This window comes from Rhizobium sp. 'Codium 1' (assembly GCF_020889605.1).
GTDB lineage: Bacteria > Pseudomonadota > Alphaproteobacteria > Rhizobiales > Rhizobiaceae > Allorhizobium > Allorhizobium algae.
Genome location: NZ_JAJGPW010000006.1, coordinates 112508 through 227850, shown reverse-complemented (window position 1 = coordinate 227850; position 115343 = coordinate 112508). Strand labels below are relative to the sequence as shown.

General features: G+C 61.1%; 88 protein-coding genes and 1 riboswitch (1 of these 89 cut by a window edge). Of the genes, 57 read left to right on the top strand and 31 right to left on the bottom strand.

Annotation, left to right across the window (positions count from 1 at the left end; translation table 11 throughout):
- The 4 genes from LJE98_RS15905 to ribB all read left to right on the top strand — a co-directional run.
- On the top strand, window positions 1-855 hold the 3' portion of the coding sequence (locus LJE98_RS15905) for an HlyD family efflux transporter periplasmic adaptor subunit (RefSeq protein ID WP_229576200.1). 360 nt of this gene lie to the left of the window's left edge; the window shows 855 of its 1215 coding nt (coding positions 361-1215); its start codon lies off the left edge, out of view; it ends in the stop codon at window positions 853-855.
- Complete coding sequence (locus LJE98_RS15900) at window positions 852-2024, top strand: FtsX-like permease family protein (protein WP_229576199.1); 1173 nt, start codon at window positions 852-854, stop codon at window positions 2022-2024. Before LJE98_RS15905 ends, LJE98_RS15900 begins: the two co-directional genes overlap by 4 nt.
- A 9-nt stretch (window positions 2025-2033) precedes the next feature.
- Entirely contained in the window at window positions 2034-2735 is a 702-nt protein-coding gene (locus LJE98_RS15895) for an ATP-binding cassette domain-containing protein (protein WP_229576198.1), read from the top strand.
- Window positions 2736-3015: 280 nt separating this feature from the next.
- Window positions 3016-3159: riboswitch (FMN riboswitch) on the top strand.
- A gap of 112 nt (window positions 3160-3271) precedes the next feature.
- On the top strand, window positions 3272-3904 hold the full coding sequence (gene ribB, locus LJE98_RS15890) for a 3,4-dihydroxy-2-butanone-4-phosphate synthase (RefSeq protein WP_229576197.1): 633 nt from the start codon (window positions 3272-3274) through the stop codon (window positions 3902-3904).
- Window positions 3905-3944: 40 nt separating this feature from the next.
- On the opposite strand, the gene LJE98_RS15885 is transcribed toward ribB, so the two are convergent.
- From LJE98_RS15885 to LJE98_RS15870, 4 genes are read right to left on the bottom strand one after another with little or no spacing between them, the layout of a single operon-like run.
- Window positions 3945-5429 carry an FGGY family carbohydrate kinase gene (locus tag LJE98_RS15885; RefSeq protein ID WP_229576196.1) on the bottom strand — a complete coding sequence of 495 codons (1485 nt, stop codon included), beginning with the start codon at window positions 5427-5429 and terminating at the stop codon, window positions 3945-3947.
- 5 nt (window positions 5430-5434) lie between these two features.
- Entirely contained in the window at window positions 5435-6394 is a 960-nt protein-coding gene (locus tag LJE98_RS15880; protein WP_229576195.1) for a transketolase family protein, read from the bottom strand.
- Entirely contained in the window at window positions 6394-7215 is an 822-nt protein-coding gene (locus LJE98_RS15875) for a transketolase (RefSeq protein ID WP_229576194.1), read from the bottom strand. Before LJE98_RS15875 ends, LJE98_RS15880 begins: the two co-directional genes overlap by 1 nt.
- 44 nt (window positions 7216-7259) lie before the next feature.
- Window positions 7260-8240 carry a sugar phosphate isomerase/epimerase family protein gene (locus tag LJE98_RS15870; protein WP_229576193.1) on the bottom strand — a complete coding sequence of 327 codons (981 nt, stop codon included), beginning with the start codon at window positions 8238-8240 and terminating at the stop codon, window positions 7260-7262.
- A 349-nt stretch (window positions 8241-8589) separates the two neighbouring features.
- Between LJE98_RS15870 and LJE98_RS15865 the strand changes: the two genes are divergently transcribed.
- From LJE98_RS15865 to LJE98_RS15845, 5 genes are all read left to right on the top strand, one after another.
- Window positions 8590-9531 carry a D-ribose ABC transporter substrate-binding protein gene (locus LJE98_RS15865; protein WP_229576192.1) on the top strand — a complete coding sequence of 314 codons (942 nt, stop codon included), beginning with the start codon at window positions 8590-8592 and terminating at the stop codon, window positions 9529-9531.
- Window positions 9532-9602: 71 nt separating this feature from the next.
- Window positions 9603-10220: a DUF2291 family protein gene (locus LJE98_RS15860; protein ID WP_229576191.1), complete on the top strand. Its 618-nt coding sequence runs from the start codon at window positions 9603-9605 to the stop codon at window positions 10218-10220.
- Window positions 10217-11746 carry a sugar ABC transporter ATP-binding protein gene (locus LJE98_RS15855; protein WP_229576190.1) on the top strand — a complete coding sequence of 510 codons (1530 nt, stop codon included), beginning with the start codon at window positions 10217-10219 and terminating at the stop codon, window positions 11744-11746. Before LJE98_RS15860 ends, LJE98_RS15855 begins: the two co-directional genes overlap by 4 nt.
- Window positions 11743-12807, top strand: coding sequence for an ABC transporter permease (locus LJE98_RS15850; RefSeq protein ID WP_229576189.1), 1065 nt, complete (start codon window positions 11743-11745; stop codon window positions 12805-12807). Before LJE98_RS15855 ends, LJE98_RS15850 begins: the two co-directional genes overlap by 4 nt.
- Window positions 12808-12902: 95 nt before the next feature.
- On the top strand, window positions 12903-13712 hold the full coding sequence (locus LJE98_RS15845) for a DeoR/GlpR family DNA-binding transcription regulator (protein ID WP_229576188.1): 810 nt from the start codon (window positions 12903-12905) through the stop codon (window positions 13710-13712).
- Between the two features lie 274 nt (window positions 13713-13986).
- On the opposite strand, the gene LJE98_RS15840 is transcribed toward LJE98_RS15845, so the two are convergent.
- Window positions 13987-15015, bottom strand: a complete 1029-nt coding sequence (locus tag LJE98_RS15840) for a LysR family transcriptional regulator (RefSeq protein ID WP_229576259.1) — start codon at window positions 15013-15015, stop codon at window positions 13987-13989.
- Here LJE98_RS15840 and LJE98_RS15835 point away from each other — a divergent pair.
- The 3 genes from LJE98_RS15835 (at window position 15002) to LJE98_RS15825 (ending at window position 17584) form a co-directional block, all read left to right on the top strand.
- Entirely contained in the window at window positions 15002-15709 is a 708-nt protein-coding gene (locus tag LJE98_RS15835; protein WP_229576187.1) for an NAD(P)H-dependent oxidoreductase, read from the top strand. The two genes, LJE98_RS15840 and LJE98_RS15835, sit on opposite strands and share 14 nt — an antisense overlap.
- A gap of 106 nt (window positions 15710-15815) precedes the next feature.
- The gene (locus tag LJE98_RS15830) at window positions 15816-16799 is read left to right on the top strand and encodes an LLM class oxidoreductase (RefSeq protein ID WP_229576186.1); all 984 of its coding nucleotides are present in this window, start codon (window positions 15816-15818) and stop codon (window positions 16797-16799) included.
- Window positions 16796-17584, top strand: a complete 789-nt coding sequence (locus tag LJE98_RS15825; RefSeq protein ID WP_229576185.1) for an SDR family NAD(P)-dependent oxidoreductase — start codon at window positions 16796-16798, stop codon at window positions 17582-17584. The genes LJE98_RS15830 and LJE98_RS15825 overlap by 4 nt, the downstream gene beginning before the upstream one ends.
- A gap of 74 nt (window positions 17585-17658) precedes the next feature.
- Here LJE98_RS15825 and LJE98_RS15820 read toward each other — a convergent pair whose 3' ends face one another.
- Complete coding sequence (locus LJE98_RS15820) at window positions 17659-19281, bottom strand: GMC family oxidoreductase (protein ID WP_229576184.1); 1623 nt, start codon at window positions 19279-19281, stop codon at window positions 17659-17661.
- Window positions 19281-20006 (bottom strand): FCD domain-containing protein, encoded by a 726-nt coding sequence (locus LJE98_RS15815; RefSeq protein WP_229576183.1) that lies wholly within the window; start codon window positions 20004-20006, stop codon window positions 19281-19283. Before LJE98_RS15815 ends, LJE98_RS15820 begins: the two co-directional genes overlap by 1 nt.
- Window positions 20007-20193: 187 nt before the next feature.
- Between LJE98_RS15815 and LJE98_RS15810 the strand changes: the two genes are divergently transcribed.
- The 10 genes from LJE98_RS15810 to LJE98_RS15765 all read left to right on the top strand — a co-directional run bounded on the left by LJE98_RS15810 (window position 20194) and on the right by LJE98_RS15765 (window position 31511).
- The gene (locus LJE98_RS15810) at window positions 20194-21660 is read left to right on the top strand and encodes an aldehyde dehydrogenase family protein (RefSeq protein ID WP_229576182.1); all 1467 of its coding nucleotides are present in this window, start codon (window positions 20194-20196) and stop codon (window positions 21658-21660) included.
- 77 nt (window positions 21661-21737) lie between these two features.
- Entirely contained in the window at window positions 21738-22712 is a 975-nt protein-coding gene (locus tag LJE98_RS15805) for an ABC transporter substrate-binding protein (RefSeq protein ID WP_229576181.1), read from the top strand.
- Between the two features lie 73 nt (window positions 22713-22785).
- Window positions 22786-24309 carry a sugar ABC transporter ATP-binding protein gene (locus tag LJE98_RS15800; RefSeq protein ID WP_229576180.1) on the top strand — a complete coding sequence of 508 codons (1524 nt, stop codon included), beginning with the start codon at window positions 22786-22788 and terminating at the stop codon, window positions 24307-24309.
- Entirely contained in the window at window positions 24306-25301 is a 996-nt protein-coding gene (locus tag LJE98_RS15795) for an ABC transporter permease (RefSeq protein WP_229576179.1), read from the top strand. Before LJE98_RS15800 ends, LJE98_RS15795 begins: the two co-directional genes overlap by 4 nt.
- Window positions 25302-25304: 3 nt before the next feature.
- Window positions 25305-26306: an ABC transporter permease gene (locus tag LJE98_RS15790; protein ID WP_229576178.1), complete on the top strand. Its 1002-nt coding sequence runs from the start codon at window positions 25305-25307 to the stop codon at window positions 26304-26306.
- Window positions 26303-27400, top strand: coding sequence for a mandelate racemase/muconate lactonizing enzyme family protein (locus LJE98_RS15785; protein ID WP_229576177.1), 1098 nt, complete (start codon window positions 26303-26305; stop codon window positions 27398-27400). The genes LJE98_RS15790 and LJE98_RS15785 overlap by 4 nt, the downstream gene beginning before the upstream one ends.
- 7 nt (window positions 27401-27407) lie before the next feature.
- Window positions 27408-28442: a zinc-dependent alcohol dehydrogenase gene (locus LJE98_RS15780; RefSeq protein WP_229576176.1), complete on the top strand. Its 1035-nt coding sequence runs from the start codon at window positions 27408-27410 to the stop codon at window positions 28440-28442.
- A complete protein-coding gene (locus LJE98_RS15775) occupies window positions 28439-29209 on the top strand; it encodes an SDR family oxidoreductase (protein WP_229576175.1) in 771 nt (256 codons plus the stop codon). The genes LJE98_RS15780 and LJE98_RS15775 overlap by 4 nt, the downstream gene beginning before the upstream one ends.
- Before the next feature lie 545 nt (window positions 29210-29754).
- Window positions 29755-30783 carry a four-carbon acid sugar kinase family protein gene (locus tag LJE98_RS15770; protein ID WP_229576174.1) on the top strand — a complete coding sequence of 343 codons (1029 nt, stop codon included), beginning with the start codon at window positions 29755-29757 and terminating at the stop codon, window positions 30781-30783.
- A gap of 2 nt (window positions 30784-30785) precedes the next feature.
- On the top strand, window positions 30786-31511 hold the full coding sequence (locus LJE98_RS15765; protein WP_229576173.1) for a FadR/GntR family transcriptional regulator: 726 nt from the start codon (window positions 30786-30788) through the stop codon (window positions 31509-31511).
- Between the two features lie 81 nt (window positions 31512-31592).
- Here the strand turns inward: LJE98_RS15765 and LJE98_RS15760 are convergent, their stop codons facing one another.
- Genes LJE98_RS15760 through LJE98_RS15750 form a run of 3 tightly spaced genes read right to left on the bottom strand, consistent with a single transcriptional unit; the run spans window position 31593 to window position 34859 of the window.
- Window positions 31593-32705, bottom strand: coding sequence for an iron-containing alcohol dehydrogenase (locus tag LJE98_RS15760; protein ID WP_229576172.1), 1113 nt, complete (start codon window positions 32703-32705; stop codon window positions 31593-31595).
- 5 nt (window positions 32706-32710) lie between these two features.
- Complete coding sequence (pdxA, locus tag LJE98_RS15755) at window positions 32711-33667, bottom strand: 4-hydroxythreonine-4-phosphate dehydrogenase PdxA (RefSeq protein ID WP_229576171.1); 957 nt, start codon at window positions 33665-33667, stop codon at window positions 32711-32713.
- Window position 33668: 1 nt separating this feature from the next.
- Window positions 33669-34859 carry a sialidase family protein gene (locus LJE98_RS15750; RefSeq protein ID WP_229576170.1) on the bottom strand — a complete coding sequence of 397 codons (1191 nt, stop codon included), beginning with the start codon at window positions 34857-34859 and terminating at the stop codon, window positions 33669-33671.
- A gap of 232 nt (window positions 34860-35091) precedes the next feature.
- Here LJE98_RS15750 and LJE98_RS15745 point away from each other — a divergent pair, with 232 nt between their 5' ends.
- The 6 genes from LJE98_RS15745 to LJE98_RS15720 all read left to right on the top strand — a co-directional run bounded on the left by LJE98_RS15745 (window position 35092) and on the right by LJE98_RS15720 (window position 41676).
- Window positions 35092-35700 carry a DMT family transporter gene (locus LJE98_RS15745; protein ID WP_229576169.1) on the top strand — a complete coding sequence of 203 codons (609 nt, stop codon included), beginning with the start codon at window positions 35092-35094 and terminating at the stop codon, window positions 35698-35700.
- Window positions 35701-35723: 23 nt separating this feature from the next.
- Entirely contained in the window at window positions 35724-37223 is a 1500-nt protein-coding gene (locus tag LJE98_RS15740) for an ABC transporter substrate-binding protein (RefSeq protein WP_229576168.1), read from the top strand.
- An 82-nt stretch (window positions 37224-37305) separates the two neighbouring features.
- Window positions 37306-38220 carry an ABC transporter permease gene (locus LJE98_RS15735; RefSeq protein ID WP_229576167.1) on the top strand — a complete coding sequence of 305 codons (915 nt, stop codon included), beginning with the start codon at window positions 37306-37308 and terminating at the stop codon, window positions 38218-38220.
- A 10-nt stretch (window positions 38221-38230) separates the two neighbouring features.
- Entirely contained in the window at window positions 38231-39148 is a 918-nt protein-coding gene (locus LJE98_RS15730; RefSeq protein WP_229576166.1) for an ABC transporter permease, read from the top strand.
- Entirely contained in the window at window positions 39141-40760 is a 1620-nt protein-coding gene (locus LJE98_RS15725; RefSeq protein WP_229576165.1) for an ABC transporter ATP-binding protein, read from the top strand. The genes LJE98_RS15730 and LJE98_RS15725 overlap by 8 nt, the downstream gene beginning before the upstream one ends.
- 25 nt (window positions 40761-40785) lie before the next feature.
- The gene (locus tag LJE98_RS15720) at window positions 40786-41676 is read left to right on the top strand and encodes a dihydrodipicolinate synthase family protein (protein ID WP_229576164.1); all 891 of its coding nucleotides are present in this window, start codon (window positions 40786-40788) and stop codon (window positions 41674-41676) included.
- A 298-nt stretch (window positions 41677-41974) separates the two neighbouring features.
- Here the strand turns inward: LJE98_RS15720 and LJE98_RS15715 are convergent, their stop codons facing one another.
- From LJE98_RS15715 to iolD, 4 genes are read right to left on the bottom strand one after another with little or no spacing between them, the layout of a single operon-like run.
- Entirely contained in the window at window positions 41975-42826 is an 852-nt protein-coding gene (locus tag LJE98_RS15715; RefSeq protein ID WP_229576163.1) for a class II fructose-bisphosphate aldolase, read from the bottom strand.
- A complete protein-coding gene (locus LJE98_RS15710; RefSeq protein ID WP_229576162.1) occupies window positions 42823-43665 on the bottom strand; it encodes a 5-deoxy-glucuronate isomerase in 843 nt (280 codons plus the stop codon). The genes LJE98_RS15715 and LJE98_RS15710 overlap by 4 nt, the downstream gene beginning before the upstream one ends.
- A gap of 16 nt (window positions 43666-43681) precedes the next feature.
- Window positions 43682-44683, bottom strand: a complete 1002-nt coding sequence (locus tag LJE98_RS15705; protein WP_229576161.1) for a PfkB family carbohydrate kinase — start codon at window positions 44681-44683, stop codon at window positions 43682-43684.
- On the bottom strand, window positions 44680-46551 hold the full coding sequence (gene iolD, locus LJE98_RS15700) for a 3D-(3,5/4)-trihydroxycyclohexane-1,2-dione acylhydrolase (decyclizing) (protein ID WP_229576160.1): 1872 nt from the start codon (window positions 46549-46551) through the stop codon (window positions 44680-44682). Before iolD ends, LJE98_RS15705 begins: the two co-directional genes overlap by 4 nt.
- Window positions 46552-46679: 128 nt before the next feature.
- Between iolD and LJE98_RS15695 the strand changes: the two genes are divergently transcribed.
- Genes LJE98_RS15695 through LJE98_RS15685 form a run of 3 tightly spaced genes read left to right on the top strand, consistent with a single transcriptional unit; the run spans window position 46680 to window position 49850 of the window.
- Window positions 46680-47795 carry a Gfo/Idh/MocA family protein gene (locus LJE98_RS15695; RefSeq protein WP_229576159.1) on the top strand — a complete coding sequence of 372 codons (1116 nt, stop codon included), beginning with the start codon at window positions 46680-46682 and terminating at the stop codon, window positions 47793-47795.
- 16 nt (window positions 47796-47811) lie between these two features.
- On the top strand, window positions 47812-48705 hold the full coding sequence (locus LJE98_RS15690; RefSeq protein WP_229576158.1) for a TIM barrel protein: 894 nt from the start codon (window positions 47812-47814) through the stop codon (window positions 48703-48705).
- A gap of 11 nt (window positions 48706-48716) precedes the next feature.
- A complete protein-coding gene (locus LJE98_RS15685) occupies window positions 48717-49850 on the top strand; it encodes a Gfo/Idh/MocA family protein (RefSeq protein ID WP_229576157.1) in 1134 nt (377 codons plus the stop codon).
- A gap of 7 nt (window positions 49851-49857) precedes the next feature.
- On the opposite strand, the gene LJE98_RS15680 is transcribed toward LJE98_RS15685, so the two are convergent.
- Window positions 49858-50853: a LacI family DNA-binding transcriptional regulator gene (locus LJE98_RS15680; protein WP_229576156.1), complete on the bottom strand. Its 996-nt coding sequence runs from the start codon at window positions 50851-50853 to the stop codon at window positions 49858-49860.
- 187 nt (window positions 50854-51040) lie between these two features.
- Here LJE98_RS15680 and LJE98_RS15675 point away from each other — a divergent pair, with 187 nt between their 5' ends.
- From LJE98_RS15675 to LJE98_RS15665, 3 genes are all read left to right on the top strand, one after another.
- A complete protein-coding gene (locus tag LJE98_RS15675; RefSeq protein WP_229576155.1) occupies window positions 51041-51991 on the top strand; it encodes a sugar ABC transporter substrate-binding protein in 951 nt (316 codons plus the stop codon).
- 127 nt (window positions 51992-52118) lie between these two features.
- Window positions 52119-53243 (top strand): ABC transporter permease, encoded by a 1125-nt coding sequence (locus LJE98_RS15670; RefSeq protein ID WP_229576154.1) that lies wholly within the window; start codon window positions 52119-52121, stop codon window positions 53241-53243.
- Window positions 53243-54022 (top strand): ATP-binding cassette domain-containing protein, encoded by a 780-nt coding sequence (locus tag LJE98_RS15665; protein ID WP_229576153.1) that lies wholly within the window; start codon window positions 53243-53245, stop codon window positions 54020-54022. The genes LJE98_RS15670 and LJE98_RS15665 overlap by 1 nt, the downstream gene beginning before the upstream one ends.
- Before the next feature lie 358 nt (window positions 54023-54380).
- Here LJE98_RS15665 and LJE98_RS15660 read toward each other — a convergent pair whose 3' ends face one another.
- From LJE98_RS15660 to LJE98_RS15645, 4 genes are all read right to left on the bottom strand, one after another.
- The gene (locus tag LJE98_RS15660; protein ID WP_229576152.1) at window positions 54381-55724 is read right to left on the bottom strand and encodes an HlyD family type I secretion periplasmic adaptor subunit; all 1344 of its coding nucleotides are present in this window, start codon (window positions 55722-55724) and stop codon (window positions 54381-54383) included.
- Window positions 55725-55736: 12 nt separating this feature from the next.
- Entirely contained in the window at window positions 55737-57926 is a 2190-nt protein-coding gene (locus LJE98_RS15655) for a type I secretion system permease/ATPase (RefSeq protein WP_229576151.1), read from the bottom strand.
- Window positions 57927-57937: 11 nt separating this feature from the next.
- Complete coding sequence (locus LJE98_RS15650) at window positions 57938-59938, bottom strand: hypothetical protein (RefSeq protein ID WP_229576258.1); 2001 nt, start codon at window positions 59936-59938, stop codon at window positions 57938-57940.
- A 129-nt stretch (window positions 59939-60067) separates the two neighbouring features.
- Window positions 60068-61765 (bottom strand): hypothetical protein, encoded by a 1698-nt coding sequence (locus tag LJE98_RS15645; protein WP_229576150.1) that lies wholly within the window; start codon window positions 61763-61765, stop codon window positions 60068-60070.
- 808 nt (window positions 61766-62573) lie between these two features.
- Between LJE98_RS15645 and LJE98_RS15640 the strand changes: the two genes are divergently transcribed.
- Both LJE98_RS15640 and LJE98_RS15635 read left to right on the top strand, forming a co-directional pair.
- Window positions 62574-63395, top strand: a complete 822-nt coding sequence (locus LJE98_RS15640) for a helix-turn-helix transcriptional regulator (protein WP_229576149.1) — start codon at window positions 62574-62576, stop codon at window positions 63393-63395.
- Window positions 63388-63870 carry a hypothetical protein gene (locus tag LJE98_RS15635; RefSeq protein WP_229576148.1) on the top strand — a complete coding sequence of 161 codons (483 nt, stop codon included), beginning with the start codon at window positions 63388-63390 and terminating at the stop codon, window positions 63868-63870. Before LJE98_RS15640 ends, LJE98_RS15635 begins: the two co-directional genes overlap by 8 nt.
- 644 nt (window positions 63871-64514) lie before the next feature.
- Here the strand turns inward: LJE98_RS15635 and LJE98_RS15630 are convergent.
- Window positions 64515-64718 (bottom strand): cold-shock protein, encoded by a 204-nt coding sequence (locus tag LJE98_RS15630; protein WP_136560531.1) that lies wholly within the window; start codon window positions 64716-64718, stop codon window positions 64515-64517.
- Window positions 64719-65142: 424 nt separating this feature from the next.
- Here LJE98_RS15630 and LJE98_RS15625 point away from each other — a divergent pair, with 424 nt between their 5' ends.
- The 7 genes from LJE98_RS15625 to LJE98_RS15595 all read left to right on the top strand — a co-directional run bounded on the left by LJE98_RS15625 (window position 65143) and on the right by LJE98_RS15595 (window position 73419).
- Complete coding sequence (locus LJE98_RS15625) at window positions 65143-66300, top strand: osmoprotectant NAGGN system M42 family peptidase (protein WP_229576147.1); 1158 nt, start codon at window positions 65143-65145, stop codon at window positions 66298-66300.
- A gap of 181 nt (window positions 66301-66481) precedes the next feature.
- Window positions 66482-68047, top strand: coding sequence for an ABC transporter substrate-binding protein (locus LJE98_RS15620; RefSeq protein ID WP_229576146.1), 1566 nt, complete (start codon window positions 66482-66484; stop codon window positions 68045-68047).
- Between the two features lie 70 nt (window positions 68048-68117).
- Window positions 68118-69065 (top strand): ABC transporter permease, encoded by a 948-nt coding sequence (locus tag LJE98_RS15615; RefSeq protein WP_229576145.1) that lies wholly within the window; start codon window positions 68118-68120, stop codon window positions 69063-69065.
- Complete coding sequence (locus tag LJE98_RS15610; RefSeq protein WP_229576144.1) at window positions 69062-70855, top strand: dipeptide/oligopeptide/nickel ABC transporter permease/ATP-binding protein; 1794 nt, start codon at window positions 69062-69064, stop codon at window positions 70853-70855. The genes LJE98_RS15615 and LJE98_RS15610 overlap by 4 nt, the downstream gene beginning before the upstream one ends.
- A complete protein-coding gene (locus LJE98_RS15605) occupies window positions 70852-71649 on the top strand; it encodes an ATP-binding cassette domain-containing protein (protein ID WP_229576143.1) in 798 nt (265 codons plus the stop codon). The genes LJE98_RS15610 and LJE98_RS15605 overlap by 4 nt, the downstream gene beginning before the upstream one ends.
- 15 nt (window positions 71650-71664) lie before the next feature.
- The gene (locus LJE98_RS15600; protein WP_420710162.1) at window positions 71665-72441 is read left to right on the top strand and encodes a FadR/GntR family transcriptional regulator; all 777 of its coding nucleotides are present in this window, start codon (window positions 71665-71667) and stop codon (window positions 72439-72441) included.
- A gap of 228 nt (window positions 72442-72669) precedes the next feature.
- A complete protein-coding gene (locus LJE98_RS15595; RefSeq protein WP_229576141.1) occupies window positions 72670-73419 on the top strand; it encodes a 4'-phosphopantetheinyl transferase family protein in 750 nt (249 codons plus the stop codon).
- Here LJE98_RS15595 and LJE98_RS15590 read toward each other — a convergent pair.
- From LJE98_RS15590 to LJE98_RS15575, 4 genes are read right to left on the bottom strand one after another with little or no spacing between them, the layout of a single operon-like run.
- A complete protein-coding gene (locus tag LJE98_RS15590; RefSeq protein ID WP_229576140.1) occupies window positions 73371-74990 on the bottom strand; it encodes a hypothetical protein in 1620 nt (539 codons plus the stop codon). The genes LJE98_RS15595 and LJE98_RS15590 overlap by 49 nt on opposite strands.
- A 1-nt stretch (window position 74991) precedes the next feature.
- Window positions 74992-77541: a condensation domain-containing protein gene (locus LJE98_RS15585; RefSeq protein WP_229576139.1), complete on the bottom strand. Its 2550-nt coding sequence runs from the start codon at window positions 77539-77541 to the stop codon at window positions 74992-74994.
- The gene (locus tag LJE98_RS15580; protein WP_229576138.1) at window positions 77538-85712 is read right to left on the bottom strand and encodes a non-ribosomal peptide synthetase/type I polyketide synthase; all 8175 of its coding nucleotides are present in this window, start codon (window positions 85710-85712) and stop codon (window positions 77538-77540) included. Before LJE98_RS15580 ends, LJE98_RS15585 begins: the two co-directional genes overlap by 4 nt.
- A complete protein-coding gene (locus LJE98_RS15575; RefSeq protein WP_229576137.1) occupies window positions 85709-87580 on the bottom strand; it encodes a non-ribosomal peptide synthetase in 1872 nt (623 codons plus the stop codon). Before LJE98_RS15575 ends, LJE98_RS15580 begins: the two co-directional genes overlap by 4 nt.
- A gap of 726 nt (window positions 87581-88306) precedes the next feature.
- Between LJE98_RS15575 and LJE98_RS15570 the strand changes: the two genes are divergently transcribed.
- Together LJE98_RS15570 and LJE98_RS15565 are read left to right on the top strand one after the other, a co-directional pair.
- Window positions 88307-89053, top strand: coding sequence for a Crp/Fnr family transcriptional regulator (locus tag LJE98_RS15570; protein WP_229576136.1), 747 nt, complete (start codon window positions 88307-88309; stop codon window positions 89051-89053).
- A gap of 272 nt (window positions 89054-89325) precedes the next feature.
- Window positions 89326-90060, top strand: a complete 735-nt coding sequence (locus tag LJE98_RS15565; RefSeq protein ID WP_229576135.1) for a response regulator transcription factor — start codon at window positions 89326-89328, stop codon at window positions 90058-90060.
- Between the two features lie 140 nt (window positions 90061-90200).
- Here LJE98_RS15565 and LJE98_RS15560 read toward each other — a convergent pair whose 3' ends face one another.
- Together LJE98_RS15560 and LJE98_RS15555 are read right to left on the bottom strand one after the other, a co-directional pair.
- Complete coding sequence (locus tag LJE98_RS15560; RefSeq protein WP_229576134.1) at window positions 90201-91577, bottom strand: glycosyl hydrolase; 1377 nt, start codon at window positions 91575-91577, stop codon at window positions 90201-90203.
- 71 nt (window positions 91578-91648) lie between these two features.
- Complete coding sequence (locus LJE98_RS15555) at window positions 91649-92599, bottom strand: glycosyltransferase family 8 protein (protein ID WP_229576133.1); 951 nt, start codon at window positions 92597-92599, stop codon at window positions 91649-91651.
- 220 nt (window positions 92600-92819) lie between these two features.
- Here LJE98_RS15555 and LJE98_RS15550 point away from each other — a divergent pair, with 220 nt between their 5' ends.
- The 5 genes from LJE98_RS15550 to LJE98_RS15530 all read left to right on the top strand — a co-directional run bounded on the left by LJE98_RS15550 (window position 92820) and on the right by LJE98_RS15530 (window position 99058).
- The gene (locus tag LJE98_RS15550; RefSeq protein WP_229576132.1) at window positions 92820-93992 is read left to right on the top strand and encodes a glycosyltransferase; all 1173 of its coding nucleotides are present in this window, start codon (window positions 92820-92822) and stop codon (window positions 93990-93992) included.
- A 57-nt stretch (window positions 93993-94049) separates the two neighbouring features.
- Window positions 94050-95432: a hypothetical protein gene (locus LJE98_RS15545; protein ID WP_229576131.1), complete on the top strand. Its 1383-nt coding sequence runs from the start codon at window positions 94050-94052 to the stop codon at window positions 95430-95432.
- Window positions 95433-95655: 223 nt separating this feature from the next.
- Complete coding sequence (locus LJE98_RS15540) at window positions 95656-96330, top strand: sugar transferase (RefSeq protein ID WP_229576130.1); 675 nt, start codon at window positions 95656-95658, stop codon at window positions 96328-96330.
- A gap of 393 nt (window positions 96331-96723) precedes the next feature.
- A complete protein-coding gene (locus tag LJE98_RS15535) occupies window positions 96724-98208 on the top strand; it encodes an oligosaccharide flippase family protein (RefSeq protein WP_229576129.1) in 1485 nt (494 codons plus the stop codon).
- Between the two features lie 16 nt (window positions 98209-98224).
- Entirely contained in the window at window positions 98225-99058 is an 834-nt protein-coding gene (locus LJE98_RS15530; protein WP_229576128.1) for a methyltransferase, TIGR04325 family, read from the top strand.
- Window positions 99059-99153: 95 nt separating this feature from the next.
- Here LJE98_RS15530 and LJE98_RS15525 read toward each other — a convergent pair whose 3' ends face one another.
- Genes LJE98_RS15525 through LJE98_RS15515 form a run of 3 tightly spaced genes read right to left on the bottom strand, consistent with a single transcriptional unit; the run spans window position 99154 to window position 103717 of the window.
- Window positions 99154-100086, bottom strand: a complete 933-nt coding sequence (locus LJE98_RS15525) for a glycosyltransferase family 2 protein (RefSeq protein WP_229576127.1) — start codon at window positions 100084-100086, stop codon at window positions 99154-99156.
- 11 nt (window positions 100087-100097) lie between these two features.
- On the bottom strand, window positions 100098-102413 hold the full coding sequence (locus LJE98_RS15520; RefSeq protein WP_229576126.1) for an exopolysaccharide transport family protein: 2316 nt from the start codon (window positions 102411-102413) through the stop codon (window positions 100098-100100).
- 35 nt (window positions 102414-102448) lie between these two features.
- A complete protein-coding gene (locus LJE98_RS15515) occupies window positions 102449-103717 on the bottom strand; it encodes a polysaccharide biosynthesis/export family protein (RefSeq protein WP_229576125.1) in 1269 nt (422 codons plus the stop codon).
- Window positions 103718-104093: 376 nt separating this feature from the next.
- On the opposite strand from LJE98_RS15515, the gene LJE98_RS15510 reads away from it, so the two are divergent.
- The 3 genes from LJE98_RS15510 (at window position 104094) to LJE98_RS15500 (ending at window position 109043) form a co-directional block, all read left to right on the top strand.
- Window positions 104094-105269: a glycosyltransferase gene (locus LJE98_RS15510; RefSeq protein ID WP_229576124.1), complete on the top strand. Its 1176-nt coding sequence runs from the start codon at window positions 104094-104096 to the stop codon at window positions 105267-105269.
- Between the two features lie 319 nt (window positions 105270-105588).
- Window positions 105589-107622 carry a glycosyltransferase gene (locus tag LJE98_RS15505; RefSeq protein WP_229576123.1) on the top strand — a complete coding sequence of 678 codons (2034 nt, stop codon included), beginning with the start codon at window positions 105589-105591 and terminating at the stop codon, window positions 107620-107622.
- 95 nt (window positions 107623-107717) lie between these two features.
- Entirely contained in the window at window positions 107718-109043 is a 1326-nt protein-coding gene (locus LJE98_RS15500) for a glycosyltransferase family 4 protein (RefSeq protein ID WP_229576122.1), read from the top strand.
- A 92-nt stretch (window positions 109044-109135) separates the two neighbouring features.
- On the opposite strand, the gene LJE98_RS15495 is transcribed toward LJE98_RS15500, so the two are convergent.
- Entirely contained in the window at window positions 109136-110662 is a 1527-nt protein-coding gene (locus tag LJE98_RS15495) for an oligosaccharide flippase family protein (protein WP_229576121.1), read from the bottom strand.
- A 590-nt stretch (window positions 110663-111252) separates the two neighbouring features.
- On the opposite strand from LJE98_RS15495, the gene LJE98_RS15490 reads away from it, so the two are divergent.
- Entirely contained in the window at window positions 111253-112764 is a 1512-nt protein-coding gene (locus tag LJE98_RS15490; RefSeq protein ID WP_229576120.1) for a dihydrolipoyl dehydrogenase family protein, read from the top strand.
- Entirely contained in the window at window positions 112761-113378 is a 618-nt protein-coding gene (locus tag LJE98_RS15485; RefSeq protein ID WP_229576119.1) for a CDP-alcohol phosphatidyltransferase family protein, read from the top strand. The genes LJE98_RS15490 and LJE98_RS15485 overlap by 4 nt, the downstream gene beginning before the upstream one ends.
- 17 nt (window positions 113379-113395) lie before the next feature.
- Here LJE98_RS15485 and LJE98_RS15480 read toward each other — a convergent pair whose 3' ends face one another.
- A complete protein-coding gene (locus LJE98_RS15480) occupies window positions 113396-114004 on the bottom strand; it encodes an RNA polymerase sigma factor (RefSeq protein WP_229576118.1) in 609 nt (202 codons plus the stop codon).
- A gap of 166 nt (window positions 114005-114170) precedes the next feature.
- Between LJE98_RS15480 and LJE98_RS15475 the strand changes: the two genes are divergently transcribed.
- Together LJE98_RS15475 and LJE98_RS15470 are read left to right on the top strand one after the other, a co-directional pair.
- Window positions 114171-114962, top strand: a complete 792-nt coding sequence (locus tag LJE98_RS15475; RefSeq protein ID WP_229576117.1) for a TVP38/TMEM64 family protein — start codon at window positions 114171-114173, stop codon at window positions 114960-114962.
- Window positions 114963-115027: 65 nt separating this feature from the next.
- Window positions 115028-115288 (top strand): zf-HC2 domain-containing protein, encoded by a 261-nt coding sequence (locus LJE98_RS15470; RefSeq protein ID WP_229576116.1) that lies wholly within the window; start codon window positions 115028-115030, stop codon window positions 115286-115288.
- The last annotated feature ends 55 nt before the right edge of the window (window positions 115289-115343 follow it).

Genomic DNA, 115343 nt, shown 5'->3' with positions numbered 1-115343 from the left:
CGCATTGCGGAGATTCTCGTTTCCGTGGGCGACCGGGCGGAGAAAGGCGCCTTGCTGGCGAGGCTCGACAATCACACGGCGCTTGCCGGTGCCGTGCTCACCGCAGAGGCAAACCTCGCCGTGCGCGAAGCAAACCTCATCCAGACGCGGGCGGCGGTCGAGGCAAGCCGCAACGAAGCACAAACCGCACTCGATCAAGCCGTATCTACGGCGGCAGAAGCTGCATCGGCCCTGGCACGAACGGAGGCGCTTGCTTCGAACGCCGTCAGCACACAGGCGGCCCTCGATGCGGCCCGGGCTGCGGCGGAAGACGCGAGACTTTCCGTTGTCCGCGCAGAGGCAACGCTGACGCGCTATGCTTCAGTCACGCTGGACGAACAGCCCGATGTGATCGTCGCGCGACGCAATGTCGATGCAGCCCAATCTGAATTGGCCCGTGCTCGTCTCGATCTTGCACGCGCCGAGGTGGTGGCGCCCATCACCGGAACGATCCTCGACATTCATGTTACGCCCGGACAGCGACCTCCCACCGACGGAATCATGGATATGGGAGATACGGATCAGATGATGGCCGAGGTCGAGGTCTGGCAGGATCGCATCAGTGCCGTCATGGTTGGCCAGCCGGTGGAACTGGTAACCCCGGCCTTTGGCGCCACGCTGCAAGGCCGGGTGGACCGGATCGGGCTGACGGTGGGGCGGCAGGGCCTGATTTCAGACGATGCGGCGGAAAACAAGGACGCGCGCGTCATCCAGGTCCTGGTGGTGCTGGACAAAGCCTCCTCGGATGTTGCTGCACGCTTCACCAATCTCGAGGTCATCGCCCGCATTGACACCACGGTACGGGCCGTTCCATGAGCTACCTGCTGCAACGCCTGTTCGGGCGGCTGCCCATCGGCTGGTTGCAACTGACCCACAGCCGCACTCGCTTCGCCGCGGCACTCGCCGGGGTGGCCTTTGCCAATGTTCTGGTCTTCGTCCAGCTTGGGATCATGAATTCGATGGGGGCCGCAACATTGCGACCCTATGACTTCTTCCAGGCGGATATCATGATCTCGGCCAGCGATGCGAGCACCTTGACCGACGGGGGCAATGTGGCTCGGCAGTGGTTGCTGCAGGCGATGGGGGATCCGGATGTATCCGATGGCATGGGTCTGTTCATCGCCAATGTTCCCTGGGATCGCGGCGAGAAGGATATCAGTCTGACGACCTTCGGTGTGGATCCGGTCAAGACCGGGTTTCTGTCCAGGGATATAGCCGGCGATCTCAATCTCCTGCGGGTGCAAAACGCGGCATTGCTCGATCGGCTCGCCCGTGGTCTGGCCAAGGAGGAAGCTGCTTCAATCCGTCCACAAACGCCGCTCTCCTTTGAGACGCAAGGCCGCACAGTCACCGCCTATGCCACATTCGCCGGCGGAGGCGGTTTCGGTGGTGATGGCTATATGCTGGTTTCGGATCAGACATTCCTGTCGCTATTCCCGACGCGCAGTTCCTCCGCACCCGACCATGTTCTTTTGCGCCTGCGCCCCGGCGCTGAGACAGAGACCGTGATCGCGCGCCTGAAAACACTGATTTCCGACCCGTCCCTTCGCATCCGCAGCTATCAAGAGGCAGCGCAGGAGGATCTGCGCTATCAGCAGACAAAACGGCCCACGGGTATCATCTTCGGGTTCGGCGTGTTGATCGGCGTTCTCGTTGGCATCGTTATCGTCTATCAGGTGCTGTCCACCGATGTGGCCGACCACCTGCGCGAATACGCAACCTTCAAGGCCATGGGCTACGGCCCCCGCTTCTTCCTCGGTATCGTCTTCGAAGAAGCGCTGGTGCTCGGGATCATGGGTTTCATTCCAGGACTTGTTGTCGGGACGACCATCCTGACGTTCATGGGGAAGATCACGACCCTGCCCTTGGGAATGACACCTTCGATGGCAGTGACCGTTTTTCTCGGCACCATCATCTTTTCCGCCCTGTCCGGCGCCATTGCGACCCGTCGGCTTGGCGCCGCCGACCCTGCCGATCTCTTCTAGGAGGCTGCAATGGACAGCGAGACAATTGTCGATGTGCGCGGATTGAATCATTGGTTTGGCAGTGGCGACGTCCGCAAACAGGCGCTGTTTGACGTGAACCTGATGCTGAAACGCGGCAGCTTCACCGTGCTGATGGGGCCTTCCGGGTCTGGCAAGACGACTGTCCTCACGCTTGTCGGCTGTCTTCGAGCCGTACAGGATGGATCTGTACGGCTTCTGGGAAGCGAGTTGAACGGCGCATCGCAGGCGCAGCTTGTCAGTCTGCGCCGCCGCCTAGGCTTCATATTCCAGGCCCATAATCTGCATGAAAGCCTGACTGCGGTGCAGAACGTCATGATGGGGGTGCAGGTGCATGGTCAAGTGGCCGATCGGGTGGCGCAGAGCGCGGCTGAGCATGCGCTTGGGCTGGTCGGCTTGACCGACCGTACCACCTATCTGCCCGCGAACCTGTCAGGCGGCCAGAAGCAGCGCGTCGCCGTTGCCCGCGCCCTTGTCTCCAGCCCGGCGCTGGTGCTGGCAGACGAGCCCACTGCCGCGCTGGACAAAGACAGTGCGGCAGAGGTCGTCGATCTTCTCAAACGCATGGGTAAGGCCCGGGGTACGACAACATTGCTGGTTACCCACGACAATCGCATCCTCGATCGCGCTGACCGCATCCTCACGCTGGAGGACGGTCGTATCGTGAAGACAGAGGATCGAGCACAAGATTAGGACTCCGACACTCAGGCAACCCGCAACCAATGAACCTTGCAGCCCGGGCCATGAAGCTTCCTCGTCCGCGAGGACAGGCTGGAACCGGATCGGTTACCCCAGCTTCTCAACCTTGTCCTTGAACTCACGGGCCCAGAGCCTGCGGGCGAACTCGTTCTGACCTTCAAGAAGAGCGGGTCATGCGTTCGTGTCGGGTCAACTGCAGGAATCGGTTCATGCCGTCATGCCAGCCATGTTGAAAACTGGGCTTGAAATGGACGCAACTGAGGTTGTAGGGTTTCGCTGTTCTCAGGGCGGGGTGCAATTCCCCACCGGCGGTATCCGGCTTGGCCGGGAGCCCGCGAGCGCTTCTGCCTCGGCAGAAGGCAGCAGATCCGGTGCGATGCCGGAGCCGACGGTATAGTCCGGATGGAAGAGGACAAGGTGTGTTGACCCGTCTGCAAGGCCGGGTGCATGCGTTTGTTCGCCCAAGGGAAAATTGCGACCGCAGGGTCGTGTTTTGCCGCGAAAGCGGGATACCCTTGAAAGGCATGGAAATGACAGTCTCGAAAATTGAAGATGCAATCGCGGCGCTCGCTGAGGGCGGCATGATCGTCGTTGTGGACGACGAGGATCGCGAGAACGAAGGCGATATCATCATCGCTTCGGAAAAGATTACGCCGGAAGCCGTTGCCTTCATGATGAAGCATGCCCGCGGTCTGATCTGCATTGCGATGGAGGGTGAACGGCTCGATGCGCTGGACATTCCGCTGATGGTGCCGCGCAACACGGAATATCTAAAGACCGCCTTCACGGTGTCCGTCGACTTTATCCATGGCACGACGACCGGGATTTCGGCGGCGGACCGGGCCGCGACCGTTCGCGCGCTGCTGGACGAGACTTCGAAGGCCGAGGATTTCGCCCGTCCTGGTCACATCTTTCCGCTTCGCGCGCATCCTGACGGCGTGCTCGGTCGCCCGGGCCACACGGAAGCGGCGGTGGATCTTGCAAGGCTCGCAGGCCTTCAGGCCTCAGGCGTTATCTGTGAGGTCGCGAACGACGATGGGACCATGTCGCGGCTACCGGAATTGCGCGAGTTCTGTCTGAAACATCAGCTGCCGCTGATCACGATCGCCGATCTTGCTCTCCATATGGCCGGACAGAAAGGCGGCGAAGCGGCCGCCGCCTGATGCCTTGCCGTGGCCGAAAGAGCTGATCTTTCGGCCACATTCAAACGGCGTTCGAAACAGGTGACTTCACGCGTGTGATCGCCTCGCGCCACCGCGTCAGCAGGTCGGCGCGCGCGTCGGCCTGCATGGTCCCGGGATCGAACCGGCGAGCATGAGAAGGCTCTGGGGGGCTGATCCCCAATGAGTGGAAGGCCATCGCCGCTGCACCGATGGCGCCGACTTCCGGCTGATCGCCGCGCAATACCGGCCGGTCCAGAATGTCCGCCTGCAACTGCATGAGGAAATCATTGGTCGACGCACCGCCATCCGCCATCAGTCCGGACAGAGCAAGCCCGACATCCTGCTGCATGGCCTCGAAGACGTCGGCAATCTGAAGGGCGACTGCCTCCATCGTTGCGCGGGCGACATGGGCCGGCATGGTCGCATGGGTCATCCCGGAAATCGTGCCCGTCGCATTGTCCGTCCAATGCGGCGCACCCAGACCGGCGAGTGCCGGGACGAATACCACCTTGCCACTGTCGGAGACGGATTGCGCAAGATCGGATAGGGCGGCCGGGCCATCGAGACCCAGCAGGGTCGCGGCAAAGGCAATGGCCTGTGCCGAAACGGTGATATTCCCCTCAAGAGCATAGGCGACGCCGGAACCATCCGACCAGGCGATCGTGCTCGAGAGACCATGCCGGGACAACACACGCCTGTCAGTCAGGGTCATCAGTGACGAGCCTGTGCCGAAGGTCGCCTTGACCAGGCCCGGGGCGCGAACGCCGTGGCCATAGAGAGCCGCGTGGCTGTCACCCATCATGGCAAGGATCGGCGTGCCTGCTGGCAGCGCAGTTGTCCCTGCCTCGGTATGGCCGAAGCGATTGTTCGAGGGCAGGGCCCGCGGGAGCGCCGAGGCCGGAACGTCGAAGAGGGTGCAGAGTTCAGGGCTCCATTCCAGTTTCGCCGTGTCGAACAACATGGTCCGCGAGGCATTGGAATGGTCGGTTGCAAAGACAGCTCCACCCGTCATCTTGAACAGGAGCCAGCTGTCCACCGTGCCGGCACGCAGACGTCCGCGTTTTGTGAGATCCCGCGCCGAAGCCACGTGTTCCATCACCCAGCCGAGCTTCGATGCCGGGAAGAGCGCGTTGATCGACAATCCGGTCAGGCCGACGACGGTCGCATCATGTCCGGTATCGATGAAAGCCTGGCAGGCGGCCGCAGTCCGGCGACACTGCCACAGAATGGCGGGTGCGAGCGGTTCGCCGGTCTCGGAATCCCAGACAACAAGCGTCTCTCTCTGGTTGCTGATGGCGATCCCGGCGATGGAGCCGTGGTTGCCCGCAACGATGTCGGCCATGACGGACTGGACACTCATCCAGATGGCATCGGCCGACTGCTCGGCCCAGCCTGGTCGCGGATAGTTCGATGCGAGGGGTGCCGAGGCCTTTGCAACGACCTTGCCCAAGGCATCGATGAGCACGGCCTTGGTGTTGGTCGTGCCCTGGTCGACGGCAAGGATGAGCGGCCTGTCTTGCGCCATCGTGCTCACCGCTTGCGCGCGAGTGCCCGGCGGGCTGCCGCGGCGATCCCGTCGGCTGTGATGCCGTAATGCTCGAAGAGGAAGTCCACGGAGCCGGTGACGACAAAACCGGGAAATCCGACCCGCTCCACCGGGACCGGCTGATGCCCGGCCGTGTATTCGGCGACAGCGCCGCCCAGCCCGCCGCGGATATTGGCTTCTTCCACGGTGACAATCGCACCGGTTTCGCCGGCGGCGGCCGCGAGCGCCTCCTCGTCGAGCGGATTGAGGGTCGCCATGTTGAGGACGCGGGCCGAAATGCCTTCGTCCTGAAGCTTTTCGGCAGCTTGACGCGCCAGGTGCACGGTGGTGCCGCAGCCGATTACGGTCACGTCGCTGCCGTCTCGAACAAGTTCGGCCTTTCCGGGGCGGAAGACACGGTTCTTGATGTCAAGGTCCGGCACCGGCATGCGGCTCAGGCGCAGATAGACAGGACCTTCATGGGCTGCTGCCCACTTGACCGCTTCTGCCGTTTCCCAGGCGTCTGAAGGCACGATGACTGTGACGGCGTCGAGCGGACGAAGCCAGGCAAAGTCCTCGATCGAGTGGTGCGTGGGGCCAAGCTCGCCATAGGCCACGCCGGACGACTGGCCGACGAGCTTCACGTTGAAGCGGGCATAGGCGATGTCTGCCTTGATCTGCTCCAGGGCGCGAGCGGTCAGGAAACACGCGGCGGCCGAGACGAAGGGGATCTTGCCGCCATTGGCAAGCCCGGCGCCGACGCCGACCATGTTCTGCTCGGCGATACCGACGTTGACCAGACGCTCGGGAAACGCCTTCTGAAAGCCGCCGAGCTTCGACGAGCCGACGGAATCGTTGACGACGGCGACGATCCGCGGATCCCGGGCCGCGAGGTCCTCGAGCGTGCGAGCCCAGGCGTCACGGCAGTCGTGGAAACCTTCCTGTTTCTTGGCGGGAGCGGCCATCAGACGAGTTCCTCCAAAGCAATTCCGTACTGTTCGGCATTAGGCACGCCATGATGCCAGGATGCCTTGTTTTCCATGAAGGACACACCCTTGCCTTTCACAGTATTGGCAATCACGCAGAGCGGACGGCCCCTGCCCGTGCGCGGTGTCGCCAGGACGTCGAGGAGGGCGCCGATATCATGGCCATCCACCATCAATGCCTCCCAGCCAAAGGCCCTGAACTTTTCGTCGAGGGGATCCAGACCATTGGTCTCCTCGGTGCCCATTCCCTGCTGAAGACGATTGCGGTCAACGATCAGGGTCAGATTTTCGAGCTTCCGATGGCCGGCGGTCATTGCCGCTTCCCAGTTGGAGCCTTCCTGCAGTTCCCCGTCGCCTGTCAGCACGAATGTGCGATGAGCCTGCTCCGAGATCTGGGCGGCGATTGCAATGCCGAGCCCGACAGGCAAGCCATGTCCGAGCGGCCCGGTGTTGGTTTCCACGCCCGGCAGGTAATTCCTGTTCGGGTGGCCGTTCAGTCTGGAGTTCGGCTGCATGTATGTATCCAGCCAATCCTCGGGATAATAGCCCGCGGCACAGAGCGCTGTGTAAAGCGCGCCGGTCGCATGACCCTTGGACATGATGAACCGGTCGCGGCTCTCGAGGGCCGGTTTCGTCGCGTCGTATCGCATCACGCCGAAGTAGAGCGTGGCGATGATATCAATGGCGGAAAAATCCCCGCCCGGATGCCCAAGCTGGGCGTCATAGACCATCTTGAAGGCGCGACGGCGCATCCATAGCGCCTTCTCGCGGATGGTCTGAACGGTATCGTTCTTCAGCATTCAACAAGCCTTTCCGTTGGGGAGGACCCCACTGCAACCTGCGCTCACATGGCGCCGAAGAGAGCCTTCTGGGCGATCCGCAAGGCTGAGATCGCGTCGTGTCGGCTCTGCGCTTCCTTCAGGGCGTCGAGATCAAGTGTCTCAAGACCCTTGTCTGCGGCTTTCAGGAAGTCGATGGCGTGATTGGCGGTCGCGACACTGTCCTCGCGGAAGGGGAACTGGTCGAGCTGCCAAACACCTTCCCACTTGTTCTTCCTCAGCACGTAGAAGAATTCGAACAATTCGATCGGGTGCAGGCTGCCCGCGACAAGGTCATCATCCCAGCTGCGGTAGTTGTCGTTGACGTCCATGCCGAAGAGCCGACCATAGTCGATGGCGAGCTGCGCGCTGTCGGCGGCGCATTCCCCGCCCATGATCGCATGACCGAAATCCAGGAGAATGCCGATGTTCGGCAGGCCGATCTTCTCGATGCCGAGAAGCGTGCGGGCGACAGAGCCGAAACTCATGCGAACCCGCGGTTCGCGCGGCTTGTACTCGATGACGAATTTCAGATCGGGGTTTTCGCTCGCCAATTGGCCGACACCGTCGAGCGAGTGCTTCCACAACGTGCCGTAGTCGACCTGGAAGGGATAGTCCCAGCCATCCTGGCCTGGCCAGAGTTTTACATAGTCAGCGCCGAAATAGCGAACCTGGTCGCAGGCTTCCGTGACCAATTCGTGGGTTCGTCTCCTGATGCCGGCATCCGGATTGGTGAAGGAGCCCTTGGAAAATTCCCGGGTGTAGATTTCCGGAGTGATGCCGATGACGCCGAGATTGTTGCGGTCGAGAGCGGTCTTGATCTCGGCGTTGGTGAAGTCTCCGCCGAAGAAGGGGTAGTTGATGTCGACAACCGAGAGGTCGCGCACCTGGCCGGCAAGGTCAATCGCGTCGATGACACTGCGTGGAGTGCCGTAGCCGTCGGTCGCGTAGCGATCGACATAGGTTGCGAAATGCCAGATTCCGGCGCCGAAGCGTTGGGTCGTCATAGGGTGCGTCCTCCAGTTAGAGAAATCCGTCCACCTGTTCGCAGGTCTGCTTGCCCCGGGTCGCGATGCTTTCGCGGCGCCTGCGATCTATGTGGAAGGCTTTCGTTTGCTTTTGTTTGATTTCGATATCTTCCATAATTTTAGGTGTGCGACAAGAGCTTTTCCGTGTTCGGATCTAAATTTGCTGCATTGCAGCGTTTATGGAGTCCTATTCGCGCGAAGTCCGTGCCCGACGAGTCCAGGAACGTAGGTGCCGAGAGTCAAACAAAAATAGATTGACATCAATCGAAATCATTCGATAGAAAATGCACAGGTCACAAGGAGGTGGCTTGGAGTAAGGGAGGTTCTAATGAAAATTTCACGCCGTTTTCTCGTATCTGTTTGCGCATTGACCCTGTCCGGCTTTGTGCCGGGCTTTGCCATGGCGGCCGATACCATCGCGATCATCACACCGAGCCACGACAATCCGTTCTTCAAGGCGGAAGCCGACGGTGCTGCGGCCAAGGCCAAGGAGCTTGGCTATGAAACGATGATCATGGTCCATGACGATGACGCCAACAAACAGAGCGAGTTGTTCGATTCCGCCATCGCGGCCGGGGTCAAGGCAATCATCCTCGACAACGCCGGTGCTGATGCCTCGGTGGCGGCCGTTCAGAAGGCCAAGGACAAGGGCATTCCGTCCTTCCTGATCGACCGCGAGATCACGGCGACGGGTGTTGCCGTCTCGCAGATCGTCTCGAACAACTACCAGGGTGCGCAGCTCGGGGCGGAAGAGTTCGTCAAGCTGATGGGTGAGACAGGCAATTACGCCGAACTCGTCGGCAAGGAATCCGACACGAATGCCGGCATCCGTTCGCAGGGTTACCACGACGTGATCGACCAGTATTCGGACATGAAGATGGTCGCTCGCCAGACTGCGAACTGGTCGCAGACCGAAGCCTATACGGTGATGGAATCGATGCTCCAGGCCCATCCCGACATCAAGGGTGTCATCTCGGGTAACGACACCATGGCCATGGGCGCGTACGCCGCTCTCGAGGCTGCCGGTCGCAAGGACGTCATCGTTGTCGGCTTCGACGGCTCAAACGATGTCCGCGATTCCATCCTGAAGGACGGCATCAAGGCGACCGTTCTGCAGCCTGCCTATCAGCAGGCCCAGCTGGCGGTCGAACAGGCAGACAAGTTCATCAAGACCGGTTCGACAGGTGTCGATGAAAAGCAGCTGATGGACTGCATTCTCGTCAACAAGGACAATGCCTCCAAGCTCGAGACATTTGCTATCTCGCAGTGATTTCGTGCCTGAAGACCACCCGGGGCGCTTGCGCGCCGGGTGGTCGTCTCAGTTGAAGAAAATGGTCTTTGATGATGAAACCCATCCTGTTCACAGCCGGCCTGCTGGTCGCGTTGAGCCTTTCGGGCTGCAAGCTCGTGAAAACCGAGAGTGCCGATCAAGCGGCGGTCGATCCGATCGAGGCGCTCGTGTCCGAAACCTTCGAGGCGAAACTCGTTTCGACCCTGTCCGAAACAGCAGTCGACCTTTCCGTCCTGCTCGATGCGGTGACGGCCGGGCTGGATGATGCGGGTGGAAAATATGGCCTGCGCGTCGGTGGTGCCGGCGGTGGCTGGAATTTCGCGGTCAAGGGCAAGGGCAGGGTCGTCGCCGAAGACCGCGCCTCAAAGGCGGCGGTTGCCGAAGTCGATCTCGACGGCGACGGAACGGCTGACGCAATCCTGCAACTCGGCCCCGTCGTGAAGGGTTCGGCGCTTCGCGACGCGACACCACTCTATGATTTCTCTGCGTTTCGCGATCAGATCGAATATGCGCGACTTGGTCGCGCGCTGAATGATCGTGCCGTGTCGACGATATCAGCCGACAGCGCGCTGAACGGCAAGACGGTCGAGTTTCTCGGCGCCACCGTTCTGCGTTCCGCTGGCGAGAAGCCGCTCGTGACACCTGTCAGCGTGGAGGTCGTGCCATGAGCGAGGCGCATCCCATCGGGCTCACGATCCGCTCCGGGTCGAAGATCTATCCGGGAACGCAAGCCCTCAAGAATGTCGATTTCGATCTGCGCATGGGGGCGGTCAACGTTCTGGTTGGCGAGAACGGTGCCGGCAAGTCGACGTTGATGAAGGTTATCGCGGGGGTCGAGCAGCTGAATGGTGGCACCATTTCGCTCGACGGCAAGCCTGTCGTTTTCGCCGACCGCACGGATGCGGCGCGCCATGGCGTGGGTATCGTCTTTCAGGAGCTCAATCTCTTTCCCAACCTGACTGTCGCGGAGAATATCTTCGTCGGCCACGAGAAGACGGTCGGCGGGGTCCACATCGACAGGGCCGCCCAACGGGCCGTCGCGGCTGCGCTCATGAAGCGTCTGGAGCAGGACATTGATCCCGACATGCCGCTCGGCAACTTGCGGATAGGCCAGCAGCAGATTGTCGAGATCGCCAAAGCGCTTGCCGAAGACGCACGTATCCTGATCCTCGATGAGCCGACGTCGGCCCTCTCTGCCGCCGAGGTCGAGGTGCTGTTTCGCGTCATTGGCGACTTGAAGCGCCAGGGTGTGGGCATCGTCTATATTTCCCACCGGCTCGAAGAACTGATCCGGATCGGAGACTATATCACCGTCCTCCGCGACGGGGTGATCACCGGCGCACGCTCCATGGAGGGGGTCGATATTCCCTGGATCGTCTCGAACATGATCGGCAGCGCCTCCAAGGAGTTTCCGAAGACCGAGCACACTTCGCTCGGCGACGAGATTTTCCGCGTCGAAGATGTCTGCTTGCCCAGCCCTGCTGGCGGATATGTGGTCGATCACATGTCGCTTTCGGTGCGATCGGGAGAAATTGTCGGCCTCTACGGATTGATGGGGGCCGGACGGTCGGAACTTCTGGAATGTATCATGGCGCAGCATCCTGCCTCGGCAGGCAGGCTCTTCATTGGCGGAGAGCGCGTCAAGGAGCGTAGTGTGTCCGGGCGGATCAGGCGCGGTCTTGCGCTGATCCCGGAGGACCGCAAGCGCGACGGTCTGGTGCAGATCATGAGTATTCGTGAAAATCTAACGCTCTCGTCGCTCGGCGATTTCACCAGGGTCTTCCACCTGAGCTTGAAGGCGGAAGCGGCCAAGGCCGCAGAATTCGTCAAGCGCATGGCGATCAAGATCGCGAGCCTCGAACATCCCGTGTCGAGCCTTTCGGGCGGCAACCAGCAAAAGGTCGTCATCGGCAAGGCCCTGATGACCAAGCCACGCATCCTCTTGATGGACGAGCCGTCTCGCGGCATCGATATTGGCGCCAAGGCCGAAATCTTCCGCACCATGCGCAAGCTGGCGGCCGATGGTCTCGGCATTCTTTTCGTTACCTCGGATCTGGAGGAGGTTCTCGCTCTCTCCGATCGCATTCTCGTTATGGCGAATGGCAGGCTCACCGGTGACTTTCCGGCCGGTGCCGCCGCCGCGGACGTCATCTCCGCCGCGACGCCCAATCTGAACAAGGTCAAATCTTCATGAGCAGTTCCGTCACCGCCCACGGCAGCAAGGCTGTCGGTCCATCTTCGCAAACCTCGATGCTGCTTCTCCTCCTGAAGATGCGCACCTTCGTCGCCCTGATTCTCGTGTTTGCCTTCTTCGCCGTCGCTGCGCCGAACTTTCTGACGGGGGCGAACATGCTGATCATTTCGAAGCATGTGGCGCTGAATGCGCTGCTTGCCATCGGCATGACCTTCGTCATCGTATCAGGCGGCATAGACCTCTCCGTCGGCTCGATCGTCGGTCTGTGCGCCATGGTTGCTGGCTGGCTGGTGCTTTACGGCATCGACCTACAGATCGGCTGGAGCCTGCAGTTCAACACGCTCGAGATCTGCCTGGTCGTCGCTGTCGTCGGGATCCTGATCGGGTTGATCAACGGGTTACTGATCACGAAGCTCAATGTCGCGCCTTTCATCGCGACGCTCGGCATTCTCTATGTTGCCCGAGGTGCTGCCCTTCTTTTTTCCGACGGCCGGACGTTCCCGAACCTTGCCGGCAATCCGGAGTATGGCTCCGACACCTTCAGGCTGATCGGCTCGGGGAGCTTGCTCGGTTTCCCCCTCTCGGTCTGGATCATGGTCGTCGTTGCGCTCGCCGCCGCCTATCTCGCGACACGGACGCCACTTGGTCGTCACATCTATGCGGTTGGTGGCAACGAGCGCGGGGCTGCCCTGTCCGGTGTCAATGTCGATCGCATCAAGCTCTTCGTCTACATGTTCTCCGGCTTCTGTGCCGCGCTGGTCGGCCTCATCATTGCCTCGCAGCTGCAGGCGAGCCATCCGGCGACGGGTGAGACCTTCGAACTCAATGCGATTGCCGCGGCCGTCCTCGGCGGAACCTCCATGTCCGGTGGCCGCGGTCGCATCGGCGGGACGATCGTCGGCGCATTCGTGATCGGTATCCTGGCCGATGGCCTGATCATGATGGGCGTCTCCTCCTTCTGGCAGACCGTGATCAAGGGACTCGTGATCATCGCTGCCGTCGTGGTCGATCAGGTGCAGCAGAAGCTGCAGGCCCGTGTGGTCCTGCAGAACCAAGCGTGATGAGTATTTCAACTGACGGGCACTTGTTGTAAGGGAGCCGTGGGTTAAGATCGAAACACTGCTGTTTGCTTGCGAAATTCGAGGTTTGTCGAGACATGGACGCGAAGACAGAAAACGATTCTTCCGAATCCATGGTGGGCTTGCTCTCCGAGCCACGGCGTCGGCGTATCCTCGAATGGTTGCAGGAAGAGGGCTCGGCGCGCGTGCGCGAGCTGGCAACTGCATTCCACGTCTCCGAGGCGACGATCCGTCAGGATCTTGAGCGGCTGGAAAACGAAGGGTTCATCACGCGCGAGCATGGTGGCGCCTATCTGAATTCCGCCGCGCCCCAGATGGGCACCATGGCCCTGCATCACCAGGAGAACATGGACAAGAAGCGCAAGATCGGCACTCTGGCCGCCGGTCTGGTGAAGGATGGCGAGACGCTGATCCTCGACGCGGGCACGACGACGACCGAGATCGCCATGCGGCTGGCGAGTCGCCGCAACCTGACCCTGATTACCAATGCACTCAACATCGCGATCATCTTGGGGGCGGTGCCGACTTTCGCCGTCCATATGCCGGGAGGCCAGTTCAAATCGCCGACGCTGTCCCTGTCGGGTGACAAGTCGGTTGAGTATTTCAGCAATATTTTTGCGGGGAAGCTTTTTCTCGCCACCGCCGGCGTCGATCTGGAGGCCGGGCTGACCTATCCGAGCTTTGCCGATCTGCAGCTCAAGGAAGCGATGATCAAGGCGGCAGCCCATGTCTATCTGGTTGCGGACTCAACAAAGATCGGGCGGTCGTCGTTCACCCGTCTCGGATCGCTGGATGTCATCCAGTCCCTGATTACAGACGACGGCATACCGGACCGTGTCGCCAAGGAATTCGAGCGCCGTGGCGTGGAAGTTCTTGTCGCAACATGATGATCGCGGACATAAGCCGGGCTCGATAATGCCTGCTTTTCCTCTCTTTCCCCGAGCTCTCTTTCCCAATGAGGAGAGCGTGCGTGTTTGCGTGCCGATCGCGCAATCCGGCACACATTGCTGAAGCGCCAGCATCGAGGCAAGGATGGAGGCCAATTGGCCGAACATGGCGAGCTCCGCTGACTTGCCGTCGGCCGAGGAGACGACACTGGTCTTCCATGTTCAACCGTCGAGGCGCTTGGTTGATACCTCGGGCCGCGACAGCCGGCAGTTTTCAGGCGGACCACTCGGGGCGATTGCCCAGCCTGTCGGTCACAAAGTCTATGAAAATACGGGTTTTCGGCGTCAGAACATTTGATTTCGGATAGACGAGCCAAAGCACTGTGGGCTCGTTCAGTCGCCAGCCGGGAAGGATGCGAACAAGTCTGCCCGACTTGATCTCGTGGGCGACGCTCCAGAGTGAATTCACCGAGATCCCGGCACCGGCTATGGTCGCCTCACGCTGCGCATCGCCATCGTCGACGATGGCACGGCAGGTCATCTGGCCTGGCTCGAGCACCGCGGTCTCTCCCGTCGCGTTCACGAGGCTACGCGGCTCGAGATTGCTCCAGGCGATATACTGATGACGTGCCAGTTCAAGTGGCGAGAGAGGCGTCCCGCGGCTTTCAAGATAGCCCGGCGATGCGCAAAGGATGCGAGTGTCGTCGGAAAGCTTCCGCCCCTTCAGGCTGCTGTCGGTCAGCGGCGCGCTTCTGAGCGCAAGATCGAAACTGCCTTCGATCAGGTCGAAGCGTGTGTCGGAGAGCCGCAGGTCAAGTGTGAGATTGGGATAGCGCGCGTAAAATTCAGGCAGCAGGGGCATGATGTGGAGCTGTGCGAAACTGCTCGGAGCCGCGAAGCGCAGCGTTCCCTTCAGATCCGTCCCGGCACCACCCAAGGCGGCACGCGCGGCATCCGCCTGCGCCAAGATTTCCCGGGCGTAGGGCAGGAAATCCGATCCGTCGAGCGACAGGGAAACTTTGCGCGTCGTGCGGCGCAAAAGCTCGACGCCTAGCTCGTTTTCAAGTTTTGCAAGACGCGCACTCGCGACCGCCGGAGCCAGACCAAGCGCGCGTCCGGCGTCGCTGATGTTGAGCCGTTCGGCTGCCAAAACAAACAGACGCAAGCAGTCAGTGTCCATCACCATTATATCCAAAATCGGAAAACTGAACTCCGAAGGCTGCTGATTTAATTCAAAATTGCAAGTGATATCTGTTGGGCAGCGAAACACAGCACCAATGGAATGAGCCATGAACGCGATCACCAAGATTCTTCCCGACATCCAGGCCCAGATCATCGACGCCTTCAACTTCCGCCATGCCACCAAGGTCTTCGACCCCGAGCGCAAGATCGACGAGAGTGCCTTCGAGACGATCCTTGAAGCCGCGCGCCTGTCGCCGACCTCCTTCGGGCACGAGCCCTTCAAGGTGTTGCTCATCCAGACCCCGGAAAAGCGGGAATTGTTCCGCGAGTTCTCCTGGGGGGCGAACGGCATCATGAATGGTTCTGCCGGTCAGTTGGGCACGGCGAGCCATTTCGGCATCATACTTGCCAGTACCGCTGAGACGATGACGGCTGGGTCGGACTACCTTGTGGATCACTACCGGACGGTCAAGAAGCTGCCCGAACCGGTGATCGAGATGTTCAACGGCGCCTATGGCAAGTTCCAGACCACCGACCACGGCATTACGACGGATCGTCAGATCACCGACTGGTCGGGCAAGCAGGCCTATATCGTTCTGGCCAACATGATGACCGCGGGCGCCCTGATCGGCATCGACAGCTGCCCGATCGAAGGTTTCGACATGGGGCTTACGACCCAGACGCTGGCGCAGCATTTCGAAATCGACACCGGCAAGTGGAAACCCGCGGTGATGTTCGCCTTCGGCTACCGCGCCAAGGATCCCGAATTTCCCAAGACCCGTCGCAGCATGGCGGAAACGGTCAGCTGGTTCTGACGTTCAGGTTCGACAGCCGCAAGGAAAGGAGCCTTCCAAATGGTTCATTCTTCCGTGCTCGACGTTGTGCCGTCCAGCGAGGAATAGAGGCGACGGGAGAGAAGACATGCTGGAGAAGGTCGAGATGAGGAACTTCCAGACCCTGAACCGCGCCTACAACGCGGTCTTTCGGCCCGGGCGCCTGAGCGTCGGGCTGGTCGTGCCGCTGGACCCGCATGGCCACGACCCGGTTCCGGATCTGACGCGGCACATCGAACGCGCACAACTGGCCGACAGTTTGGGTTTCTCGGCACTCTGGCTGCGCGATGTGCCGTTCAACGTGCCGTCTTTCGGTGACGCCGGGCAGGTCTTCGATCCCTTTGTCTATCTCGGCGCGCTCTCCATGGCGACGCGCAATATCGCGCTTGGAGTGGCCAGCATGGTGCTGCCGCTGCGCCATCCCGCGCATGTGGCCAAGGCCGCCGCCTCGGCGGATGCGCTGTCTGGCGGGCGGCTTCTGCTCGGCATCGCCTCGGGCGACCGGCCCGACGAATACCCGGCGCTCAACATGTCCTTCCCCGATCGCGGCGCGCGGTTTCGCGACAGCGTGGACTACATCCGCGCGATGGCCGAGAGCTACCCCCGTATAGAGACAGCACAAGGCATCCTGACGGGCGGGATCGACATGCTTCCGAAACCGACCGCCGGTGGCTTGCCGCTGCTGATCACCGGCGGCAGTCAGCAATCGGCCGAGTGGGTGGCCCGGAACGGCGATGGCTGGATGACCTATCCGCGCGATGCTGCCGCGCAGGGCCTAGTGGTTGCGGACTATCGTCGTCGGATTGCCGAGGCCGGACTGCCTGACAAACCGGTGATGCAGTCGCTCTATGTAGATCTTGTCGAGCAGCCGGATGCCCCGCCGCGGCCGATCCATCTGGGCTTCCAATCCGGCACGGTATTCCTCAAGCGCTATCTTGCCGAACTGCGCGACCTCGGCATCAACCATGTCGCGCTGAATCTTCGCTTCAGCGGCGCCGATATCGATGACACGATGCATCGCCTTGCCGAGGCGCTGCTACCGGAATTCCCCAACGCTGAGGAACAATCATGACCAGGGCCAAGACCATTCTCATTACCGGCGCAACCGACGGCATCGGACTTCTGACGGCTCGAACGCTGGCTGCAGAAGGACATAAAGTCCTTTTGCACGGACGCAGCTCCGACAAATTGGCAGCGGTGGCGCGCGCGCTGGGTGGCACCCCCGAAACCTACCTTGCCGACTTCGCGCGGCTGGATGAGGTGCGTGCGCTGGCCAAGACAATTCTTTCGCGCCATGACAGGCTGGATGTCCTCATCAATAATGCGGGCGTCTACAAGACATCGCAGACGCGAACGCCAGAAGGACTGGATGTGCGCTTCGTGGTCAATACCATTGCGCCGTATGTGCTGACGCAGGCCCTGCTTCCGTGCCTTTCGCGGGACGGTCGTGTGGTGAACCTGTCCTCGGCTGCGCAAGCTCCGGTCGATCTGGCCGCGCTGCGGTGCGAGGTCGCGCTCGATCACATGGGTGCCTATGCGCAAAGCAAGCTGGCGATCACGATCTGGACGCAGGAAATGGCGCGGCAGCATCCCGATGGCCCGGTCTTCGTCGCGGTGAACCCCGGCTCGCTGCTGGCGTCGAAGATGGTGAAGGAAGGTTTCGGTGTTGCAGGCAACGACCTGCGCATCGGCGCCGACATCCTGCGCCGCGCCGCGCTGTCGGACGAATTCGCCAAGGCTTCAGGCCAGTATTACGACAATGACGGCGGGCGGTTTGCCAATCCCCATGCCGCGGCAAAAGACACTGATCACGTTGCCGCTGTCATGCAGGCCATCCGCGATCTGGCCGGGGAATGACGCGAGGAGCCGAGGACCGTTGCGAGAACGCCGCGGTACCTCGCATCGAGTCCAACGCGAGCTCCGCTGCAGTTCTATATCCGGCCCATGATCATGTCGGCACAGCGGTCTCCGAGCATCATGGCGGGTGCATTGGTGTTGCCGGCATTGATGTCAGGAACCGCAGACATGTCGCAGACCCTGAGTCCCCTTACCCCGCGCACACGCATCCGCGCATCCAGAACCGCGAGCGGGTCCCCATCCGGGCCCATGCGCGCGGTGCCGGCCGGGTGATAGTTGGTCTTGACGAAGGCCTTGCAGTGGGTGTGAAGCCCTTCGTCGGACAGATCAGGACTTTGCGGTAACGCTATCCTGTCGACTCTGGACGCCAGCGGCGACTGGCGGAACGCCTTCAGAAAGAAGCGTTGCGCCGCAATCATCTCGCGCATATCGGCATCATCCTTCAGCAGGTTGGGCGACACCAGGGGCGGGGCTGCGGGATCGGCGGAGGCAAGACGAACTTCGCCGCGTGATCGCGGTTTCACGACCACGGTGGTAATCGTCAGGCCGTAACCATCCTTCACGAGGTCGCGCCGGTCGCGATCGACATAGACGATCGGCACGCAAAAGGCCTGGATGCTCGGTATCCCGTCCGGATCGTGCGGGTTGATGAAGGCGCCAGCCTCAACGCCAGCCGTGGTGATTGGTCCGGTGCCGAAGAGCTTGAATTGCAGGCCATTGCGCAGCATACGCCAGCCTTCGCCCTGGCGATAATAGCCATAAGCTCCGTTCAGATAGACCGACATCGGGACTTCCGGATGGTCTATCAAGTTCTGCCCGACACCTGGCGCATGGTGCCGGCAGGCAATGCCATGCTCGGCCAGATGATCCGACGGGCCGATGCCGGAGAGCATCAAAAGCTTGGGCGTTACCAGTGCGCCGGCCGACAGAATGATTTCGCCGCCGCAATGGACTTCCTGTCTGGGGCCGCCGTCCTTGTGGAACGCGACACCACAGGCGCGGTCACCGTCAAACAGGATCTCGGTCACTTCGCAGCGCAACTGCACGGCGAGTTTGGGGTTGTTCTTCTCCGGTTCGATGAACGCATAGGCCGATGAGGACCGTTTGCCGTCGCGATTCATGAATTGATAGAAGCCCACGCCCTTCTGACTGGTTCCGTTGAAATCGGGGTTGAAGGGGACACCCATGTTCTGGACAGCCTGGACGAACCAGCGCGAGGTCTGGTCGATATGCCCGGGATCAGACACGAGCAGCGGACCTTCATTGCCATGCAGGTCGCCTCCGAGCCGATTGTTGCCCTCCATCCGGCGGAAGTGCGGAAGGACATCTTTCCAGCCCCAGCCGACCCCGTCATTGCTGCCCTCCAGCAATGTATCCCACTCGTCGTAGTCGCTCGGCCTGCCACGCATATAGACCTGTGCGTTGACCGACGAACCGCCGCCCAGAACATTTCCCTGCGCGATCTCATGGACGCGACCGTCGAGATGAGGCTGTGCGACAGTGCGGTGATAGCGCATGTAGCGCGAGCCGTTGATCATCTTGAAGATGCCCGGCGGCATGTCGAGAAGGGGATGCCGATTGGAATGGCCGGCTTCCAGCAGCAGGACCTTCGCCTTTCCGTCCCGCGCCAACCGGGCGGCTGCAACACAGCCTGCCGCGCCGCCGCCGATGACGATGTGGTCGTAGCGATCGCTCATCAGTCCTGAACCTCGAAGGTGCCGCGCACATATTCCCACGCAGCCGAAAGATGCGTTTCCAGCGCTTTCTCCGCGGCATCGCCGTCGCGATCGACGATGGCATCGAAGATCGCCTTGTGGCTGAGATAGTTCATGCGGTTGCGTTCCGGCGAGCGGGGCATGCGCTCCCAGTGGGGTGCCAGCCAGGAGGTGTAGGCCTCGTGGACGGCAGGGAAGATCGGATTGCGCGGAATCCGGTAGAGCACCCCATGGAAGGCGACATCGGTATTGTAGAAGCGAACCGAGTTGTCGATTGCGTCGTGATTGGCCGCCAGCGCCGTGCGCAGATCATTGATGTCGTCACGCGTTGCCAGACGTGCGGCGTCGCGCGACAGGGCGCGTTCCATGAAGACGCGGCTTTCATAAAGCGTTCGGACGCCACTGGGCTCACCGATGAGCAGCTTGACGATGCTGCCGACGGTGGACAAGGCCGTGTCGTAGCCGGGCTTGCGCACGACAGGGCGATAGCGGGGGCGGGCCTCGATCATGCCGCGACTTGAAAGCGTAGTGATTGCTTCGCGCACGACGGTGCGGCTTGTTCCGAACCGTTCCATCAACTCCCGCTCGGCCGGAAGCGGCGCGCCATTCTCAAGCGCGCCGGAGAGTATGTCCTCCTGGATGTTGGCGATGACCCAATCGGCGGCACGTCCGCCTTGTCTGCTGTCTTCCGCGGTTTGGTTGCGCATCGTGTCCGCCTTTGGTCTGTCTAAAATCTAGCAGCAATCTACCGTTTTCGATCTGGCAATCAATGGTTTTGCGCTGAAATACCAGTGTTTATGCATGAAATTTAGAATCTTGCCTAAGTCGACTTGACTTTTGGTGCATCCATTATCTAGGTTTCACATAAGTTTGGTACGACGAAAAGGTTTGGCAATGCGGTTCGAGCGAGGCGGCGGGACCCCTATACAGGGGATGATGTATGTGGGGGGGCGCTGGATCGACGGCGCCGGCCGCAACGCCCTGGCGGTGGAAAATCCCGCGGATGAATCCCTCATTGCCACGATCCCGGAAGGCGTCGCCGAGGATGCGGATGTCGCACTGGATGCAGCGAAGGCTGCGCAACCCGCCTGGGCCGCCCTTCCGGCTGTTCAGAGAGCCGACTTCGTCGTGAAGCTGGCTGACCGAGTGGCGATGCGCGCAGAAGAACTCGCACAGATCATCACGATGGAGCAGGGAAAGCCGATTGGTCAGGCCAGGGGTGAAGTTGGCGCCGTGCTCGGTTTCCTGCGTTACCATGCCGGCAATGCCCGGCGGATCGAGGGCGACATAGTTTCGTCCGACAATATCAACGAGGAAATCCAGATTCGCCGTCATCCCTTTGGCGTCGTGGTGGCCCTGACGGCGTGGAATTATCCGGCAGCGCTTGCCGCGCGAAAGCTGGCGCCGGCTCTGGTGGCGGGCAATACGGTGGTCCTCCTGTCCCATGAGGTCACACCGCTTTCGGGGTTGTTTCTGGCGCTGCTGGCCGACGAGGCGGGTCTTCCAGCGGGTGTGTTCAATGTTGTCACCGGGCGTGGGCCAGTGGTTGGCCGCGCTCTGGTGCAAAGTCGGGTGACGTCTCTTGTGACGATGACCGGCAGCACGCGCGCCGGCAAGGAGATCTTCGCCACTGCCGCCGAAACCCTGAAGGTGCTCCGCCTGGAACTTGGCGGCAAGGCGCCGTTCATCGTCATGGACGATGCCGATATCGATGCGGCGGTCGAGGCGGCCGTGGCTGCGCGCTACACCAATTGCGGACAGATCTGCACCTGCAATGAGCGGATGTACCTTCATCGCGCCATTGCCGAGGAGTTTCTCGAGAAGTTCGTGCTGCGCTCCTCGCGGCTCACGATCGGCGATCCAATGACCGATCCGGATCTCGGCCCGAAGGTGAACTCGGCGGAAATCGCCAAGATCAAGGAGATCGTCGATCAGGCGGTCAAGGCTGGGGCCGAAATCCTTCTGCCGGGTGGACCGCTGAAGGACGGCGCTTTTGCCAAGGGACATTGGTATTCGCCGACGGTTCTGTCGGTTGCCGACAATGCCTCGCCGGTGATGCAGACGGAGGTCTTCGGTCCGGTGGTCGCGGCGATGGAAGTCGAGAGCTTCGAACAGGCAGTCGCCCTTGCCAATGATACCGACTACGGCCTCTCGGCCTATGTCTTCACCCGCGATTACAGGCGGTTGATGCGCACACCGGCGGCGCTGAAATTTGGCGAGATCTATTTCAACCGCGCCAATGGCGAACAGTTCCAGGGCTTCCATACCGGCTGGGGTCAATCCGGCCTTGGCGGGGAGGACGGCAAGTATGGGTTTGACGGCTATCTGCGCAAGCAGACGCTCTATCTGAATTGGGGATAGTCCCCGGGTTGAGGTTCCGACGGGCCGCAACGCAACCGCGACGGAGGAGGTCCGTCGCACCAAGTGGAGGAAAACACATGAACAGGACATTGCTTCTGGCATCGGCGGCCATCTTCGGCTTCGCTGCATCCGCCGTCACAGTCTCGGCTGAGCCGCCGCCGCTGGCTCAAAAGGAACGCTACAAAGTTGGCTTTTCCCAGATGGAAAGCAACAATCCGTGGCGCATTGCCGAAACCAAGTCGTTCCATGACACGGCTGAGAAGTGCAACTGGGACCTGATCGCCACGGATGCAGCCGGCTCGGCTGCCAAGCAGGTTGCCGATGTCGATTCCATGATCGCCCAGGGCATCGATGTCCTGTTCCTGCCACCGCGCGAGGAAAAGCCGCTCATCCCAGCGGTCAAGAAGGCCAAGGCCGCCGGCATCCCGACCTTCCTGGTCGACCGTTCCGTCGATCCGAATTCCGCCAAGGCCGGGGAAGATTTTGTCGCGTTTCTCGGTTCGGATTTCGTCGATCAAGGTCGACGCGTTGCCGAATGGACCATCGAGAATTTCAAAGGCGAAAAGGGCGTGATCGTCGAGCTGGAAGGCACCACCGGCTCGTCTCCGGCCAATGATCGCAAGAAGGGCTTCGATGAGCGGATTGCGCAGGATCCGCGCTTTACGATCGTCGCATCTCAGACCGGCGATTTCGCCCGCGACCTCGGGCGTCAGGTCATGGAAACGCTGCTCCAGGCCCATCCCGACGTCAATATCGTCTATGCGCACAATGACGAAATGGCGATCGGCGCGATCCAGGCACTGGAACTTGCCGGCCGCAAGCCCGGTGAGGACGTCACGATCGTCTCCATCGACGGTACGCGTGATGCCCTGCAGGCCATTTCCGATGGCAAGATGGGTGTGACGGTGGAAAGCTCGCCCTTCTTCGGTCCGCTCGCCTGCGACGTGATGAAGCGTTACGCCGCCGGAGAGAAGATCGAGCCCTGGGTTCAGGTCAAGGACCGGATCTTCACCAAGGAAAACGCGGCCGATCATATCGCTGAAGCCTACTGATCCTTCCGTGCCAGGGGAGGTGCCTTGGGGCATTTCTCCTGGCTCCTTTCCCGGCGCGATCGTGAGGTATGGAATGCAGCCGCTTGTCAGTATGGACGGAATATCAAAGACCTTCGGAGGCGTGGCAGCGCTGATGGCGGCGCAGCTCGAAATTGCGCCCGGTGAGGTGCATGCCGTGATCGGCCAGAATGGCGCTGGCAAGTCGACGTTGGTGAAGATCCTGACGGGGGTCTATCGCCGTGATGCGGGCTCTGTTCACTTTGCCGGCAAGGAACTCAACATAGCGGGCCCGCGCGAGGCGCAGGATGCAGGGATCGCCACGATCTACCAGGAACTCAATCTGGTGCCCCTGCGCAGCGTCACCGAAAACATCGTGATGGGCTACGAACCGCGCCGCTTCGGCGGGTTGATCGACTGGCCGGAAGCGCATCGGCGATCGAGCGAGATCCTCACGCGTTTCGGTGTCGACATCGATGTGCGCGCGCCGCTTGGCAGCTATTCCACGGCGGTCCAGCAACTGGTTGCGATTGCCCGAGCCGTGTCGCTGGATGCCAAGCTGGTCATCATGGACGAACCGACGTCATCGCTGGACGACCGAGAGGTTTCCATTCTGTTCGACGTCGTGCGGACGCTGAAAGCCGCTGGCATTGCGGTGCTCTACATTTCCCATTTTCTCGAAGAGCTGTTTGAGATCTGCGACCGCGTGACAGTCATGCGCGATGGCGTGACGGTCGGTCGTCGTGACATTGCCGATTGCACAAAGCTGGACCTGATCGCGGACATGCTCGGCCGCAATCCGGACGATATCGCCGCGGCTGGCATGACCAGCCTTGGCGGCGCGGAGAGCGAACCTGGCGAACTGCTGCTGGTGGCAACCGATATCGCAACGGGCCGCAGCCTGCGCCATGCATCGCTGACGGTTCGGCGCGGTGAAATCGTGGGCCTCGGTGGTCTCTTGGGGTCAGGGCGCACGGAAGTGGCGCGGGCGATCTTCGGTGTCGATTCCCTGGTGAAGGGCGAGATGCGTATCGGCGATCAACTGTCACAGCCAAGGAGCCCGGCCAATGCGATCGCAGCAGGTCTCGGCTACCTCGCAGAAGACCGCAAGGCCGAGGGCATCGTGCCGGACATGTCGGTTCGCGAGAACCTGACGCTGGCGCTTCTGCCCAAACTGACCTGGGGCGGCGCCATTGACCGCAAGCGCGAACGCGCTCTGGTCGAACATTACATCAAGGTTCTCGGTATCAAGACCTCCAGCATGGAGCAACCGATCAGAGAATTGTCGGGCGGCAATCAGCAGAAGGTGCTGCTGGCGCGCTGGCTCGCCAATGAACCGGACTTGCTCATTCTCGACGAACCGACCCGCGGTGTGGATGTCGGCGCCAAGCTCGAGATTCAGTCCATCATTCGAGACTATGTATCGAAAGGCGGCAGTGTCTTGCTGATCAGTTCCGAGTTTGAGGAACTCGTGGAGGGCGCCGACCGGATCGTCGTGCTGCAGGCCGGGCATACCGTGTCGGAGCTACAGAATCCCGGCATTACCGAGAACGCGCTCGTTGCAGCTATCGCCCACCATCATCAGGAAGATGCAGCATGAGCACTACCGAGCTTCCTCTCGCGAGCACGTCGCGAACATATGCGTCTGGCGCCGGTTTTGTCCGGCAGCATGGCAGCCTGATCGCCCTTGCCTTGATCCTGTTGTTCAATGTCATGGTCACGCCGAATTTCGTCAGCCTGCAAACCTTCTTCGTCAACATCAGTCAGGTGGCGACGATTTCGATCGTCGCCGTCGGCATGACGCTGGTGATCGCCACCGGCGGCATCGACCTCAGCGTCGGCGCTGTCATGGCCTTGGCCGGGGCCTTGGCTCCGTTGATCTTCACCTCCGAATTCGCCCAGGCCTATCCGGTTCTCGGTTTGACGGCGGCTATCGCCGTGCCGCTGGTGGTGGCGCTCGGTTGCGGGGTCTTCAACGGCTCGCTCGTCAGCCTTTTGAATGTGCAACCGATCATTGCCACGCTGATCCTGTTCATCTCGGGCCGGGGGATCGCCCAGGTGCTGACCAACGGCAATCTGCAGACCTTCAGCAACAAGGCGTTCAGCTATCTCGGAACGGGCAAGATCCTCGGATTGCCGTTTCAGGGCTGGCTGGTCCTGGCTCTGGCGATTGTCATCTGGTGGCTCGTGCACCGGACCCTGTTTGGTCGCTACCTGCTCGCTGTCGGCGGCAACGAGACGGCAGCACGGCTGACGGGCGCGCCGGTCAAGCGCATCAAGATCGGCGCCTATGTCATCTGCGCCGGCCTGGCGGGACTCGCCGGCCTGATCGTCGTGGCCATCAATTCCGCCTCTGATGCAGCGCGCATCGGCAATCTGATGGAACTGGATGCCATTGCAGCAGCCGTGGTCGGTGGCGCCCTGCTGCAAGGGGGGCGTGCCCCTGTCTTCGGCGTCATCCTCGGAGCGGTGATCATCCAGCTGGTTCGATACACGCTTCTCGCAAACGGCGTTGCGGACGAAGTCGCTCTGGTCGCCAAGGCCGGGATCATCATCCTCGCCGTCTACATCCAGCAAGGACGAAAGGACTAGGAGATGCTTGATCAATCGGCATTCGATCTGCGCCGCTATCTGCGCGGCAACTCGCAGACCACCGGCGTCTGGATCGCGCTTGCCATGCTCATCCTGTTTGGCTTGCTGCGCTACGACAATTTCGGCGGGGCGTACAACTTCAGTTCCTTCCTCAACTACAATGCGATGTTCATCCTGATTTCGCTCGGCATGTGCTTCGTCATCCTGACCGGCGGTATCGATCTGTCGGTCGGCTCGGTGGCGGCGTTCACCTCTGTCGTTGCTGCCTATATGTCGCCCTATGGCATTCAGGTGGCGCTGCCCTGCGGTGTCGCCACCGGCGTGCTGATCGGAATTCTCAACGGCTTCTTCATCGTCGGTATGCGCATTCCGCCGTTCATCGCCACGCTCGCCACCATGCTGGGCGCAAAGGGCGGGGCATTGATCATCTCTGGCGCGGAGACCATTGCGGTCGATTGGGGATCCAATTTCACCCGGCTCGGCATGGAAAGCGTATTCGGGCTCTTTCCGTGGGCTATCCTGATCGTCGCCGGCGTTGCCATCGCTTTCTGGGTGCTTCTCGAACACAGCTCACTGGGCCGCGTCGTGCTCGCCGTCGGCGGTTCGGAAGATGCTTCGCGACTGATGGGTCTGGATGTCGACCGCACCAAGCTCTTTGTCTATGCGCTGAGTGGCGGTTGTGCCGGACTGGCGGGCGTCTTCCTCGCATCCGGTTTCGGCGCCGGTCAACCGCTTGAGGGCGTCGGCTGGGAACTCTCCGCCATCGCCTCCGTCGTGGTTGGCGGGACTCTCCTGACGGGCGGCATCGGGTCAATCCCGGCCACCATTGCCGGAGCGCTGCTGCTCGGCCTGGTGTTCAATATCCTCAATTTCGAGAATGGCCGGGGCACGATCAGCATGAGCGCCTATTGGCAGATGGTTATCCGGGGTGGCTTCCTGTTTGCAGTTATTCTTCTTCAAACGCGCGGGATCTCCGGTCCGCGCAAGACAGGCATGACGCAATGACCAAGATCAGCACAATCGATGTGAGACTGTTTCATATTCCGCTTGCCGAAGTGCTGGTTGATGCCAAGCATGGCGATCACCATCATTTCGAATTGATCACAGCCACTGTCACGCTGGAGAATGGCGCTACCGGGACGGGCTATACCTATACGGGCGGCAAGGGTGGTCACGCGATCGCGGCGATGATCGAACACGATCTGGCGCCGTTCCTGATCGGCCGCGATGCCGAACCGGTCGAGGAGCTCTATGATGGCATGCAGTGGCATGTGCATTATGTCGCGCGGGGCGGCATCGCCTCATTCGCGATTTCGGCCATCGATATCGCATTGTGGGACTTGCGCGGCAGGCGTCTGGGCGAACCGCTGTGGAAGATGGCGGGCGGCGCTTCCAATCGTTGCCGTGCCTATTGCGGAGGCATCGACCTGAACTTCCCGCTGCCCAAGCTTCTGGACAGTATCCGCAGCTATATCGCGCGCGGCTTCGACGGGGTGAAGATCAAGATCGGTCAGCCAAGCCTTGCAGAGGATCTGGAGCGCATCAGGGCGGTGCGCGAGCTGATCGGCCCCGATGTCGCCTTCATGGTCGATGCCAACTACTCAATGAGTGTGGATCAGGCGATCGAGGCGGCGAAGGCCTTTGTGCCCTATGATCTGCTTTGGTTCGAAGAGCCGACGATACCAGACGATTATGCAGGATATGCGCGCATCGCCGAAGCAACCGGCATGCCACTCGCCATGGGCGAAAACCTGCACACCATCCACGAGTTCGGCTATGCCTTCGACCAGGCCAAACTCAGCTTCGTGCAGCCCGACGCTTCCAATTGCGGTGGCGTCACCGGCTTCCTGCAGGTCGCAGATCTGTCGTTGGAACATGGCGTGCCGATCTGCAGCCACGGCATGCAGGAGCTCCATGTCAGCCTGGTATCGGCGCGCAGCAATGCGGGCTGGATTGAGGTCCATTCCTTTCCCATCGACCAATATACCACCCGGCCGCTTGTGGTCGAAGACAGGATGGCCGTGGCTCCTGACACCCCTGGTATCGGGGTCACCTTCGATTGGGCGAAGCTCGAATCCGAAAACACTCTGAAAGCATGAGGTTCCCATGACCAGCAAAGCGGCCGTCTATCGCGGCAACAAGACGTTTACGCTCGAAGCCCGCGAGGTTGCGCCGCCGGCCAAAGGCGAAGTTCAGATCGATGTCGCCTATTGCGGCATCTGCGGAACCGACCTGCATATCTATCTCGGGCACATGGACAAGCGCGTCGGCTTCGAGCGCACTGTCGGCCATGAAATGTCCGGCACGATCTCAGCGATCGGTGAGGGCGTCGAGGGGCTCGCCTCCGGACAGCGCATCGTCGTGCGTCCGCTCGACGCCTGTGGCCATTGCCCGGCTTGTGATGCGGGGCATCAGCACATTTGCCATAACCTGAAATTCATTGGCATCGATACGGAGGGCGCGTTCCAGCAGAAGTGGAATGTGCCGGCCCATACCATCCACGTCCTGCCGGACAATCTGAGCCTGCGGCATGCGGCCCTGATCGAACCTCTGGCGGTGGCCTGCCACGACGTCAAGCGCGCGCGCCTCCAGCCAGGCGAGGATGTGGTGGTCATTGGCGGTGGGCCGATCGGCCTGCTGGTGGCGCTGGTTGCCCGCCATGCCGGCGGCCAAGTCACGATCTCGGAGATCAATGAGAACCGGCTGGCCTTCGCTGAAAAGCTGGGTTTCCGCACCGTCAATCCCAAGCTGGCCGATGCCGCGGCATTTGTCGCGGAATCGACGAACGGCAAGGGCGCGGATGTCGTGTTCGAGGTGTCGGGCACGCAGCCCGGTGTCGACCTGATGACAGCCGTTGCGGCAACGCGCGGCCGGATCGTGATGGTGGCGATCCATGCCAGCAAGCCGCAGATCGATCTGTTCCAGTTCTTCTGGCGCGAGTTGGAAATGCTTGGCGCGCGGGTCTATCATCCGCAGGATTTCGAGCAGGCCATGGCTCTGCTGGAAGACGGAGTTGTGGATTGCGACAATTTCATTACCGATATTCAACGGCTCGACGCGATTCAGGGCGCCTTTGAGGCGCTGACCACGAACCCCAATGCGATGAAGTCGATGATTCAGGTTTCGGAGGAGCCGGCATGAGCGTTATGACAAGTTTTGATCTTTCCGGGAAAACCGCGCTTGTTACCGGCGCCAAACGCGGCATTGGGCGCGGCATGGCCAAGGCGCTCGCCGAAGCGGGAGCCGATATTATCGGCGTTAGCGCAAGCCTTGAAACAAGCGGAAGTGACGTCGAAGGCGATGTTCTGGCCGCTGGTCGATCCTTTCGCGGCTATCAATGCGATTTCGCCGATCGCAAGGCCGTGACGGCGTTTGCCGCGCAGGTTCTGGCGGACAATCCCCGGATCGATATTCTGATCAACAATGCCGGCACGATCCGACGCGCACCGGCGACAGAACATTCCGATGCGATCTGGGATGAGGTCATCGAGGTCAATCTGTCCTCGCAGTTCGTCCTGACCCGGGAAATCGGGCGACATATGGTTGAGCGCGGCAGCGGCAAGATCATATTCACCGCCTCACTGCTGACCTTTCAGGGTGGCATCACCGTTCCTGGCTATGCTGCCTCGAAGGGCGCTATCGGTCAGTTGACCAAGGCTTTCGCCAATGAGTGGGCGGGTCGAGGCGTCAATGTCAACGCAATTGCGCCTGGCTATATCGACACCGACAATACCGAAGCCTTGCGCAACGATCCTGATCGCTCGAGATCCATACTTGAGCGCATTCCGGCTGGACGATGGGGGCAACCGGAAGACTTCGCCGGACCGGTCGTGTTTCTCTCGTCCTCCGCGTCGAATTACGTAAACGGGACCGTCCTGATGGTTGATGGTGGCTGGATGGGCCGCTGAGGCGGTGGCTAAGGGAGCAGGTGGCGGGGTCGTCAGAAAAGCCGGCATTTGCCGGTTGCGCTGGCGGTCCATCTTCCCGACGGTCCGGTCGACGCAGGTTTTTTGGGTCTGCAACGGCGCCTCGCGCAATGCTGCCGTTTCGCACCGGCAGCTATTTCCCGAGCTTTCGAACCACGCCGGTTCGCCTTGAAGGCCCCGAGGGGGTCATTCAGCAGTTGCAGGAAAGAGCGGACGCCGGGCTGTCTCCGCCTTTATCGCCACGCCCTTGCCCGGGATACACAGAAGGCCGAAAGCACGCTTTGGCGCAATGTCGACAACCACACATTCGCGACCTTAGCGATCGGTTGCCCGAACTTGGATACGGAGCAGCGCTCAACATGCGAGCGGTGCTCCGTATTCTCGCATGCAGATTGCTTCATGTTTCCAAGGTTGACCGACTGTGACAAGGCGGCGCGTGCCTGGCGATGATTTGTTAGTATTTATTTGCATTCCCATGAAAATAAATCCATATTCCGAATGCGAAGATAACAACTAGGAATGATTTCGTGCTCGTCATCCTTGCCGACGATCTTACCGGCGCACTGGATACAGCCGCCCCTTTCGCGGCACGGGGACTTCGCACTGAAGTCGTCCTGAAAGTCGGCGCGGTCGCCCAGGGACTGGCCTTGTCACCGGAGGTTCTTTCGATCAATCTGGCGTCCCGCGAGGGGTCTCGGGAAGAGGCGTTTCAGGCGATGCGACAGGTCCTCGGGTTGCTGCCTCCTCAGGTTACCCTGTTCAAGAAGATCGATTCTCGGCTCAAAGGTCATATCTCACGGGAATTGGATGCGATTTCCTATCGGCGCGCTTTGGTCGCGCCTGCCATCCCCGCATTCGAACGGGTGGTGCGAAATGGATATATCGAGGGCTTCGGCGTTGCGACGCCGATCTCCATCGCAGACGTGTTGGAGCAACATGCAGCCCGCGCACTCATTCCTGACGCGCTGCAACAGGAAGACCTGCTCGAGGTGCTGGAAACGGCCGAGGCCGGCGGTGTCGATCTCCTGGTCGGGGCGAGGGGCCTTGCCGAGGCACTCGCCTGTCGCAAGACGGGGCGGGCCGATGGCGAGCTTGTCGCGCCGCCTGTTGGAAAAGGCCTGTTCGTCATCGGCTCGCATGACCGGATCACTGTCGAGCAGGCGGAGCAATTGCGACAGCTCGACATGGTTGCCTTCAATCCCGCTCCGAACGGTATCATGGAGCCTTCGGTGCCAGGCTCGGCACCCATGATCCTGGTGCAGGCGACCGAAGGGGAGACGCGAATTTCGCCCCAGGAAGTCTCGGCCAATCTGGCACGGAGCGTCCATCCGCGCTTGACGAGCGAGGCGCAGACCATACTCCTGTGTGGCGGTGCGACAGCAGAAGAGGTTCTGGATAAAATGGGCATTGAATGTTTCCGCCTAGAGGGCGAGTGCATGCCGGGCCTTGGTCTGGCTCATGCCAAAGGTCATTGCATCATCGCCAAATCGGGGGGCTTCGGGCAGCCGGACACCCTGGCGAAGGTTGCTGGAAAACTGGACGGGGTCAGGGGCTAGGAATGGGACTTCAGAGCGGAACGGCACGCAAGAGCCTGGCGGATCAGGTGTTCGAGCGCATGCATCGGGCAATCAAGTCGGGGTCTTACCAACCGGATGAACGGCTGCCGACCGAGCATGATCTCGCGATCGAATTCGAAGTGTCGCGCCCCATTATCCGGGAAGCCCTGCGCCGGCTTCGCGAGCAAGGCTTTATCTACTCCCGGCGTGGTGCCGGCAGTTTCGTGCGGTCCGTGGGTATGAAACAGCCGCTCGGCTTTGGCCAGTTGGAGAATGTTGCGGATCTTCTCAATTGCTATGAGTTTCGCCTGACGCTTGAGCCGGCTGCGGCAGAAGCTGCCGCCATGCGCCACACGCCTGCGGCACTCGCCTCGATCCGCGAGGCGCTCGAACTAATGCGCGATGCCACCAACCGCCAAGCCCATCGCGAGGATGCCGACTTCCAGTTCCATGTCGCCATCGCCCGTGCTGCCAACAACACCTATTTCTCGACCGCCATGGAGGCCCTGAAGGACCACATTGCCGTCGGCATGCGTTTCCACGGTGTCTCGGTCAAGCGTGACGCTGCCGGGCTGTCGCGCGTGTTTGCCGAGCACGAAGCGATTGCGACGGCGATCGCAGCAGGGGAAGGTGCCCGGGCGAAAGAACTCATGCATGCCCATCTGACCGGTTCGCGTGCGCGTCTCTTCCAGACGAGTGCTTCTCTTGCAGCTCAGTCCGAGGGGTGAGTGCACACCTTCAGGCGCGCGAAGTCCTGAAGGGAACAAGGGCCCGGCGGCCCGTATCACCCTGCCGCGACGCCGGACGGCTCAATAGGCCGCTCGATAGATCGCCAACACATCTTCGACGGCCATGTCGGCAGGATTGTTGTCCATCAGTCGGCGATTGGCGTGGGCCTCTGCCGCGTAGCCTGCCAGAGCATCCTCGTCCGCGCCGTGCCGAGAGAGCTGCATCTCGATGTCGAGTTCGGTGCAGAAACGGCAGGCGTTTTCGAGCAGGGCGTCGCGTGATCCGGCGCTGAAGCCGAGTGCTTCGGCCACTTCCGCCGTCTTGTCCTGAACCGCAGGCTGGTTGAAAGCGAGCACATGCGGGAAGACGATTGCGTTGGCCAGGCCATGTGGCAGGCCAAGGCGCGTGCCGAGCGGATAGGCGATGGCGTGACCAGCCGCCGTGTTGACCGGGCCCAGACAGATGCCGCCATAGTATGAGGCGAGCATCATGGCTTCGCGGGCTTCGGTGTCAGAGCCATCCTTGACGGCGCGGGCGAGATATTTGCCGACCAGGCGGAAGCCCATGCGGGCAAAGCCATCGATCATCGGATGGGCGCGCTTGTTGGTGAAGGCCTCGACGCAATGGGCCATGGCATCAACGCCAGTGGCAGCCGTAACGGCCGGTGGCACAGTGAAAGTCAATTGCGGATCGAGGACCGCGATATCGGCAATCATATGGGGGCTCTCGACCGCAATCTTGTTCCCCTTCACTGGATCGGTGATCAGCGAACGGATGCCGGCTTCCGAGCCGGTGCCAGCCGTCGTCGCCACCTGAACGAGCCGGGTGTTGCGGCCGTTGACCTTGTTGGGGCCCGCGACGTCGATGAGTGTCTGTTCGCTGTCCCAGAGGACCGCGACGAGCTTGGCGACGTCAAGCACGGAGCCGCCGCCGAGGCCGACGACGACCTGAGGTCTGACCCGACGCGCCACCGCAAGCGCCGCCTCAAGCGTCGCCACATCCGGTTCTCCGGGGATGGCGTCGAAGACCTCGATCTTGCCGGATAGTTTCAGGCGATCAATGAAACCTGCTGTGATCGGTGTCGCGATGACCAAGGCAGATGTGGCGTCGGAGACGAGGCTGCCGACCTCTCCGATCGTGCCTGCACCGACGATGAGGCGGCGCGGCTGGTGGAGGGTGATGGATGCGGTCATCGGTGTCATCCTTGCTTGACCTTGCCGGCGACCAGCTTGCGGGCATAGGCAATGGCCGAATTCATGTTGCCGTGATTGGCAATGCCCTTGCCGGCGATGTCGAAGGCGGTGCCGTGGTCGACAGAGGTGCGGTCGATTGGCAGTTCGACGGAGACGTTCACCGCCGTGTCGAAGGCAACCAGCTTGATCGGAATATGGCCCTGATCGTGATACTGGGCGACGACAAGATCAAAGGCGCCGGAATAGGCCCGGTAGAAGACCGTGTCGGCCGAGATCGGGCCGAGCACATCGATGCCTTCGGCGCGGGCGGCTGCGACTGCGGGGGCGATCTGATCGTCATCTTCCGTGCCGAAAAGACCGTTCTCGCCGCAATGCGGATTGACGCCGGCAACCGCGATACGCGGTTTCTCGTAGCCGATGCGCTTGAGATGATCATTGCCGGCCCTGATGGTTGCAAGCACGCGTTCGGTGGTCGCCCGGCGGATGGCTTCCTGAAGCGAGACGTGGGTCGAGACGTGAATGACCTTCAGGCGTTCGGAGGCAAGCAGCATGTAGGCCGCCTTGGATCCCGTCAGGCTGCGCAGCATGCCCGTATGGCCGTCATAATGGTGGCCGGCGAGGTTCAGCGCTTCCTTGTTGATCGGGGCGGTCACGATGCAGCCGATCTTTCCGGCTTCGGCATCGCGAACGGCTCTTTCGATGAAGCGGAAGGCGGCGTCGCCGGCGACCGGGCTGAGTGTGCCCCAGGGAAGCGGTGCGCCCTCAATCTCGATGTCGACAACATAAGGCGTGAGGTCCAGATCGACCTTCAGTGCCTCTCGCGCCGCTTCGAGGGTTGCCAGATTGCCGTAGATCCAAGTCGCTGTGCGATCCTCGGCCGACATTTCGGCCAGAGCCCGGACCGAGATCTCGGGCCCGACGCCGCAGGGATCGCCCATGGTGATGCCGATAGTGCCGCTCATGTCATGCTCCGTCTTCGGGACGATCCCAGCCGGGGGCGAGCCGGACATATTTGATCGCGCGTCTGTGATAGGTATAGGCGATGTGAAGGGATCCGTCCGGTTCGGCCAGGAGCCATGGATAGGACATTTCCTTGTTTCGTCCATCGGTGGAATCGTTCGACAGGCAGGTTCCCGGTCCATCTTCGATCAGGATGCGATGTGGGAACGTGCGACCGCCGTCGTGCGAGATGCAAACGGAAACAGGCGCGCGCGGCACGCCCCAGATGGGGGTGCAGCCGCCGGTCGGGTCCGCCTCCGGCCTGTCGTCCTGTTCTCCGAGTTCATCATAGAGAGAGGTTCGACGGTCAGGGGAGGCCGCGGCATTGACAGGATTGCAGATGATCGCAATGCGGTCGTTACTGAGCGTGATTGCTGCAATCGAGGAGTTGTTGTTCGGCAGGTCTGTCGGTGCCGGGATGCTCCAGGTCTGACCTTCATCGCTGCTCTCGGTGCGGTAGACGAAGTCTGCCTGGCGACGGCGGAAAAAGGCGGCCATGTTGTCTTCGCCAAGGGTTACAGGAGACATGTGCACGCAGCCGATCGACCGGGGGAGCTCGTCGAGCGCCCAGGTCACGCCAGAGTCCTTGCTGATGCCGAGGGCTGCGGTGTCATGGCTGCCATTCCACTTTTGCCCCGGGCGCGGGATGCAGCGGAAAATGGGGAGAAGCCATGCGCCATCTTCGCGGATCATGACCGGCGCGCGCACGAAGCAGCCCTGGGGCAGGTCGAGATAGCGCCCTTCCGCAGCGGTCAACCGCGTCGGGTCGGCGGCATCCGTCTTAATCTCCGCCATCCTGATCCGGCATTCATCCTGGTTTCCCGAAGGCTGCGACGTGTGAAGCAGGAGCAGACGACCGTCAGGTGCCTGGAACAGGACGGGGTTCTGCTCGGAATGGTCAGGGTCGGAGCTCAGCCGTTGCGGCGGTCCCCAGGCTGATGCACCCTTAGGCAACACGGAAGCATAGATCGAAATGTCGGATTTTCCTTCGAGCGATCCGCCGAACCAGGCGCAGATCAGGCTTCCGTTCGCCTGCCTGTGCAAGAAGGATGCGTGGTTCTGGACCATCGGGGATGGAAGCAGCGCCTCGATCCGGCCCGCATCTTTCGCGGTGAGTGCGCCGGTCATGCGCCGGGCGATGTCATCAGGTGTCATGGAACGCTCCTCTTGACCTCCGAAATCTGCCATTTCTACAAAGTTGTCAAGTTTGTTTATGTCGTAAAATTGGTTGCCTGTGAAAACGGAAGAATCTATCTATCTGTAAATAAACAGTAATTTATGATGTCATCGCATGGCGAATTTTTACATTGGAAAATCATTTGACAAAAACGGGTGGAAGTTGGATGGTTTGGGCATGCCGACGTGGAGGTCGGCCGGGGAGGGTGTCATGCAGGTAGAAGAGAGGCGCGAGCGGGTTTCCGCAGCAGAGCTCTTCGCGACCGGGGCGGCGGCGGTGCTGGCTGCGTCCGACGCCGGGAGCTTGTGTGTCCATGGAAGTGCCGTGCTCGCTGCAGGGCTGGCCGGATTTTCCGGTGCGATGATCATTGTCGGCACGTCTCAGTCCGGCTTTGCGCCGGCTATCGGGCTCGGCCTTGTCGGCGCGCTTCTGCAAGCCGGTATCCACTTGATCCTGAAATCGATGAAGCGTGGCGTTGCGACCTCGACCCTGGTCGTCTGGAGCTTGTCGCTGACCGTGACGATCTCGTTGTCGCTCGCTGTGGCCTTCTTCGCCATGCCGGGAAACTGGGAGCTGGCGCTGCTCGCCCTTCAGAGCGTGGTCGGTACCAGCTGCATGGGTCTCCTGACGCATGCCCTGTCGATTGCTCCCGCAAGCATCGTCGCGCCGATCGATTTTCTGCGCCTACCTCTCGTGGCACTCGGCGGTTCTGCCTTGTTCAACGAAAGCATTGCTCTGACCACTGTGGTCGGAGCGATCCCGATCTGTCTCGCCGCGCTCTTGGCTGGGCGCCCGCAAGGCGTGAAAGCTTCAAACTGAATTCATCTGGGAGGAGAATGGAAATGAGAAAGACTGCATTGCTGTGTGCCCTGGTCATGGGCACCACCCTTTCCCCGGCTTATGCCGGCTCTGGGCCGATCAAGGTGGTGTTGCCGGAAGAGGCCGATCTGCTTGAGCCCTGCATGGCGACGCGTTCGAACATCGGCCGCATCATCATGGAAAACGTCAGCGAGACGCTGACCGAGCTCGATGTGCGCGGCGGCACCGGCGTCCAGCCGCGCCTTGCCGAGAAGTGGGAGCAGAATGCCGATGGTAGCTGGCGTTTTCATCTGCGCCAGGGTGTGACGTTCTCCGACGGCAGCACCTTTGATGCCAAGGACGTCAAGCACAGCTTTGACCGCATCATGAGTGACAAGAACAGCTGCGAATCCCGACGCTACTTCGGCGGCATGACCGTGACACCGACGGTCGTCGATGACTACACCGTCGATTTCAAGGCCGATCCGGTGCAGCCGATCCTGCCGTTGCTTCTGTCGCTCGTCACCATTGTGCCCGAGGAGACACCTCTGGAATTCGTCCGCGAACCGGTTGGCACAGGCCCCTACAAGCTGAGCAACTGGACACCCGGGCAGCAGATTGTCCTCACGAGCCGCGACGATTACTGGGGCGCAAAGCCCGAGGTGACCGAAGCCACCTATCTGTTCCGCGCTGACCCTGCCGTACGCGCAGCCATGGTTCAGGCGGGCGAGGCAGATCTGTCGCCGTCGATCTCGCAGGTCGAAGCCACCAATCCGGCGACCGACTTCTCTTACCTCGACAGCGAAACCGTCTATCTGCGCATTGACCACAATATCGAGCCGCTGAACGACGTCCGCGTTCGCCGGGCACTCAACCTTGCTGTCGATCGCGAAGCCTTCCTCGGGACCCTGCTGCCGGACAGCGCACTGCTCGCCACCGCCATCGTGCCCCCGCCGACGCTCGGCTGGAATCCGGACGTGAAGGTGCCAGCTTACGACCCTGATGCTGCCAAGAAGCTGATCGAGGAGGCGAAGTCCGACGGCGTAAAGGTCGATACGCCGATCACCATCGTCGCCCGTTCGGCAAACTTCCCGAACGTCACCGAAATCATGGAGGCGATCCAGCAGCAACTGCAGGAGGTCGGGTTCAAGATCGATCTGAAGTTCGTCGAAGTGGCCGAACACGAGCAGTATTATTCGAAGCCCTTTGCAGAAGGCCGGGGCCCTCGGATCGTCGCTGCCATGCACGACAATTCGAAAGGTGATCCGTCCTTCTCGATGTTCTTCAAATACGCGACGGACGGCACCCAGTCGGGCTTCTCCGACCCGAAGGTGGACGATCTGATCACGCGCGCCTCTGCTGCCGTCGGTGACGAACGGGCAAAGCTCTGGTCGGAATTGATCGCCTATCTGCATGACGAAGTGGTCGCAGATGTGCTTCTCTTCCACATGGTCGGCTTCTCGCGGGTTTCCGAGCGACTGGATTTCAAGCCGACGATGGCGACGAATTCCATGCTCCAGCTCTCCGAGATCAAGATCAAGTAATCGTCGGGCGGCGCGCGCCGTCCTGTTCACTGCAAGTCCTGCGGCGGGATGATCCCGCCGCACCGCTTTCTTCGAGGACGCCATGCTGAGCTTCATCCGAAAACGCGCTGTGGCCAGTCTGATCTCCCTGATCGGGCTCGTGGTCATGGTCTTCTTCCTTTCCAGACTGACAGGCGATCCGGCGGCCCTCTTCCTGCCGGTGGAAGCCTCGGAGGAGATGAAGAACCAGTTCCGGGAACTGCATGGTCTCAATGATCCCCTGCTCGTGCAGTTCAGCCGCTACGTCGGCGATGTCATGACAGGAGACCTCGGCGAATCCCTGCGCAAGGCGCGCCCGGCACTGGACGTCGTGCTTGAGGCTTTCGTCTGGACCCTGTGGCTCGCGGTCATCACCATGAGCCTCGTGACGGTTGCAGCCATCGTTGTCGGCTCGCTGGCCGCTTTCCGGGCCGGCGGCTTCTTCGACCGCTTTTCCTCGATCGTGTCCCTCGTCGGGGCCTCGGTTCCCGATTTCTGGCTGGCGATCGTTGCCATCGTCGTTTTTGCCGTAAACCTCGCCTGGCTGCCGACTTCGGGGACCGGTTCGATCTGGCACTGGATCCTGCCGATATCAGTGCTTTTCGTCCGCCCCTTCGGCATTATCGTTCAGGTCGTCCGGGGTTCGATGATCACCGCGCTTTCCTCGGCCTATGTGAAGACTGCGCGGGCCAAGGGTGTGAAATCCACCCCGATCATCTTCATTCATGCGCTGCGCAATGCCATGCTTCCCGTCATCACAGTGATCGGTGATCAGGCCGCGAGCCTGCTCAACGGCGCCGTCATCATCGAGACCATTTTCGGCTTTCCCGGTATCGGCAAGCTGATGATCGATTCCATCCTGCAGCGCGACTTCAACGTCGTGCTTGCCGCGATCCTTGTCACGGCGCTCGCCATCTTCCTCATGAACCTGCTGATCGACCTCGCCTATGCGCTGCTTGATCCGCGCATCCGGAACTGAGGAGGACACGATGTCCATCGACGCCACCGTCATCATCGACGAGCCTCCCTTCTTCAAACGCATGTTCCGCATGCTGCTCGCCGACAAGTTCGCGCTTTGCGCCGCGATCTTTCTCCTCATCATCCTGGTGATGGCCGTCATTGGCCCCAGCTGGCTTGGTGATCTTGCCACCAAGCAGAACCTGCGGGGCCGAAATGCAGCGCCCTTCGATTTCGAGAGGGTATGGGTCTGGTGGATGGGGGCTGACGCGCTCGGTCGGCCGCTCTTGGCCCGCATCATCGTGGCCACCCAGAACACCGTGATGGTCGCGGCCGGTGCCGTGCTGATTTCAGCTGTCATCGGGACGGTTCTGGGCCTGATCGCCGGCTTTACCACGCCGCGCGTCAGCCAGATCATCATGCGTCTGGCAGACGTCATCATGTCTTTTCCGTCGCTGCTGATCGCGGTTATCGTCCTCTATATCCTGGGGTCTTCGATCCTCAATCTGATGATGGTGCTCGCGATCACCCGGATCCCGGTCTATTTGCGCACCACACGCGCGGAGGTGCTGGAAATCCGCGAACGCATGTTCGTGCAGGCGGCACGTGTCATGGGAGCGTCGAGCAAGCGCATCCTGTTCCGGCACATCCTGCCGGTGGTTCTCCCGACCCTGACCACGCTCGCCACACTCGACTTTGCCTATGTGATGCTTGCCGAAAGTGCCTTGTCCTTCCTCGGCATCGGCATCCAGCCGCCGGAGATCACCTGGGGCCTGATGATCAGCCAGGGGCGCCAATATCTCACCAATGCCTGGTGGCTTTCCTTCTGGCCGGGGCTCGCGATCATCCTCACGACGATGTCGCTGAACCTTCTGTCCAACTGGCTGCGGATTGCGCTCGATCCGGTGCAGCGCTGGCGCCTGGAAATGAAAGGGGCCAAGCATGGCTGACCATCTTCTCGAAGTCCGCAACCTCTCGGTCGAATTTCATACCGCGGTTGGCGTGGTGAAGGCCGTACGCGACATGTCGTACCATCTGGATCGCGGCGAGACGCTGGCGATCCTCGGCGAAAGCGGTTCGGGCAAGTCGGTGTCGGCTTCGGCGATCATGGACCTCATAGACATGCCGCCCGGTCGCATCTCCTCGGGTGAGATCCTGCTTGATGGTGTCGACCTGCTGACGATGCCCCTGTCGGAGCGTCGTGAGATCAACGGTCGCAAGATTGCGATGATCTTCCAGGATCCGCTCAGCCATCTCAATCCGGTCTACACCGTCGGCTGGCAGATCCGGGAGGCCCTCACCACCCATGGGACAGAGCGCGCGAAGGCGCAGGCCGAGGCACTCCGGCTTCTCGGACGCGTCGGCATTCCCGACCCCGCGCATGCGCTCGACAAATATCCGCACGAGTTCTCCGGCGGTCAGCGTCAGCGTGTCATGATCGCCATGGCGCTTGCCCTGCGTCCCGACCTTCTGATCGCGGATGAGCCGACAACCGCGCTCGATGTCACCGTGCAGGCCGAGGTGCTGGCGCTTCTCAAGGAGTTGCAGCGCGAGACCGGAATGGCCGTCCTTATCATCACACACGATCTCGGCGTGGTGGCCGAGATCGCGGACCGTGTCGTGGTGATGGAGAAGGGCGTTCTGGTCGAGGCCGGCATGGTGCGTGAGGTCTACAAGAACCCGCGGCATGCCTATACGAAAAAACTGATCGCTGCAGCGCCCGGCAAGGGCGAGATGCATGATCCGCTGAAGGGTGAAGAACCGGTCTTGCGTGTGCGGGACGTGCATAAGAACTATGGTGCCTTCACGGCATTGAAGGGTGTATCCTTCGACCTTCTGGCCGGCGAGACTCTTGCCATTGTTGGCGAAAGCGGTTCGGGCAAATCGACGCTCGCCCGCATCCTGCTCAGGCTCGACGAACCGGATTCGGGCACCGCGCTGTGGAAGGGCAGGGACTTGTTCCAGCTGTCGCCGGCGGAGCTTTACAAGCTCAGGCGCGACCTGCAGATGGTTTTCCAGGACCCCACCCAGTCGCTCAATCCACGCATGACCGTCTACCAGCTCATTTCAGAAGCCTGGGTCATCCACCCCGATATCTTGCCCAAGGCGAAGTGGCGGGACCGGGTTGCCGAACTGCTGACCCAGGTGGGCTTGGGGCCTGAGCATATGGGTCGCTACCCGCACCAGTTTTCCGGCGGACAGCGCCAGCGCATCGCGATTGCCCGGGCGCTTGCGCTCGAGCCGCAACTGATCATCTGCGACGAGGCCGTATCCGCGCTGGACGTGTCGGTCCAGGCGCAGGTCATCGCGCTTCTCGACGGGCTGCGAAAGACGATGGGCATCGCCTTCATCTTCATTGCGCATGATCTGCCCGTGGTGCGCGACTTCGCGGATCACGTGATGGTCATGCAGAAGGGCGAGGTCGTCGAGCTTGGGACCGTGCGCGAAATCTTCGACACACCGCAGAAGCCTTATACCCAGGCGCTGCTCGCTGCCGGGCTCGATCCCGATCCAGATGTGCAGGCGCAGAACCGCGCTGCCCGTCTGAGCCGCGCCTCCTAACCTTTAGAATTACCGGAGAATACCCATGTCGAAAAAGGCCTTCGTCGCGCTCGTCACCTGCTTCAACGAGGACGAGACGATCAATTACGAAGCCACACGTGCGCAAGTCCGCCGTCAGGTCGCGGCTGGCAACAACATCATGTGTGCCGGCACCAATGGTGATTTCTCGGCGCTGACCTTTGAGGAAAAGGTGACGCTTGCCGAAGCGGTGGTCGACGAAGTCGGCGGGCGCGTCGACGTGATCGTCAATGCCGGCATGCCGGCGACCTTCGAGACGATCAAGCTCGCGAAGGAATTCGACCGTATTGGCGTGACGGCCATCGCCGTCATCACGCCCTTCTTCATCGCCTGCACCCAGGACGGCCTTGTCAGGCATTTCTCGACTGTTGCGGATGCGGTGAAGACGCCGATCTATCTCTATGACATTCCGGCCCGCACGCAGAACCACATCGAGCCGGAGACGGCACGCAAGCTTGCGTCCCATGGCAACATCGCCGGCATCAAGGACTCGGGTGGTGCCAAGGAGACACTGGAAGCCTATCTCGCGGTGTCTCGCGACATGCCGGGCTTCGATGTCTATTCCGGTCCTGATCATCTCGTGCTCTGGGCGCTGCAGAACGGCGCTGCAGGCTGCATTTCCGGCCTCGGCAATGCCCTTCCCGATGTGCTGGCCGGTATCCTGAGGGGCTACAATAGCGGCGATCTCACCGAGGCCGAGCGCCAGCAGACGGTCTTTACCGCCTTTCGCACGGATCTTTACGCCCTTGGTTTCGCGCCTGCTATGGTCAAGCGGGCGCTTTACCTGCAGGATGCGACAGTCGGCGCCAGTCGGCAGCCGGCGCTGCTGCCGGATCCGGAGCAGGACGCGAAGGTCGCGGAGATCCTGCGGCGATATGGTGTTGTCGCCAGGGGCTGATCGGCAGTCCTCGCGGACTGCGCCTCATTCCGCCTGGTCGTGCCGGTACCGCGGTCGTTTCAGTCGTGTGTCTGTTCCGTAACACGGTTGGGTATCGGCCTCGCCGGGCTCTCCGGACGGAGCCGGGAACGGGTCAGCGTGCCGCCGGCCGGCTGATGAGCCGATCATCGCTCATAAGGCGATGGGTTTCAGTGTCACGTCGCGGGGCCGGTGGACAACCCTTCATCGTTCTGTTCGAGCGCGCAGCGCGTCGACGAGACGAGCAAGGGCATCGTCGTTTGGAAAGATGTCGACGACCTCACTCATCCTGATCGTGCGCCATAGGCTTCGAGATGTTGCGGATTATCTGTCGAGCCGCAATCATCAGGGGCTCGTGGACGGGCTTGAGCAGTTCGATACGGTCGAATTTGTCGGGCTGAGCCGCCAGAGAATGGCGGAGCGCTGCTCCGAATTCTCGTCGCAGTTCGGTGCCGATGTTGAATTTGCAGATCGTCGTGCTCTTTGCCAGGCGGGCGCGTTGTGCGACGGGAACCCCCGATCCTCCATGAATGACGAGCGGAACACTGGTACGCTCGGAAATCTCAGCAATGCGATCCTCATCAAGGCCTTTATCGACCCCGATCTGAAGATGGACATTGCCGACCGAAATGGCCATGGCATCGACGCCCGTCTCGCGCGCGAAGATCTCGGCCTCTGCCGGCTCAGTTCCCTTCGATCCTGCGCCTCCCGCATATCCGACAAAGCCAATCTCGCCTTCGCATGACACCCCTGCAGCGTGCGCCATGGCCACAATGGAGCGGGTTTGCGCGATATTATCCTCCAGAGAAAGCTTCGATCCGTCGAACATGACCGAGGTGAAGCCGCAACGAATTGCTTCTTCGCATTCGGCATGTGTGTAGGCATGATCCAGATGCAGCACGACCGGGACGCTGACGCTTTCGGCGAGCCAACGCATCATCGCCCCCAGCACCGGGAGCGGGGTATGCGCCCGGCATCCGGGTCCTGCCTGCAGAATCACGGGACAGGATTCCGCCTCGGCCGCCTGGGCATAGGCGCGCATGTCCTCCCAGCCGAGGCAGACCAGTCCGGCGACGGCATAGCCGCCTCGCAAGGCGGGCTGGAGGACTTCGGCCAGCGTGGCGACGGTCATTTGAACCTCGCCACCATGTCCATGATGCCGGGAATGGTCTTCAACTGATCGGCATGAGTGGGCTGGAAATACTGCTTCAGGCTGCGCTGGCTGAGGCCACCAAGGACGGTGAAATAGTACATCTCGTAACCTGGCAGCACGCAGCACGGGTGGTAGCCCTTGTCGAGCACGATCGTCGATCCGTCGACGACGTGGTAGGCATCGCCCGGTTCGTTGTCGACACGTTGCAGCATCTGCAGACCGGAGCCATGGTTGGGCTTGAAGCGGAAATTGTAGGTCTCATCGTGCCGGGTCTCCTCCGGCAGCCTGTCGGTGTCGTGCTTGTGGCTGGGAAAGCCCGACCAGCCACCAGTGCCGACAGTGTAGAGTTCGCTGACCAGCAAACGGCCGACCCGGTCGTGGTAGGCGCTTCCAAGAACATGCTTGATCTTGCGGTGGGTCTTGGTCTCGTCCGAGCCGTACTGGACCACGTCCAGATCCTGGGCGCGCACGGCGAAAGGCTTGAGCGTCTCGGCAAATTTCGCCCCCGCCACGAAGACCTCCGCCGTTTCGCTCCGGCAAGTTATGCGGGCAGCGACATCGGTCGGGACATAGACGCCTTCCGGATCGCCATCCCAGACGTCGGTGACGCGGGTGCCGATGTCGGCGAATGTCTCTCCGGCGCATTCCACCGTTACCGTGCCGGTGGCGGGAACGATGCAGGTCTCGTAACCGGCGAGCCGGTAGTCGAACGTCTCTCCGCGCCTGAGCTTGACGATGTTGAAATAGTTCAGCGGAACCAGCTTGTGGTCTATGCCGACGATCGGCTCGTTGCGATTGTCATAGGGCGGAATGTGCATGAAGGGGCTCTCCGTTTCAGTCGACCAGTTCAGGGCCGAGATGCGAGGCAAGGAACGCGTCAAGTTCCAGGCGGGTCGGCATGGCCGGGGCGCAGCCCGGCCTCGAGACGACGATGGACGCGCAGGCCGATCCGCGCAGGACCGCTTCCGTCAACTCACGGCCGTCAGCAAGGCTCGACAGCAGGCCGGCCATGAAACTGTCTCCGGCGCCGGTCGGCTTGAGCGCCTGGACCTTGTAGATCCCGGTCCGCGTTTCGGTCTGGCCGACCAGGGTGATCGCCCCGCGATGGCCCATCTTGTAGACCACCATGGCAGCACTCGTGCGCGCCAGGTCGCGGGCCATGTCCAGGCCGCGGTCGATGCCGCCGGCCATGAAGCCAAACTCCTCCTCGTTGCCGACGATGATGTCGGCAAGCGCGCCCGCTTCCGACAGAACCGAACTGGCGACCTCCGGCGAGGGCCAGGAATAGGGCCGGTAGTCGACATCGAAGATCACCGGCATGCCGGCGGCCCTTGCCCGCTTGAACCCGTGGAAGGCTGCGCTCCGTGACGGCTCGGCGGCGAACACCGTGCCCGCCGCGATCACCGCGCCGTAGGGCGCGAGATCGACCGCATCCATGTCGGCGGCATCCATCTCGAAGTCGGCGGCGCCATTGCGGTAGATGACGCTCTGGTGCCCTTCCAGTCGCGATTCGTAGATGGCGAAGGAATTGCGGCGCTCAGAGGCACCGGGACCGGAGACCGGGTGGACGTGATCGGCACTGACGCCGTATCGCCGCAGTCTGGCGACGCAATAGCGGCCGACAGCATCGTCGGAGACGCGGGTGGCGAGCGCGGCCACTCCGCCCAGCTTGACGAGCCCCACGGCGATGTTGGCGGCCGAGCCGCCGATGTCGACGCGCAGCAGTTCAGCGTCCTCGATGGCCGTGCCTGGCGGTTCCGGGAAAGTATCCATGCCTACGCGGCCGACGACGAGAAAGCTGTTGCGTCCGATGCCGGACAATACCCGATCCATCATACGCCCTTTCTCTGACGATGGCGGCTGTCTTCGACCTTCCTGTGGGCATCGAGAACGCGCTCACTTCCGGAGACCTGCGGCGTGCCGACCTCCCACCAGGTATGTCCTTCCTGCGTCCAGCCCTCGTAGGGGTCGACCTTCATCACGATAACGCTGGTGCGGCTGCTGGCCTTGGCCGCCTTGAAGGCGTTGCCCAGTTCCTCCGGGCTGGTCACGGAGACGGCCTCGGCGCCCATGGCGGCTGCATGGGCCTCGAAGTCCACAGTGAACGGGGCGGGAATGGTCGGGCAATCGGCGATCAGGTTGTTGAAGCTGTCGCCTCCCATGTTGTTCTGCAGCTTGTTGATGACGGCGTAGCCGCCATTGTCCAGTACCAGGATGATCAGCTTCTTGCCGGTCAGCGCCGCGGAGTAGATGTCGGAATTCATCAGCAGGTAGGAACCGTCGCCGACGAAGACAATCGTGTCCCGGTCCGGTTCACGTTCCGACTGGGCGATGCGCGCACCCCATCCCCCGGCAATCTCGTAGCCCATGCACGAAAAGCCGAACTCGACGTCCACCGTTCCGACTTCCAGCGTGCGCCAGTTGGCCGTCAGTTCCGCGGGCAGCCCGCCCGCCGCAGCAACAACGCGGTCGCGCTTGTCGCACAGTGCGTTCACGACGCCGATCGCCTGAGCATAGGAGTTGGGCCGGTTGCCGGGCGCTACGTTCGTCGCGACATAGGCGTTCCACGCCTTGCGCTCGCCCGCGGCGGCTTCGACCCAGGTGCCGGGCGCCCGATAGGCGTCGAGCGCCTCGCCAAGCGCGAGCAGGCCGAGTTTCGCGTCGCCGACGACCGGCAGTGACAGATGCTTCATCGCGTCGTGACGGGCCGCGTTCAGGCCGATGATGCGGGCGTCATGAGCAAAGGCAGTCCAGGAGCCTGTCGTGAAATCCTGCATGCGGGTGCCGACAGCCAGAATGACATCGGCTTTCTCGGCAATGGCGTTGGCGCTGTTCGAACCGGTGACGCCGAGCGGGCCGATGTTGAGCTCATGATCGTTGAGGAGGTTTGCGCGCCCGGCAATGGTCTCGACGACGGGGATGCCGTGACGCTCGGCGAAGGCAGTGAGTTCGGCCACGGCCTGGGAATATTGCACGCCGCCGCCGGCGATGATCATCGGCCGCTGTGCCGTCTTCAGCAGCGCGGCGGCGTCGGCGATCTCGGCGATGTCGGGGGTCTGGCGGCGAATCCGGTGGATGCGCTTGTCGAACAGGGAGACCGGGTAGTCGTAGGCCCAGCCCTGAACATCCTGCGGAAGCCCGATGAAGGCCGGGCCGCAGTCGGCCGGATCGAGCATGGTGGCGATTGCCGCCGGCAGCGCCTGGATGATCTGCGCGGGGTGGGTGATCCGGTCCCAATAGCGCGTGACGGACTTGAACGCGTCGTTGACGCCGAGCGTCGGGTTATTGAAGTGTTCGAGCTGCTGCAGGACCGGATCCGGCAGCCGGGTGACGAAGCTGTCGCCGCACAGCATCAGCATCGGCAGCCGGTTGGCATGCGCCAGGGCGGCGGCCGTCAGGAGATTGGCGGTGCCGGGTCCGGCCGAGGCGGTGCAGAACATGAAGCGCTGGCGCAGGTGGTACTTGGCATAGGCGGCGGCGGCGAAGCCCATGCTCTGCTCGTTCTGGCCGCGATAGAGCGGCAGTTCGTCGCGAACGGCATAGAGGGCTTCGCCGAGGCACGGCACATTGCCGTGGCCGAAAATGCCGAATCCGCCGCCGCACAACCTTGTCTCCCGCCCGTCGATCACGACGTACTGGTTCACCAGGAATCGTACGATCGCCTGCGCGGTCGTCAGGCGTACGGTTTCTACGGGCTTGGTCATGTCTCTCCCTCGACCGGCTATCTTTTTTTGGCTAGCCGACACATTTAGGCCGTTGATTAAAGCTTGAACCCACGTTACCAATTTTGCAACCGCTTGCAAAAAGTTTTTTTGGCGGATGGGAGGGAAGCATGACCGAGATCGGAATCGGCATCATTGGCGGCGGCTATATGGGCAAGGCCCACGCGGTCGCCTATGCGGCCGTAGGTGCCGTGTTCAACACCGAGCTTCGGCCGCGCCTGGAGATGGTCGCCGCCTCGAGCCCCGATACGGCGGAGCGCTATCGGGCCGCCTACGGCTTTTCGCGGGCGACGGCAAACTGGCAGGAACTGGTCGATGACCCGATGGTTCAGGCCGTCGTCATCGCGGCGCCGCAGTCGCAGCATCGCGCGATCGCCGAAGCGGCTTTCGCGCGCGGCAAACCGGTGTTCTGCGAAAAACCGCTGGGCGCATCGCTGGCCGATAGCCAGGCCATGGTCGAGGCGGCGGATAAGGCGGGTGTCGTCAACTTGGTCGGCTTCAACTACATCCGCACGCCGGCAACGCAATTTGCAAGGCAGCTGATCGAGGATGGGGCGATCGGCCGAGTGACCTGGTTCCGGGGCGAGCACACCGAGGACTTCCTGGCTGATCCGCTGGCGCCGGCCACCTGGCGGACCGAGGGCGTGTCCAATGGCACGATGGGCGATCTCGCCCCGCACATGATCAATTGTGCCTTGACCCTGCTCGGCCCTATCGCGTCGCTCAGCGCAGAGATCGAGACCGTTCACAAGGAGCGCCCGTCGCCGGAGGGTATGCGCGCGGTCACCAACGACGACCAGGCGCATCTCATGTGCCGCTTCGAGAGCGGCGTGATGGGTCACCTCTTTTTCAGCCGCGTGGCGACCGGGCGGAAGATGGGATACGCCTACGAGGTGCATGGCACCAAGGGCGCGATCCGCTTCGATCAGGAAGATCAGAACGCGCTCTGGCTCTATCTCGCCGAAGGGCCGGCCGCACAGCGTGGGTTTCGCAAGATCCTGACAGGCCCCGAACATCCCGACTACCAGCCGTTCTGCCAGGGGCCGGGCCACGGCACCGGCTACCAGGACCAGATCATCATCGAGGCTCGCGACTTTCTCGAGGCTATCGCCACAGGAAAGTCGGCCTGGCCTTCCTTCAAAGACGGCATGATCGTCAATCAGATCGTCGCCGCCGCCCTGCACTCTGCCGCCGAAAAACGGTGGGTTGCCATCTCATCGATCTAGAAAAGGAAACTGTCCGATGACGATCCGTATCGGAAATGCCCCGTGCTCGTGGGGCGTCGAATTTGCCAGCGACCCGCGCAATCCCAGCTGGCAGACGGTGCTGAAGGAATGCGCGCAGGCCGGCTACAAGGGCATTGAACTGGGGCCGGTCGGCTTCATGCCGGAAGACCCGGCGGTGCTGGCCGAGGCCCTTGACGAGCACGATCTTGAGCTCATCGGTGGCGTCGTGTTCCGGCCGTTTCATGATCCGGCCCAGTGGGACGACGTGCTTGACGCGTCCGTGCGCACCTGCAAGGCGCTGGTCGCGCACGGTGCCCGGCACCTCGTGCTGATCGACAGCATCTCGCCGCGGCGTGCGCCGACAGCGGGGCGTGCCGGCGAGGCCGAGCAGATGGGGGCGGATGAATGGCGGGCCTTCCGCGACCGCATCGCCCACGTCGCGCGGCTGGGCGCGGAGGAGTTCGGCCTGACGGTTGGCATCCACGCCCATGCCGCCGGCTTCATCGATTTCGAGCCGGAACTGGAGCGACTGCTTGATGAGGTCGATCCATCCGTGCTGAAGATCTGCTTCGACACGGGCCATCACACCTATGCAGGCTTCGATCCCGTGGATTTCATGAAGCGCCACGCCGGACGAATTTCATACATGCATTTCAAGGATATAGACCCTGTCGTCCGCGCCGATGTGGTGGCCAATCGCACTGGCTTCTATGATGCCTGCGGCCAGGGGATCTTCTGCAATCTCGGCAAGGGCAGCGTCGATTTCTCGGCGGTACGCGACGTTCTGATCGATCATGGCTTCGAAGGCTGGTGCACCGTCGAGCAGGATTGCGATCCGACGCTCGGAGGCAGGCCGGTGGTCGATGCAATTGCCAACCGCGAATATCTCGAATCAATCGGGTTCAAGTGAGGAGCGCTGACATGAAGAAGCTGAAATGGGGCATGATCGGTGGCGGGGAGGGCAGTCAGATCGGCCCGGCTCATCGGCTTGGCGCCCAGGCCGATGGCCTGTTCACCCTGACCGCGGCGGCGCTGGACGTCAATCCGGAGAAGGGACGCGAATATGCGCAGCGCCTGGGCTGTGCCGCCGACCGGGCCTATGGCGACTGGACGGAAATGCTGGCCGGCGAGCGCGGCCGTGACGACCGCGTCGATCTCGTTACAGTTGCCACACCGAACTCCACCCATTTCGAGATCACCAAGGCCTTCCTTGAGGCCGGATTCAACGTCCTTTGCGAAAAGCCGATGACGATGACGGTCGAGGAAGGGGAGGAGATCGTGCGTGTGGCGCGGGCAAGCGGCCGGATCTGCGCCGTCAATTACTGCTACAGCGCCTATCCGATGGTGCGCGAGATGCGGCACATGGTGGCGAGCGGCCAGATCGGCAAGGTGCGGCTCGTCATTACCAATTTCAGCCATGGCCACCATGGCAATGCAGCCGATGCCGACAATCCGCGCGTGCGCTGGCGCTACGACCCGGCAATGGCGGGCATTTCCGGCCAGTTTGCCGACTGCGGCATCCATGCCCTGCACATGGCATCGTTCATCACCGGTGACGAGGTGCGCTCGCTGTCGGCGGACTTTGCCTCCACCATCGATAGCCGTACGCTGGAAGACGATGCGATGGTCAACTTCCGCATGGAGGGCGGCACCGTCGGGCGGCTATGGACATCGTCGGTCGCCATTGGCCGCCAGCACGGTTTCGACATTCAGGTCTTCGGTGAGACCGGCGGCATGCGCTGGGCGTCAGAGCAGCCGAACCAAGTGTATTACACTCCGGTCGGCGGTCGGACGCAGATCATGGAAAAGGGCGAGTCCGGCCTGTCGGACGAGGCGACCCGCCTCAGCCGCGTCGCGATCGCCCATCCGGAAGGCTTCCCGCTGGCCGTCGCCAATATCTATGTCGATCTGGCGGCTGCCATTGCCGGGGAAAACCGGGCGGCGCTGCCGAGCGCTGCGGACGGGCTGCGCTCGATGGCGGCCGTGCACGCGGCGGTGGATTCGGCCGGGCGCGGCGGTGCCTGGGTCGATGCTCGGCCGACGATGTTTCGCTGAGGATCCGCTAGGGCAGGGGGCGCAAGGTCTTGCGCTCCACCAGCCGGCACGGGAAAATGCGGGCCTCGGGGTGGCGCTCGGAGTCCTCCATCAGTGACACGACCAGTTCGATCGATGACTGGATGATCTCCTTCACCGGCAGATGGATGGTCGTCAGGGCGATGTTTTCCCAGCCGGCAATCTGCATGTTGTTGAGCCCGATAATCCCGACGTCGTCGGGAATGGCAAGGCCGCCGTCCTTCAGCGCGCTCATTGCGCCAATCGACAGCACGTCGTCGCCGCAGAAATAGGCCTCGGCCAGATCCCCCGCCGCCATCAGGCGCTGCATTTCCGCCCGCCCCGCCTCGAAGGAATAGGCGCTTGCAAAGGATTCGGTGTAGCGCATGGCGGGATGCGCACGGATCGCCTCGTGGAATCCCGCGCGCCTGTCGATCGTCGATGTCGCCTGCTCCGGTCCGCCAAGAAAAGCCACCCGCCTGTAGCCGCGCTGGATCAGCGTGTCTGCAGCGATACGGCCGCCAGTGACGTTGTCGATCCCGACCACATTGACGTTGGGGGACGAAGACCAGCGCCCGAAGGAGTGAACCACAGGCATGCCGGCGTTCTTGAACGCTTCGGCAAAATGCGGGGGAAGGGTGGATGAGGCCACTATCACCCCGTCGACAGAGTATTGTCGAAGCATCCGCAGCGACTGCGCCGGGTCGATCTCGTTCGAGAGGTTGACCAGCAGTGGCCGAAGCCCGCGCTCCTGCAGGTGCCGGGTGAACAGGTCGAAGACCTGCAGGAAGATCGGATTGTGAAAGTTGTTTGAGACGAGGCCGATCAGCTTGGTGCGCCCGGTGCTCAGGGCGGAGGCCAGGGCGCTTGGCGTGTAGCCCAGTTCGCGCGCCGCCTTTTCAACCTTGTGTCGGGTCTTCTGCGAGACCGAGGCGCCCTCGGTGAAAGTGCGCGATACCGCGGAGGGCGAAACGCCGGCGCGGGCAGCCACATCGTTCAAGGTCACCGGCAAGTCATTGTCTCCATCCGAGTCGTTTGCTTGGGGTCTCATCCGGTCTGTATCATGGCCGCTAGGGCAATACAATTTTTGCAAGCGGTTGCAAAATTCCGCAAGATGTGGTTCCCTAATGCGGCGGGACGGTCAAGGGAACAGGATTGCCGCCCCGCGAGGATATTTACCCGGGAGGAACACCATGAAATCCGTGATGAAGACACTTCTGGCGACGGTGACCGTCGCACTGACCCCGCTTATGGCTGTCTCGACGGCCCAAGCCGAGGGCGAAACCTATGTGCTTGTCAGCCACGCGCCAGACAGCGACACCTGGTGGAACACCATCAAGAACGGCATTGCGCTGGCCGGCAAGCAGGTCGGAGCGAACGTCGAATACCGCAATCCGCCGACCGGCGATATTGCCGACATGGCCCGCATCATCGAGCAGGCAGCGGCCTCGGCGCCGGACGGCATCATCACCACACTCGCCGACTTCGATGTGCTCAAGGGGCCTATCAGGGCCGCCGTCGACCAGGGCATTGATGTCATCATCATGAACACAGGGACCCCGGACCAGGCGCGCGAAGTGGGTGCGCTGATGTATGTGGGGCAGCCGGAATACGATGCCGGCGTCGCCGCCGGCATGCGCGCGAAGAGCGAGGGCGTGACGAAGTTCCTTTGTGTCAACCACGCCATCCAGCAACCGACTGTCGGCGAACGCTGCCGCGGCTACGCCGACGGCCTCGGCATCGATCTCGGCAATTCCATGATGGATTCCGGCACCGACCCGGCGGAAATCAAGAACAAGGTGCTTGCCTATCTTTCCGCCAATCCGGACGTGAACGGGATCCTGACGCTCGGGCCGGTCTCCGCCGATCCGACCATCGCGGCGCTCAAGGAAAACGGGATGGCCGGCGCCGTCCACTTCGGCACCTTCGACCTCGGCGAAGAAATCGTCAAAGCGATCAAGGACGGCGTCATCAACTGGGGCATCGACCAGCAGCCGTTCCTGCAGGCCTACATGCCCGTCGTGATCCTCGCCAACTGGGATCGCTACGGCGTGCTGCCGGGCAACAACATCAACTCCGGCCCGGGCTTCGTGACCAAGGACGGTCTCGTCAAGGTCGAGAAGTTCGCCGGCGAGTATCGCTGATCCCGACGGTCTGAGGATCGTTCTGGCGCGTGCACACGCCTTGGGCGTGTGGACCGCCTTGGCTGCGGCTTGCCCTTGCAGGGCGCGGCCACTTCCATCAATCGACGAGTGAAACTGGGGACAGGCCATGTCTGACGCCACACAAGGCGACGCCGTCATCGACGAGCGCATCAAAGAAATGTCGGCATTTCGCCGCTGGCTGATCCGGCCGGAACTGGGCGGGATCTGCGGAACCATCATCGTTTTTGCCGTTTTTGCCGTTTTTGCTTCCGGCAGCGGCATGTTCTCAGGCCAGGGCATCCTCAACTGGGGACTGGTCTCGGCCCAGTTCATGATCATCGCGGTTGGCGCCTGCCTACTCATGATCGCCGGCGAGTTCGACCTGTCGGTCGGCTCCATGATCGGTTTCGCGGGCATGATGATCGCGATCTTCGGCGTGGTACTGGCCTGGCCGATGTGGATCGTCATCATCGTCACGTTTGTGATCTGTGTCCTCATCGGTGCCCTCAATGGCTACATCGTCATTCGCACCGGACTTCCCAGCTTTATTGTGACACTTGCCTCTCTCTTCATCCTGCGCGGGTTCACCATTTACCTGCCGCAAACGATCGAGCGTAAAACCATCATCGGCGGCATACGCGATGCGGCTGAAGGCGATTGGCTCGCGACGGTCTTCGGCGGAAAAATCGGGGCGCCGCTGTTTCAATGGCTGGGCGATGCCGGCATCCTCACCGTCTTCGATCGTGGCACCAATATTGGCAAGCCCGTGGTTGATGGCATTCCGATGCTGGTCGTCTGGGCTCTCGCGCTCATCATTTTCGGCCATGTTCTCCTCACCCGAACCCGGTTTGGCAACTGGATCTTTGCTGCAGGTGGTGACGCAGAGGCGGCCCGCAATTCCGGCGTGCCGGTGGCTCGGGTCAAGGTCCTGATGTTCATGTTCACGGCCTTCTGTGCGACCGTCTTCGCCACCTGCCAGGTCATGGAATTCGGATCAGCAGGTGCCGATCGCGGCCTGCTGAAAGAATTCGAGGCCATTATTGCCGTTGTCATCGGCGGAGCCTTGCTGACCGGCGGTTATGGTTCGGTCATCGGTGCGGCACTCGGAGCGCTGATCTTCGGCGTCGTGCAACAGGGCCTGTTCTTTGCTGGCGTGGAGAGTTCCTTGTTTCGCGTCTTCCTCGGGTGCATCCTGCTTATGGCAGTGATCCTGAACACCTATATCCGCCGTGTCATTACGGGAGAACGCTGATGTCCGATCCCATCATCCGGATGATGAATATCGAAAAGCACTTTGGCTCCGTCATCGCGCTGGCCGGCGTTACGGTGGAAGTATATGCCGGTGAATGTCATTGCCTGCTCGGCGATAACGGTGCTGGCAAATCCACCTTCATCAAGACCATGTCAGGTGTCCACAAACCGACCAAAGGACAGATCGAGTTTGAAGGGCAGCCCCTGCAGTTCGATGACCCGCGTGACGCCATCGCCGCTGGTATCGCAACGGTGCACCAGCATTTGGCGATGATCCCGCTGATGTCCGTGGCCCGCAATTTCTTCATGGGCAATGAACCAGTCAAGAAGGTGCTGGGCATCAACTTCTTCGACCACGCTTATGCCGATCGGGTGACCATGGAGGAAATGCGCAACATGGGCATCAGCCTGCGCGGTCCCAACCAGGCAGTCGGTACGCTGTCTGGCGGTGAACGGCAGACCGTAGCCATCGCAAGGGCGGTGCATTTTGGCGCAAAGGTCCTGATCCTCGATGAGCCGACTTCTGCGCTCGGCGTTCGCCAAACCGCCAACGTCCTCGCGACCATCGACAAGGTTCGCAAGCAGGGGATCGGCGTGGTCTTCATCACCCACAACGTCCGCCATGCGCTCGCCGTGGGTGACCGCTTCACGGTTCTCAATCGCGGCCGAACCCTCGGTACGGCTTTGCGAGGCGACATCTCTTCAGAAGAGCTTCAGGACATGATGGCCGGCGGTCAGGAATTGGCGACGCTCGAAGGTTCCCTCGGCGGGACCGTTTGACGGCATGGGGAGAGGTGGTGGTTCGGAAGGACGGGGCGGGTAGAAATCCAACCCGCTCGGCGTGCCTGAACCGTCACCATCCTCCAACTGATGCTGAAATCTGCTGTACTGATCCGGTTCAGGCTCGATAGGCGCAGCGACCAGATGTGCAAGAGCCGGCAGCTGGAAGCCTCCGGCTTCCCGGTGTCAGTGACGCGGATGATCGTTCGTCCAACACAAAAAAGTTGTGGCGACGATATCGGAAGCCCACTCCCGGAGCATGTTCCTCAGCTTGAGGGAGGGCTTGCCGCCGGTGCCGAACGGTCAAGCCAAGCTCACTATCTCCGCCCACCATCCTCGATGATACCTCCCTGGGGTTTCACTGCTCCGAGAAGGCGCGCGACATGCTGTCGGTTATGGGCTTTGCGATGTAGTTGAAGAAGGTTCTTTCGTTGGTCTGGATCATCACTTCCGCCGGCATGCCGGGGGTCGGTGTGAAGCCGTGCACACGCGCCAGCTCAGTGGGCGCAATGTTGATCCGGGCGAGGTAGACGTCGTTTGAGGAGGCTGATCCGTTTCCCGACTGCTGAAGCGCGTCGGCGGAGAGATAGAAGACCTCCCCCTGGATCACAGGCGTCGTTCTCTGGTTCAGTGCGACCAGCCGAACGGTTGCTTCCTGCCCGAGCTTGACGCTGTCAATATCATTGCGCGAAATCTGTGCCTCGATGATCAGCGGTACGTCAGCCGGCAGGATCTCAAGGATTGCCTTGCCGCTTTCTATGACACCGCCATTGGTGTGATAGTGGATCCGAACGACGGTCCCGGAAACCGGTGCATTGATCGTTGCGCGCTCCAGGATGTTGGACGCCTCCCGCAGCTGCTGTCGCACCATGTCACGCTCGCCCTGTATGGCCTGCAGGCGCTCCAATGCGTCTTCCCGATAGGCACTTGTGGCGCGCAGCACCTCCTGCTCGCCTTTCGTTCGCTGTGTCTGGGTCTCGGCGATTTCCGCCTCCAGTCTTCCGATCTGACCTTCCGCCTCGGCAATCGCCCGGAGAATGGCCTTGACCTCGTTTGCGCGTGCAACACCCTTCTTCAGCAGGATCTCCTTTGCCGCATATTCATCCTTCAGGAGATCGAGCTGACGGATCGATGCATCGCGCTGCCTCGTATAGCCAATCTCACGGAATTCGAGCGCCCTGATATTCTGCTGCAGCAGGGCGATCTCGCTGGACAGCTTTTGTTGTTGGGATCTGAAGCTGAGTTGTTGGCTGACAAGGATCGCCCAGACATCGGTATCGCCGCGGTATTCTTTCACCAAGGAGGAGAGATCGAGCTTTTCCATGGTCTCGAATTGCGCGGTCAACCGCGCTGCGGTCACATCGAGTCGCATATGGCGCAGAAAAAGTTCGCGTTTCTTCGCCAGCGCCGCAGTCTCGTCCAGTTGCACGAGAGCCTGTCCTTCGACCACCTCGTCACCCTCGCTGACGAGAATCTGCTCGATGATGCCACCTTCCAGATGCTGCAGGATCTTGTTCTGGCCGGTGGCGACGAAGCTGCCCTGGGCAAGGACCGCGGCGGCAAGCGGCGCTGTCGATGCCCATGTGCCAAAACCGCCGAAGGCGACGGCCACGAGAACGAGGCCGACAATCGTCTGCTTGCGGATCGATCGTGGCACTTCGGAATACCACTCGATGTCGTGGACCTTGGCGATGTCTGCCATGCGCGTCGCCTCCTATTGTAGCTGGTGACCAAACGAGCCGCTTTCGATATCGATGCCGCGGGCCTGCAACGCCTTCAGCACATCCATGCGCATGCCGAACAGGGCAACGGTGCCATTGACCAGCAGCAGGATCTTGTCGACGCTGGCGAGCAGGGACGGCCGCTGGGTGACGGTGATCATGGTGATCTTCTGTTCCCTGGCATGCTGCAAAGCCCGCATCAGCGCGACGTCGCCGGCACTGTCGAGGTTGGAATTGGGCTCGTCGAGCACAACCAGATGGGGATCGCCGAAAAAGGCACGCGCCAGGGCGATGCGCTGCTTCTGACCGCCGGACAGGGGAGAGCCATCGGCAGCCACCATCGTCTCATAGCCATGGGGAAGACTTGCGATCATCTCGTGCACGTCGGCAAGCATTGCAGCGCGATAGATCTGTTCATCGTCCGCATCGGACCGCATCCGGGCGATGTTGGCCTTGATCGTTCCGGGGAACAGCTGCACGTCCTGCGGCAGATAACCGATGTTCTCGCCGAATTGGCGTTGGTCCCAATTGCGCAGATCCATCAGGTCGAGGCGGACATTGCCGGATGTGGGCAGGATCGATCCGACGAGCATCTTGCCCAGCGTGGTCTTTCCCGCACCGGAATTTCCGATGACGGCAAGCGACTCGCCGGGCTGCAGAGCAAAGGAAATTCCGTTCAGCACAACCCGCTTGGTCCCCTGTGGCACATAGAGCAGCCGCTCCACGTCGAGCCGCCCTTCTGGTTTCGGCAGGTTGAGGCGCTCGAAATTGAGCGGCGAGGCTCTGAGCAAAGTGGCGATCCGACCATAGGCGGCGCGCGACTGGCTATACTGGTTCCATCCTTCGATGGCGCCTTCGATGGGCGCCAGCGCGCGCCCTGCAATGATCGAAGATGCGATGACCATGCCACCGGTCAATTCGCCTTCGATCGACAGGTAGGCTCCCCAGCCGAGCATAGCCACCTGAGTGAGGAGGCGCACGCCTTTCGACACGGCTGCGATCGCGATATTCCGGTCCTGCGCAATCACCTGCGCCTTGAGGGATGCGGCGGTGTCCTTGCCCCAGATGTGCACAGCCTCCGGGATCATCGCCAAGGCGTTGATGATCTGCGAATTGCGCGTCATCGAATCCAGATGCAGGTTGGCCTTGACCTGCGCCGCATTCGCATCGGCAAAGGGTAGCGCGGTCGTGCGCTGGTTGATCTGTGTGAATACCAGCAACAGCACCGCCGAGACCACGACGATGGAGCCAAGATGCGGGTGGATGAGGAACACCGCGAGCAGGAAAATCGGCGCGATCGGGGCATCCAGGAAGGCGAGCAGCGTGCGCGAAACGAGGAACGATCGAACCTGCTGCAGGTCACCGAGGGTCTGGTATTCCCGCCCGTTTCCCTGCAGGGACGCCCGCGCTGCCGCACTCAGGATCGGTGCTCCGAGTTGAGCTGCAAATTCCACCGCGGTTCGCATGAGGATGAAACGGCGCAACGCGTCGAAAGCCGCCTGCAGAACGATTGCACCGACGATCACGATCGTCAGCATGATCAGCGTATCAGTAGACCGGCTGGTCAGGACCCGGTCCGAGATCTGGAACAGATAGATCGGTATGGCCAGCACAAGCACGTTGCTGGCGACAGTAAATATCATGACGATCAGAAGGTTGCGCTTGACCGCCTGAATCCCGGCCTTGAGGCTGGCATTGAAATCGACCTGTCCCAGCCGCTTGTGGAACGTGCCGCTGCCCCCGCCGCCACCCTTGCCGCTCCTTGTTGCGGGCGAGCTGTCCGTGTTTGCCGGCTCGGCTTTGACGGGGCCCTGATCCCCGTCAATCACCTTCATGCCGTCCGGCGCTCTGGATTCGAGCGGACGAGCCTTCGGTTCATCTTCCTCCGGCGGCGGCTCTTGCCTGGCCTCTGCCTCTGCCGCCGGTTCGGCCAGAGATGTCTCCGCAGCGGGGCGTTGGCTGTAGGCAACTCGCAAGTTGTTCGGCGGGCGGTTCGGCTCTGCCGCTACTGACGACTGAAGTTTGGAGCTGTCGATTTCGGCTTTGAGATAGTCTTCGACGGCTTGTTCGAGCTGGGCATAGGGGCCACCGGTATCGTTCGATGCTTCCAACCGTGGCATTTTCGGAGCCGGGGCCTCTGCGGATTTGCTCGGGGGCTCCAGCCGCTTACGGATCTCCGTCATTCAAGTCCCCTTCAATGGCCTATCATGCTGTTCACGCCATCACCCGTATGGCCGTCGTAGTCTGACGGCAGACAAGAGGCATCGTGTGTCGTCGCGTGATCGTTTTGGTCGAGCATGGAATCATCGAGAAAAAGCACGGCTTCGTTGACCAGGGCATCCGGATTCGGGCTGCCGAAATCGGGATGCGACGAGATCAGTTCCGCCTGAAAAAGCGTTTCCTGCGAATATTGTTCTCCGCCGATATAGGTCTTGCCCACCGAATCTAGATCGATGATCGTTGCATTGTTGATCAGCGCGTTGGATCCTGTTTCGATTGTCCAGCTGGCGTCCAGATCCGGGGCGATTGCATTCATCGCCAGCGCGATCTGATCGTTGTCACCGAGAATGTTCGTCTGGCGAATGTATTGAAGGTTTATCAGGTCGCCGCTGACATAGAGGACTCGCAAGCCCTGAAGCCCCGCAAAGTCCGGGTTGGACAGCAGTTCCGGCGCGATATTGCCCTCGCCATCGGCAAAGGACTCCAGCGTGCCGATCTGGTCCTGCGACAGACTGTCGAAACGGTCGGCATCGCCGATCGTGCTGATACGGGCCTGATTCCAGAGCAGGTTGCCGGATGAGGAAAAGGAGCCTTCGCCCGATGTCTGGAAATCGGCCGTTGTGCCGACCAGATCATTGTCGAACAGGATGTTCATCTGGTGGATGATGTTTGCGTCGTAGATCGAACCGCCAATGATGATCAGGTCGTAGGAAAAGCCCAGTTCGAAGACCGAAGCATGATTGACGCCGAAATTGTCGCCGGCGATCACGCTCGTGGTGACGCCGGACGACGAGAGAATTCCGACATCATTGTCACTCATGAAGATGATCTGCTCAAGCCAGTTGACGATCATCAGGTCGCCATGGATCTCGGTAACGGCCCAGAATGCAGGATAGCCATTGGCGCTGCTCGCTTCGGTCGCCGAGCCGTTGGACGTGTCCAGATGATCGAACGTGGCGACATTGAAAATTTCGTTCGCGGCAGCATCATTGGTCCAGTTGCTGACCGTCGACGTGATCGAGTCGGTGTCCCAAAGGGCGTTGATCTGAACAATCGCGTTTACCTCGATATGATCTCCAGCCACGAGGGTGGTCGTTGCTCCGGTCCAGAAGTTCTGCAGCACGACATTGTTGATCAGAGTATTGCCGCCGGTAAGCACTTCCACAGAAGCGTTCATGGCGATGGTGCCGTTGTCCGAAATCCAGGTGTTGGAGCCCCCGTTGTCGGTGTCTTCTTCCTCGCTCTCGTCGCGGCCGATGGAATGATAGTCCTCGATGAGCGGGACCTCCTCGACCAATTCGCCGTTGACATAGGTACCGTCAATTGACGCTGTGCTGATGTGGACCTGAACCGCGTCACTGTCGTCGGGTACATCCTCGAGCTGTTCGATGATTGTCTTGATCACGCCGATCAGGTCTTCGCTCGAACCCGCCCGCGCGAACTCTCCGAGAGGCGACAGAGCAGAAGCCTTTTCGAAGCCCTCCAGTACGGTGGCGTCATCGACGGCTTCAGCATCGAAGGTCAACCCATGTCCACCGACGCCGAAATAGTCGTCATCGGACAGACTTATGGCCTGGCTGAAATGATTGACGATCGATCCCGGCGGGTCGATCTCTGCGGAGAAGGACTGCACCGTCTTCATGGGTGCGCCCAGAGCATCCCTGAGCGTATCGGGAAATGGGCGGCCTTCCATGGCATAGCCGACCGTTCTGCCGGCAGGGAGGGGCGGTGCGTCAGCGAGCCTTGTCGGGACATACCAGTGATCGGGCGCCGGAGAACGATAGCCGAAACCCGGATCAAACCCCAGAAGGTCGAAGGGCGCCCCGAAATCGCTGCTGTGGACCGATAGCTTCTCGACGTGCAACTCGGCCTTTGTGAAGCCGAATTCAGTGTAAGCTTCCCGGGCCCGTGCATTTTCGACGCTGATATGGAAGAAGCCGATGAAGTGACTGATCTCTTCGGTAAATTTGTCCATCGTTGTCAAGGCCGTAACTCCTTGTTCCTGCGGTGCCGGCATGACTGCGCGTCATGAGGCATAAAGGAGCTGCGCAGGAAGCCTGCGCAGCCCCGTGGTGTCTATTTCGTGGCTAAGTGCGATCCAGGCTTACACGCCGTCGTCGCCATCCTCGCCCACGACCGTGCTGGTCAGGCTGCCGCCGACAACTGTCATGTCGATGGCATTCTGCTGCAGGTTGGCGCCCATGACGATGTCCTGGTTGAAGGCACTGGTGTCGATGCCAGCATCTGCGCTCGCAGAACTGTTGCCGGTGACAAACCCGTCATCACCATTGCCCGAGCCCCAGGAGCCGCCATCGCCCACGCCACCATAACCGGTGGACGCACTGCCGCCCGCGCCGCCGAATGCGCCGTCGCCGCCCTGAGCCCAGCCGCCGACTGCGCCGCCACCGGTGCCGGATGTCCAGGCGCCGCTGAGAGCCGCGCCGCCATCGCCACCGTCTGCCCAGGATGCACCGCCCCAGGCGTCACCGCTGTTGGCATTGCCGGATGCACCGCCGCCGCCATTGCCCGCAGCACCTGCGCCACCGTCCCCGCCGACACCGAGGCCCGCGCCATTGCCCGCGCCGAGGCCAAGCCCCATGCCGCCGGCATCGCCACCGTCACCACCATTGCCGGCATTGGTTGCCGAGCCGCTGCCACCGCCAGCGCCTCCGGCGCCACCGCCCGTTGCTGCGCCGCCAGTATTGCTGCCACCGGAGCCACTGCCTCCGGCATTGCCGCCTTCATTGTCGATGAGGATCGGGTTGATCAGGCCCAGCGACAGGCCGAGGCCGTTGCCGCCTTCGCCGCCTGTGGCTTCGCTGTCACCGGCGTCGTCCGCGTCGCCGCCTTCAGCGTCCCCGCCGTTGCCGCCTTCGCCACCGCTGCCTGTGCCATTGCTGCCGCTCGCGCCTTCACCAGCCATAGCCAGACCGGCTCCCAGACCAAGCCCGAGGCCAAGGCCAAGGCCGACGCCAGATGCGCCATGGCCGCCGTCACCGCCGATGCCGATGCCGCCGAATGCAGCGCCGGAGTCAGCACTGCCGGAGTCACCGTCGCCGCCGTCGGAGTCGCCGCCATCGCCATCGCCACCCTCAGCGCCGCTGAGCGCCAGGCCGCCAAGCCCGATGCCGCCGAGTGCCGCGCCGCCGAATGTGGTGCCGCCGTCTCCTCCATTGCCACCGTCAGCGTCGGCATTGCCGCCACCGTTTCCGCCTTCGCCGCCGCCACTGATGCCTTCTTCGGCCTTGGCAATGCCGCCATTGGCTCTGGCATCTACCGCGAAGCTGGCTTCGTTCCTGACTTCGGCATTGTCCAGCCTGTCATTGTCCTGGAGGTTGGCGATCTGGTTGAAGACATTGCCACTGTCGTTGCCTTCTCCGGTGAGAGCACCATTCATGATGTCCTCGAACTGGACATTGAACAGGCCGTCCACGGACGAGCCCTTGGACACATCGATATCGGCGAAATCATCGTCTGTGGGGAGGTAGCCCTCAATCCCGGGATCTACCGTCACGCCGACGGAAACCGTTGTGGAGCTGACGTTTTCATTGACGTTGAGATTGGCATTCAGGTTCCCGTTACCGTTCAGGTTCCCATTGCCGTTGCCGTTGAGATTGCCGTTACCATTGAGGTTGCCGTTACCGTTGAGGCTTTCGGACGTGCTCGACTGATGCTGTCCCTGGCCTTGTCCCTGGGCTTGAGCCTCTAGTTGAGCCTGTGCCTGAGCCTGCAGTTCGCTCTGCGCCTGCTCTTGTTCCTGCTCATTGCCGTTGTCGTAGTGCTGCCTCGATCTGCCTGCCATAGTCGTATCCTCCGTCATCGGATTCCGCGACTGCTTGACCGTTATTCATCTTCTATACGGTCTTCACATGCGAATTCCGGATTGATCTGTGGTTGAAAGATGATTCCCCACGAGGCCACTTTCGATGTCGCCATTGGGGCATTTATTGAAGTGATTATGTTTTCCTCCTGAATGCAGTCCTGAGGCGCAGATCCTCGTTCGGACCATGTCTTGGAGCGGCATGCTCAACGCGAACAACCAGGTCACCGCCTCATCTCCAAGTCTGTCCCTGTCTGAGGCAGAAGATAAGCTGATAGATGGAGCTAGTAATGTGCGCCGCAGCATTTCTCGGCAGGGACTAGACTATCGATGGGCCGCAAAATTCCTTGACTGTTCTACGATCGAGCTCGTCCACAGGAATATTGGTCCTAAATGACATTGTTCTAGAACTTCATCTCAGGGTTGATTTTTCTCGCCCATACTCGCGCCCGAATCGCGTGTTGAAGCCGTAGGCTGAGGGCCTTAAGCGCCAAAGCTGCCCGCCTCCACCGCCAGTTTACGGCGCCGAAGCGGGATCAAAAGGCGTAGGTCCTCACCAGTATCTCCCTCGTTTTGTGTAGATGATCTAGATTTATGCTTGTTTTTCCGACGGAAATTGCGCCGCATCCTGGCTTCTGCAGAAAATATTCTCGCCCATGATGTCTAGGCGCGGGTCCAGTAGATCGTTCGGACTATTCCCAACCGTTGCCGTTTGGTTTACCGTTTCCTAAATCAACGAAGGTTGTGCCATTTTTGCACGCCTTGATTGTGTTTTGAGGAGGCATGCTGCATGAAACAACTTGCGCCTCACGTCTGGAGCGACGGTGCGGATTTGGTGGCTTCTCTGGAGGCGATGCCCAATCTACGGACGCTTCTGTATGTTGGTCCACCGGATGTTATTTCCGGGGCGATGGCTGCGGCCATCCAAAGAGAATTCCCGTTCTTAAGGGTCTCCCAAAGTGTCAGCATGCAATCGGCTCTGGAGGAATTCGATGTTCCGCTGCGGCTTGTGCTGGTCGATCTGCTCCATGCGCAGGAGTTGGGCGAGTGTGCCAATGAATTGCTTGGCCAGCATCCATCTGCCGCCATCGCAATTGTCACGGACAGCGATTTGCGCGGCAGCGTCGAGCGGTTCCATCAGATCGACACCAGCCATGTCCAGGGTGTCCTGCCGCTGAACGTCAGCCTCGATGTCCTGCTTTCAATGCTGCGGATCATCCTGAGGGGCGGGACTTATTTCCCGTCGATCGCCTATCGAAACCAGGACGGCATTCGCTGGAGAAACGAAGGTGATAGCTCGGAAGACGTGACGAAACCGCGGGTTGTGAGGGAGGTGCAAGGCAAGATCATGCACCAGCTGACCAAACGCGAAAACCAGATCCTGGGCCGAATCGCCCTGGGCAACCAGAACAAGATCATCGCCGCAGCCCTCGGTGTCTCGGAACACACGGTCAAGATCCACATCCACAACATCATTACCAAACTCGGTGTGCATAATCGAACAGAAGCGGTCGCGCTTTATTTCGAGCACAGGGACAGGGATGGCGACGGTTCAAGCTCCGGCTATGTTCAAAGGCCGAGCAGCAATCCGGCGCCTGGCGGCGATGCGTAGATTTCAAGATGTGCTGCTGCTGATCGGGCAGTTGAACTACACTTGGACCAACACCGAAAGTCTCCTGATCCACATGATCGCCGGCCTTGCCCATTCGGACAAGGAGACCGCGATCGTCATTTTTCTGACACTGAACACGCCGCGCGCGCGCATTGATCTCGTCGAGCGCCTGGCCAAGATGCAGAAGACACCGGCGGATTGTCGTGCCGATGTGCTGGATTCCACGCGACGCCTGTCGGAGCAAGCCAAGCTTCGCAACAAATACAATCATTGCATCTATTCGTTCGACCCGGACAGCGGCCGCGGACTGACCCAGTCCATGCGCATTTTCGAGGGCCGGGACGACATCAAGTACGGCAAGATCGAGGAACTCGACGATCAGGAAATTGAGCGCATCCGCGAGAGCATCCGCTCCCTGGTCAGGATCAACCAGTCCTTCTGGCACATAACCGAGAAGTATGGATTTCCGAAGTAGGGCAGCGCCCAGCGTGAAAGCATCCGGCGCGGACGGGCGACGAATCGATTCGGTGGCGGCAGCGTGGCTTTGCCGTGGGCCTGCATGGCCAGTTCAAAGATTTCGCTTCGATGCGATTCATTCGCAATGCTTGAGCCAGACCCACATGAGGCGGATCGCGCTTCCGGTGGTGGACGGCGCCAGCCTTAGGCGCTGATCCCAATCTCGGAGGCTTTGGTCCGCGAATGTCCGTCCGCCTGGTCAGGACTTCCGAGGAGCAATCCGGTGTCCGTCGTGGCGCTTGCCGATGGCCTGCGTGACGCGTTGAGGGCCGGGCTTTCGCGGATGCAGGAAGTCGGGGTTGGGGCGGCGATCGAACGTTGATCGACGCACTGGTGCCGGCACACGCCGGCTTGCCGAAGGCTTGACGCTGCGGTCAAGGCTGCACGCAAAGGTGCCGATGACACGGCAAGAAAGGGGAGAGCAGAGCGGGTCGTGCAGCCTATGTCAATTGCAGGCCGCTGGAAGGCAATCGCGATCCGGGTGCCGAGGCTGTAGTGCGCCTGTTCGAATATCGGGCGTCACGGTCTCGGATGGAGTGTCGAGCGACGCGCCAGATGGGAAGTCCCAAGGCGCGTCGCACTTTGTCTGTGCCGAGCGGCGTATCAGATAACGGTGACGTTCTCTGCCTTGGACTTGCCGGTCTTGCGATCCTGGCCTACGTCGTAGCTGACCTTCTGGCCGTCCTGCAACGCGCCGCCAAAGCCGACTGCGGAAATATGAACAAAGACGTCCGGGCCGCCATTGTCCGGGGTGATGAAGCCGAAGCCCTTGTCCTGAGCGAAGAATTTTACGATGCCAGTAGCCATGATGTCCTCGTGGAATTTATGCGACAAGATCGCATAGCGGTTGTGGAGCCGATCAGCAAGTCCGACTCGGTCATCCACCGGGACGTTTGGCCTCACTATGCGGCTTTTTCTCAATATAACGGTCCGAATTTTCATGCCAGCCACCTCGCAACGAGGCGTGGCTGCTCTGTCGATAGGGGCTGATCTCCGAACCCTTCGGTCAAGACGCGTCCCGTAATTCCCGTCTTTGCGTTCTGGCGCAAGGGCCTGGTGCCGGCGAGAAAACGGGCCGGAAGGTAATGCACCGGTGTCCTGAGGATCCCGAAAAATGGCGCCTTAACGTGCCGGTTTTCGGGCTGGACCAAAGGCCAAGACGGCTTCCACACCCCATGCCTGCACAAACGCTCAGGTTGACCTGTTCCCCTTTGGCTGCGACAAAGCGCTTATGCAGACACCGATCAATATCGATCCGGAATATCTGAGGGCTCGGCTGAAAGCACTGCTCGCCATTCCCAGCCCCACCGGTTTCACCGACGAGGCCGTTCGGCATACGGCGCGCGAACTGGAGCGTCTCGGACTTGAGGTCAAGCTCACTCGTCGCGGCGCGATCCGCGCCAGGCGTCCCGGCGCTGCGGAGCGGCCAGCGCGCGCGATCGTCTCCCATCTCGATACGCTCGGCGCTCAAGTCAAGTCGCTGAAGCAGAATGGCCGGCTCGAACTCGTTTCGATCGGTCATTGGTCCGCGCGGTTCGCCGAGGGCGCCCGCGCTTCGGTTTTTTCCGGCAAGGGGATCTATCGCGGCTCCATCCTGCCGCTGAAAGCTTCAGGCCACACTTTCAACGAAGAGATCGACACGCAGCCGACCGGTTGGCGGCATGTGGAATTGCGCATCGATGCTCTGGCGCGCGACCGAAACGATATCGTGCAACTCGGCATCGACATCGGCGATATCGTCGCGATCGATCCTCAGCCGGAATTCCTCGAGAATGGGTTCATTGTCTCCAGGCATCTGGACGACAAGGCCGGGGTGGCAATCATGCTGGCCGCACTCGAGGCCATGCAACGCGAAAAGATTGAAACACCCGTCGATACCTATTGGCTGTTCACGATCGGCGAGGAGGTCGGCGTTGGTGCTTCAGCCGCCCTGCTGCCGGAGATCGCCTCCCTCGTTGCCGTAGACAACGGCACGACTGCGCCGGGCCAGAACTCCGACGAATTCGGGGTGACGCTGGCCATGGCGGATCAAACGGGTCCCTTCGACTATCATCTGTCCAAGAAGCTTTACGAGCTTTGTGGCGAGCACGGGATCCGGGTGCAGAAGGATGTCTTCCGTTACTATCGCTCCGACGCTGCCTCGGCAGTGGAGGCCGGGCACGATGTGCGCACCGCCCTGCTGGCCTTCGGCGTCGACGCCTCGCATGGATATGAGCGCATCCATCTCCATGCGCTGATGTCGGTGGCAAAACTCGTGATCTACTACGTGGCGAGCGAAGTTCAGATCGAGCGTGATTCCGAGGAAGTCTCGGGCTTGCGCGGCTTTACCCGGCAGAAGGTTGCGCCCGCTGAACAGAGCCTCAGCGCGGACGAAACTGACGAGTCCTGATCGCATCCGACCGAGCCTATCATCCATCGTTGCAGGGCTTCAGATGCAGCACATTTGCCATGTGCGGCGGGGCGACGTTTTGCGTCTTCCTGAAATCTATAATGATAAATATTTGATTGTTGAGTATTTATAGCTATAAATAGCGCTTTACGAACGATGCCAAATCGAAAGGATCTTTCCCATGAAGAGGCTGTTTCGGAGCGTCCTTGCGGCCGCCTCCCTCTTTGCCGCCACGGTTGCTGCTGCGTCCGCGAGCGCGCAGACTCCCCCCAATGTACTCGTGGTCGGTCAGATCGCAGAGCCAAAGTCTCTCGATCCGCACACGGTCACTGCGACGAATGACTTCCGGATCCTCGTCAATGTCTATGACGGACTGGTGCGCTTCAAGGATGGCACATTGGAAGTCGAGCCGGCGCTTGCCGAAAGCTGGGATGTTTCCGAAGACGGGAAGACCTATACCTTCAAGTTGCGCCAGGGTGTGAAATTCCACGACGGTTCCGATTTCAACGCGGAAGCGGTGAAATTCAATTTCGACCGCATGCTGAAGGAGGATCATCCATTCTACAGCACCGGACCTTTTCCGCTGTCCTTCAACTTCGCCTCGGTCGAAGCTGTCAATGCGATCGATCCTCAGACCGTCGAGTTCAAGTTGAGCGAGGCCTTTGCGCCGTTTCTTTCCAATCTTGCCTATCCGACAGGGCTGATTGTCTCGCCGGCCGCCGTGGAGCAGCACGGTGCGGACTACGGTCGCAATCCGTCGGGTACAGGGGCTTTCAAGTTCGTCGAGTGGCAGTCTAGCCAGCGCGTCGTCATCGAACGCAACCCGGATTACTGGGATGGTGCAGCCAGCCTCGAAGCCGTCGTGTTCCGGCCGATCACCGATGCCAATACGCGCGTGGCTGAGATGATGGCGGGGGGCATCGATGTCATGGTCGAGGTCCCGCCGGACAATCTGGCGACGTTCAAGCAGGATGCCGGTTTCGCCGTTGCGGAACAAGCGGGTCCGCATGTCTGGTTCGGTATCCTGAATACCCGGAGCGGCCCTTTTGCCGACAAGCGTGTGCGTCAGGCGGCCAATTATGCGGTGAACAAGGAAACCCTCGTCAACGATGTCCTCCAGGGGACCGCGACAGTGGCCGCAGGGCCCATTCCACCAGCCTTCAACTGGGTTGAAGGCGCAGTCGATGCCTATGCCTATGATCCCGAGAAGGCGAAGGCGCTGCTTGCAGAGGCGGGTGTCGAGAATCCGCAACTGACTTTCTATGTCACCGAGGGCGGCTCCGGCATGCTCGATCCGATCACGATGGGGGCGGCGATCCAGGCCGATCTCCAGGCCGTTGGATTCTCGGTCAAGATCGAGACCTATGAATGGAACACCTTCCTCGGCCGGGTCAATGAAGGCCTCGAGGGCAAGGCCGACATGGCCGAAATGGCCTGGATGACCAATGATCCCGACACCTTGCCTTATCTGGCGTTGCGCAGCGACGCCATGCCGGACAAGGGCGGCTTCAACTCGGGCTATTACTCCAATCCCGAGGTGGACGAGCTTCTGGAAAAAGCGCGGACGTCGACCGATCAGGCTGAACGCGGCAAGCTTTACGGGCAGGTCCAGCAGATCGTGCATGACGATGCACCCTGGCTTTTCGTTGCCAACTGGAAGCAGAACGCGGTCACTACTGCCGCAGTGCAGGGCTTCAAACTGCAGCCCTCCTTCCTGCTCAATCTGCATGGCGTGACAAAGCCGTGATCCTCGTGCGCTGACCCGCTGCCGGCAAGTCTTGCCGGCAGCGGCAGCTACAGATGCCCCGGAGGTTTCCATGCCGGCCTATATTCTGAAGCGGCTGATCGCGGTCGTGCCCGTGCTGTTCGGGCTCTCCGTGATCGTCTTCCTCGTGATGGCACTTATCCCCGGCGACACCGCCACGGCCATCCTCGGCGCCTATGCCACACCTGAAAACGTGGAGCGCATCAACCGCGATCTCGGCCTCGACAAGCCTCTGGTGCAACAATATCTGATCTGGATCGGCAATGTCCTGCACGGCGACTTCGGCCGTTCCTTCGCACTCAACCGCCCCGTGCTGGACGAGGTGCTGGAGCGCTTCCAGGCGACGCTGGTTCTGGCGGGGGTTTCCCTGGTGCTCTGCTCGGTGATTGGCCTGCTTGCGGGTGTGGTGTCTGCCGTTCGGCAGTTCGGCTGGGCGGATCGGGTGATCACCTTCCTCGTTCTGGCCGGAATTTCGATGCCCTCCTTCTGGCTCGGCCTCTTGCTCATCTACCTCTTCGCCGTACACTGGCGCGTTCTTCCGGCCTCGGGCATGTATGCGGTTTATGGCGGTGGTGATCTGCCGGATCTCCTGCTTCACCTGATCCTGCCGGCTGTCACACTGGCGGTCGTCGCTGCCGGCGTCATCGCCCGACTGACTCGCGGCGCCATGCTGGAGGTGCTGCGGCAGGACTATGTCCGTACGGCACGTGCCAAGGGTTTGCCGGAGCGACGAGTGATTTATGCGCATGCCTTCCGGGCTGCGCTCGTCAGCATCATTCCCGTCATCGGAATCCAGTCCGGCTTCGTGCTCGGCGGTGCCGTCTACATCGAGACCGTGTTCCAATGGCCGGGCATCGGCGCGATGCTAGTCAAGGCGATCTCGACCCGAGATATTCTCCTAGTGCAAGGGGGCGTTCTGGTGGTCGCTGCCAGTTATGTGCTTTTCAATCTCCTTGCCGACGTCGTGCAATCCATGCTTGACCCAAGGATCCGCACATGACCATCGCTGTCGACACATCTCTTCCCCCGGTATCCCGGCGGATATCGTCCTTGCGGCTTCTGTTCAACAATCGCCTGGCTTTCGTCGGCCTCCTGCTGCTCGGGATGATCGCCCTCATGATCGTGCTGGTGCCGATCCTGCCGCTGCCCGATCCCGACGCAACCGCACCTGCCAACCGGCTGAAGCCGCTGTTGACGGCCGGGCATCTGCTCGGCACTGACCAACTCGGCCGCGACATCTTGAGCCGGCTGCTATGGGGCACGCGTCTCTCGGTCACCGTCGGCTTTGCCGCCACCCTGATCGCCGCACTCGTCGGATCGGCCATCGGCATCGCGGCAGGTTACGTCGGTGGGCGTACGGACAATGCCATGATGCGCGGCATCGATATGCTGATGGCCTTTCCTTACATCCTGCTTGCACTGGCAATCGTGGCCGCACTGGGTCCAGGCCTGATGAATGCGCTCTATGCCATCGCCATCGTCAATATCCCGTTCTTCGCGCGCAATGTGCGCGGCGTGACGCTCGGATATGTCCATCGCGAGTTCGTCGATGCAGCACGGCTATCCGGCAAGGGGCATCTATCGGTCATGCTCACCGAGATCCTGCCGAACGTCGCGCCGGTCATCGTCATCACCATGTCGACGACGGCAGGCTGGATGATCCTCGAGACGGCGGGGTTGAGCTTCCTCGGTCTTGGCGCCCAGCCGCCGCAAGCCGATCTCGGCTCCATGCTTGGCGAAGGGCGAGCACAACTCTTCACGGCGCCGCATGTGTCCATCGTGCCTGGCGTGGTGATCTTTCTCGTCGTCATCAGCCTGAATGTGCTGGGCGACGGGATCCGCGACGTGCTCGATCCACGCCTGCGTTCCGGGGCGCTTTCGCGGCCAGGGCCGGTGACGGACATCGCGGATGACCGAGCAATTCGATCGAATACCGTGGAGGATGCAGCCCTTTCGATCGAAGGACTCGATACCAATTTCCGTAGCGGTGGCGAAGTCGTTCCGGCAGTGCGTGGGGTCTCACTGCATGTGAAGCCGGGCGAGTGTCTCGGTCTGATTGGCGAAAGCGGCTCGGGAAAGAGCGTGACAGCGCTTTCCGTCATGGGGCTGGTGGCGTCGCCGCCAGGCGTCATCCAAAACGGCGCGATCTATGTCGGCAATGAGGATGTGCTGGCCATGCCGGAAACGCGCCTCATCTCCATGCGCGGCAATCGTGTCGCTTATGTCTTCCAGGATCCGTTGACGACGCTACACCCGCTGTATCCCGTGGGGCGGCAGGTCGAGGAGGCGATTTCCGCTCACCAGTCGATTGGTGCTACGGCGTGCCGTGAAAAGGCGCTGGAGCTTCTGGAAAAGGTGGGCATACCGGAAGCCCAGGAACGGGCAAAGCATTATCCACACCAGCTTTCGGGGGGGCAGCGCCAGCGTATCGGTATTGCCATGGCGCTTGCCAACGACCCTGACATCATCATTGCCGACGAGCCGACGACGGCCCTCGACGTGACCGTGCAGGCGCGAATACTCGAACTCCTGCGCGACCTGCAGAGGGAGCGCGGCATGGCTCTGCTGTTCATTACCCATGATTTCGGTGTCGTCTCGGAGATTTGCGACCGGGTGGCGGTGATGAAGGATGGCGAGATCGTCGAAACGGGAGAGACCCACAAGGTGCTCGCCAACCCGCAGCATGCCTACACGAAACGGCTTATCGCCTGCGTGCCGGAACTCGGTACGGGCGGCGCCTTCCTCGAACGCGTCTCTGGAGTTTTCGCACGCGAGATGGAGGTGTCATGACGAGTACCGCGATCCAGGTCCGCGATCTTTCCAAGTCGTTCGGCGGCGGCAGGAGCCTGTTCGGCAAGAAGCACCACGAAATCAAGGCGGTGAGCTCCGTTTCACTTGACCTTGCTCGCGGCGAAACGCTTGCGGTCGTTGGTGAGAGCGGTTCCGGCAAAAGCACGCTTGCCCGCATGCTCGTCGGTCTGGAAAGGCCGACTTCGGGCAGCATGCTGATCGGTGGAAAGGATGCGGCTGCGCTGCGTCGCGATGGGCCGCGCGCCTTCGGCAAGACGATCCAGTATGTCTTCCAGGATCCGGTGGCCTCGCTCAATCCGCGCAAGACGGTGAGGGAAATTCTCGATACGCCGCTCAAGCTGCTGTGTGGCTACGAGCCATCGAGGCGCCGCGCGCGGATGACGGAGCTTCTCGACGCAGTCCAGATGCCGGCTGACACGCTCACCCGCTATCCGCACGAATTCTCCGGTGGCCAGGCGCAGCGTATCGCGATTGCAAGGGCGCTGGCGGCGGAAGCTGAAATCATTGTCTTCGACGAGCCGGTGAGTGCGCTCGACGTCTGCGTGCAGGCGCAGGTCCTGCTACTCCTCAGCGATCTGAAAACACGGTTCGACCTTTCCTATCTCTTCATCAGCCATGATCTCGCCGTCGTCGAGGCGATCAGCGACCGCGTCGCAGTCATGTATTACGGCGAGGTCGTCGAGACTGCGCCGGCGGCACGGCTCTTTGCCAATCCCGAGCACGCCTATACAAGACGGCTTGTCGCGAGTGCGCCTCGCATTGGGAGAGAGTGACTGTACATGAAGGCCATGCAGGAAAAGCCGGACAAGGTCGGCCCAGACGGCAAAAGCCTCTTTATTCCTGCCGGCAAGGCGAAGCGCCGGCCGGAGGCGATTGCCGACCTGATGAAGGACTTCATCCGGTCGCAGAACCTTGCTCCCGGGAGCCGCCTGCCACAAGAGCGTGAGCTGATCGACCGCTTCAAGGCCGCGAAGGGTACCGTGCGCGCGGCGATGAAGGCGCTGGAAACGCAGGGCCTCATCTTCACCCGCAGCGGCCCCGGTGGTGGGGCGTTCGTTGCCGCACCTTCCGCCCAGCATGCCATGGAATTACTGGCGACCCACTTCTTCTTTGATCCGCCCAGTCTGTCCGATATCTACGCGATCCGGAAGGCGCTGGAGCCCGAAGTCGCGGCATTGCTGGCGGGCAGCATGACAGCGCAACAGTTGGCGCTCCTCGAAAGCACGATCCTTATCTACGATCATCCGCCGACCGATTCCAAGGAGCAGTATCGCCAGCGCGTGGCAGAACTCGATTTCCACTCGCAGCTCGCGCAACTCAGCCCCAACCCGCTGCTCGGCTTCCTCTGCGGCCTGATGCACAATCTCTTGCGCGATCTGCCTTTGGCCAGGCAGATCTATGCCGATCCCTCACCGAGTTCCCGGGAGGAGGGGCTGTCTTTCCAATATCGTCTGATGGCTGCGCTGAAAGATGGTCGCGCGGATGATGCGCGCCGCATTGCGGCGGAGCACATGGCATTCGCCGAGACCTACATGCTGGCGCGTGCGAAAACGCTTGGCCCGTAATTACCCACGGATTGGGTTCGTCGTTGCGCCGAGCATTGATCACGAAAGGCCAAGCCTGCCGGGATCGCAGTGCCATTTCCCGGTGAGAGGTTGGCCCCCGAGCGGATCCGTCCGAAGATGGATAGACCTGACCGATAGGGCGTGTTGACGCTTCACGGCAAGCGCGGCAGGGTCGTGGGCAGTTCGTGATGACAGTTCCGTCCCTTCGGTAGAAAGCCCTTGTTGCCGATGCCAAGCGATCCTGGTTCAGCAGATCCCGTTGCGGTCGATATCTGGAACTGGTCCCTGGACCAGTCCTTTGCGGACCCCTCTCATGCGCGTAGCTTGCTCAGCGAGGACGAACGCGGTCGAGCCCAGCGCTTCCTCAAAGACGGCGACCGTCAACGCTACATCGTCGGACGCGCCGGCCTTCGCCTGATCCTTGCGACCTATCTCGGGATTGATCCCAGGGCTATTCGCTTCGGCTACAACGATTGGGGCAAGCCTGAGCTTGATCTCGCCGATCGGGGTAGGCTTCACTTCAATCTGAGCCACAGCGCCGGCGAGGCGATGCTCGCCGTCTCGGCGCATGCTAGAGTCGGCATCGACATCGAAGAGATCCGGCCACTCCAGGAGGATATTGCCAGCCGTTTCTTCTCGGCATCCGAATGTGCGGCCCTTGCGGCTCTGCCGGGCGGGGAGCAACTGGCGGGCTTCTACCGGTGCTGGACACGAAAAGAGGCCTTCGTGAAGGCGCACGGGGCAGGTCTCTCGGTCCCTCTGGAGAGGTTCGATGTTTCGGTCGAGTCGGCTGAAGACCAGCGTCTGCTCCAGCGTCTCGACCGGGATATAGGCCAGCTGTCTGAGTGGGCCCTCCTCAATCTCCACGTGGTCGATGGTTTTTCTGGTGCGCTCGCCGTCTGTTCGGCCGGGCGTGAGGTCATGGTCCACTACCGCCGCAGGTTGGCCTGGTCCGCGAACATGGCGTCGATGATGTAGCGGCCGTTCGAAGCGTCCATGTGATGGCAGGCCACGATGCCGGGTGCGAAGTCCGGTTTGATGGTCCGCACGCAGCGCTCGCTGTAGGTCTCGAGATCGAGTTCCTCGACCTCCATGATGTTTAGCCCGTAGCCATATATGCCGTATTGATTACGCTGGGACGGGCGGTAGAGCCGGCCCCCTTGTTCGAACGGACGACCGCCGTTGCGCGCTTCGGTGCTGCCCATGACCACCGGATTGTTGCGATGGGGCTTCATCCATTTCAGGTCCGGCCCATCCACTTCGAAGACATGCAATTCGCTGCAATGATCCTCATAGGCATGGAACTCGGAGAGATTGGTGAAAAGCCACCACCTTCCATCGAAGGGAAAAAGAGCAGAATCGGCCGAGGACTGGCCTTCGAGGGCTGTCGCATGCAGTTCCCAGCGCAGGGGAAATTCGACGCAGCGCCAGACTTCCAGCCGGCGGGCCCTATTCGTTTCGGGAATCATGAAGATCCCGTCATCGTGTCGGAAGATAAAAGGGTATGAGAGGTGATGTTCCGCTTTCAGGGCGATGCCCACACTCTCAAGCCTGTTTCCCACAAGCCGGCCCACGGCAATATGCGCCTTGGTGTTGCTTGGCGTGTAGGCTTCGTAGAAGACGTAGGTTTCTCCCTCATGCGGAAACAGAAAGGGGTCGGCTCGGAGCTCGTCATCCTCAGGCTCCAGCAGGACAGAGGTCCGCGGGTCGAAGTCTTCCGCACGTCCATCGCCGACAAAGAGCACCCATGGCGCTGCCCCGATCCCCAATTTTTCCTCCACCGCCTGCCGTCCCCGCGCCAGAAGATTGCGCCCGAGCGAGGCGGCGTAGGGCAAGAGTTTGCCGAGGCCCGGCGGGCGAGGGGCGGACATGGTCGCCGGAGGGGGCAGAGCGGTGAGGGCACGGGCGTCCGCGAGCTTGCGCAGTTCCCGCATGGCCAGAGTCACCGCGCGTTCCTTGATGAAGTCAGCGTTGCGGACGGCGCTGAATTTGGTGTTGAATTCCGCCATGGCCAACGTCTCGTCTTCCCGGCCCGCGCGGCGAACGGTGATGCGCAGTTCCGTGGCCGGTTTTTCGGCGATCACTTCGTGATAGCCGTACCAGTCTGCATCGGCGTTGGCCGCATGGGAGAAGGAAAATTGCCAGGAGCCGAAGGGCAAGTCCGAGAAGGCATCCTGCGGCAGGTCCAAGGGAGAGATGGCCAGAACCAGATCCAACTCCGAGCCTCTGTCCCGGCCGATCTGCTCGCCGAGCGTGACCGATGCAATGGCCGAAAATCCGGGGTCCTTCGGGCGGTAGACCGGCTGGCGCCCCAAGGTCCTGCGTTCCACCGCTGCGGCCAGCCGAAAGGCGACCGGTGCCGCGCCAACCTTCGGCGGGCAGACGATCATCGCCCTCAGGCTAAACCGGTCATCGGCCAAAATCCGGTCGATCAGGGCGAGCTGCCAGTTCTCGAGGTCTTGCCGTCCATCGGTCAGCAGGCCGATCCGAAGGGGCGCCAGCGAAGGGCGACCAGTGGCTGTTGCCTTGGATGCGGTGGATGCGTCCATCTCAGTGTTTTCCGTGTGCGAAACGCTCTTCGATGACGCTGGCCAGTCGACGCATTCCACCGACGGTGAGTGAGTCCTCGTGCCATCCTTCCAGGTCGATGACGGACGACTTTCCCGCTACATCCACATTCCACCCGAACAGGAGTTTTCTCGCTCGCACCGGGCTTGCTTCGCTACGGAAGATCAGAAAATCGCCGACCGGTTGCGCCTTGAAATTCCGGGCGCTGCGCACAAGAAATTCCGTGATGCGGGAATTGGTCTTTTCCTCGGCGCTCGCTTTCGCCCGATCCGGGCTGAACATGCCGAGGAGCCAGCGCGTCACTCGGAATTCCTTGAGGAAAGTGGTGGGGCGCATCCGGCCAGACAGGAGTTTCCGGACGAAATAGGCAAGACGCTTTATCCGGCGTTCGGCGATCCAGAGTCGCTTGTTCAGCCAGGGCAGAGTACGAAAATATCCCGGCTCCCAGGAATCGATTGCAGCCGTGAAGGCGACAGTCACGCCAGACTGGCGCAGTTGGCGCGCCACTTCGAGCGCCACACTTCCGTTCACGCACAATCCGATGATGCCCACCGGTCCGGCATCAGGCCGTATGTCCATCGCGCGGATCGCTGATGCGGCAATATCCTCCAGCGTCACCTCTGCCGCCATTTCGGCTTCCGCCGCCCCGAACATGTTGACGTTGTAGACCGAGATGTCATCGCTCAGGCGGTTGGCGAGATGGTAGTAGAGAAACGGGTGATTGATCGTATAGATCGCACAGCGGCCTGTTCCCTGCTTGTAGCTGTTGCGCTCCCAGGCAGGGGCCGCCGTTTTCGCTTGCGCGCGCACTTCGGCCTCCGCCGGCCCCATTACGGCCTCGGTGAAGCTGCGGAGCGTCGAATGCCTGAAAAGCAAGGCGAGATCCGGCTTGACCCCGTACCGCTCTCTGACCGCAGACAGCATGCGAAGCGCCAGCAGCGAATGACCACCAAGCGAGAAGAAGTCACCCTCCGGTCCGACCTTTTCGACGTCGAGGACCTTCGCCCAGATCTCCCCGACGAGCCTCATACGGTCGGCGGACGAAAGTGCCGCCATGTTTTCAGGTCCGGGCGGAATGGCATCGACCGGGGCTGTGGCGTGGCTGCCTGAAAGCGGAACTGCGGAAGAGTCGACAATTGACGGGGTTGCGGAGGCGGGCGTCTGCTCGCCGATGCTGTCGGGCGACAGGGGTTCGAAAGGCGCGCTCAAAGCCTGCTCATAGACATCCTGCCAGAGCTGCAGGATATGTTCGATCGTGGACGGATCGAAGAGATCGGTATTGTATTCGATCGACATACGCCAGCCGGACGGGCGTCCGACCATGCCGAAGCCGATATCATAGACCACGCCCGGGGACTGCGACGCTGCACTGATCAGTTCAAAGTCGCCATAGTGGCGATCCTCCATAAAGGCTTTGGACAGGTTGAAGTTGACAGAGATCAGCGGGGTGCGCGAGGGATCTCGCGCCGGGTTGATGACTTCGACCAGCTTGTTGAAGGGCATGCGGTGGTGGTCGACAGCGGCACTCACCACCTTGGTTGCGGTTTTCAGGTGATCTTCGAAGCTCACGTTCGGTCGGACCGGGAGACGCAGCACCAGATTGTTGATGAAGACGCCGATCATCGGTTCGAGATCGGACTGTTCACGCCCGGCGATCTGGGTGCCAAGCAGGATATCGTCTGCCCCGGTCAACCGGTGGAGGACGGTGCTGAGCACCGCAACGCCATAGGCGAAGAGCGAAACCTTGTGATCGCGGGCGGCGGCCTCGATGCGCTCGCCGAACTCCACCGATTTTGCGACGGAGATGATGTTTCCGCTCGTGGTCCTGATCGCGGGTCGCGGGTGATCGCTCGGCACCTCGAAATACGGCGCGCCTGCCAGGGTTTCCGTCCAGAAGCTCTGCTCCGTCTCGAAGCCGTAGCTCGACAGATATTCGTGTTGCCACAGGGCAAAGTCACCATATTGCAGGGACAGATCCGGCAGGACAGGTGCGCGGCCTGCTTCCATGGCCGATGCGATTTCACCGAGTTCGCGGCCCATGACGCGGATGGAGGAGCCGTCGAAACAGGTATGATGCGCGGTGATCAGCAGGAAGGCGCGGTTGTTCTCGACCATCAGCAAGGCGACGCGAAAGAGACCGCCGCGCGTGAGATCGAAAGGGGCCGACGCTGTTTCCTCACCGATCGACAGGATGCGTTGTTCGCGCTGCTCCGGTGGCATGCTCCTGAGGTCGATGACCGACAGCTTGAAGTCTACCGCATCGAGAACCTGCTGGTACGGATTGCCTTCCCGCTCTACGAAACGCGTGCGCAGGATCTCGTGGCGCTGGATGATCTTGCGAAAGGCGGCCTCGATCGTCGATGCCTTGAACGATCCTCTGATCTCCCAGCGCACCGATACGTTCAGGGCCGGATTTCCAGGCTGCAGCTGGTCGAGGATCCAAAACCGAAGCTGGGTCTGCGTGCAGGGAAACTCGCCAATGACCTCCGGTGCTGCGCTTGACGATGTTGCCTGGCTTTCTTGCTGGGTCATGACAAGCTCTCCATCCTGCGCCGCGCACCATTCCGGAAGCTGGCGAGCGAGGGTATCTGGTAGACGACCCCGCCGGTGGATGTCGGGGCCTTGGCCGCTTCATCAGCATAGGCGGCAAGCTCGGCAATCGACGGATGGCGAAGCAGGTGCTTGGCTTCGAGCGGCAGGCCCGCATCCAGCATGCGTGCGGCAATGCGGAAGATCGTCAGCGAGTCCGCGCCGAGCGCATAGAGATTGTCCTCGACACCGATCTGATCGACCTCCAGAACGCCCTTCCAGATCGCCATGAGCTTTTCTTCCATCGGCGTGCGGGGTGCGGTCTTGGGCGCTGCAGTCTGGTTTTCGTCGCGCCTCAGCTCGCGGGACTCCAATGTCTTGCGGTCCAGCTTTCCGTTTCTCGTCAGCGGCAGCTCCGTCTCCAGAGACCAGACGGCGGGCACCATATAGGCCGGCAACTGGGCACGGACCGCGGTGGCCAATTGCGTCGCATCGGCTGCCGGCGTGTCGGGGTCGGCCACGAAGTAGCAGGCGAGAACCAGGTCGCCGCGACCGTTCCTCGCGCCGACGACTGCGCATTGGCGCATGCCCTCGACCTGCGAGACGACCGCTTCGATGTCACCGAGCTCGATACGGAAACCGCGCAGCTTGACCTGGTTGTCCCGGCGGCCGAGCAGTTGCAGGGAACCATCCTCCAGCCGCCGCCCCAGGTCGCCCGTCCTGTAGAGGCGTTGCCTGGAGCCGGTCCCGATGTCGAGCGAAACGAAGGCTGCGTCGGTGAGGTCGGGACGGTCGAAATAGCCCTGGGCCAAGCCATCGCCTCCGATGACGAGTTCGCCGGTGATGCCGGGAGGCGCGAGGCGACCGTCCGCGCCCAGAATGTGCATCTGGGTATTGGCAATCGGGTGGCCGATGGCAATCGGTGCTTCTCCGTCTTCAATATGCGCGACGGAAGACCAGATCGTCGTTTCGGTGGGGCCGTACATGTTCCAGAGCGAGCCCTGCATGGCGGCAAGTGTGCGGGCGAGCGCTTTGGGCAGAGCTTCCCCGCCGCACAGCTTCTTCAAGGGGCTGTCGCCATCGAGCCCGGCTTCCACCAGCATCTGCCAAAGGGTCGGCGTTGCCTGCAGGACGGTTGCCTTGCTGTCCTTGATCAGTCGAACGAGGGCAAAGCCATCCTCGACCTCCGACCTGTCGGCGATGACGACGCTGCCGCCCGCAACAAGCGGCAGGTAGAGTTCCAGGCCGGCGATATCAAAGGAGATCGTGGTCACGGCGACGATGACGTCGTCGGCGGTGAAGCCCGGTTCCCTGGCCATGGACAGGAGGAAGTTGGTCAGCGAACGATGGGATATCGCCACACCCTTCGGCGTTCCCGTGGAGCCTGAGGTGAAGATCACATAGGCCGTCGATTCCGTGCTGGTTGGAACGCGCTCCAGTTGAGCACCGGAAAGGGCCTGAATACTGTCGGCCTCCTGGTCCAGGCGGATGGTCACCATGCCATCCGTGGCGAGCGCCGCTGCTGCCTCGGTCCCGCAGACAAGTGCGGCCGGTCTTGCCGCAGCAAGCGTCTGGCGAAGCCGTGTCTCGGGATGACCGGGATCGAGCGGGACATAGGCATGTCCTGCCTTCATGATGCCGATAAGGGCCACCAGCAGGTCGAGTGAGCGTTCTTCGAGCAGGGCCACGCGTTCACCTTGGCCGGGGACGGCTTTGCCGAGATACCGGGCAAAGCGGTTTGTTCTCGCCTCGAGCTCGGCATAGGTGATGGATTTTTCCCCGTGACGCGCCGCGACGGCTTCGGGGGTCGATTGCGCCCTTCTTGCGATGAGCGAGAATGCGAATTCATCCTTGGGATAGTCCAGGGCACTCTGATTGAGGTCTTGGGCCAACCATTTCACCTGCCGAGAAGACAGGAGAGGGAGGTCGGTCACGGGGCGGCTGGTGTCTTCCGCCAGCGCGGTGATCAACGTGACGAGATGGCCGATCCAGCGTTCAACCGTTTCACGGTCAAGGATGTCGGCATTGTAGTCCACGTCGATCCGGATACCGTCCCTGCTTTCGATCATGTTGAGGAACATGTCGAAATTCGCAAATGACTTCGGATTGGGAACGATCGTCGCGTCGAGCGCATCGAATTCCGCGTTCGCTGCCATGCGTTCGAGGTTGAACTGGATGCCCGTCAGGGGCAGCCGGCGCGGATCGCGCTTGACCCCCAGCGTCTTCACCAGTGTGCCATACGTGTAGTCCTGATGCTCGAAGGCCTTGAGGACCAGCTGTTGCGTGGTCTTCAGGTGATCTTCGAACGAAGTCGACGGATCGACCATCTGGCGGATCGGCAACAGGTTCACGCAGTGTCCGACGAGGATGCGTTCATCGAGCAGACTCTGTCCGGCAGAAGGTACAGCGATGACGACATCATTCTGGCCGGACAGGCGCGCCAGCATGACCTGAAGGGCCGCCAGCATGGTCGAGAACATGGTCGCCCCTGTTCGTGCGCCGCGTTTGCGGACTGCAGTCGTGACTTCCGGAGGCACGATGACGGTGCAAGTCCCGCCGGCATAGCTGCGTCGATCGGGGTAGGGGCGATCAAACGGCATGTCCGGCAGTTCCGGCAATTCCTTGTATTGCTCATGCCAGAACTGAGAGGTCGTGGTGTTGACGTCCGCGCCGGGCGCATGGTTTTCGGCATAGTCCGCGAAAGACATGGCCGGCTCCAGCGAGAGCGCTTCCGCCTTCAATGCCGCCGAGTAGGTCGCGGCCAGTTCGTTGATGATGACGTTCAGTGACCAGCCGTCGCAAATGATGTGATGCGCAGTGAAGATCAGCACATGACGCTCCGGCGTGAGCGCCACGAGGTAGGCGCGAGCCAGCGGGCCTTCGACCAGATCGAAAGGTGTCCTAGCGTCGGTCTCGATCAAGTCGTCCAGAGCGGCTTTGGCGTCAGCCTCTTCTGTCAGGTCCACGACTTCGATCGGAAGCCTGAAGTCGGAGATGAAGCGAAACCGTTCGCCGTTTCGGTCGAAACGGATGTGCAGGGCGTCATGCCGGGCAACGACCGCATCGATGGCGGCAAGCAAGGCCTTGCGGTCCAAAGAACCGTTCAGTTCAAGCGAGAGGGACTCGTTGAACGAGCACGATGCTTCGTCACCCGCCTGCGCTGCCAGCCAGATCTCCGATTGTGCTTCCGTCAACGCGGCGCTTTCGGCGCGGGGTGCCTGATGCAAGGTCGGCTTGGGACCACGGTCTGGCGTGGTTGCAGGGCCGGCGAGTTCGCTTTCGGTTTTGGGGGAGAAGATGCCGACGCATTGCAGCGCGTCGATCGCGTCGCGAAACGCCCTTGCGATCGTCGTGAAATCCTCTTCGGTATGGGCCGTCGTCAGGAAGCACGGATAGCCATCCTGGATATGGATGCCGTTCATGCGCAGATAGGGGTACAAGAGGCCGCCAAGAGGATCCTGGCTGCCGAAATCGGTGACGAACCAGCTCTTGTAGCCGCGAAGGCAGGGCGGGACGCCGCGCTTGGCGAGTTCCGAATTGATCTCCTCGACCAGAGCTTCCGTGCGCCGGGCGACACGGTCGTAGAGGGCCGCGCCTTCGCCCTTGATATGGTGAAGCACGGCGCGGGCCGCTGCCAGCACCACGGGATGGCGGACGAAGGTGCCTGCGAAGAAAGTCGGGACCACATTCGGCACGGAGTCGTCGCCATAGTTCCAGTGCCCGCCGTCCAGTGCATCCATGAAGCGGCTGCTGCCTGCCAGGACACCGATCGGCATGCCGCCGCCGACGACCTTGCCGTAAGTCGCCATGTCGCCCTTGATGCCCCATATGGCCTGGACGCCGCCCGGATCGACTCGGAAGCCGGTGACCACCTCGTCGAAGACGAGCGCGCAGCCCGATGTGTCGGCAATCTTGCGCAATTCGGCGACGAAATCGCGCGGCCTGAGTTCGGGATGGCGGCTCTGGATCGGCTCGATGATCACGGCAGCCAGATCCTCGGCATTCGCCCTGATCCAATCAAGGCTATCCGGCGCGCCATAGGGGAGCACGATCATGTTGCCGACGGAGCCGGACGGTATGCCGGCCGCGATGGGCAGGGCAATCGGTTCTTTGGCCTTGGCGCGACCCTTGACCAGAACTTCATCGAACTGGCCGTGATAGTCGTTGGCGAAAACGACAATGCGGTCGCGGCCAGTTACAGCACGGGCGAGGCGCATGGCTGCCATGACGGCTTCGGAGCCGGTGTTGCAGAAGGTGACGCGTTCATGGCCGGTCATGGCGCCAAACAGTTCGGCGACTTCGCCGGCGAGCGGCGTCTGGGGGCCGATGGCGAAGCCATCGTCCATCTGGATTTTCATGGCGTCGACAACGAAGTCCGGCGCGTGGCCGAATGCCGTCTGGCCGAAACCATTGACCAGGTCGATGTATTCATGGCCGTCGATATCCCAGATGCGGGCGCCCTTCGAGCGATCGCAGACTACCGGGAAGATCATTTCCTTCCATTCTGCGCGGAAACCGGAGGCCGTGCGGGGATCGGCAAGCCGGGCCCTGTGCGTCTGGGTATATTCCTTGGACCGCTTGTTGCGGTTGGAATAGGCGATGACCAGATCATTGATGAAGGTCTCCTTTTCCGGGGTGATGTCTGTCTTGGCCTTCGATCCTCCCTGCTGATAGTGGCGATATCGTTCTCCGCCGATCTCTTCTGCTGGATGGTTGCTCTGCATGACCTGCGGTGTCGCCGCGGCCTGGGGCGCGGCCACGGCGACCGGCGCGACAATCGGCGGAGCCGTTTCCGGCTTTGCCGTCGCCACGACGCCTGCAGGCGCCGATGCTGCGCCCTGGAGAAGCTGGAATTGTTGGGCAAAGAGGTTCTGCGTGAGCGATAGCTGCGATTGCAGCAGCGCCTCAAGACCTGCACCGACCGGGATGTTGCCCGCCGGCATGGTCTGGACGCTGGCGGCAATGCCCGGAAGTGGCGTCTGGACCGGCGCCGGAATTTGTGGCGCAGCCGGGGCCATGGCAGGTTGAGCAGAGATCGGTTGCATGTCGGCTGCAGGCGTGGGGCTAAGCGCAACCTCAACCTTTGCAGGCTCCGGTGGCAGGGCCTGGTCCAGATATTTAGCCAGGGCTGCGACCGAGGGGATGTTGCCGAGCAGTTCGCGGAAGGAGATCTTCACGCGATACTGCTTGTCGATCTTCTGGGCGAACTGGCCGATGAACAGGGAATCAAAGCCGAGTTCGAGGAAACTGTCGTTGACGTTGCCCGAGTCTATCGGTTCGCCCGACATTTCGCTCAAAAGGGTGATCAGCGCAGTCTCAAGCTCCGGAGTGCGGCCGGCGACCGTGATGGTGCTGATGGCGTTCATGGTTTCCACCTCATTTCTTGCGAAAGGCTCGCTCTTGATGCTCTCGGGTTCTGTCTGACGTGCGGATTGCGCGGCGCGGGCCCGTCGGATGGACGGTGGGGCGTCGATCCAGTGTCGCTGCCGCTGGAAGGCGTAGGTCGGCAGGGATACGGCTCTGCGAGCTTCGTTCGGCATGGCGGGCCAGGGGATCTCGCTGCCCGCCATCCAAAGACGGGCCTGGGCGTCGGCCACGAAGTGCCGGGCTGCAGCGGCGTTGTCGTGCTCGGGCAGGGACTGGACAATGGCCGGCAATTGGTCGCGACCGATGGTCTGTGCCGAGAAGACCGAAAGGGTTCGGCCAGGTCCCACTTCGAGAAGGATAGGGCTCTGGTCCTTGCACAGGGTGACAAGTCCATCGGAGAAACGCACGGGTTCGCGACAATGCCGAGACCAATAGTCCGGAGACGATCCCACTGCGTCGTTTTGCCAGTCGCCCGTTACGCAGGAAATGTAGGGGATGGTGGCCCGGCCGTAGGTCACTTTCGAGGCGACATCGCGCAAAGCATCGATGCAGGGCTCCATCATCGCGGAGTGGAAGGCATGAGAGGTATGCAGTCGGCTGAATGCCACCCCTGCCTTCTCGAGCCTGAAGCAGAGTGCCTCGATGTCGTCGAGAGGGCCCGAGGCGACGCAAAGCTTCGGCGCATTGATCGCGGCAATCTCGGCGCGCCCCTCAAGGTGTTCGCGGAGCACCTCGGGCGCTGCGCGAACGGACAGCATCGCGCCAGGCTCCTGATCCTGCATCAGTTGCCCGCGGGTTGCGACCAGGGTCAACGCGTCCTCGAACGAGATGACATTGGCGAGCGTGGCCGCGACGAACTCGCCGACGCTGTGTCCGATCATGGCCGTTGGCCGCAGACCACGGCTCATCCAAAGCTGCGCGAGGGCGTATTCCACGAGATAGAGGCAGGGTTGCGCGATCCGGGTTTCCCGCTGCTCTGCCGCCATCGCGCCACTCACGGCGCCGGCATGGCAGATATATTCCTTGAGATCGATGCCGAAGCGCATCTTCAAAAGCTCGGTGCCGCGATCGATCCAGCGGGCAAACTCCGGCTCGCCTTCATAGAGGGCTGCTCCCATGCCGACATACTGTGCGCCCTGCCCGGGGAACATGAAGACGATCGGCGGCGGTTGATCCTCGGCGGTCGCCGTAACCAAGCCGTCCCGTCTCAGGGCCTGGATGGCCTCATCGACCGTGGCCGCCGAAACGGCTGTTCTCCTCTTGAAAGCGTGTCGGCCATGCTGAAGCGTCGTTGCGACGGCCTGCAGGGGGATGTCGCGGTTTTCCTCCAGGTGGCTTGCAAGGTTCTTGCGCATTTCCGCCAATGCAGGCTCGGAGCGGGCGGAAAGCGGCAGGATCATCGGGCCGGCGACTTGCGCTGAGGATTCCAGCCGTTTCGGTGCCTCTTCCAGCACGACATGAATGTTGGTTCCGCCGACGCCGAAGGCGCTCACGCCCGCCCGCCGGGGCGTCGAGCCCGAAAACCAGTCCGTTGTCCGGCGTGGAATGTGAAAGCGGGTATTGTCCAGATCAATCCGGGGATTGGGTGTGTTGTAGTTAGGCATGGCGGGGATCTTGCGGTGATGCAAGGCGAGTGTGGCCTTGATCAATCCCGCCACGCCGGCGGCCGCATCGAGATGTCCGATCGACCCTTTCAGCGATCCGAGCGCGCATGTCTCCTTCTGGTGATGCGCGCCTGTGAAGGCTTCCTTGAGACCGGAGAACTCGATGGGGTCGCCAAGAGGCGTCGCCGTTCCATGGCATTCGATATAGCCGATGGTTGCCGGGTCGATGCCGGCATGGGCAATCGCAGCGCTGATGGCATCAGCCTGTCCTTCTGCACTCGGTGCGGTAAACCCGATCTTGTCCGAGCCGTCATTGTTGACGGCGTAACCGCGGATGGTCGCGTAGATGACGTCGCCGTCCGCCACAGCGTCCTCCAGGCGCTTCAGCAACACCACCCCAGCACCGCTGCCGAAGACGGTGCCCGAAGCTTCCGCATCAAAGGGCCGGCAGACGCCGTCGCGAGAAACCATCCCGCCTTCCTGGTAGATATAGCCACGCTTCTGGGGAATGGAGATGGAGACGCCGCCTGCCAGCGCCATGTCGCAACTGTAGGTCAGAAGGTTCTGGCAGGCCTGAGAAACGGCGAGCAGCGACGTGGAGCAGGCAGACTGCAGCGTGAAAGCGGGGCCGCGGAGGTTGAACTTGTAGGCGATGCGCGTGGCAAGGGCGTCGCCGAGAGAGCCGATCAGCTGGTTGTAGCAACCGATCTGGTAGTTGGATGTTACCTCCTCCACGGCCGCGCGGTCGGCGAGAACATTGTTCAGGAGATAAGTCGGCATCGAGCAACCGGCGAAGACCCCGACAAGGCCGGGGCTCTTGTAGGGATCATAGCCCGCGCTTTCGAGCGCTTCCCAGCAGATCTCGAGGAAGACACGGTGCTGAGGATCCGTCAGGGCGGCCTCACGGGCGAACATGCCGAAGAACTCAGCATCGAACCGATCCACATCGGCAAGGTGAGGGCGACATGCGACGTATTCAGGGGATGCCCGTTCCTCGTCTGTGAAGCCGTCTTCCAGTTCGTCCGTGGCGAAGATGCGAAATGCGTTGCCGCCACGTTTGACGAGGTCCCAAAGCGTGGCGATATCGGGTGCGCCCGGGAACCGGCCCGACATCCCGATGATTGCAATACCAGCGGCAAGATCATGATCGCCTGCGGTTTCGGTTTCCGGATTGAGGCCATTTGGCCGACTGTCAAAGGTCATGGGGTGCTCCGGCGAAATTGGCCCATCGTCCTGCGCTGCAGGGCGGCGCGCTGGTCGGATGCCGCAGCCCTGGGGCGTGCCTGTTCATGGCCGTCCAGGAAACGCGCCATATCGCGTACGGTGGTGTGCTTGAAGAGAGCCAGCACCTCGCAGCGCTGCCCAAGTTCGAGCTCAAGCCCCGCGTGGACGCGCATCAACTGCAGCGAGGTTCCACCCAGGTCAAAGAAGTTTCGATCGGCCGGAACGATTTCCAACCCGAGCGCATCGCACCAAAGTCGCATGAGAATCTCCTCGGTGCGGCTGCGGACGGCAGCTGGCTGGATGTCCTCGATCGGCGGCAGTGGCAGGCGTGCCCTGTCGATCTTGCCGGCACGTGTCAGGGGAAACTCGGGCATGACGAGTGCGGTGCTCGGGATCATGTAGGCTGGCAAACTGTTGCGCAGCCGCTCCATGACCGATGGGATGAGATTGGCATTGGACATGTCCTGCGCTTCGCGCGGGCGGAGATAGGCGATAATCCGTTTGACGCCCCCGGCCTCCCGGCACTCGACCACCGCCTCGGCAAGGCGTGGGTGGCGGCGCAGCGCCGTCTCGATCTCTTCCAGTTCGATACGTTTGCCGTTGATTTTGACCTGACGGTCGCTGCGGCCCCGGAAGTGAAAGGTCTCGTTCTCGTCCAGGATTGCCAGATCTCCGGTGAGATAGCAGCGCTTGATGCCCTCAGCCGTATCGACCGAGATGAAACGTTCAGCTGTCAGGTCGGGCCGATTGAAATATCCAAGGGCCAGCCCATCACCGGCGATCGCGATCTGGCCTTCGATGCCGGGTGGTACGACCTGGAGATCGTCGTCGAGCAAAAAGACATCGGTATGGGCAATCGCTTTGCCAATTGGCAGTTCTGATGCGGAGAAATCTGGGGCGACGGTAAAAGTGGTCGCGATGCAGGCGGCTTCTGTCGGGCCATAGACATTCGTCAGTGAGCAGCCTGGATGCGCAGCAACAAAACGCTTCACATGCGGTGCCGAGGCGACTTCGCCCCCGAAGATCGCATGGCGCAGACTGGGCATGGGTTCATCTGCATGGTCTGCGAAGATGTTAAAGAGGCCCGTGGTGAAGTTTATGAACGTCACTTCGTGCTTCCTGATCAGATCCCGCATGTCGGTCAGCGAGAAGTTCGCCTTCGACATGATGACCAGGGTGGATCCATTCAGGAGGGCGCCCCAGACATCGACCGTCGATGCATCGAATGAGATGGTCGTGGAATGGAGGACCATGTCTCCCGGCCGAAATTCGATGTAGTTCTGGTCGAGGACGAGGCGCGTGATGCCGCGGTGGGGAACTGCGACGCCTTTTGGCCGCCCGGTCGATCCCGACGTGTACATGACATATGCGAGGTCTCCTCCCTCGATGTTCGGGAGGCGGGACGGATCACCAGAGCCCAGGCTTTGCAGAACCGTGGACAGGTCGACAACGCGACTGCCGGAGCCGCTGAGTATGCCTGGGTCCAAGCTCCGATTGGCAAACGTAAAGACAACCTTGGGGCGGCATTCATCCAGCACGTACTGCAGGTGGTCCGCCGGATAGGCCGGATCGAGCGGAAGATATCCTGCTCCCGCTTTCAATATCGCCAGTTTTGCAACGACTGTTTCAAGCGCGCGCGGGACGAGCAGACATACGACATCACCCTTTTTGACGCCGCACGAGACGAGGTAGGTCGCAAGACCGTCGGAAAGCGCATCGAGTTCGCCATAAGTCAAACGAGCATCGTCGCAGATGATGGCAAGCGCGTTGGGGAATGCCGAGGCATGCCCCCTTACGATTTCCGGCACGCCCTGCTTCCTGTCGTAGTGGGCCGGCGGTCGAAGCATGCCTCCGGCCGTCGTTCTCATGCTCCCTAACTCGTCCTGAAGCTCAGTCATTTTCATCCCGCTCCATCTGGTTGGCTGTGCCGAAACCTCGTTCGATGCGGCTTTGCGGCCGAGAGACCTTTCGGCAAGGCAATCCCCGAGCGTCAGAATTTCACGCGTCCGTGAAATGAAAATCTGGTCATTGGGGTGAATTGGGTCGGTCGGCTAGCCTTGAGCTAAGCCGTTTGGCCAGTGAGGTGTAACATTCCTTCGGGCTGTCAGCCGTAAGGGCGGTGGCGCGGGATAAGGAAGACCGGATTCCAATCGGTTGGGCGCTCGTTCTGCGCGCGACCGGTGCTCCATTCAGAAAAGGCGAGACATCGACCTTGCCCCCGCCTGGCGATCTTCGCAGACGCCTGTCGATTCGGAATCTTTGCGCAATCAGCTTGCTGTCCGAAAGGAGTATCTGAACTGGATATCTACCAATTTCGGACAGGTCCGGTGGTAGAAGTGGCCGATCACGGGCCTGTTTAAATGTTGTATGGCCCGGCTCTTTGTTCCGCCGCACAAGATTTGACAGAATGTCAGGGTGATCTTGGCTTTTCAGCCAGCGCTGGCGCCATGGAACATTATCTCAGACGTCATCTTAACCTAAACGGGTAATCACATTGGCAGAATTCAGAATGAATATGATTACCCCGAGAAGTAATTGTGTTAATAAAGTGTTAGTTCGTGAGGTGCGGACATGTGAGCAAGCTGATGCGGTTCGATGATCAACTTAACCTAGGCCAAGCAATGGCGCAGGAACATCGGAAATCCGGTGCTCGACCCAGTCGCGCCGTTCTGCGCCACTTTCCTGCAGGCACCACGATCTTCGACGTCGAGAGCCCTCTGTCACGTGTCTTGTTCATTGAGAACGGCTGGACGATATCGAGCAAGACGATGTTGAACGGTACTCGCATCGTGACCGACTTCTTCCTGCATGGAGATGTTCTTTCGTCGGCCTCAACGAGTATGTCGCATGAGACGGTCCATGCCGTCTCCGACGTCAACTGCTATGAATTCCAAGGCCATATGGCTGGTTCCGGCGGCGATGGTGGATCGCAACTGCCGCTGATCATGACAATCGAACTGATGAAGCGCCACGCGCGTATCGCAGAACGCCTCGCCAGCATCGGGCGGCGCGATGCTTTTGGTCGCACCGGGCACTTGCTGCTGGAGCTCGCCATTCGTGCCGGCAATTCCGCGCGGCCCGGGCTGGATGGGTTCGAATGCCCGTTGAAGCAATCGGAGATCGGCGACGCCCTTGGCCTTTCGACCGTTCACGTCAATCGCGTCCTCAAGGAGATGCGTCTGGGCGGACTGCTCTCTTTCCGCAACGGAATCGTCGAGTTTCTGAATCGGCGAAAACTGATCGAAATGGTCGATTTCGATCCAAGCTATCTTGCTGATGGTAGCGAGACCGCGGGCTTCCAGGACATCCATCAGTCTTGATTGCCGATTCCCAAGGCCTCAATTTGGACCAAGAATCGGCATTATTCGGCCTAAAGGCTGTCCAAAATCCGCCCTGATCGACCATAAATGGGTGAATTATGGCTTCTTTGGGGGCGACTTAACGTAGGTTAATGCACTCCTAATAAATCCGTGAAACTTTACCCCTGTAATCTTAGGAAATTTAGACATGACAGTGTGGGCTCCTTTCGGGGCGGGGTTTTTTTGACTTCGAGACGCCGTGCGGCTCGGAAAATCAGAGTGAGGGGTATGAAATGGGTACCTATGCGTCGACCTCAACGAATAACAATAAGGTCACAAAGGCCGACATCGATTACATAAGTTCGCTGACGGGCAGCCAGGAGGGCGAGGGCAAGTCAGGCGAGTATATTCTCATTCTCGACAGCCGAGTGCTGGATCGCGAGTGTCTCTCTCGCAGTCTTTCGGGCTATGACCCGACAATGCAGATTGCTGCGGTCGGGACTGTCGAGGAATGGCGCAAGCGCCAGTTTCCTGCCGATCCGTCGGCCATCCTGCTCGTCCTGGCGGGCACCAATTCCTCCGAGACGGTTGCGTCCGAAAAGATCGAAACCGTGACAGCAGCCTTCAAGCTGAGCCCGGTCATCGTGATCGCCGACTCAGACGATCTCGGAGACATCCTGAAGGCGATCGATTGCGGTGCACGCGGCTATATCCCAACGAGCGTGAACATCAGCGTGGCGGCAGAGGCGATCTCGCTTGCCCGTGCGGGCGGGGTCTTCATTCCCGCAAGCAGCCTTCTTGCCAACCGCGAGGCGCTGAACTCGGTGGTCAAGGGATCAAGCTATCTGCATGAAGGTTTCACTCCACGCGAAATCGAAGTCGCCGAGTCCCTGCGTCGCGGCAAGGCGAACAAGATCATCGCCTATGAAATGAACCTCTGCGAAAGCACGGTGAAAGTGCATATCCGCAACATCATGAAGAAGCTGAATGTTACCAACCGCACGCAAGTTGCCTTCAAACTGAAGTAGCTGACGCCACAAAAAATGTCCCCTCGTCGCTGACGGAGAAGCGGTCAGCGGAGATCAGATATCGGAGCCCGCCACCCTTGAGGATGTCGGGCTCTTTTTCATTTGGTCAGCCTTCCTCCCGATCAGGTCCGCTACCAGCATCAGAACACGAGTTTAAGCACCAGGGGATGGTCGCTCACGCCAAGTTCGATTTGCGATGTGTCTGTCCATGTCTCAATTGGCGTGCTGCCCTTGATGGCATCGTATAGTTCCACCTGCTTCGCCTTCTCGAGGAAGGTGACCTGAACCTTGCTCTCGCCCACCAGGGCTTCCCCCCAGATGACCAGCTGGAAGGCGCCGTCACTGTGCTGTAGCAGCAGGTCATGGACTGTCGCAGGTTGCGGGCTGATCTCGTAATCGAGTCGGTCCGGTGCTTCCCGGCGACCGGAATCGGCAAGGATTCGGGTGAGATTGCGCAGGTAGTTGGCCGCCAGCCTCGGGGTGAAGTCCGGCCGGAAGAAGCCATAGGTCTGGGCTCCCTGCTCGTCCGTGCGGTCACGCAGGATATAGACCGAGGTGTAGCTGTATCCTCGCGAGAATTGAGACAGGTAGAGGTTGACCAGATTGACACCCTGCAGGGCTTCATCCACCGCACCCTTGATTGCCACACCCGTCTCGGTCGTCACGCGGGGGAGGTCTGCCAGGGCCGCTTCAGGGTATCCCTTGTGCCGATTGGCCCATGTCCTGCCGAAGTTGCCAAAGAGGCCATCGACCGATGTGGCACTCGTGGGATCGGCTGCATCCCAGCTCTTGTTATCTGCCGGGTCCGGCACATTCGGGTGATAAAGGTAATTGTGGACGTTTGCGTAGTCGGCAAACCGGGTGCCTGACGGCATCAAGGTACCTGCATTTTCAGGGATCTCCAGAAATTGCAGGCCGGCATTGTCCGTCTGGGCGCCCGGTTCGGAAACCGACCATACCGGGTAGTCGGCCAGTACGGGGTCGCTTTTGACGGCGCGGTAGAGATCGGCATGGAGTTCGGCCACCGGCAGCCAGGATGCCCGACCACCGCCCTCACGCCCCTTGTAGGTGACTGGCCAGTTGTTCGGCTCGTTGTTGCCCTCGAAGGCGAGGAGAGCGCCGGCCTCGGCCAGGATTCGTCCGGTCGACAGCAGGCGATCGAGGTCGCCAATTCCACTACCAAGCCCCCAACTGATCTTTACGCCCGCTTCCTTGTGCAGACGCAAGAAACTGTCGATCTTCAGGGGGCCGTCCTCGCTCAGACCTTCAATTCCGCCGCGGAGCCACCGAAAGCCGCCGAAGCGGAGCATTTCAAGCGTTTTCTCATAAGGCTGTCCGCGGTCCTCGAAGGTGGAGACCACCCCGATGCTGTCCAAGAAGGTGGCGGTGGGCCGGGCCAGGACTTCTGCGGCTGCCGCAGGCATCGTGGGCGTCCCGCCAATCGTCAGAATGACACCCGCCGCCAGCTTGGCGACCGTCCGGAGATATCCGGGCTTCGTGTCTCTTGCATTCGTCATCCGGTGCTCTCCTCGCTCGCAGATCCGCCAGCCGGGCCAGCCGCCCCGACGTCTCGACCTACGTCCTCTGGCTAGACTGGCGCATCGACATGGCGGGAAGGCGATAGCGCTGTCTGGTCGGCGCGCCAGTCGCAAACCACGCGTCGAATGGCCTCCGGATCTGTACCACGTCGCGGCAAGGGCAGATAATTGGCTATTCGGTCCCGAATCGAGCGCAGGCGATACGCCAAACGTCTGGGCAGAGAGACCTTTCGGACGAAATGTCTGAGAGATGGATAGGCTTTCAAGGCCTGATCGTAGACGACGGTCTCTCGGCGCGAGCATGGGAAGTATACCCCATCCCAAGGCTTGGGATGGGATGCGAAGTGAATGATTGTCGGGTATTCCTCGGCGAGGTGGAGAAACTGTCTCGGGAAGTTCCACCGGTTGGACATGAAGATCGTGGCGTCACCCGCGACAGTGTTCAGCGCGCCCTGATCATGAAGATGGCCCCCGTGTTCGCTGAAATACTGAAAGGCCGCAGGGCCGATCCAGTCTGTGGGATCGAATTTCAGGACACCGGAATTGAAATAGCTCTGTGGTTTTCCCGTGCGGGCGGCCTCCATGATGGACATGTAGTCCAATGCGGCAAGAACCTTGCCCCTGGGGACTTCCACCTCCTCCAGCGCGGCGAGGTCACCGACAATCTGCGTGTCACTGTCGATATAGATGACCTGGCGATAGTGCTCGGGAAGCAGATCGGAAAGGAGGAGGCGGCCCATTGCCGCGATGCTGATGCGAGCCCCGAATTCCCGCCGGTCAACTTTGTCGAATCTTCCGGCCAGGAACTGCGAGCAATCGAGCAAGATGATGCCGCATGACTTGCAGAAGTCTTCCGCTTCGTCCCTGTGGCTGAAGCGCTCTGTCAATACGATGACGACGTCTGTCGACGAGGAAGCCGCATCTCTGGCCTGGCGTGCCGAGACAGCTGTGGGGAAGAAATAGTTTTCGTCAGTCACATAGACAATGCACTGGATATTCAAGTCGAAATCCCTTTGTCCACCTCATCCAAAAGTACAGGCTATCAAGCGCCCCGGCAATGACCGATAGGAGAGTTTTCCCGTCAGGCGGGCCGTGTTAAGCAGAACAACAGCCACCGTGCGGCTTCACTTCAGACGGGTCTCACGGGCAGCAGCCCGGATGGGTCATGTCATATTCGTTCGGGCGGCCAAGTTTGTTCCATTCTTGCTTCGGGTGAGCTCGATGTCAGTCAGTCATGTCGATCTCCAGACGTCCAATACAAAGCTTCGGGTCTTTATTCATCTCGCGGAAAACAAGGATGCCGGTCGCTGGAAAGCGGGCTTTGCGGACGGAAGTCTTGTCGGGATCAATGACGACACGCCCTATGGTTATGGGCGGGCGAACGCGCTCGGCTGCACCGTGTCATTTTCAAAGGCTCACCGCGAGACGCTTGCTGGCAAGATGCTCCGCTATGGCCTCAGGTTGCTGCTGGGGTTTGACTTTGTGCATGCCTGGCGCCAGCGGCATGAATTCGAGAATGCAGACGTCATCTGGACCCATACGGAATCCCAGTATCTGGCTGTCGCAGCCGTGGCGAGGCTCAGGGGCATCCGAACGAAGATCATCGGGCAGACGGTTTGGCTCTTCGATTCCTGGAACATGCTCTCCGCGCCGAAGCGGTACCTGTATTCCTTCCTGATCAAGCGGGTCGACGTCCTGACCTTCCTATCGCCTGCCAATATGCAGGTTGCAAACACGTTGTTTCCCGATTCCGATCTGCGTCTCGTTTCCTTCGGGATCCCGGCGGAGACGACGGTCGCGCCAAAGGTGCGCCACCAGAAGCCGATGAAAATCCTGGCGATTGGCAATGACAGGCATCGGGACTGGAGGACGCTGGTCGACGTGGTGAGAGGGCAGCCTGATTTTGCACTGACCATCCTGTCCGGTACCGTGCCCAGGCGGCTGGTCGCGGGCATTCCCAATGTCGAAGTCCGCTTGGCGAAATCGACCCGGGAACTGACCGACGGGTTCGACGCTGCCAGCGTCGTCTGCGTCCCCTTGCAGGAAAACCTGCATGCCAGCGGGATCACGGCCATCGAGGAAGCGGTTCTTGCCGGTGTTCCGGTCATCGCCTCGGATACCGGCGGATTGCGGCACTATTTCTCCGACAAGGAGATCATCTACGTTTCTCCGGGCGATAGATCTGCCTTGCTGGAAGCGCTGCTTCATGTTCGTGATTGCCCCGAAGAGGCTTGCAAGATGGCGGTCCGCGCGCAGGGACGCATGGGGCCCGGCGGGCTGGGGGCAGACGAGTACATTCACAACCATGTCCGGATCAGCCACGATATCCTGCGCGAGGGGGCGGAGTTGCAAACGGCGACAGCCGCAGTGCAAACTGTGAAGACACTGGCGTGATCGTCGGACGGGTATTCCTGCCGGAGATCATTCTCTGCCGCAATCGAGGGGGCGTGGATGGGTGTTGAGCCTATCGGCATAGTGACACTGCTGGTCGGCGTGTTCTGCCTCCTGCGGGGTAGCGGTCCGACGGTCATCGCCTTCTCCATCTTTCCGGTGCTCGGCGGTGCCGCAGCGCTTCTACTCGGCTCGACCGGTATCCAGCCAGGCCACCTCTTTCTCGGTCTCCTTCTGCTCTCGACGCTGATGCTGCACGGCAATCCGAGTTCAACGGTCGATCGTGCCCTTCGGTCCCAGCCATTCGCCTGGCTGGTCTTGCTGGTGCTCTATGGCGTACTCGCCGGCTACTTTGCTCCGCGCCTGTTGCAGGATACGATGACCATCGTGCCGCTCGGTCCACAGGCTGGCGCCGGCATCAATGGCACCATTCCTCTCGGCCCGGTCAGCGGCAATTTCACCCAGGCGGTCTATCTCTTCGCGGACCTCGTGACCTTCACTCTGATCCTGGCGGTTGCTTCGACACCAAAGGGTTTCCGGCATGTGGCGATCGGATTGATGGGCTTCGGTGCGGCCAATGTATTTTTCGGGATCGCGGATCTGATCAGCCCCGGTACGCCTATCGAGGGTCTCTTCGCCTATATTCGGAATGCCTCCTACACGTTTCATGCGGACGAACTGGTGGCCGGCATGCGACGCATCATCGGCTCGTGGCCGGAGGCGTCGGCCTTTGCCGGCGCCAGCATGGCGGTGATCGGCTATTGCGGGACATTGTGGATTTGTGGTCGGCACAACAAGGTCAGCGGGTTTCTATTCATCGCATCCTGCATCCTGATCGTTCGCTCCACATCGTCTGGTGGGATCGCGGGCCTGCCGGTCTGTCTGGCCATACTCTATGCCACAAGCCTCTTCCGATGCGGTGGTCCCACCGGGACGCGGGCCAGCCTTGCGGTGGTCCTGGCTTTCCCGATTGCGGCACTGCTCTTCATTTTCGTGCTGGTCCTGAGCCGTGACGTCTATCAGCTGGTCTATAATTTCATCGATGTGATCATCCTCAGCAAACCGACGTCCCTGTCGGCTCTCGAGCGGGGAAGCTGGAACGCGTCCGGGATTTCAAATTTCTTCGATTCCTATGGTCTGGGGGTCGGCCTGGGCACGGTCAGAACCTCGTCCTTTGCCGTCGCCTTGCTGTCGAATGTCGGCGTGCCGGGAACGCTGTTCTTCCTGCTGTTCCTGCTGACCGGGATTCTTATGCCGCGCGGGACGCCGCGAACATATGAGGCCGATGTCGGGCTCGCGGCTCGAAATGGGTGTCTTTGCCTGATCGTTGGCGCGCTGATTTCCGGCTCAACCGTGGACCTTGGGCTGGTCTTCTTCATCATGGCGGGACTGCGAAGTGCGGTTCCTCACGGTGTCAGGGGCCCGGCAGCCGAGCCGGCCTGACGGTCCGAACCGCAGAGACCACTGGTCTGCGCTCCGAGTTCGATTTCTTTTCCTCCAACCCAGACCTGCCGATGGGTCGGACGAGCGACATTGTCCGCCGCGTTCGCCTTTTCGGCCGAGGATCGGCGGCGGATCTACCCCTATCGGCCTAACCGTTGCCTGCCTGGATCAATTGCTTCCCAGCAGTTTGGAAGGCAGCCTATGGGTATCGAAAGGACAGGGAATGTCGCTGTATTCAGACAATTTTGCCCAGCGTGATGCTGAGCTCGTGGCGCCGCCGGAGATCTCGCGGTGGAGCCTGAAACGCGTGTTCGACATTGTCTTCTCGCTGCTGGCAGCGCTGTTCCTGTTGCCTGCTCTGGTGGTCATCGCAATCGCCCTGCTGCTCATCGATGGCCGACCGATCATTTTCCGCCACAAGAGAATTGGTCGCGGTGGGCGGTCGTTTTCCTGCCTGAAATTTCGCAGCATGCGCAAAGATGCCGACAAGGTTCTGGCCGAACTCCTGGAGACCGATGCGGAGCGGCGGCAGGAATGGGAAAACAGTCAGAAGCTCAAGAACGACCCCCGCATCCATTGGCTCGGCAAGCTGCTGAGGATCACGAGTTTTGACGAATTGCCGCAGCTTTTCAATATCCTCGCAGGGGACATGAGCATCGTTGGACCGCGTCCGATCGTTGCTGACGAACTTGACCGATACGGTCCGAACCTGAACTGCTATCTCGCCATGACGCCCGGCCTCACCGGGCTCTGGCAGGTCTCGCGGCGGCCGGACACGTCCTACGAGGAACGTATTCAGTTCGATGTCGAATACTACAAATCATGTTCGATGCGCACGGATCTGTCGATCATCATGAAGACGATCATCGTCGTTCTCTTCGCTCGAAACGACCGTTGAAACCGCGGTCAGAGTGCCCAGTAGGCGACAGCCACCCAAAAGCTCAGGCAAAAGAGAAGGACGAGCCATCTGAGTTGAAGTCTCAAAGCAATCTCGCTCATTGATGTGCCTCTCGCCAGCGCCGTGACTTGAAGAATCCTTGGGCCGGTTACGAGAGCGCCTGAACCGTCCGGGCTTCCTTTAAAACCTGAATTACACCGCAGAATGGTTAACAAAATCTAAAGTCATCCCCGATCCTCAACGCCGCGAGAGGGAACCCGAAACGCATTTCCACTCAGCACAACGTAGAAGATGAATAAGGCAGGAATGCCGATGGCAGGAATATTCGCAAAGGCTTGCACGTGGCTTACCCGAGATGGCCTTCTCGGGCGATGGAGGCGTGATGGCCAGACCATGTTCAGCAGCGCCATGTGGACGTTCACCGCCAAAGTGGTCATGCAGGTCAGCCAACTTGCGACCTTCATCATTGCGGCGAGGGTGCTGAACTCGGCCGAATTCGGGCTCTTCTCCTACACAGCTGCCCTGGTTACCCTGCTTGTCGTCGTGGCGGAGGGCGGTTGGCGGGAATTCGTCATGAAGACGACGCATGAAGCCGGGCGGCTCGATCAGATTGCCACCGTGGCCCTGATTGCGGGCATGGGGGCAACCGTCGTCGGTCTCAGCGCGGCAGCAATCCTTGATATTCAGTTCGATCTCAAAGCCGAGGCCTGGCTCGTCGTCATTTTCAGTTTCTGGTTGCTGCCGACGCCGTTTTCGTCCGTCTGTGAGGGCATGCTGATTGCGGACGCGCGGCTGAAGGAACTCAGCATCATTCGTATTGCGGCTGAATGCTGCGCAATGATCGTCGCCATCTACGGTCTGCTCCATGGCTGGAATATCTATGCCCTGGCGGCTGGAAAGCTCGTAAGCCAGGTGGTCGGTATGGTCGCATCGCTGGCTGTTCTGAAATGGCTTCCTGCGCTCAAGATCAAGCTTGTCTTCCTTCGCGAACTCTTCGAGTTTTCAAAACATATCACCTACAATCGGGCTCTCGTTCTCATCCGGGCCTATTCGGGCACGCTGGTCGTCGGTAGCGTGCTTGGCCTTGCGGATGCTGGCTATTACCGTGCGGCAGAACGCATCGTTTCCGCTTTCTCCGATATTGTCGCAGAGCCGGCACGGCAGATCGCCTGGAGCTCGTTCCGGAAAGTTGCGATGACCGATGGCGGTGTTGCTTCCGGAGGAAAAGGTGCGTCCCCCGCACTTGGCCGCAAGGCGACCGGTTTCGTCATCCTGCTTATGATGATCTCGGCTCCGATCTACCTCGGCCTCGCCCTGATGTCCGGCACGCTGGTTGACATCTTGCTCGGCGCCGGATGGGCTCCGGCAGCGATCCTGGTCAGCCTGCTTTCCATCAAGCAGATCCTGCTCGTCCCTGGTTATGTGACCGAGCCTTTGCTGTCGCTTGGCGACGCCATCCGCAAGGTTCCGACGGCGATCCTCGTCAACAGTCTGGTCGCTGTGGGGCTCATCCTCGTCTTCTCGCCGCTGGGCGTGGTGGCCGCAGCCGCCGGGCAGTTGATTGCGGCTGTCTTCTCCTTCCTCGTTTCCGCCTGGCTGCAGAGCCGATACGGAGCCGTCCAGTGGCGCAGCGTCCTGAGAGGCTGCCTGCTACCCCTTTTGGGATCGGTTGCGATGGCCTGTGTCGTCGTTTTGCTGGGCAAGGTGGGAACGCATTCGATCGAGGGTGGTCTGCCTTTCAATATCCTGCAGATGCTGGCCGGTTGTCTCGCCTATGGCGCCACGATCGCTCTGCTCTACAAGATCTCGCGCAGGTTTTTGCCTGCTGGAACGACAAACTGGGGTGACGGCATTGAGCATGTTGCAAACAGAGTATGAAGGAATGGGGCGCTGCGTGGCCCTCGTCAAAAGGATTGCCCGCACCGTGTTTCGCAACCTTGAATCCGCGCTTGGTCAGGCTGTGAAGCCGGCAAGGGCACTTGGCGGCAGGCTGCGTTATCTGTCGCCACTGCCCCGCCGATTTACAGGCGCATATCGCTCGTTCGAGGAAGCGAATGCTGCTGCCCACAAGGCCGGCAGGCTTGCCGGCTACAATCATCAGGAGGTAGCACCGGTCTCCTTCGACGAAATGTGCAAGGTCGCTCCGTGGGACTATCCGGTGCTTTTCTGGCTGGCTCGGCTGCGCGACGAAGCCGAGGGGCTCGTGGATGCCGGTGGACATATGGGCACCAAGTTTCGCGCCTTTCGTGGGCTCCTCGGTCTGTCAGACAGCTACCCGTGGGTGATCTATGAATTGCCCGAGATCGCCGAAGCCGGGCGTCGCCGCGCGGCGCAGGAGGGGATAACGCAGCTGCGCTTCATCGACGATCTGTCGGCAGCCCCCGCGCTTCCGGTGTTCCTCGGATCCGGTCTGATGCAATATCTGGACCGACCGCTGTCGAGCCTTCTCTCGGACCTTCCCCGACTGCCTCCTCATCTGCTGCTGAACAAGGTGTCCTTCCGTCGGGACGGCAAACCTGTCGTCACGCTCGAGCGCATCGGAAATGCCTATGTGCCCTATCAGATGCGCGACGAAGCAAGCTTCGTGCAGGATCTTCAGAGGCTCGGCTATGAGCAGGTCGATCGCTGGTCCATTCCGGCGCTGTCGCATCTCATCGACACGCATCCGGAGATCGGAGCAAGTGAAAGTGCCGGTTTTTATTTCAGGCTGACACCTCGTGGGACTTGAATGCCGCGGGCTCACGGAATTGGTAATATCCGCGGCTGCAGATAGACGCTGGTGCCGCGTTCGTTGCTTCGGTCGAAGCAAGGCTGCGCCTATCCTCAGTCAATGCCTTGGATGTTCTGGGGTGACAATCGTCCTCTGAGGAAATCGCTGATCGCAAGGAGGTTTCCTTTCAGCCTTCCCAGCCGATCGACCCATGGTTCCGGACGCCAGACTCGGATCGCGTTAGAGGCGAGGTTCCTCGTCATCTGAGTGAGCGCGTGACGCCAGGTCATCGACCGCTTGCCGACGAGGTAAATCGGGTTGGCGATCTGCGAATATCCGAGGCGCAGGCCGGACATTCGGCCGGTCTTGGTTCCCAGATGCACGCCGAGCAGGTGGGGGGAAACCACGACGCGGCCGAAGCGGGAGACAACGCGGCTGAAGTCGACGTCCTCAAGCCAGCCATAGAAGGGCAATTTCTCGTCGAAGCGCAGCCTGCAGATATGCACCGTCGACATGCGGACGGCCATGTTGCATCCGTAGCCGCTATAGGTCTCGCGTATGGAAAGGTTTTCAGCGGGCGTATGCGCATCGCGCAAGAGCGCCAGCCCCTCATCGACAGGAATTCCCGGACCTGTCGCGCCATCGGCAAGCACAGTCCCGGTCGTGACATCGACATCTGGATTTCGCAAGAACAGGCTCTCCAGCTCGGCAATGTAGGTGGGTGCGAGCAGAAAGTCGTCGTCGAGGAAGAGGATGATGTCAGCGTTTGGAACCGCGTCGATGATGGCGTTGCGTTGGCGGCAGAGGCCAGGTTCCGACTTTATGAACTGGACAGGGAAGGGCAGGTTGGCCAATGCCGCCATATCGACATCGTCAGATGCAGGTGCGCAGATCAACAGTTGATCCGGTTTTCTGTTCTGGCGCGCCAGATCGGGAATGACGGCGGAAACGATCTCCCGACGTCCGGAACTCGGTATGCCGACGACTATGGTCAATGCGGGAAAGAGCGTTGCATTGTTGAGTGGAGGCAGCGACCTGGGCTTCATCGTTTGCACATTTATCCCAACATTCCCCTGAAGGAGGATCGACGTCCCGAGCCTGAACTGCTGCGGTTCGAGATTACGCCGAGCAACGAGATCCGCGAGCGGCCGAAGGATTTGAGCGCGTCTGCCAGACGTTCGATGGTCAGTTTCCGGCTGTTGCCGATCACCAGGATGATGCCATCGACATGTGAGCAGATCGCCCGAGCGTCAGCCGATTCCTCGAAGCCGGACATGTCGACGATGATCAGCTTGTATTGCGTTCTCAGCTTCGCCAGGGCCTCCTTGAGAGCGGACAGGTGCCCGTAGCGATAAGGAGCGACGGCCATGCGGCGTGTCTGCTCCACCGTCAACAAGGGAACCGGAACGGCGCTCTCTTCGGAGCCATAGTCGGGATCGTGATCGATCACGACCCTTTCCGGATGGCGCGGCGAACGAGGGAGCCGCGATACTGTAGCGCCCTCCGACTGCTCGCCCAGCATTGTGGCTGCGATCGGCTTGATCGCAAAGTCCGGCGCTGCATTGTAGGCCAGCCGGGTCAACCTCGCCGAAACGAAGTCCGCATCGACCAAAAGGACCGATTGCTCCTCATTCTGGAAGAGCTGTGCGAGATTGGTGGCAATCGTCGTCTTTCCTTCACCGCTGCCGACGGAGGTGACGCCGACGACCATCGAGCCGTCCGCCGGTATCAGAGAGTCGAGCGAGTTCTTCACGCCTCGCAAAGCCTCCGAGAAGGGCGAATATGGCGTGTCCAGAACCGCTCTGAGCGGCAATAGGGTTGCCGGGAGGTTTTCCGTGTCGACGCCTGCTCGGCCATTCTGCCGGTAGATCGGAACATGCCCCAGCGATGCGAGGCCGAGTTCCCGCTGGAGGCGTTCTCCCGACCCTGCACGCCGATCCAGCACGTGACGGCTGACGGCCGCGAGCAGGCCGAAGGACATGCCCAGAACCATTGAAAAGGGCAGGAGTACGGAGGGTTTCGGCCAGGTGCGGCTCAGCGGCTCGGTTGCCGGCGTGACGATGCGGGCCTTTCCGAGCGGGAAGGACTGGGTCTGAAAGGCGCCGACAAACTGTTGCAGTATGCTCTCGTATATCTGCCGGTAGGTGCTTGCGCGGCTTTCGATCTCGGCCAGCTCGACGCGTGCGATGTTCTTGTCCGCCCCCTGGCGGTTGGCACTGGCAAACTGCTGCTCGGCCAACGCCTCCCTGCTTCTGGCGATTTCGAGGTTCGAGCGATACAGCGCCTCGACCTGACGCAGTTCGTCGACGAGGCTGGACTGGATCCTGGCAATGTCGGCCGCCGCCGCCGTGATGGCCGGATTTCCAGCGCTGTAGCGTTCCTTCAGCCCGGCGAGGCGCGTTTCCGCGAGGCGCATTTCCTCGCGCAACTTCATCAGCTGTTGATTGTCCACGAGTTCCGGCAGGCTTGCATCGGTCGAGTCGTTCTGGATCATGCTGGTGAGCGTCGACAGTTTCGCCGAAGCATCTGCCGTTGCGGCTCGTGCAGCCAACATCTGGCTGCTGACCTCGGAGAGCTGTTGCTGATCAAGCGTCGTGGCGTTCGCCATGGCAGTGATGTCGTGCTGGTTCCGATACTCCTCGGCGGCAAGTGCCGCTTCGCGTGCCTTTCGGCCGACCTCCATGAGGCGCCCTTCCAGCCAGAGCGCGCCTTGTTTGGCAGCGGCGGCACGATCGTTCATGCCATTGCGGATATAGGCTTCGGCAAGAGCATTGGCGGTCACCGCCGCCTTCTCGGGATTTCCTGATCGATAGCCGATTTCAAGAACATAGGATTGGCCGACGCGGCGCACCGACACACGTGACAGAAAACCCTCCATGGTTCGCCGCATGCGTTCCTCGTCCGTTTGCGGCGTCTCATCGGGCCCACTGCCGCCAGAGACGAAATCGATGGCCAATGCCAGATTCCGACGGAAGGATCCGTACAAGGACGAGGTGCTGACGATCTCCGGGTCATTCAGGAGACCCAGTCTGTCAATGACGTCGGCGGCAATTGCCTCCGACTTGACGATCTCCACCTGGCTGGCGATTTCCGCCGACTCGATGATAACCGTGCCGGTGGTCGCGTCCTGGGACAGAATGCGGCTCTGCTCCGGGTCGATGACGAGACGCGCATGGGCCTCGTAGCTGGATGGAGTCTTCGCGATGTAGATGACGCCGAGCAAAAGCCCAACTACGGTCGACAGCGCCATAAGCCGCGCGTTGCGACGCAGGAAGTTGACCAGGTCGCGGAACGATACGGCCTCCGATCTCAACGCTTCCGACCTGTCGGGGGCGGGAAGGCCGTCGATCGTTGCAAGCTCGTGGACTGCCATCTGCTCTATCCTTTCCAAGGCTCAGGATCCGGCGATCATTGTGAGGGCTGTGCGAGGATTGCCGGGGGCGAGGCGCTGGCAACGGTGGCTGCGGATATATCGTAGCGCACGTCGAGCACGTCTCCCGGCGCCAGTTCCGCCGACTCCGGCAGCCTCACGGCGATGCCGTCTCCGCCCGCCCGGGTCACCCAGTATTCGAGGGCCTGCGTATTTGCCGCTACGCGTGCCGCGTCGCGGGAGACGGCAGCACCTGCGGCTTGCAGCAGGGCGATCACCGTGTTGCGCTTCAGTTTCGTGTCTTCGAATTCGGCGACGATCTCCTGGAGTTCGCGGCCGGCTTCGGTGCGCTGTTGGCCCTTGAGGGCAATCGCATCGCGTTCGGTTTCGCTCAGCTTCTGTCTGGCACGCATGGCGGCAATCACGAGGTCCAGCTTGGCGCTGCTCAGATCCGCCACGACCCGCTCGAGGGCGGTCTCGCGCGACTTGGCGAGCGTGCCTGAATTCACGAGGGATGAAATGCTCGCTAGTTCATCCTCGGCGATTGCGATCTGGCGATCCTGAACCGCCGTCTTTTCGTTCAAAACGTTGACTTCGTTCTGGAGCTGAACCTGCAGCTCGGAGAGCGAGGTCAGTTGGCGTTTCAGCGCCTCCGCCCTTGCGACGAAGAGGTCGGTCTCGCTCTGGACGAAGATCTTCCCGGCACTTCCGTCTCGTGCGTGGGCGAGTTCCGGCGGGAATTCGATCCGGGTGCGCTCCGCCAGTTCCGCCTCAAGACGGGCCCGTCTTGCCATGAGCTGATTGAGCTTCAGATCGTAGCTGTTGAGCTCACCGGCATATCGCAACTGCTCGAGTTCGCGGGAACCATTGGCATCCGTGCGTCGCTCTCGCCCGCCGGCCATGGCGACGGCCTGGGTCACAGTGAGGCCGGGCCGATATTCGAGTTCCCCGGCCCGCTCTACGGCGCCTGATACATAGAACATCGGGTAGCGAACGACTTCGACAGATGCTGCCGGAGGTTCGGCCAATCCGGTCTTTTGTTTGAGAAGCGCGCTGATCTTGCCCGCAACCTGGCTGGGGGTTTCGTTCTCCACGGAGAACTCCCCGAGCAGGGGGATCGCGATGGTGCTGGACGGAGAGACCACATATTGTCCGTTGAGCGGGGTCCATTCCTTGTACTCCCCGGTAGACGCGATCCACTCCACGATGGTTACCCGCAACTGGGTCAGCGGCGTCAACGGTACCTCGGCTGCGATGCTTGCCTCTACGGACAGGCAGAACACGCCTGCAACGGCAAGCCCCAACATTCTCGAGGATGGCCTTCCGGGCCTCGATGGCATGGCGGTGAATGGTTTCGGCATGGTGCGGTCCCGTCATTGTCGTACCGGTGCCAACGGGGTTCATCCCGGGGCTGAGGTCTTCCAGCTCCCATCATCGCGGCTTGCCCGCACGAGTAAATTCTCTGCGGTTCGTCACGACCTAGTCACTTTTGGTAGGAGCGACTAAGTCCCCACTCCAAATGGATGAGGCACGACGCCTACATCTCCCCTGAGGCTGCTTCCTTCGGCCGAGAATTCTCCCCGATCTCGAAGGGATTGTTCCCTTGGCTGACCTTAGGGCGTTCTTCGCGTAGGGGCGGCCACCTGCCTAAGGTGCGATGCTCAACTGACGGGAATTACAAGCATGCGGGTAGCGATCGTCCATTACTGGCTGGTGTCGATGCGCGGCGGCGAGAAAGTCGTCGAGGCGCTGTGCGACATGTATCCCGAGGCAGATATCTTCACGCTGGTTTGCGACCACGATAAGATCTCCAACAAGCTTAGGGGACACAGGATCTTCACATCCTTCCTTCAGCGTATTCCGGGGGCAAAGAAGCGGTACCAGTCGATGCTGCCGCTGATGCCCTTTGCGCTCGAGGCGTTCGATCTCAGCGGATACGACCTGATCCTGTCGAGCGAATCCGGACCGGCCAAGGGGATCATCCCCCCGCCTCAGGCGGTACACATTTGCTATTGCCATTCGCCGATGCGTTACATCTGGGATCATTATCATCTGTATCGGTGCAATGCCGGGTTTGTCGCGAGGATAATGATGCCACTGGTCGCGCCTTTGATGCGCGCCTGGGATGCGAATTCGAGCCTGAGGGTGGATCACTTCGTCGCCAATTCCCACCATGTCGCCAGCCGTATCGCAAAATACTATCGCCGCTCTTCCGTGGTGCTTCACCCACCCGTCGCCGTCGCCGAATTCGCACCAGTGGCAAGTGTTGACGACTTCTATCTCTGTGCCGGCCAGATCGTGCCCTACAAGCGTGTCGACCTCGCCGTCCGCACCTTCACGAAGCTCAAGCGGAACCTTGTGGTGGTCGGAGATGGCGACAGCCAGGATATCGCGGCGCTCAAGCGGATCGCCGGACCGACGATCCGGTTCACAGGTCCGGTATCTTTCACAGAGCTCAAGGACTATCTCGCCCGCTGCCGCGCGCTGATTTTCCCAGGCGAGGAAGATTTTGGCATCGTGCCGGTCGAGGCCATGGCGAGCGGACGACCCGTGATCGCCTATGGCCGGGGCGGCGCCCTCGATACGATCGTGCCGGGCCACACGGGCGTGTTGTTCAAGGAACAGACGGTGGAGTCCCTGACCGATTCCATCGAGCTCTTCGAGACCATGGAACACAGCTTCTACCCCGAACTCATCCAGCTTCACGCGGCCCAGTTCAGCGTTGCGAACTTCAAGGCCGGAATGAAACGGATCATCGACCAGGCGCTTTCGGAGCGCCATACGGTCGTCGACGTGAAACCATATGCGACGTCGCTCGCCCCCGTCTTCGAAGGTGTGAGCCACGCGCCCCTGCACTGAGCGCGATTGTCGGGGCGACGGCGTTCGGTGTCTTCCGCCCATAAGGGCAATCGGATGTTACCCCTTTCTGATGTGGCTTCACCGAAAGTGCCGAATAGGACTCGAGCGAAGCAGCCCATAGGCTGCAAAATCGGAGGCTTGGCCGGCATTCTCGCTTGGAGGGGAATAGGCCGAGTGCTCCATCCGAGGACGAATGCCGGCAACATGAAATGGACGAGTGGTGTCGGACATCTTCTGACACAGTCGTAAGCGTAAAGGAGAGTGGCGTGCTTGGTCGATTTCGGTGCGTATCCGCGGGCAGCAAAAGCAGGTCGGCGACATGACGGCATCCTTCGTGGTCAATGGTCGCTTTCTGACCCAGAATCTCAGCGGTGTTCAGAGATATGCCCGCAACATCGTGAGCGCGCTCGATCACATCGAGGCGGCACGTGGAGCCACCCTGTTTCACCCTACGGGCAGCCGGCATCCTGGCTGTGAAAGGCTGGATGCGGTCGAGCTGGGCATACTCAGCGGCTATGGCTGGGAGCAGGTCGAACTGCCGATCGCAGCGCGTGGGCGGCGGCTCCTCAACCTCTGCAACATGGCACCGGTCATCAAGAGCGAGCAGATCGTCTGCATCCACGACACCAATGTGCTTTCTTCACCCGGCAGTTACACACGCGGCTTTCGAGCAGTCTATCGGAGCCTCCAACCCCTGTTTGCCCGGCAGGCCGTCAGGGTCGCGACCGTCTCACATGCTTCGGCGCGGCAGATTGCCCGCTATCTGCCGATTTCGCTCTCGCAGATCGTGGTGCTGCCAAATGGTCACGAGCATGCGCTTCTGTGGAATCCGGATCAGGCCAGGCTCGCTGCAGAGCTTCCTGTGCATGCCGGAGACAGCCCATTCGTCCTGGCCATAGGCTCAGGCGCGAAGCACAAGAACATGTCGTTGCTGGTCGAGATTGCACCGCGCCTCGAGGCATCGGGCATCAACATCATCATAGCCGGTGGCAAGGAGATCGGTGAGCAGAACGGAGCCCCGCTGCCCGCCAATGTCCACCAGTGCGGTCGCGTTTCTGACGATGACCTCGCCTATCTGCTCGATCACGCGCTATGTCTTGCATTTCCGTCCCTGACGGAGGGCTTCGGGCTGCCGATCGTCGAGGCGATGGCGCGTGGCTGTCCCGTCATTTCATCCGATTGCGCAAGCATGCCCGAGGTGTGCGGCGCGGCGGCGCTCATGGCGTCTCCGCTCGATCCTGCACAATGGGTCAGGCACATCGAGATGCTTGCCATGTCTGCGCAGTTGCAGGCCGACCTTGCCGGACGGGGCCGGGAGCAGTGCAGGAACTTTTCCTGGCAGGATAGTGCTGAAGGCTATCTGGATCTGCTGGAATCTCCGGCGGTCACGAGGAGGCATGTTTCCCCCTCGGCGCCTGCGCCGCACATTGCGGCCGTGTTTGCCACGCTTGGGCGGCCGGAGGTCGTCTCGAAGACCGTACGGCACTTCCTGTCGAACCAACGGCTTCGTCCATCCTCGGTCATCGTTTCCTGCGCGACGCCCGAGGATGCCGGGGACCTTGTTCATCTCGAAGGGGTGAAGATCGTTTTGGGACCCGTCGGATTGGCGAACCAACGGAATGCTGCCCTCAACCAGCTTGACGCGACAACGGATATTGTCGCCTTCTTCGATGATGATTTCATCGCTCACCCGGACTGGTTGTCCGAAGCTGCACAGGTTTTTCAGGACGAGAGTTCTGTTGCCGGTATCACCGGGCATGTCATCGCGGATGGGATCAAGGGACCGGGCATTGCCTTCGACGAGGCCGCTCACATAGTGGAAGCCGCAACCGAAGCGGAAGCAGGGGCCCGTCGATGGCTCGAACCCTTCAGTCCCTATGGCTGCAACATGGCCTTCCGCATGAAGGCCATCGGACCTCTTCGTTTCGACGACCGGCTCGTCCTCTATGGCTGGCTGGAGGACCGGGATTTTGGAGCGGCACTGGCCAAGACAGGGGGACGCCTCATTCGATGGTCGGGCTGCCAGGGTGTGCATATGGGGGTCAAGAGCGGCCGCACCAGCGGCGAGCGCCTGGGTTATTCACAGGTCGCCAATCCCCTGTACATGCTGAAGAAGGGGACCATGAAACCTCATCTCGTGGCAAACCAGATCTTTCGAAACATGGCCAGCAATGTGGGACGGCTGTTCACGCCGGAACCCTATGTGGACCGGAAAGGACGGCTGAAGGGAAATCTTCGTGCGATCATTGAGGGAGTTACGGGAGAGTTGGCGCCAGAGCGGGCAGCCGTTCTCGGCCAGAAGCGGACGGTGGTCGCGAGCGATGGAAAGCCGGCAGGTGCAGGAAGGGCGTAGTGGCCCTGTTGCGTAACGACAGGGGACGCAGCCTGCGGGGAGGCCGGCTGCGAGGACCATGTGCGTGTTGATTTCAGGGGAGGGGGGAACGCGTGATGACGGGACTGACGGATGCCAGCGGGGTTGAAGGCCTCCCGCGTCGGGTTGTGGTGATCAGCGATCTTTCCGAGCCTAGGGACGGGCCGTCGGTGATTGCGTTGAGGAATGCCGGCATGCTCGCGGATCGCGGACTTTCGGTTGAGTATTTCTGTGGTGATTTTGGCCGTAACGAAGAGCTGGCCCGACGCGGCATCACCCTGCATGCGGTGGGTGCCAACGATCTGCGCAGCAGTTCCTTTGCAAGGGCCGTGGTCAAGGGGCTCTACAATGTCCCGGCGGCTCGACGGCTGAAATCGCTCATCCGGGCGAAGGACACGCCGGAGACGCTGTACCATGTCCACAACTGGTCCAAGATCCTCTCGCCCTCGATCTTTGACGCGCTCCGGCCGGTGATGAACCGCGTCATTCTCACGGCGCATGACTATTTTCTCGCCTGCCCGAATGGTGGCTATTTTCACTTCCAGGAAGGGCGGCCCTGCACGACTAGGCCGCTGTCCCTGTCGTGTCTGGGTGCCAATTGTGACCGTCGGTCTCGCCTTGAAAAGTTGTGGCGGATAGCCCGGGATATCGAACGGCGCCTTCTGATGGACCTCTCGGGGGCGGGGGCGATGGTTCTTGCCGTGCACGAAGGCATGGTTCCGCTGCTTGAGAGAGGCGGTATCCCGGCCGATGCCATCAAGGTGCTGCGCAATCCGGTTCAGCCGTGGTCTGACGCGCGCGTGCATGCTGAGGCAAATCACAGCTTTCTGTTCGTCGGTCGTCTCGAACACGACAAGGGGGTCTTGCTTCTTGCCGAAGCGGCAAAGCAGGCAAACGTGCCCATCACATTCGTGGGTGAAGGCGCCTTGGCTTCCGAGATCTCGGAGATCTACCCGGCGGCCAGGATCGCAGGGTTCAAGGATCGGGACGGGCTGAAGGAGATTGCGGCGGAAACGCGCTGCCTCGTCGTGCCGACGCGTTCACGCGAGACATTTTCGCTCGTCGCCTACGAGGCCTTCACGTCCGGCATCCCCGTGATCATCAGCGACTTCGCGGCCACGCGTGACGAGATCCTCGAACAGGGCGTCGGTTTGTCCTGCAACCCCTACGAAACCGGCGGTCTCAGCCGTTCCCTGATGGATCTGGCAGCAGACGACGGCCGCATCGCGAAGATGAGTGTCAAGGGTTTCCACGATCGGGAGGTATTGGCCCTGTCCTCGCAGGATTGGGAGCGCCGCCTTCTCGACATCTACCGGCAACAGATCCAGAGTGCCGGGACACGGCAAGAGGCTCGCATCCGCCGGAGCCGCCGCGTGACCGTCTCCATCCCGTTGCTCGGCTGAGCGTCTTCAGGAGCGCGCCTCCACCCAACAAGGCGCGCGGCTGCATGTCCTTCTGTCCGAATTTCGTTCGCAGCGGACCGCATAGACCATCGTCAGCAGCGCAGTATCTTCCTGGTCATCCGCAGAATGAGAGATTCGCAACTGTCCGGAGAACCAACGAGTTTCCACAGGATCAGGTCTGTTCCGGCGAAAATCGCCATGGCTAGCCCGGAGACCCAGGCCAGATCGAAAAAGGTCTGCAGCGCGCCGTCGTTCGAGCTGAACAATTGCTGTGTCGCCAGCAGGAAGACCGCCATGGGGATCATGGCAACTGTGGGACGGACCAGACTCGAAAGCTGTGCCAGAATGCCGAGCTGGATCAACTTTCCGACGAGGACGAGGTTCACCAGGAAGCCAAACACCGCGGCTATGGCATGGCCGATCAGCAGTCCTTGCAAGGTCATGGCCATTGTCAGGCCGACAATCAGGGGCACCTTCACACAGAACTCGATTGCCAGCTTCTCGAAGGCGACACGGGTCCTGTTGAGTGACATGGCAAGTGCCGGCAAGAGGACCGTTGGCGCATAGCCCACGGCAGCTGCGAAGGCGAGCCAGGTCAGGATCGGGGCGGTTTGCTGCCAGGCAGGGCCGAGGATCAGATGGATGATCGGATCTGCCAGCATTCCCATCGCGAGAAAAAGAGGGGCCATGATCGAATACACGCCTGCAGAGGCCTTCAGATAGACCTTGCCAAGGCCGCCGGATTGGCGCGCCATGACGAATGCGGAGAACAGGGGCGACGTGATGGGCTGGATGATTGCCTGGGCCGGCACGGCTATCAGATTGTCCGCCCAGGTGAACTGACCGAATGTTCCGATATCCACATAGCGGGGCAGAACCACCTTGTCTGATTGCCAGTTGACGGCCGAAAGGAGTTGTCGAGCGGCGTTCCAGCCCAGCATGTCGGAAAAGACATGCCATTCTGACAGCGTGAAGCGAAGGCGCTGGGGGGCAAGGAAAAACGAGGCGATCATCGCCAAGGCCGTGCTCGATATCTTGCCGATCGCGATCGCCCAGTAACTGCCGGTGGTGATCGCCAGGATGGCGGCAATGACGAGAGCGCCAGCCTTGGCTATGATATCGAGCGCCACATCCCGCCTGAAATCCAGGACCCTCGTATATTCCGTCAGTTTCTGGCTCACCAGTCCGCGCATGGCGGGCGCGAGTGACAAGGCGCATTGCAAGGCGACCAAGCGGGGTTCGTGATAAAGCAGCGACAGCGGCCATGCCATCACACAGAGGAGTGCGATGATTGCCAACGCGCGGAGCGCGGCCAGCGAGAGTGCGGTGTCATACATGCTCTCGGTGGGATTCTGATGGTTCAGGAGCGCCGCTCCCAGCGGCATTTCGGAGAGGGTCTCAACGATCAGCACGGCGGTCATCGCCATTGCGACGAGCCCGAATTCCGCCGGGCCGAGAAACCGCGCAAGGATCAGCAGGGTGACGAAATCGAGGCATTTCGTGAAGAGCCGCGCTCCCGTGGTCAAAAGCCCAGCCCTGACCGTTCGCTCGGAAAGCGGGGGGCTGCTCTTGCCGCCCGGAGCCGGATAGATATCGCCACCGGTATCGATCTGCGTCATGACCGGGGCCACATGACCTGGTCCCCCGCGGGTCGCCTGCGGCTGACTTTGACTGACATCATCGCGCCTTCATTCCCGAACGGCCCACATACAAGAGCGACATCGAAGCGATCCTGACCGCCGGGAGCCATCCGGATCGCCATCACTCGATCATCCAGATATGGCAGGTTCTCGAAGAGAGATTGAGTTGCCATTCTGTCTCCGGGCTAATCCTTTCGGCCGGGCAGAGGTAGAAGCTCGACAAGCGGATGGGCATTCCGGCATTGGTATTGCTCGGGCATGTGTTGGCACTTCAAATGGTCAGAGCTGATTGTACGTGACGGGTATTGGTGCCCCATCTATGGAGCCGCCCTCCGCCAATCCATCGGCGCACGACTGATCCTGTTCTGTCAGAATGGTCGCTGGTCCCGGCCTGCGACGACCTTCTTCAGGACGATGCGTTGCCACATTGCGATCCTGGAACATGGCCGTGGCTCTCGGGACATCGCGCCTGCAGACGAACGGTTTCCGGAAAAATTCGGTTGCAGTGTAACAAACGCTGATCTGTTTTGTCCTGTAGCTATCAAGGGCGTTTGCCACACAGGGGCACCATGGATCAGACACAGAAGAATGACGATTTCTCCAGCGCGCGCTGGACCCGGCCGAAGCGTTTCGATCGTAATCTCGTCGTCATCGGGGCAGGGTCGGCCGGTCTGGTCTCGGCCTACATCGCTGCGGCTACCAAGGCAAAGGTGACCCTGATCGAAGCCAACAAGATGGGCGGAGACTGTCTCAACTTCGGCTGCGTGCCCTCCAAGGCTCTGATCAAGAGCGCCAGGGTGGCCCATCAGATGCGCCATGCGGACCATTACGGCCTGGAGGCGGTCGAACCAAACGTGCCGTTCTCGGCCGTGATGGAGCGCATCCACAAGGTGATCGCCGAGATCGAGCCGCATGACAGTGTCGAGCGATACACCGGGCTCGGTGTCGAGGTGCTCGAGGGCTATGCGAAGCTGATCGATCCCTGGACGGTGGAGGTCGTCCTCAATGACGGCAGCACGCTGCGACTGACGACGCGTTCGATCATCATTGCAACCGGTGCGCAGCCTTTCGTGCCACCGATCCCCGGCCTCGCCGAATCCGGTTATCTCACCTCAGACACTCTCTGGGAGCGGCTCCGTGATCGACCGACTGCGCCACGGCGCCTCGTCGTTCTGGGTGGCGGGCCGATCGGCTGCGAACTGGCGCAGAGCTTTGCCCGGCTCGGCTCCGAGGTGATGCAGATCGAGATGGCACCACGCCTGATGATGCGGGAGGACGAGGATGCGTCCGCGCTCGTCGAAGCATCGATGAAGGCGGATGGCGTGAATGTCCTCACGAACCACAAGGCGGTCGGTTGCGGCGTTAATGGCGATGAGAAGTGGATCGAGGTCGAGCATGGCAGCGTTCGCCGTCGTATCGGTTTCGACGAGATCATCGTTGCTGTTGGACGTGCGCCACGGCTCAAGGGCTTCGGACTGGAGGAGCTCGGCATCAAGGTCGACCGCGTGATCGAAACCAACCAATACCTGCAGACGCTGCATCCTAACATCCTGGCCGCCGGTGATGTGGCGGGACCTTACCAGTTCACGCATGTCGCGGGACACCAGGCCTGGTTTGCCTCGATCAATGCGCTTTTCGGCGATCTCAAGCGGTTCAAGGCCGATTACAGCGTTATTCCCTGGGCAACCTTCACCGATCCTGAAGTGGCGCGTGTCGGGCTGTCGGAAGCCGAGGCGAAAGAGAAGAACATTCCGCACGAGGTGACGCGCTTCGGCATCGACGATCTCGATCGGGCGATCGCCGATGGAGCCGCTCGTGGCTTCGTCAAGGTGTTGACCGTCCCCGGAAAGGACAAGATCCTCGGTGCGACGATCGTCGGGGAACATGCCGGAGACCTGCTCGCGGAGTTCGTCTTCGCCATGAAACACGGCCATGGGTTGGGCAAGATTCTCGGCACGATCCATATCTATCCGACGCTCGCCGAAGCCAACAAGATGGTGGCCGGACAGTGGCGCCGCAAACACATCAACGGCTTCCTCCTTTCGCTGCTCGAGCGGTTCCAGACCTGGAGGCGCGGGTGATCGACGCGCGGATCCTGCCGCTTCAGCGGGCGGCACTTCAGCCTTTCGCCGCGTACCTGGCTGCGCGGGGTGTGCGCGCGGATCACATCAGCCTCGTCGGCTTTCTGGCAGGGCTCGGGGCTTTTGCCGCCCTGTGTTTCGGGGCGTGGCTGGTGGCGCTTCTCCTCATCCTCGTGAACCGGGCGATGGACGGCCTGGACGGCGCCGTTGCCCGGATCCAAGGGCCGACTGATCGTGGGGCCTATCTCGATATCGCGCTCGACATGGTGTTTTATGCGCTGGTTCCACTCGGGTTTGCGCTTCAGGCGCCGGAGATCCACGCGCTTCCGGCAGCCATGCTGATCGCCTCCTTCGTCGGTACCGGCTCTTCATTTCTGGCCTTTTCTGCGGCCGCGGCGAAACTCGGTCGCAAGGCGCCCGAATTTCCGACGAAGGGGATCTATTACATCGGCGGGTTGGCCGAAGGCTTCGAGACGATCGCGGTCTTTGTCGCCATGTGTCTCTTCCCGGGAAGTTTTTCCTTCTTGGCCTACGGCTTCGCTGCGCTCTGCGGGGTGACGACCGTCATCCGGTGGCGTCAGGGCTGGGTGGCGTTTTCGGAGGAGGAGCGATGAGTGGCGCTTCGACGGCTTCAGTTGATGTTGTTCACCGCGTCCAGCGCGTTGCGTACCGCCAATCTGGCGCGATGCAGAAGCACGCGCATGTTGCCCTCGGATATTCCGAGAAGGGCGCAGACTTCGGCCGGGTCGAGCTCCTGCTGGCCACGCAGGATCATGACCGCACGTTGAGCTGGCGGCAGCATTTCGATCGCCGCTGCGACATGGTGCAGGACACTACGGCCTTCGACATGGCGCTCCGGTGTGAGCTCTTCCCAGAGTTCCGGTACGGTGCGCCATCTTCCGCGCCCGTCGAAAGCCATCGCGAAGGGGGATTCGCCCAATTGATCGTCGAAGGAAACAGTGCGGCCCTCGCGACGAGCGCGGGTGCGTGCCTTGTTGATCAGGATTGCATAGATCCAGCTTGCCAGCGAGCTGCGCCCCTCGAAGAGATCGATGCGGCTGAGAACGGCAACCCAGGTTTCCTGTGTGATCTCCTCGGCAATGTCCCGCGCCGGGACGATGCCGGCGCAGAAGCGGACCATGGCGGCGTTGTGACGCCGATAAAGCATGTCGAAAGCCTGTTGGTCCCCTTTGATCAGGCGCAACACCAAGGTGTGCTCCTCTCCTTCGACTTTCCCCACATTGCCTCCTGCCTTCACGCCAGCGCCATTCGGGAAACACTTAGCAAAACAATCAACTTGGATGTCCAGCCGCATTCGGACCCATCAAGCCATAGTGACAATTGGTGTTCTGTCGATGCCGGCCTCGTGATCTTACAAGGCATGAAAACAGCTTCCGGAGAAGTCGATGAGTGATACGCGCTTTCCACTCGAAAACAGTCCAAAGGCCAGCCAAGAGGCGCCGGCAGTTCCTCCTCCGAAAAAGGCCCGTGTCTGGCGGTATGCGCCGGTTGGTTTCGTTCTTGCGGGTCTCGCGCTCGGTTATGCGCTCGGCCTGCAGGACTATCTCAGTCTCGGCTTCCTGGCCGAACAACGGGAGGCGCTGCGCGCCTATGTTGATGCCAATTTCCTTTGGTCATCGATGTTGTTCCTGATCGTCTATATCCTGGCCGTCGCTTTTTCGTTTCCGGCTGCCTCTGTCCTGACCATCTTCGGTGGCTTCCTGTTCGGCTGGATGATCGGCGGAGCGCTGGTTGCCGTCGGGGCCACGGTCGGCGCGTCGCTCCTTTTTCTCGCTACCCGTTCCGCCTTTGGCAGTTTCCTGCGCCACCGGGTCGACGGCTCCCTTCGCAAGCTCGCCGACGGTTTTCGTGAGAATGCGTTCGGCTATCTCTTCGTCATCCGGCTTGCTCCGGTTTTCCCCTTCTTCGTCGTCAATATCGCTGCGGCACTCTTCGATATCAGCCTCGGACGCTTCTTTGCGGCAACCTTTTTCGGCATCCTGCCGGGCACCTTCGCCTATGCCTATCTCGGCCAGGGCGTCGACAGCGTGCTGGTCGCCGCACAGGCGAGCGGACGAGAGGCGCAAATCTCCGATCTCGTCACGCGGGACATCACGCTTGCCTTTCTGGCACTTGCTCTGGTGGCTCTGATACCGACGATCATCCGCCAGGTTCGAAAGCGCGGAGACCGGAGGTGAGGGTGGAGGCCACAGAATCTGTCAGGCTCTGGAGCCATTTCAACATGTCCGGTGAGGGGTAAGCCATGTTTCGCTGCAGTGAAGTCGCCGACCGTGCCAGCCGCCTGATTGATGGAGAACTTGGCTTCTGGCCGTTGCTCAACATGAGGCTGCATCTGGCCATGTGCCGTGGCTGCCGGGCCTTCATCCAGCAGATGCGGACGACCTGTGATCTCACCCAGATTGCGGGAGCGATGCAGGATGTCGCCGTGCACGAGCCCGCATATGCCGAAGATATCCAGGAAGCCCTGGCGCGCCGCCGGGCGCGCTCCGGCGAAGAAACCTGAGATCCGGATGATTTCGACAACGTATTTCAAAGTTGGATCGATCACGCCCGAGGCG

Excerpts from the sequence above, each read along its gene's own strand:
- LJE98_RS15685 (WP_229576157.1), top strand. The coding sequence starts at position 48,717 with ATGAAGAAGCTGAAATGGGGCATGATCGGTGGCGGGGAGGGCAGTCAG.
- LJE98_RS15870 (WP_229576193.1), bottom strand. The coding sequence starts at position 8,240 with ATGACGACCCAACGCTTCGGCGCCGGAATCTGGCATTTCGCAACCTAT.
- pdxA (WP_229576171.1), bottom strand. The coding sequence starts at position 33,667 with ATGAGCGGCACTATCGGCATCACCATGGGCGATCCCTGCGGCGTCGGG.
- LJE98_RS15535 (WP_229576129.1), top strand. The coding sequence starts at position 96,724 with ATGTTCAGCAGCGCCATGTGGACGTTCACCGCCAAAGTGGTCATGCAG.
- LJE98_RS15665 (WP_229576153.1), top strand. The coding sequence starts at position 53,243 with ATGTCCGATCCCATCATCCGGATGATGAATATCGAAAAGCACTTTGGC.
- LJE98_RS15805 (WP_229576181.1), top strand. The coding sequence starts at position 21,738 with ATGAACAGGACATTGCTTCTGGCATCGGCGGCCATCTTCGGCTTCGCT.
- LJE98_RS15790 (WP_229576178.1), top strand. The coding sequence starts at position 25,305 with ATGCTTGATCAATCGGCATTCGATCTGCGCCGCTATCTGCGCGGCAAC.
- LJE98_RS15630 (WP_136560531.1), bottom strand. The coding sequence starts at position 64,718 with ATGGCTACTGGCATCGTAAAATTCTTCGCTCAGGACAAGGGCTTCGGC.
- LJE98_RS15600 (WP_420710162.1), top strand. The coding sequence starts at position 71,665 with ATGCAGGAAAAGCCGGACAAGGTCGGCCCAGACGGCAAAAGCCTCTTT.
- LJE98_RS15850 (WP_229576189.1), top strand. The coding sequence starts at position 11,743 with ATGAGCAGTTCCGTCACCGCCCACGGCAGCAAGGCTGTCGGTCCATCT.
- LJE98_RS15640 (WP_229576149.1), top strand. The coding sequence starts at position 62,574 with ATGAAACAACTTGCGCCTCACGTCTGGAGCGACGGTGCGGATTTGGTG.
- LJE98_RS15725 (WP_229576165.1), top strand. The coding sequence starts at position 39,141 with ATGGCTGACCATCTTCTCGAAGTCCGCAACCTCTCGGTCGAATTTCAT.
- LJE98_RS15800 (WP_229576180.1), top strand. The coding sequence starts at position 22,786 with ATGCAGCCGCTTGTCAGTATGGACGGAATATCAAAGACCTTCGGAGGC.
- LJE98_RS15895 (WP_229576198.1), top strand. The coding sequence starts at position 2,034 with ATGGACAGCGAGACAATTGTCGATGTGCGCGGATTGAATCATTGGTTT.
- LJE98_RS15595 (WP_229576141.1), top strand. The coding sequence starts at position 72,670 with ATGCCAAGCGATCCTGGTTCAGCAGATCCCGTTGCGGTCGATATCTGG.
- LJE98_RS15860 (WP_229576191.1), top strand. The coding sequence starts at position 9,603 with ATGATGAAACCCATCCTGTTCACAGCCGGCCTGCTGGTCGCGTTGAGC.
- LJE98_RS15540 (WP_229576130.1), top strand. The coding sequence starts at position 95,656 with ATGTCGCTGTATTCAGACAATTTTGCCCAGCGTGATGCTGAGCTCGTG.
- LJE98_RS15845 (WP_229576188.1), top strand. The coding sequence starts at position 12,903 with ATGGACGCGAAGACAGAAAACGATTCTTCCGAATCCATGGTGGGCTTG.
- LJE98_RS15740 (WP_229576168.1), top strand. The coding sequence starts at position 35,724 with ATGAGAAAGACTGCATTGCTGTGTGCCCTGGTCATGGGCACCACCCTT.
- LJE98_RS15520 (WP_229576126.1), bottom strand. The coding sequence starts at position 102,413 with ATGGCAGTCCACGAGCTTGCAACGATCGACGGCCTTCCCGCCCCCGAC.
- LJE98_RS15565 (WP_229576135.1), top strand. The coding sequence starts at position 89,326 with ATGGGTACCTATGCGTCGACCTCAACGAATAACAATAAGGTCACAAAG.
- LJE98_RS15720 (WP_229576164.1), top strand. The coding sequence starts at position 40,786 with ATGTCGAAAAAGGCCTTCGTCGCGCTCGTCACCTGCTTCAACGAGGAC.
- LJE98_RS15575 (WP_229576137.1), bottom strand. The coding sequence starts at position 87,580 with ATGCTTCGACCGCCGGCCCACTACGACAGGAAGCAGGGCGTGCCGGAA.
- LJE98_RS15745 (WP_229576169.1), top strand. The coding sequence starts at position 35,092 with ATGCAGGTAGAAGAGAGGCGCGAGCGGGTTTCCGCAGCAGAGCTCTTC.
- LJE98_RS15710 (WP_229576162.1), bottom strand. The coding sequence starts at position 43,665 with ATGCACATTCCGCCCTATGACAATCGCAACGAGCCGATCGTCGGCATA.
- LJE98_RS15780 (WP_229576176.1), top strand. The coding sequence starts at position 27,408 with ATGACCAGCAAAGCGGCCGTCTATCGCGGCAACAAGACGTTTACGCTC.
- LJE98_RS15835 (WP_229576187.1), top strand. The coding sequence starts at position 15,002 with ATGAACGCGATCACCAAGATTCTTCCCGACATCCAGGCCCAGATCATC.
- LJE98_RS15605 (WP_229576143.1), top strand. The coding sequence starts at position 70,852 with ATGACGAGTACCGCGATCCAGGTCCGCGATCTTTCCAAGTCGTTCGGC.
- LJE98_RS15675 (WP_229576155.1), top strand. The coding sequence starts at position 51,041 with ATGAAATCCGTGATGAAGACACTTCTGGCGACGGTGACCGTCGCACTG.
- LJE98_RS15775 (WP_229576175.1), top strand. The coding sequence starts at position 28,439 with ATGAGCGTTATGACAAGTTTTGATCTTTCCGGGAAAACCGCGCTTGTT.
- LJE98_RS15475 (WP_229576117.1), top strand. The coding sequence starts at position 114,171 with ATGAGTGATACGCGCTTTCCACTCGAAAACAGTCCAAAGGCCAGCCAA.
- LJE98_RS15865 (WP_229576192.1), top strand. The coding sequence starts at position 8,590 with ATGAAAATTTCACGCCGTTTTCTCGTATCTGTTTGCGCATTGACCCTG.
- LJE98_RS15715 (WP_229576163.1), bottom strand. The coding sequence starts at position 42,826 with ATGACCGTCGCCACGCTGGCCGAAGTCCTCCAGCCCGCCTTGCGAGGC.
- LJE98_RS15705 (WP_229576161.1), bottom strand. The coding sequence starts at position 44,683 with ATGATGGATCGGGTATTGTCCGGCATCGGACGCAACAGCTTTCTCGTC.
- LJE98_RS15830 (WP_229576186.1), top strand. The coding sequence starts at position 15,816 with ATGCTGGAGAAGGTCGAGATGAGGAACTTCCAGACCCTGAACCGCGCC.
- LJE98_RS15505 (WP_229576123.1), top strand. The coding sequence starts at position 105,589 with ATGACGGCATCCTTCGTGGTCAATGGTCGCTTTCTGACCCAGAATCTC.
- LJE98_RS15670 (WP_229576154.1), top strand. The coding sequence starts at position 52,119 with ATGTCTGACGCCACACAAGGCGACGCCGTCATCGACGAGCGCATCAAA.
- LJE98_RS15690 (WP_229576158.1), top strand. The coding sequence starts at position 47,812 with ATGACGATCCGTATCGGAAATGCCCCGTGCTCGTGGGGCGTCGAATTT.
- LJE98_RS15550 (WP_229576132.1), top strand. The coding sequence starts at position 92,820 with ATGTCAGTCAGTCATGTCGATCTCCAGACGTCCAATACAAAGCTTCGG.
- LJE98_RS15795 (WP_229576179.1), top strand. The coding sequence starts at position 24,306 with ATGAGCACTACCGAGCTTCCTCTCGCGAGCACGTCGCGAACATATGCG.
- LJE98_RS15495 (WP_229576121.1), bottom strand. The coding sequence starts at position 110,662 with ATGACGCAGATCGATACCGGTGGCGATATCTATCCGGCTCCGGGCGGC.
- LJE98_RS15695 (WP_229576159.1), top strand. The coding sequence starts at position 46,680 with ATGACCGAGATCGGAATCGGCATCATTGGCGGCGGCTATATGGGCAAG.
- ribB (WP_229576197.1), top strand. The coding sequence starts at position 3,272 with ATGACAGTCTCGAAAATTGAAGATGCAATCGCGGCGCTCGCTGAGGGC.
- LJE98_RS15645 (WP_229576150.1), bottom strand. The coding sequence starts at position 61,765 with ATGGCAGGCAGATCGAGGCAGCACTACGACAACGGCAATGAGCAGGAA.
- LJE98_RS15815 (WP_229576183.1), bottom strand. The coding sequence starts at position 20,006 with ATGCGCAACCAAACCGCGGAAGACAGCAGACAAGGCGGACGTGCCGCC.
- LJE98_RS15820 (WP_229576184.1), bottom strand. The coding sequence starts at position 19,281 with ATGAGCGATCGCTACGACCACATCGTCATCGGCGGCGGCGCGGCAGGC.
- LJE98_RS15620 (WP_229576146.1), top strand. The coding sequence starts at position 66,482 with ATGAAGAGGCTGTTTCGGAGCGTCCTTGCGGCCGCCTCCCTCTTTGCC.
- LJE98_RS15500 (WP_229576122.1), top strand. The coding sequence starts at position 107,718 with ATGACGGGACTGACGGATGCCAGCGGGGTTGAAGGCCTCCCGCGTCGG.
- LJE98_RS15660 (WP_229576152.1), bottom strand. The coding sequence starts at position 55,724 with ATGGCAGACATCGCCAAGGTCCACGACATCGAGTGGTATTCCGAAGTG.
- LJE98_RS15900 (WP_229576199.1), top strand. The coding sequence starts at position 852 with ATGAGCTACCTGCTGCAACGCCTGTTCGGGCGGCTGCCCATCGGCTGG.
- LJE98_RS15885 (WP_229576196.1), bottom strand. The coding sequence starts at position 5,429 with ATGGCGCAAGACAGGCCGCTCATCCTTGCCGTCGACCAGGGCACGACC.
- LJE98_RS15510 (WP_229576124.1), top strand. The coding sequence starts at position 104,094 with ATGCGGGTAGCGATCGTCCATTACTGGCTGGTGTCGATGCGCGGCGGC.
- LJE98_RS15855 (WP_229576190.1), top strand. The coding sequence starts at position 10,217 with ATGAGCGAGGCGCATCCCATCGGGCTCACGATCCGCTCCGGGTCGAAG.
- LJE98_RS15825 (WP_229576185.1), top strand. The coding sequence starts at position 16,796 with ATGACCAGGGCCAAGACCATTCTCATTACCGGCGCAACCGACGGCATC.
- LJE98_RS15585 (WP_229576139.1), bottom strand. The coding sequence starts at position 77,541 with ATGACCCAGCAAGAAAGCCAGGCAACATCGTCAAGCGCAGCACCGGAG.
- LJE98_RS15590 (WP_229576140.1), bottom strand. The coding sequence starts at position 74,990 with ATGGACGCATCCACCGCATCCAAGGCAACAGCCACTGGTCGCCCTTCG.
- LJE98_RS15515 (WP_229576125.1), bottom strand. The coding sequence starts at position 103,717 with ATGTTGGGGCTTGCCGTTGCAGGCGTGTTCTGCCTGTCCGTAGAGGCA.
- LJE98_RS15580 (WP_229576138.1), bottom strand. The coding sequence starts at position 85,712 with ATGACCTTTGACAGTCGGCCAAATGGCCTCAATCCGGAAACCGAAACC.
- LJE98_RS15635 (WP_229576148.1), top strand. The coding sequence starts at position 63,388 with ATGCGTAGATTTCAAGATGTGCTGCTGCTGATCGGGCAGTTGAACTAC.
- LJE98_RS15625 (WP_229576147.1), top strand. The coding sequence starts at position 65,143 with ATGCAGACACCGATCAATATCGATCCGGAATATCTGAGGGCTCGGCTG.
- LJE98_RS15730 (WP_229576166.1), top strand. The coding sequence starts at position 38,231 with ATGTCCATCGACGCCACCGTCATCATCGACGAGCCTCCCTTCTTCAAA.
- LJE98_RS15545 (WP_229576131.1), top strand. The coding sequence starts at position 94,050 with ATGGGTGTTGAGCCTATCGGCATAGTGACACTGCTGGTCGGCGTGTTC.
- LJE98_RS15525 (WP_229576127.1), bottom strand. The coding sequence starts at position 100,086 with ATGAAGCCCAGGTCGCTGCCTCCACTCAACAATGCAACGCTCTTTCCC.
- LJE98_RS15735 (WP_229576167.1), top strand. The coding sequence starts at position 37,306 with ATGCTGAGCTTCATCCGAAAACGCGCTGTGGCCAGTCTGATCTCCCTG.
- iolD (WP_229576160.1), bottom strand. The coding sequence starts at position 46,551 with ATGACCAAGCCCGTAGAAACCGTACGCCTGACGACCGCGCAGGCGATC.
- LJE98_RS15470 (WP_229576116.1), top strand. The coding sequence starts at position 115,028 with ATGTTTCGCTGCAGTGAAGTCGCCGACCGTGCCAGCCGCCTGATTGAT.
- LJE98_RS15765 (WP_229576173.1), top strand. The coding sequence starts at position 30,786 with ATGGGACTTCAGAGCGGAACGGCACGCAAGAGCCTGGCGGATCAGGTG.
- LJE98_RS15655 (WP_229576151.1), bottom strand. The coding sequence starts at position 57,926 with ATGACGGAGATCCGTAAGCGGCTGGAGCCCCCGAGCAAATCCGCAGAG.
- LJE98_RS15560 (WP_229576134.1), bottom strand. The coding sequence starts at position 91,577 with ATGACGAATGCAAGAGACACGAAGCCCGGATATCTCCGGACGGTCGCC.
- LJE98_RS15785 (WP_229576177.1), top strand. The coding sequence starts at position 26,303 with ATGACCAAGATCAGCACAATCGATGTGAGACTGTTTCATATTCCGCTT.
- LJE98_RS15750 (WP_229576170.1), bottom strand. The coding sequence starts at position 34,859 with ATGACACCTGATGACATCGCCCGGCGCATGACCGGCGCACTCACCGCG.
- LJE98_RS15650 (WP_229576258.1), bottom strand. The coding sequence starts at position 59,938 with ATGGACAAATTTACCGAAGAGATCAGTCACTTCATCGGCTTCTTCCAT.
- LJE98_RS15880 (WP_229576195.1), bottom strand. The coding sequence starts at position 6,394 with ATGGCCGCTCCCGCCAAGAAACAGGAAGGTTTCCACGACTGCCGTGAC.
- LJE98_RS15610 (WP_229576144.1), top strand. The coding sequence starts at position 69,062 with ATGACCATCGCTGTCGACACATCTCTTCCCCCGGTATCCCGGCGGATA.
- LJE98_RS15615 (WP_229576145.1), top strand. The coding sequence starts at position 68,118 with ATGCCGGCCTATATTCTGAAGCGGCTGATCGCGGTCGTGCCCGTGCTG.
- LJE98_RS15760 (WP_229576172.1), bottom strand. The coding sequence starts at position 32,705 with ATGACCGCATCCATCACCCTCCACCAGCCGCGCCGCCTCATCGTCGGT.
- LJE98_RS15875 (WP_229576194.1), bottom strand. The coding sequence starts at position 7,215 with ATGCTGAAGAACGATACCGTTCAGACCATCCGCGAGAAGGCGCTATGG.
- LJE98_RS15810 (WP_229576182.1), top strand. The coding sequence starts at position 20,194 with ATGCGGTTCGAGCGAGGCGGCGGGACCCCTATACAGGGGATGATGTAT.
- LJE98_RS15490 (WP_229576120.1), top strand. The coding sequence starts at position 111,253 with ATGGATCAGACACAGAAGAATGACGATTTCTCCAGCGCGCGCTGGACC.